The sequence below is a fragment of the Acerihabitans sp. TG2 genome, from assembly GCF_035013185.1.
GTDB lineage: Bacteria > Pseudomonadota > Gammaproteobacteria > Enterobacterales > Enterobacteriaceae > Acerihabitans.
On sequence record NZ_JAYGJO010000003.1, the window covers coordinates 1 to 115343 of the forward strand.

At 52.2% G+C, this 115343-nt stretch carries 108 protein-coding genes and 1 pseudogene (1 of these 109 running past the window's edge); 73 read left to right on the forward strand and 36 right to left on the reverse strand.

Going from position 1 to position 115343, the window contains the following annotated elements; all coding sequences use genetic code 11:
- Positions 1-548 precede the first annotated feature (548 nt).
- Together SJI19_RS03220 and SJI19_RS03225 are read left to right on the forward strand one after the other, a co-directional pair.
- Complete coding sequence (locus SJI19_RS03220; protein WP_323476832.1) at positions 549-1667, forward strand: hypothetical protein; 1119 nt, start codon at positions 549-551, stop codon at positions 1665-1667.
- On the forward strand, positions 1648-1794 hold the full coding sequence (locus SJI19_RS03225; RefSeq protein ID WP_323476833.1) for a hypothetical protein: 147 nt from the start codon (positions 1648-1650) through the stop codon (positions 1792-1794). Before SJI19_RS03220 ends, SJI19_RS03225 begins: the two co-directional genes overlap by 20 nt.
- Before the next feature lie 51 nt (positions 1795-1845).
- Here the strand turns inward: SJI19_RS03225 and SJI19_RS03230 are convergent, their stop codons facing one another.
- The 3 genes from SJI19_RS03230 to SJI19_RS03240 form a co-directional block, all read right to left on the reverse strand.
- The gene (locus SJI19_RS03230) at positions 1846-2943 is read right to left on the reverse strand and encodes a DegT/DnrJ/EryC1/StrS family aminotransferase (protein ID WP_323476834.1); all 1098 of its coding nucleotides are present in this window, start codon (positions 2941-2943) and stop codon (positions 1846-1848) included.
- Positions 2944-3475: 532 nt separating this feature from the next.
- A complete protein-coding gene (gene yicI / locus SJI19_RS03235) occupies positions 3476-5797 on the reverse strand; it encodes an alpha-xylosidase (protein ID WP_323476835.1) in 2322 nt (773 codons plus the stop codon).
- Positions 5798-5801: 4 nt separating this feature from the next.
- A complete protein-coding gene (locus tag SJI19_RS03240) occupies positions 5802-7181 on the reverse strand; it encodes a glycoside-pentoside-hexuronide family transporter (protein ID WP_323476836.1) in 1380 nt (459 codons plus the stop codon).
- Between the two features lie 398 nt (positions 7182-7579).
- Here SJI19_RS03240 and SJI19_RS03245 point away from each other — a divergent pair, with 398 nt between their 5' ends.
- Both SJI19_RS03245 and SJI19_RS03250 read left to right on the forward strand, forming a co-directional pair.
- Complete coding sequence (locus SJI19_RS03245; RefSeq protein ID WP_323476837.1) at positions 7580-7957, forward strand: DUF3817 domain-containing protein; 378 nt, start codon at positions 7580-7582, stop codon at positions 7955-7957.
- Positions 7954-8373: a CopD family protein gene (locus SJI19_RS03250; RefSeq protein ID WP_323476838.1), complete on the forward strand. Its 420-nt coding sequence runs from the start codon at positions 7954-7956 to the stop codon at positions 8371-8373. The genes SJI19_RS03245 and SJI19_RS03250 overlap by 4 nt, the downstream gene beginning before the upstream one ends.
- Positions 8374-8518: 145 nt before the next feature.
- Here the strand turns inward: SJI19_RS03250 and SJI19_RS03255 are convergent, their stop codons facing one another.
- The gene (locus tag SJI19_RS03255) at positions 8519-9376 is read right to left on the reverse strand and encodes an SDR family oxidoreductase (RefSeq protein WP_323476839.1); all 858 of its coding nucleotides are present in this window, start codon (positions 9374-9376) and stop codon (positions 8519-8521) included.
- A 99-nt stretch (positions 9377-9475) separates the two neighbouring features.
- Between SJI19_RS03255 and SJI19_RS03260 the strand changes: the two genes are divergently transcribed.
- On the forward strand, positions 9476-9898 hold the full coding sequence (locus SJI19_RS03260; protein ID WP_323476840.1) for a helix-turn-helix domain-containing protein: 423 nt from the start codon (positions 9476-9478) through the stop codon (positions 9896-9898).
- Between the two features lie 4 nt (positions 9899-9902).
- Here SJI19_RS03260 and xylR read toward each other — a convergent pair whose 3' ends face one another.
- From xylR to xylA, 3 genes are all read right to left on the reverse strand, one after another.
- Positions 9903-11081: a D-xylose utilization transcriptional activator XylR gene (xylR, locus tag SJI19_RS03265; RefSeq protein WP_323476841.1), complete on the reverse strand. Its 1179-nt coding sequence runs from the start codon at positions 11079-11081 to the stop codon at positions 9903-9905.
- 128 nt (positions 11082-11209) lie between these two features.
- Positions 11210-12664 (reverse strand): xylulokinase, encoded by a 1455-nt coding sequence (gene xylB, locus SJI19_RS03270; RefSeq protein ID WP_323476842.1) that lies wholly within the window; start codon positions 12662-12664, stop codon positions 11210-11212.
- A gap of 73 nt (positions 12665-12737) precedes the next feature.
- Positions 12738-14057: a xylose isomerase gene (gene xylA / locus SJI19_RS03275; protein ID WP_323476843.1), complete on the reverse strand. Its 1320-nt coding sequence runs from the start codon at positions 14055-14057 to the stop codon at positions 12738-12740.
- Positions 14058-14543: 486 nt separating this feature from the next.
- Between xylA and xylF the strand changes: the two genes are divergently transcribed.
- The 5 genes from xylF (at position 14544) to ada (ending at position 19707) form a co-directional block, all read left to right on the forward strand.
- Entirely contained in the window at positions 14544-15539 is a 996-nt protein-coding gene (gene xylF, locus SJI19_RS03280; protein WP_323476844.1) for a D-xylose ABC transporter substrate-binding protein, read from the forward strand.
- Positions 15540-15620: 81 nt separating this feature from the next.
- Entirely contained in the window at positions 15621-17150 is a 1530-nt protein-coding gene (locus SJI19_RS03285; protein WP_323476845.1) for a xylose ABC transporter ATP-binding protein, read from the forward strand.
- Entirely contained in the window at positions 17143-18324 is a 1182-nt protein-coding gene (xylH, locus tag SJI19_RS03290; protein WP_323476846.1) for a xylose ABC transporter permease XylH, read from the forward strand. Before SJI19_RS03285 ends, xylH begins: the two co-directional genes overlap by 8 nt.
- A gap of 113 nt (positions 18325-18437) precedes the next feature.
- On the forward strand, positions 18438-18617 hold the full coding sequence (locus tag SJI19_RS03295; protein WP_323476847.1) for a hypothetical protein: 180 nt from the start codon (positions 18438-18440) through the stop codon (positions 18615-18617).
- Between the two features lie 16 nt (positions 18618-18633).
- Positions 18634-19707, forward strand: a complete 1074-nt coding sequence (ada, locus tag SJI19_RS03300) for a bifunctional DNA-binding transcriptional regulator/O6-methylguanine-DNA methyltransferase Ada (protein WP_323476848.1) — start codon at positions 18634-18636, stop codon at positions 19705-19707.
- A gap of 181 nt (positions 19708-19888) precedes the next feature.
- Here the strand turns inward: ada and SJI19_RS03305 are convergent, their stop codons facing one another.
- The 3 genes from SJI19_RS03305 to dmsD all read right to left on the reverse strand — a co-directional run bounded on the left by SJI19_RS03305 (position 19889) and on the right by dmsD (position 23609).
- Entirely contained in the window at positions 19889-21472 is a 1584-nt protein-coding gene (locus SJI19_RS03305) for a hydantoinase/oxoprolinase family protein (RefSeq protein WP_323476849.1), read from the reverse strand.
- A gap of 17 nt (positions 21473-21489) precedes the next feature.
- Complete coding sequence (locus SJI19_RS03310; protein ID WP_323476850.1) at positions 21490-22587, reverse strand: DUF917 domain-containing protein; 1098 nt, start codon at positions 22585-22587, stop codon at positions 21490-21492.
- Between the two features lie 413 nt (positions 22588-23000).
- Positions 23001-23609, reverse strand: a complete 609-nt coding sequence (gene dmsD, locus SJI19_RS03315; RefSeq protein ID WP_323476851.1) for a Tat proofreading chaperone DmsD — start codon at positions 23607-23609, stop codon at positions 23001-23003.
- Between the two features lie 184 nt (positions 23610-23793).
- On the opposite strand from dmsD, the gene SJI19_RS03320 reads away from it, so the two are divergent.
- On the forward strand, positions 23794-24438 hold the full coding sequence (locus SJI19_RS03320) for an HAD family hydrolase (RefSeq protein ID WP_323476852.1): 645 nt from the start codon (positions 23794-23796) through the stop codon (positions 24436-24438).
- 82 nt (positions 24439-24520) lie between these two features.
- Here the strand turns inward: SJI19_RS03320 and SJI19_RS03325 are convergent, their stop codons facing one another.
- From SJI19_RS03325 to SJI19_RS03345, 5 genes are read right to left on the reverse strand one after another with little or no spacing between them, the layout of a single operon-like run.
- Entirely contained in the window at positions 24521-25099 is a 579-nt protein-coding gene (locus SJI19_RS03325; RefSeq protein ID WP_323476853.1) for a TerD family protein, read from the reverse strand.
- A gap of 52 nt (positions 25100-25151) precedes the next feature.
- Positions 25152-26195 carry a TerC/Alx family metal homeostasis membrane protein gene (locus SJI19_RS03330; protein ID WP_323476854.1) on the reverse strand — a complete coding sequence of 348 codons (1044 nt, stop codon included), beginning with the start codon at positions 26193-26195 and terminating at the stop codon, positions 25152-25154.
- Positions 26196-26223: 28 nt separating this feature from the next.
- Positions 26224-26679 (reverse strand): tellurite resistance TerB family protein, encoded by a 456-nt coding sequence (locus SJI19_RS03335; RefSeq protein WP_323476855.1) that lies wholly within the window; start codon positions 26677-26679, stop codon positions 26224-26226.
- A 25-nt stretch (positions 26680-26704) separates the two neighbouring features.
- Positions 26705-27859 (reverse strand): TerD family protein, encoded by a 1155-nt coding sequence (locus tag SJI19_RS03340; RefSeq protein ID WP_323476856.1) that lies wholly within the window; start codon positions 27857-27859, stop codon positions 26705-26707.
- The gene (locus SJI19_RS03345) at positions 27859-28446 is read right to left on the reverse strand and encodes a TerD family protein (protein ID WP_323476857.1); all 588 of its coding nucleotides are present in this window, start codon (positions 28444-28446) and stop codon (positions 27859-27861) included. The genes SJI19_RS03340 and SJI19_RS03345 overlap by 1 nt, the downstream gene beginning before the upstream one ends.
- Before the next feature lie 321 nt (positions 28447-28767).
- On the opposite strand from SJI19_RS03345, the gene SJI19_RS03350 reads away from it, so the two are divergent.
- From SJI19_RS03350 to SJI19_RS03380, 7 genes are all read left to right on the forward strand, one after another.
- Positions 28768-29850, forward strand: coding sequence for an ATP-grasp domain-containing protein (locus SJI19_RS03350; RefSeq protein WP_323476858.1), 1083 nt, complete (start codon positions 28768-28770; stop codon positions 29848-29850).
- Complete coding sequence (locus tag SJI19_RS03355) at positions 29847-30989, forward strand: phosphoribosyltransferase domain-containing protein (RefSeq protein WP_323476859.1); 1143 nt, start codon at positions 29847-29849, stop codon at positions 30987-30989. Before SJI19_RS03350 ends, SJI19_RS03355 begins: the two co-directional genes overlap by 4 nt.
- A complete protein-coding gene (locus tag SJI19_RS03360; RefSeq protein WP_323476860.1) occupies positions 30982-31755 on the forward strand; it encodes a hypothetical protein in 774 nt (257 codons plus the stop codon). Before SJI19_RS03355 ends, SJI19_RS03360 begins: the two co-directional genes overlap by 8 nt.
- A 1-nt stretch (position 31756) precedes the next feature.
- Positions 31757-32836 (forward strand): cysteine protease StiP family protein, encoded by a 1080-nt coding sequence (locus SJI19_RS03365; RefSeq protein WP_323476861.1) that lies wholly within the window; start codon positions 31757-31759, stop codon positions 32834-32836.
- Positions 32836-33792, forward strand: coding sequence for an HpcH/HpaI aldolase/citrate lyase family protein (locus SJI19_RS03370; RefSeq protein ID WP_323476862.1), 957 nt, complete (start codon positions 32836-32838; stop codon positions 33790-33792). Before SJI19_RS03365 ends, SJI19_RS03370 begins: the two co-directional genes overlap by 1 nt.
- A 96-nt stretch (positions 33793-33888) precedes the next feature.
- Complete coding sequence (locus SJI19_RS03375) at positions 33889-34353, forward strand: tellurium resistance protein TerW (protein WP_323476863.1); 465 nt, start codon at positions 33889-33891, stop codon at positions 34351-34353.
- A gap of 99 nt (positions 34354-34452) precedes the next feature.
- Positions 34453-34938, forward strand: coding sequence for a GNAT family N-acetyltransferase (locus SJI19_RS03380; protein WP_323476864.1), 486 nt, complete (start codon positions 34453-34455; stop codon positions 34936-34938).
- Here SJI19_RS03380 and SJI19_RS03385 read toward each other — a convergent pair.
- Both SJI19_RS03385 and phoA read right to left on the reverse strand, forming a co-directional pair.
- Positions 34935-36029: a DNA alkylation repair protein gene (locus tag SJI19_RS03385; protein WP_323476865.1), complete on the reverse strand. Its 1095-nt coding sequence runs from the start codon at positions 36027-36029 to the stop codon at positions 34935-34937. The two genes, SJI19_RS03380 and SJI19_RS03385, sit on opposite strands and share 4 nt — an antisense overlap.
- A gap of 97 nt (positions 36030-36126) precedes the next feature.
- Entirely contained in the window at positions 36127-37557 is a 1431-nt protein-coding gene (gene phoA / locus SJI19_RS03390; protein ID WP_323476866.1) for an alkaline phosphatase, read from the reverse strand.
- A gap of 392 nt (positions 37558-37949) precedes the next feature.
- Here phoA and SJI19_RS03395 point away from each other — a divergent pair, with 392 nt between their 5' ends.
- The 3 genes from SJI19_RS03395 to SJI19_RS03405 are packed head-to-tail and all read left to right on the forward strand — an operon-like array spanning position 37950 to position 40995.
- Positions 37950-38711: an endonuclease/exonuclease/phosphatase family protein gene (locus tag SJI19_RS03395; protein ID WP_416347497.1), complete on the forward strand. Its 762-nt coding sequence runs from the start codon at positions 37950-37952 to the stop codon at positions 38709-38711.
- Entirely contained in the window at positions 38708-39952 is a 1245-nt protein-coding gene (clsB, locus tag SJI19_RS03400; protein WP_323476868.1) for a cardiolipin synthase ClsB, read from the forward strand. The genes SJI19_RS03395 and clsB overlap by 4 nt, the downstream gene beginning before the upstream one ends.
- On the forward strand, positions 39949-40995 hold the full coding sequence (locus SJI19_RS03405) for a lysylphosphatidylglycerol synthase domain-containing protein (RefSeq protein ID WP_323476869.1): 1047 nt from the start codon (positions 39949-39951) through the stop codon (positions 40993-40995). The genes clsB and SJI19_RS03405 overlap by 4 nt, the downstream gene beginning before the upstream one ends.
- 79 nt (positions 40996-41074) lie before the next feature.
- On the opposite strand, the gene SJI19_RS03410 is transcribed toward SJI19_RS03405, so the two are convergent.
- From SJI19_RS03410 to SJI19_RS03420, 3 genes are all read right to left on the reverse strand, one after another.
- The gene (locus SJI19_RS03410; RefSeq protein ID WP_323476870.1) at positions 41075-41215 is read right to left on the reverse strand and encodes a hypothetical protein; all 141 of its coding nucleotides are present in this window, start codon (positions 41213-41215) and stop codon (positions 41075-41077) included.
- Between the two features lie 325 nt (positions 41216-41540).
- On the reverse strand, positions 41541-41786 hold the full coding sequence (locus tag SJI19_RS03415; protein WP_323476871.1) for a hypothetical protein: 246 nt from the start codon (positions 41784-41786) through the stop codon (positions 41541-41543).
- A gap of 119 nt (positions 41787-41905) precedes the next feature.
- A complete protein-coding gene (locus SJI19_RS03420; protein ID WP_323476872.1) occupies positions 41906-42034 on the reverse strand; it encodes a hypothetical protein in 129 nt (42 codons plus the stop codon).
- A gap of 249 nt (positions 42035-42283) precedes the next feature.
- Here SJI19_RS03420 and SJI19_RS03425 point away from each other — a divergent pair, with 249 nt between their 5' ends.
- Entirely contained in the window at positions 42284-42955 is a 672-nt protein-coding gene (locus SJI19_RS03425) for a TetR/AcrR family transcriptional regulator (RefSeq protein WP_323476873.1), read from the forward strand.
- Positions 42956-42989: 34 nt separating this feature from the next.
- On the opposite strand, the gene SJI19_RS03430 is transcribed toward SJI19_RS03425, so the two are convergent.
- The 4 genes from SJI19_RS03430 to SJI19_RS03445 form a co-directional block, all read right to left on the reverse strand.
- Positions 42990-44390 carry an efflux transporter outer membrane subunit gene (locus tag SJI19_RS03430; RefSeq protein ID WP_323476874.1) on the reverse strand — a complete coding sequence of 467 codons (1401 nt, stop codon included), beginning with the start codon at positions 44388-44390 and terminating at the stop codon, positions 42990-42992.
- A gap of 95 nt (positions 44391-44485) precedes the next feature.
- On the reverse strand, positions 44486-47587 hold the full coding sequence (locus SJI19_RS03435; RefSeq protein ID WP_323476875.1) for an efflux RND transporter permease subunit: 3102 nt from the start codon (positions 47585-47587) through the stop codon (positions 44486-44488).
- A complete protein-coding gene (locus SJI19_RS03440) occupies positions 47584-50787 on the reverse strand; it encodes an efflux RND transporter permease subunit (RefSeq protein ID WP_323476876.1) in 3204 nt (1067 codons plus the stop codon). Before SJI19_RS03440 ends, SJI19_RS03435 begins: the two co-directional genes overlap by 4 nt.
- Complete coding sequence (locus tag SJI19_RS03445) at positions 50784-52193, reverse strand: MdtA/MuxA family multidrug efflux RND transporter periplasmic adaptor subunit (RefSeq protein ID WP_323476877.1); 1410 nt, start codon at positions 52191-52193, stop codon at positions 50784-50786. The genes SJI19_RS03440 and SJI19_RS03445 overlap by 4 nt, the downstream gene beginning before the upstream one ends.
- Positions 52194-53230: 1037 nt before the next feature.
- On the opposite strand from SJI19_RS03445, the gene SJI19_RS03450 reads away from it, so the two are divergent.
- The 32 genes and pseudogenes from SJI19_RS03450 (at position 53231) to SJI19_RS03605 (ending at position 84974) form a co-directional block, all read left to right on the forward strand.
- On the forward strand, positions 53231-54997 hold the full coding sequence (locus SJI19_RS03450) for a winged helix-turn-helix domain-containing protein (RefSeq protein WP_323476878.1): 1767 nt from the start codon (positions 53231-53233) through the stop codon (positions 54995-54997).
- Positions 54994-55536 carry a type III secretion system invasion protein IagB gene (iagB, locus tag SJI19_RS03455; RefSeq protein WP_323476879.1) on the forward strand — a complete coding sequence of 181 codons (543 nt, stop codon included), beginning with the start codon at positions 54994-54996 and terminating at the stop codon, positions 55534-55536. The genes SJI19_RS03450 and iagB overlap by 4 nt, the downstream gene beginning before the upstream one ends.
- 296 nt (positions 55537-55832) lie before the next feature.
- Entirely contained in the window at positions 55833-56603 is a 771-nt protein-coding gene (locus tag SJI19_RS03460) for a helix-turn-helix domain-containing protein (protein WP_323476880.1), read from the forward strand.
- Positions 56600-58300 carry a type III secretion system outer membrane ring subunit SctC gene (gene sctC, locus SJI19_RS03465; protein ID WP_323476881.1) on the forward strand — a complete coding sequence of 567 codons (1701 nt, stop codon included), beginning with the start codon at positions 56600-56602 and terminating at the stop codon, positions 58298-58300. The genes SJI19_RS03460 and sctC overlap by 4 nt, the downstream gene beginning before the upstream one ends.
- Positions 58291-59391: a type III secretion system gatekeeper subunit SctW gene (gene sctW, locus SJI19_RS03470; protein ID WP_323476882.1), complete on the forward strand. Its 1101-nt coding sequence runs from the start codon at positions 58291-58293 to the stop codon at positions 59389-59391. Before sctC ends, sctW begins: the two co-directional genes overlap by 10 nt.
- Positions 59392-59430: 39 nt before the next feature.
- Positions 59431-61494, forward strand: a complete 2064-nt coding sequence (locus SJI19_RS03475; RefSeq protein ID WP_323476883.1) for an EscV/YscV/HrcV family type III secretion system export apparatus protein — start codon at positions 59431-59433, stop codon at positions 61492-61494.
- A 19-nt stretch (positions 61495-61513) separates the two neighbouring features.
- Positions 61514-61915: an SPI-1 type III secretion system chaperone SpaK gene (spaK, locus tag SJI19_RS03480; RefSeq protein WP_323476884.1), complete on the forward strand. Its 402-nt coding sequence runs from the start codon at positions 61514-61516 to the stop codon at positions 61913-61915.
- The gene (gene sctN, locus SJI19_RS03485) at positions 61916-63211 is read left to right on the forward strand and encodes a type III secretion system ATPase SctN (RefSeq protein ID WP_323476885.1); all 1296 of its coding nucleotides are present in this window, start codon (positions 61916-61918) and stop codon (positions 63209-63211) included. It begins immediately after the preceding gene.
- Positions 63195-63647 carry a hypothetical protein gene (locus SJI19_RS03490; protein ID WP_323476886.1) on the forward strand — a complete coding sequence of 151 codons (453 nt, stop codon included), beginning with the start codon at positions 63195-63197 and terminating at the stop codon, positions 63645-63647. Before sctN ends, SJI19_RS03490 begins: the two co-directional genes overlap by 17 nt.
- Positions 63635-64690: a hypothetical protein gene (locus SJI19_RS03495; RefSeq protein ID WP_323476887.1), complete on the forward strand. Its 1056-nt coding sequence runs from the start codon at positions 63635-63637 to the stop codon at positions 64688-64690. Before SJI19_RS03490 ends, SJI19_RS03495 begins: the two co-directional genes overlap by 13 nt.
- Complete coding sequence (locus SJI19_RS03500; RefSeq protein ID WP_323476888.1) at positions 64683-65615, forward strand: FliM/FliN family flagellar motor switch protein; 933 nt, start codon at positions 64683-64685, stop codon at positions 65613-65615. Before SJI19_RS03495 ends, SJI19_RS03500 begins: the two co-directional genes overlap by 8 nt.
- A complete protein-coding gene (locus tag SJI19_RS03505; RefSeq protein ID WP_323476889.1) occupies positions 65608-66264 on the forward strand; it encodes an EscR/YscR/HrcR family type III secretion system export apparatus protein in 657 nt (218 codons plus the stop codon). Before SJI19_RS03500 ends, SJI19_RS03505 begins: the two co-directional genes overlap by 8 nt.
- Positions 66265-66284: 20 nt before the next feature.
- Entirely contained in the window at positions 66285-66545 is a 261-nt protein-coding gene (locus SJI19_RS03510; RefSeq protein ID WP_323476890.1) for an EscS/YscS/HrcS family type III secretion system export apparatus protein, read from the forward strand.
- 8 nt (positions 66546-66553) lie between these two features.
- Positions 66554-67318 (forward strand): type III secretion system export apparatus subunit SctT, encoded by a 765-nt coding sequence (gene sctT, locus SJI19_RS03515; RefSeq protein WP_323477068.1) that lies wholly within the window; start codon positions 66554-66556, stop codon positions 67316-67318.
- Entirely contained in the window at positions 67308-68462 is a 1155-nt protein-coding gene (locus tag SJI19_RS03520) for an EscU/YscU/HrcU family type III secretion system export apparatus switch protein (protein WP_323476891.1), read from the forward strand. The genes sctT and SJI19_RS03520 overlap by 11 nt, the downstream gene beginning before the upstream one ends.
- 103 nt (positions 68463-68565) lie before the next feature.
- Entirely contained in the window at positions 68566-69093 is a 528-nt protein-coding gene (sicA, locus tag SJI19_RS03525; RefSeq protein ID WP_323476892.1) for a type III secretion system translocator chaperone SicA, read from the forward strand.
- Positions 69094-69139: 46 nt separating this feature from the next.
- Entirely contained in the window at positions 69140-70927 is a 1788-nt protein-coding gene (sctE, locus tag SJI19_RS03530; protein ID WP_323476893.1) for a type III secretion system translocon subunit SctE, read from the forward strand.
- A 21-nt stretch (positions 70928-70948) separates the two neighbouring features.
- Complete coding sequence (locus SJI19_RS03535) at positions 70949-72097, forward strand: IpaC/SipC family type III secretion system effector (protein ID WP_323476894.1); 1149 nt, start codon at positions 70949-70951, stop codon at positions 72095-72097.
- 235 nt (positions 72098-72332) lie between these two features.
- Positions 72333-73457: an IpaD/SipD/SspD family type III secretion system needle tip protein gene (locus tag SJI19_RS03540; protein WP_323476895.1), complete on the forward strand. Its 1125-nt coding sequence runs from the start codon at positions 72333-72335 to the stop codon at positions 73455-73457.
- Between the two features lie 20 nt (positions 73458-73477).
- Complete coding sequence (locus SJI19_RS03545; RefSeq protein WP_323476896.1) at positions 73478-76900, forward strand: hypothetical protein; 3423 nt, start codon at positions 73478-73480, stop codon at positions 76898-76900.
- A 74-nt stretch (positions 76901-76974) separates the two neighbouring features.
- A complete protein-coding gene (locus SJI19_RS03550) occupies positions 76975-77259 on the forward strand; it encodes a phosphopantetheine-binding protein (RefSeq protein WP_323476897.1) in 285 nt (94 codons plus the stop codon).
- A 418-nt stretch (positions 77260-77677) separates the two neighbouring features.
- A complete protein-coding gene (locus SJI19_RS03555) occupies positions 77678-78874 on the forward strand; it encodes a PrgH/EprH family type III secretion apparatus protein (protein ID WP_323476898.1) in 1197 nt (398 codons plus the stop codon).
- Between the two features lie 25 nt (positions 78875-78899).
- On the forward strand, positions 78900-79139 hold the full coding sequence (locus SJI19_RS03560) for a hypothetical protein (protein ID WP_323476899.1): 240 nt from the start codon (positions 78900-78902) through the stop codon (positions 79137-79139).
- Positions 79140-79167: 28 nt separating this feature from the next.
- Positions 79168-79452 (forward strand): hypothetical protein, encoded by a 285-nt coding sequence (locus tag SJI19_RS03565; protein WP_323476900.1) that lies wholly within the window; start codon positions 79168-79170, stop codon positions 79450-79452.
- Entirely contained in the window at positions 79449-80210 is a 762-nt protein-coding gene (locus SJI19_RS03570; protein ID WP_323476901.1) for an EscJ/YscJ/HrcJ family type III secretion inner membrane ring protein, read from the forward strand. Before SJI19_RS03565 ends, SJI19_RS03570 begins: the two co-directional genes overlap by 4 nt.
- On the forward strand, positions 80188-80781 hold the full coding sequence (locus SJI19_RS03575) for a type III secretion apparatus protein OrgA/MxiK (protein ID WP_323476902.1): 594 nt from the start codon (positions 80188-80190) through the stop codon (positions 80779-80781). Before SJI19_RS03570 ends, SJI19_RS03575 begins: the two co-directional genes overlap by 23 nt.
- Positions 80723-81424: a hypothetical protein gene (locus tag SJI19_RS03580; RefSeq protein WP_323476903.1), complete on the forward strand. Its 702-nt coding sequence runs from the start codon at positions 80723-80725 to the stop codon at positions 81422-81424. The genes SJI19_RS03575 and SJI19_RS03580 overlap by 59 nt, the downstream gene beginning before the upstream one ends.
- Entirely contained in the window at positions 81421-81753 is a 333-nt protein-coding gene (locus SJI19_RS03585; RefSeq protein WP_323476904.1) for a hypothetical protein, read from the forward strand. The genes SJI19_RS03580 and SJI19_RS03585 overlap by 4 nt, the downstream gene beginning before the upstream one ends.
- Before the next feature lie 23 nt (positions 81754-81776).
- Complete coding sequence (locus tag SJI19_RS03590; RefSeq protein ID WP_323476905.1) at positions 81777-82349, forward strand: hypothetical protein; 573 nt, start codon at positions 81777-81779, stop codon at positions 82347-82349.
- Between the two features lie 228 nt (positions 82350-82577).
- Positions 82578-82652, forward strand: a pseudogene (locus SJI19_RS03595) (hypothetical protein); the annotation flags it as partial.
- Between the two features lie 24 nt (positions 82653-82676).
- Entirely contained in the window at positions 82677-84161 is a 1485-nt protein-coding gene (locus SJI19_RS03600; protein WP_416347493.1) for a mannitol dehydrogenase family protein, read from the forward strand.
- A gap of 126 nt (positions 84162-84287) precedes the next feature.
- The gene (locus tag SJI19_RS03605; protein ID WP_323476906.1) at positions 84288-84974 is read left to right on the forward strand and encodes a GntR family transcriptional regulator; all 687 of its coding nucleotides are present in this window, start codon (positions 84288-84290) and stop codon (positions 84972-84974) included.
- Between the two features lie 169 nt (positions 84975-85143).
- Here SJI19_RS03605 and yajD read toward each other — a convergent pair whose 3' ends face one another.
- Positions 85144-85485, reverse strand: a complete 342-nt coding sequence (yajD, locus tag SJI19_RS03610; RefSeq protein WP_323476907.1) for an HNH nuclease YajD — start codon at positions 85483-85485, stop codon at positions 85144-85146.
- A gap of 450 nt (positions 85486-85935) precedes the next feature.
- Between yajD and SJI19_RS03615 the strand changes: the two genes are divergently transcribed.
- From SJI19_RS03615 to SJI19_RS03625, 3 genes are all read left to right on the forward strand, one after another.
- Positions 85936-86505 carry a DedA family protein gene (locus SJI19_RS03615; RefSeq protein WP_323476908.1) on the forward strand — a complete coding sequence of 190 codons (570 nt, stop codon included), beginning with the start codon at positions 85936-85938 and terminating at the stop codon, positions 86503-86505.
- 201 nt (positions 86506-86706) lie between these two features.
- Complete coding sequence (locus tag SJI19_RS03620) at positions 86707-87789, forward strand: lactonase family protein (protein ID WP_323476909.1); 1083 nt, start codon at positions 86707-86709, stop codon at positions 87787-87789.
- Positions 87790-87922: 133 nt separating this feature from the next.
- Positions 87923-89863: a methyl-accepting chemotaxis protein gene (locus tag SJI19_RS03625; RefSeq protein WP_323476910.1), complete on the forward strand. Its 1941-nt coding sequence runs from the start codon at positions 87923-87925 to the stop codon at positions 89861-89863.
- 67 nt (positions 89864-89930) lie between these two features.
- Here SJI19_RS03625 and phnE (SJI19_RS03630) read toward each other — a convergent pair whose 3' ends face one another.
- From phnE (SJI19_RS03630) to phnC, 4 genes are all read right to left on the reverse strand, one after another.
- On the reverse strand, positions 89931-90812 hold the full coding sequence (phnE, locus tag SJI19_RS03630; protein WP_323476911.1) for a phosphonate ABC transporter, permease protein PhnE: 882 nt from the start codon (positions 90810-90812) through the stop codon (positions 89931-89933).
- Positions 90812-91675: a phosphonate ABC transporter, permease protein PhnE gene (gene phnE, locus SJI19_RS03635; RefSeq protein ID WP_323476912.1), complete on the reverse strand. Its 864-nt coding sequence runs from the start codon at positions 91673-91675 to the stop codon at positions 90812-90814. Before phnE (SJI19_RS03635) ends, phnE (SJI19_RS03630) begins: the two co-directional genes overlap by 1 nt.
- Positions 91676-91742: 67 nt before the next feature.
- Positions 91743-92675, reverse strand: a complete 933-nt coding sequence (gene phnD / locus SJI19_RS03640; protein ID WP_323476913.1) for a phosphonate ABC transporter substrate-binding protein — start codon at positions 92673-92675, stop codon at positions 91743-91745.
- 56 nt (positions 92676-92731) lie between these two features.
- Entirely contained in the window at positions 92732-93565 is an 834-nt protein-coding gene (gene phnC, locus SJI19_RS03645) for a phosphonate ABC transporter ATP-binding protein (protein WP_323476914.1), read from the reverse strand.
- A gap of 429 nt (positions 93566-93994) precedes the next feature.
- Between phnC and phnF the strand changes: the two genes are divergently transcribed.
- From phnF to SJI19_RS03695, 10 genes are read left to right on the forward strand one after another with little or no spacing between them, the layout of a single operon-like run.
- The gene (phnF, locus tag SJI19_RS03650) at positions 93995-94720 is read left to right on the forward strand and encodes a phosphonate metabolism transcriptional regulator PhnF (RefSeq protein WP_323477070.1); all 726 of its coding nucleotides are present in this window, start codon (positions 93995-93997) and stop codon (positions 94718-94720) included.
- A complete protein-coding gene (gene phnG, locus SJI19_RS03655) occupies positions 94721-95170 on the forward strand; it encodes a phosphonate C-P lyase system protein PhnG (protein ID WP_323476915.1) in 450 nt (149 codons plus the stop codon).
- Positions 95167-95748 (forward strand): phosphonate C-P lyase system protein PhnH, encoded by a 582-nt coding sequence (gene phnH / locus SJI19_RS03660; protein ID WP_323476916.1) that lies wholly within the window; start codon positions 95167-95169, stop codon positions 95746-95748. The genes phnG and phnH overlap by 4 nt, the downstream gene beginning before the upstream one ends.
- Positions 95748-96845 carry a carbon-phosphorus lyase complex subunit PhnI gene (locus tag SJI19_RS03665; protein WP_323476917.1) on the forward strand — a complete coding sequence of 366 codons (1098 nt, stop codon included), beginning with the start codon at positions 95748-95750 and terminating at the stop codon, positions 96843-96845. Before phnH ends, SJI19_RS03665 begins: the two co-directional genes overlap by 1 nt.
- A complete protein-coding gene (locus SJI19_RS03670) occupies positions 96842-97711 on the forward strand; it encodes an alpha-D-ribose 1-methylphosphonate 5-phosphate C-P-lyase PhnJ (RefSeq protein WP_323476918.1) in 870 nt (289 codons plus the stop codon). Before SJI19_RS03665 ends, SJI19_RS03670 begins: the two co-directional genes overlap by 4 nt.
- On the forward strand, positions 97708-98496 hold the full coding sequence (gene phnK / locus SJI19_RS03675; protein WP_323476919.1) for a phosphonate C-P lyase system protein PhnK: 789 nt from the start codon (positions 97708-97710) through the stop codon (positions 98494-98496). Before SJI19_RS03670 ends, phnK begins: the two co-directional genes overlap by 4 nt.
- A gap of 14 nt (positions 98497-98510) precedes the next feature.
- Positions 98511-99230, forward strand: coding sequence for a phosphonate C-P lyase system protein PhnL (gene phnL, locus SJI19_RS03680; protein ID WP_323476920.1), 720 nt, complete (start codon positions 98511-98513; stop codon positions 99228-99230).
- Entirely contained in the window at positions 99230-100366 is a 1137-nt protein-coding gene (gene phnM, locus SJI19_RS03685; RefSeq protein WP_323476921.1) for an alpha-D-ribose 1-methylphosphonate 5-triphosphate diphosphatase, read from the forward strand. The genes phnL and phnM overlap by 1 nt, the downstream gene beginning before the upstream one ends.
- Positions 100366-100941 carry a ribose 1,5-bisphosphokinase gene (gene phnN / locus SJI19_RS03690; RefSeq protein WP_323476922.1) on the forward strand — a complete coding sequence of 192 codons (576 nt, stop codon included), beginning with the start codon at positions 100366-100368 and terminating at the stop codon, positions 100939-100941. The genes phnM and phnN overlap by 1 nt, the downstream gene beginning before the upstream one ends.
- Positions 100938-101543 (forward strand): DapH/DapD/GlmU-related protein, encoded by a 606-nt coding sequence (locus tag SJI19_RS03695; protein WP_323476923.1) that lies wholly within the window; start codon positions 100938-100940, stop codon positions 101541-101543. The genes phnN and SJI19_RS03695 overlap by 4 nt, the downstream gene beginning before the upstream one ends.
- 12 nt (positions 101544-101555) lie before the next feature.
- On the opposite strand, the gene SJI19_RS03700 is transcribed toward SJI19_RS03695, so the two are convergent.
- Positions 101556-102434, reverse strand: coding sequence for a cation diffusion facilitator family transporter (locus SJI19_RS03700; RefSeq protein WP_323476924.1), 879 nt, complete (start codon positions 102432-102434; stop codon positions 101556-101558).
- 287 nt (positions 102435-102721) lie between these two features.
- Between SJI19_RS03700 and SJI19_RS03705 the strand changes: the two genes are divergently transcribed.
- The 6 genes from SJI19_RS03705 to SJI19_RS03730 all read left to right on the forward strand — a co-directional run bounded on the left by SJI19_RS03705 (position 102722) and on the right by SJI19_RS03730 (position 107356).
- Complete coding sequence (locus tag SJI19_RS03705; protein WP_323476925.1) at positions 102722-103462, forward strand: MipA/OmpV family protein; 741 nt, start codon at positions 102722-102724, stop codon at positions 103460-103462.
- Between the two features lie 243 nt (positions 103463-103705).
- A complete protein-coding gene (locus SJI19_RS03710) occupies positions 103706-104452 on the forward strand; it encodes an MtnX-like HAD-IB family phosphatase (RefSeq protein WP_323476926.1) in 747 nt (248 codons plus the stop codon).
- Entirely contained in the window at positions 104436-105383 is a 948-nt protein-coding gene (locus SJI19_RS03715; RefSeq protein ID WP_323476927.1) for an alpha/beta hydrolase, read from the forward strand. The genes SJI19_RS03710 and SJI19_RS03715 overlap by 17 nt, the downstream gene beginning before the upstream one ends.
- Before the next feature lie 22 nt (positions 105384-105405).
- The gene (locus SJI19_RS03720) at positions 105406-105762 is read left to right on the forward strand and encodes an EamA family transporter (protein ID WP_323476928.1); all 357 of its coding nucleotides are present in this window, start codon (positions 105406-105408) and stop codon (positions 105760-105762) included.
- On the forward strand, positions 105762-106136 hold the full coding sequence (locus SJI19_RS03725) for a DMT family transporter (protein WP_323476929.1): 375 nt from the start codon (positions 105762-105764) through the stop codon (positions 106134-106136). Before SJI19_RS03720 ends, SJI19_RS03725 begins: the two co-directional genes overlap by 1 nt.
- Complete coding sequence (locus SJI19_RS03730) at positions 106133-107356, forward strand: DegT/DnrJ/EryC1/StrS family aminotransferase (RefSeq protein WP_323476930.1); 1224 nt, start codon at positions 106133-106135, stop codon at positions 107354-107356. The genes SJI19_RS03725 and SJI19_RS03730 overlap by 4 nt, the downstream gene beginning before the upstream one ends.
- 28 nt (positions 107357-107384) lie before the next feature.
- Here SJI19_RS03730 and SJI19_RS03735 read toward each other — a convergent pair whose 3' ends face one another.
- From SJI19_RS03735 to SJI19_RS03760, 6 genes are all read right to left on the reverse strand, one after another.
- A complete protein-coding gene (locus SJI19_RS03735) occupies positions 107385-108269 on the reverse strand; it encodes a hypothetical protein (RefSeq protein WP_323476931.1) in 885 nt (294 codons plus the stop codon).
- The gene (locus SJI19_RS03740) at positions 108266-109489 is read right to left on the reverse strand and encodes a GNAT family N-acetyltransferase (protein ID WP_323476932.1); all 1224 of its coding nucleotides are present in this window, start codon (positions 109487-109489) and stop codon (positions 108266-108268) included. The genes SJI19_RS03735 and SJI19_RS03740 overlap by 4 nt, the downstream gene beginning before the upstream one ends.
- Before the next feature lie 113 nt (positions 109490-109602).
- Positions 109603-110982, reverse strand: coding sequence for an aspartate aminotransferase family protein (locus SJI19_RS03745; RefSeq protein WP_323476933.1), 1380 nt, complete (start codon positions 110980-110982; stop codon positions 109603-109605).
- A gap of 891 nt (positions 110983-111873) precedes the next feature.
- Entirely contained in the window at positions 111874-112335 is a 462-nt protein-coding gene (locus SJI19_RS03750; RefSeq protein ID WP_323476934.1) for a DUF5680 domain-containing protein, read from the reverse strand.
- 175 nt (positions 112336-112510) lie between these two features.
- Entirely contained in the window at positions 112511-113548 is a 1038-nt protein-coding gene (locus SJI19_RS03755) for a fimbrial protein (protein WP_323476935.1), read from the reverse strand.
- An 11-nt stretch (positions 113549-113559) separates the two neighbouring features.
- On the reverse strand, positions 113560-115343 hold the 3' portion of the coding sequence (locus SJI19_RS03760) for a fimbria/pilus outer membrane usher protein (RefSeq protein WP_323476936.1). It continues 769 nt past the right edge of the window; the window shows 1784 of its 2553 coding nt (coding positions 770-2553); the start codon falls outside the window, past its right edge; its stop codon occupies positions 113560-113562.

Sequence of the window (115343 nt, forward strand, 5' to 3'; positions counted from 1 at the left end):
CGCACCAATGGGGTCGAAGCGGCCGTTTCCCGGCCGCCAGAGTGCCCCATGGTACGCTAGGCCCGCGATCGCCGATCACATCGCAAACCGTGTTAAAGGGAAAGCGCACCAATGGGGTCGAAGCGGCCGTTTCCCGGCCGCCAGAGTGCCCCATGGTACGCTAGGCCCGCGATCACTGATCGCATCGCAAACCGTGTGCAAGGGAAAGCGCACCAATGGGGTCGAAGCGGCCGTTTCCCGGCCGCCAGAGCGCCCCATGGTGCGCTAGGCCCGCGATCACCGATCGCACCGCAAACCGTGTGCAAGGGAAAGCGCACCAATGGGGTCGACGCGGCCGTTTCCCGGCCGCCAGAGTGCCCCATGGTACGCTAGGCCCGCGATCACCGATCACACCGCAAACCCGATATTTACGAAAATCAACCAATGGTTTCCCTCTGATTTAACCCATGAAGCGTGAAATATTACTTTCATTTTTAACCATAGGGGTTAAAACCGGTATTTGCTAACCTGAAATTAACTCACATCACTCACTCACTAAAGGAATGAATATGCTAAATAGTATTTCAATAAATAAATCAAATATTAATACATGTAAAATTAACAATAAATCCCTCACTATCCCTTGGCCTGAACCGTTAACCTTGCGTGAAGTGGTTAAAAAAACCCATATGGCTGGAACCAAGACCTGCCATTGCAGAATGTGGAAGAGTCTATTCTGGATGGAAAGCTTATCAAGTGCATCTATGAACGCCAGAATTGATTTTATTAATAATCTCTTAGTAAAAATCAAACAAATGAACCTCCCAAAAACACAACCAGTGACCTTTATTTCTCTCGGTTCTGCTGGGTTATTGATGGAATTTTTTATTCATCAACGGATGGCTGCCGCCGGTTACGAAAAACTACATTGGCGGTTTATTGACCTTGATTATAAAAATGACCCCATAGACGATCTTATGGTCGATTTTCCCGGAACCATGCCGGCAGATAAATGCTATTTTCCGTCTGACCGAGATTATTTTACACGGGTAATAACAACCGATAACCTGCCCATTGATGACCGAAGCTGTGGTGCCAGTATCATCCTGGCTATCTGCCCGCCGACGCGGCTGTCTGAGCCGTCGCCATCCGCAGCTGAAAACATTGACCCCACGGGATGTTTAAGAATGCGAGGGAAAACCGTCGGCAATAGTGCCGAAGCCAATAGTGTGTATGCCATGATCGCTCACCCCGATGATCTTAAATCTATTTTAGCAGGATTAACGCAGGGCTTAGACGATGTTAATTTCATTACTTGGCTCAGCCATGTGGCAAAAATTTATATCGACAGACATGATGAAATCAACATCGTTTATAGTGACTATTTCCTTGGTGAACGATTGAAAAATGACATTTCATCCTGTTTGCAACAGGCCAAAAATATCGCCGGACAGGTCAATAAATTGACAGGAAAAAATAATGACGTTTTTAACATTGCCCATATTGATAAAGCTATGCGGAAATTTACAGAAAACCTTGAAAAAAGAACAGGCAACCAGCTTTCCTGCGCCACGTTCATAGCATCAGATTACGATGTTGGTCTACAGCAGCTGTGCGATTTTTTTAAGGACGGCCAACATCCCTCGTTATGCGCCATCCTGGAGAACAATGAAACACGTTTTGAATAATGGTTGGCACAGTGCTATCACCAAAATTGTTGTTTCCCCCCATGCATTGCGTGCCATGGGCGATATTGATGCTGTGTTTTTTGAAAAAAATTGGCCTGATTATCTGACGAAGGCAATTTATCAGTAGGAATAATACTATTACGGCCAGCCTCATTGCCGTGATAAACGGTACGACTGGTTATTTAAAAAAGTCATAGAGTGTTGCAATGACTTTGTCCTGTTCTTCAATTGACATGTGGTTATGCAACGGAATATGCAGTACGGAGGCATGAATGTTGCTGGTAGTGGCATAACACACTTTATCCTGATCGGTTAATGGATGATTATTTATTCCGTCAAAACCTAATGTTGGGTAATAAATATCAAATTCTATATTCATTATTTTGGCGTAGCGTATCATTTCATCACGCCTGCCATCATTGATGCGGATGGGAAATAAATGCCAAGTGTTTTCGCGGGTTTCGATAGGCAATATAATGTTATGTGCCTCATCCAATGGCTTGAGACGATGTAAATAACGATAGGCTAAAAATGAACGTTTTAACGCGTTAATTTCAAAAAAATCAAATTTTCTGATTAATAAGGCAGCCTGTAGATTATCCATCCGGCTGTTTAATCCGCAGTGTTGGGCTTGCACGTTTTTCTTACTCTCGGCAAAACCATGAGAAGAAAACTGCCGCGCTTTTTTGGCGAATTCAGAGGACGAGGTTAATAAGGCGCCGGCCTTGCCAAAACCGCCAATATTTTTGCAAGGATTAAAACTCAGGGCAATCACATCGCAAAACTGTAGCAGCTCCGGCATGCCAAAGCACTGCGCCGCATCGACGATCACCCTGAGTTCGTGCTGCGCCGCCTGATGTGCTATCTCTCTGATATTACGCATGGAACCGTATAGACATACCGCCAAAATGGCCTTGGTCCTGTCCGTCACCAGCCTGGCGATTTCCCCGGGATTAAGATTAAAACTGTCGTCAATATTGGCGTAAACCGGTTTGGCGCCGATGGATAAAATGGCGTTTTCCGTTGCGGAAAATGCATTGGGGGGCACGATGATTTCATCCCCGGCGTCAACGCCGATGGACTTGAGCGCGATCTTCAGTGCATCCGTACCGCTGCTGGTGGCAATGCAGGTGGTCGCCTGGTAAAAAGCTTCCAGCAACTTCTCCAACTGGATAATAAAATCACCGTCAGTGAACTGGCCCGTCGCAGTAATCTGCTCCATTGCGCCTCGGCATGCCGCCAGCTCTTCGGCAGAATTGAGCCGGGACAGCGGCATAAAAGGAACTTGAGGGCGATTATTATAACATGCGTCGTTATTAATTATTTCCAATAATGGTTTAATTTTGCCGGGTAAGTTATTTTTATCACATTGAGTTTTCCCAGATTGTAATAGGTCAGTGGCAAGATGATTTATATCAGTAATATTAAGCATAAGGCTGATTTTTCCTTGTCTATAGGCGGGTGAAACCCCCTTGGCTTCTGAAGGTACAACTTATGATAAAAATGTGAAAAAAGCATCATTAAGTTAAAATTTTAACGTGATTTCCCTCACAATAATGCCAGCTGTTTTGTTCTTATTATTAAATAATTAATAATTAATAATTAATAATTATTTAATAATTATATTCTTCTATTTTCTTCAGGTTAATATGTAATTTTTAATTAATAATGTGTATTTGCTATATTATTTTTATTAAAAATAATATGGTGCCCTAGATGTATATTTCCCCATCCCTGACCTCTTCCCCGCCCTGGCGGACGGGGTTTCACGGGGCATTGGCTAAACCGTAACGCGATAGCGTATTAGCCTATAGCCGGAGGGTCAGTGTATGGCTACTGGCGTCGGGGGTAATCAGCGTTCCCAATGGATGGGCGGCTGACGTTCCGCCGTCAACGGCTGGCGTGCTGAATATATTGCGCAGGCACAGTGTCCAGTTCGTGGCTTCACCTTGGGCGGTGACCTGCAACGTGTCGCCAAGGCGCCCAACCGTTAGGGTAATCAGCGTCGCGCCCGCGAGCGAGGGAACCCGGCATATCGCCTCGGCACCTTCTTCCAGTGCAAATAAATGGAAAACCGGTGACACATGGTAATCATAATCCGGGTTTTGGTCGTTGGCACCGAGGGCGAGCAGGGTGTTGGGACGGACATACAGCGGCAGGCTGTTGAAATCATGCTGTTCCTTGCGCCAACCGCCTTGTACCTCTTGATTACTGAACAGGTGGGTCCAGCGGCCATGCGGCAGATAAACGCTGACATCGCCACGTTCACTGAATACCGGTGCCACCAGCAGGCTGTCTCCCAGCATATACTGGCGATCCAGATAGTCACAACCGGGGTCGTCGGGGAACTCAAGCATCATGGCGCGCATCACCGGTGTGCCGGTTTTCGCTGCCTGGATTGCCATATCAAACAAATAAGGCATCAAACGACATTTCCACTGGGTAAAATGGCGCAACACATCGCAGGCTTCGTCGTCATAAACCCAGGGTACCCGATAGGATTTACTGCCATGCAGGCGGCTATGGCTGGAGAGCAGCCCAAACGCGCACCAGCGCTTATAGACATGGGCCGGCGCGGTGTTTTCAAAACCACCGATATCGTGACTCCAAAACCCAAAACCGGACATGCCAAGGGACAGGCCGCCGCGCAGGCTTTCTGCCATGGATTCGTACGTGGCATAACAGTCGCCGCCCCAGTGAACCGGAAATTGCTGTGCACCAACGGACGCGGAACGGGCAAACAGTACGGCTTCACCCTTGCCGAGCTGAGTTTGCAGCATCTCGTACACCACCTGATTGTAGAGGTAGGCATAGTGATTGTGCATTTTATCTGGACAGCTACCGTCAAACCAGACGACATCGGTAGGAATACGCTCACCAAAATCGGTTTTGAAACAGTCCACCCCCATCGCCACGAGTCGTTCCAGATGACCGGTGTACCAGGCGCATGCTGCGGGGTTGGTAAAATCAACAATGGCCTGGCCCGGCTGCCAGCGGTCCCATTGCCAGACATCACCGTTGGGACGTTTTAACAAAAACCCCTGCTCCATACCTTCGCGAAAGAGTGGCGATTTCTGGCCGATATAGGGATTAATCCACAGACAAATTTTGAGTCCCCGCGCCTTGAGGCGCTGCAACATCCCTTGTGGATCGGGGAAGGTATTGGCATCCCAGGTAAAATCACACCATTGAAACGCCTTCATCCAGAAACAGTCAAAATGAAACACATGCAACGGCAGGTGGCGTTCGGCCATGCCGTCGATAAAACGATTCACTGTCTGCTCGTCGTAATCGGTGGTAAACGACGTCGTGAGCCACAGCCCGAACGACCAGGCTGGCGGCAGGGCTGGCCGACCGGTAAGTTGGGTATAACGATCCAGTACCTGTTTGGGCCCGGGACCGTCGATGACAAAATACTCCAGGTACTCCCCTTCAACGCTAAACTGGACTTTGGAGACCTTCTCCGAGCCCACTTCGAACGACACACACTCTGGATGGTTAACCAGTACACCATAACCTCGGTTGGTGAGGTAAAACGGAATGTTTTTATAAGCCTGCTCGGTGCTGGTGCCGCCATCCCGATTCCAGGTTTCAATGGATTGGCCATTTTTTACCAGCGCGGCGAAGCGTTCACCCAGCCCATAGACGGTTTCGCCCACGCCGAGATCCAAACGCTCGTAGACATAATGTCTTCCTGCGTGCTCATGTTGCACATAACCGTTGGATTTGGCCACACTGCCGGTAATGCGCTCGCCATTGTGCAGAAAATCTATTGCCCACGTTTTACCTTTGGCAATCCGTACCGACAGCTCGCCGCTGTGCAAAACGACAACGTCCTGATGATCCTCGATATGAGGGGACACGTCCGGGTCATAACACAGGGGATAATGCGGACCCGTTGGGCATTGGCCCTGAAAATGTTCAATTCGTACGCCGATTATGCCTTCCCGTGGTGAAAAAAAACGCAGGGTGAACAACGGCGTATCCAACTGATCCCCACGTGCAGTCACATCGTGCGGTGCAGCATAAATGACCAGATCTTTTCCTTCAGTCTGGACATCGAACACCTGTAGCGGATGGAGTAGTTGCAAACCCGGTTGGATAAGCCAGTTACCGTCACTGATTTTCATTCAATCATTCTCCTGTAATAGGTTGTGAAGGGGCGGCATGTCTTTTTCCGTTGGCCAGTTCGCTGAGAATATGATTCATCAACGGGGTACGCAGGGTGTAAAAGCGTTGTGCCACGATAGCGCTAAGTAAATAACATATCCCCGGAGCCAGCGTGAACAGGGCGATGACACTTGCCAACGTGGTGGGATTTTGCGTGGCGGCGCCAGCCTGGTAACCCGCATAGGCCAACGTCCAGCCGATGGCGGCACCGCCTAAGGCCAGGCCCAGCTTGAGTACAAACAGCGTGCCGGCAAAACTTATTCCGGTCAGGCGTTTGCCGCTATTCCATTCGCCATAGTCGACGGTATCAGACATCATGACCCATTGGATCGGTGTCACCAGTTGGTGCAACACACCAATAACAAAGATAAAGGCAAACATGCCTATGTCGGCCCGCATCGGTACGAAAAACATCGCAAAGCTTAACAGCGCCAGCGCGGCGTTGGTCCACCAAAAAATTTGCACCTTGCAGCGGCGATCCGTCAGCGGTTTCGCCAAGGCGCTGCCAATCAGATTGCCCACCGAGTAGGTGCCGAGAAAAAACGCAAACACCAGCGGATTACCCAGAATATAGGTGACGTAATACATCATTGCGCCGCCCCGTACGGATACCGCCAGAATGTTGAGGATGGTTAGAATACCGACGATGCGCCATTGGTCATTATGCCAAATATCACGCAGGTCCTCGCGCATGGTGCCTTGGGGCGCGCCCTCGCCGGTGATACGTTCCTTTGTGGTGGCAAAACAGGTGGCCAGCATCACGATGGCAACCACCGAGAGAATGGCGATGCCGCCTTGAAATCCATTGGCCTGGTTGGTGCCGCCGACCAGTTTAACCAACGGCATCATTAGCACCGTGCTCAGCATGCCGCCGGCGGTGGCCAGCACAAAACGATAGGATTGCAGTGAGATCCGTTGCGTAGGGTCGCTGGTGATCACGCCGCCCAGGGCGCAATAAGGGATATTGACCACCGTGTACATTAACGTCAGTAGGGTATACGTCACCGAGGCGTAAATCATTTTGCCGGTTAATCCAAGATCGGGTGTGCTGTAGGTGACAACACAAATAATACCAAAGGGGATCGCGCCGAACAGCACGTACGGACGAAATTTACCCCAGCGGGTGCGGGTGCGGTCGGCCACCAACCCCATTAACGGATCCGAAATGGCGTCCAGCGCGCGGGCAACTAAAAACATGGTGCCGGCGAAGCCAGCCGGGATACCGAATATATCGGTATAAAAGAACATTAGGTAGAGCATGACATTATCGAACACGATATGACTGGCGGCATCGCCCAACCCATATCCGATCTTTTCTTTGGCGGAAAGAATGTGACTAGCCATACATTTATCCTCAGTGCGCGCTGACATTAGATAATTAGATAGCTAATAAACTAGGCCCCGTAGGCCAACCCGGCTATTACGATATTTGCTTTTGAAATTACGTTTGCTGTTTTCTGTGATCGCTATCGGCTATATTCCTATCACCGAACGGTAGTTGTTTGGTGCCTGGTGTTAAACCACAGGGAAAGGGTACGCCATTTGCCGCGTCTGCCACTCCTCGGTAGAATAACCTTATCGGTAGTCTCAGTGGCTCTCGTCGGCCTATGGGGTTGGGTCGACGCAAACCCTATTGATGTCCACCGTTTGAGGCCCCGCTGTGCATACGCCATTTGCACGGCGATGCGGGTCAATACATACACGCAATATAAAGTGCGCCGCCACGGCGCTAAAGGGTTTACGTGCTCACATCAAACCACACTCCGCCCGGGCTGGATCGCCAGGATATTTCGCAGTTGAAACGCCTGCACCTCGTGTCGCTGCTGGAAGGGTGCACGTTGGTGATATTGGTTTGTATTGCCGTACCGTTAAAACATCTTGCCGGCTATCCGCAACTGACCTCGGCGATGGGGCCAATCCATGGGCTGGCGTTCCTATTGTATGCCTGGATGGTTATCAATACCGCATCAGCGGGTTTATGGCGCAAGGGACAAGTTGCCCGGCTGTTGCTATTGGCGTTTATTCCTTTTGGCACTTTTTTTAATATTGGCATGATCACCGGGCGTGAAGCTGGACCCGCAGTGGCTAATGCCCCGGCGAATAAGGAGCGGGTAGAATGACCTATATGTTAATCAAGTCGTTACATATAGTGGCGATGGCCATTTGGGTGGGCGGCATGTTAATGCTGGCGGTGACCATGACCGCCTGGAAACAGATGGCTCAGGCCGATGTCCCGGTGGGACTGCGGATATTTTCCGCTGTGCAACGCTGGAATCAAACCGTCACCCTGCCGGCCATGATACTGACCTGGATCACCGGCTTGACGTTGACCATGATGGGCAATTGGCCACCGTCTACGGCACTGATTATCAAGTTCCTCTTTGTCCTGGCGCTGTCGGCGTTGCACGGTATCCAATCGGGATCGTTTCGGCGTAGCCTGGGACAATCGCAACTGGCGGCCCCGGCCATACTGCGTTATGCCGCAGCGTTTACCCTGCTGGCGCTGGTAGCCTGCGTGTGGCTTATCGAGCTGTAACACGCTAACCGGCGACCCGCGCCGGTTTTTATTCTGCAGGCGCTGATAACGTGCATTGGGCGCAGCGATCTATCACCGGCGACCCGCGCCGCTTTTATCCTGCAGGCATGAGTCGCCAGGGGCAGTTTATCGTGCTGTCACGGGTTTATCCGGCGTTGAGCGCATTGGCCACCGCGTGGGACAGCGGCTGTGTCGGGCGACCGATCAGCTTACTCAACTGCCTGCTGTCATCAAATAGCCCGCCTTTGGCGGCACCGCTATCAGAGTCGGCCAGCAACGCCGCAACGGGTTCTGGCAGCCCGGCTTGCAATAATAACGCCTGATAGTCCGCCTGCGGCAGGTTAAGGTATTTCACCGTGGTGCCAGATTGTTGGCTAATTTCCGCCGCCATGTCAGTTAGGGTATAGGCTTCGTCGCCCGCCAGTTCATACACCTTGCCCGCCTGCGTGTCCGTTGACAGGACAACGGCCGCGGCCGCGGCATAATCAGCGCGCGACGCAGAGGCAATTCGCCCATCACCGGCGCAGCCGGCCAGCGTTTGGTGGGCCAGGGCGGTTGGAATACTGACGGTATAATTTTCGCTATACCAACCGTTGCGTAATATCACTACCGGCAGGCCGGATTCCTGCAGCAGGGCTTCGGTTGCGCGGTGGTCTACCCCTAAACCCAGTGGACTGGTATCGGCATGCAGCAAGCTGGTGTAGGCCAGCAACTTGACGTTGGCCCGTTTCGCCGCCGCGATGACCGCGCGATGCTGCTCTATCCGCTGCCCTAGCTCGCTTGATGAAATCAACAGTACTTTTTCTGCACCCTGAAAAGCCGTATCAAGCGTAGCGGGGAGGTTATAGTCAGCCTGGCGCAGGGTCACGCCAAGGGCTGCCAAGTCCTGCGCCTTCTCCAGGCTGCGCACAGCGGCGATCAGCTCTGAGGCGGGATGGGTTTTTAATAGCTCGGTAATGACTAAACGGCCCAGTTGGCCGGTGGCTCCCGTGATAACGATCATATTGCGTCTCCTAATGGCTTTAGAATAGTCATCATATCGTTTATACTTACTTTAAGTAAGTACTAACAAATAGGTAAGTATCTGAAACACCAAACCGCAATGGGCCCCACGTTGGCCCAACAGATGCAGCGTGGCGAACTGCTCAACGTGAAGTGCCCGTCACGAGAGGTGCTTAAGCACATGACCAGCCGTTGGGGGGTCTTGGTGCTGATTGCGCTCTCCCAAGGCACGTTACGCTTTAGTGAGCTGCGGCGCAAAGTGGGTGGTGTGAGCGAAAAAATGCTGGCCCAAACCCTAATAGGGTTGGAGGATGATGGTCTGGTGATCAGACGCGCTTTCCCGGTAAAACCCCCCCATGTGGAGTATAGCCTAAGCGAACTGGGTCAGCAGGTGGGTCCGATAGTGGAATGTTTGGCCGACTGGATTGAAAGTAATTTGCCGCAGATTATGCTCCAGCGCCAGTTAAAGCAACATGGGGTGGGCGAGGTGGTATCCAAGGCTGACCATGAACGTCACCGTTAAGCTTTTAAAAAGGGATCTCGGCGTATTTTTCCCGATAGTCTTTAGGGGTAAGATCAAAGCCCTTTTTAAACACTGAATAAAAATACTGCAACGACGGGTAGCCGCACATCTGCGAGACTTCATTGATGGTTAATGAAGTGGAGATCAACAGATTGCGTGCGCTCTCCAATTTCTCTTCGTGAATGACATTGTGGATCGTCTTGCTGGTTTCATCCTTGAAGCGTTTTTCCAGGTTTGAGCGGGACATGCCAACCACATCCAGCACCTGCTCCACCTTGATGCCTTTGCAGGCATGATAGCGAATATAATGCATCGCCTGAATCACTGCCGGATCGCGCAGCGAACGAAAATCCGTTGAACGTCGCTCCATAACTTTTAACGGGGGTACCAATATCCTCTGCAGTGGCATTGGTACTTTGTTGAGCAACTGATGCAGCAGTTTGGCGGCCTGATAGCCCATTTGCCGGGTACCCTGGGCCACTGATGACAGTGCAACCCGTGACAGGCAGCGGGCCAATTGTTCATTATCAATACCGATAACGCACAGTTTTTCCGGCACGGCGATATTGAGATGTTCGCAGACCTGAAGCAAATGGCGGGCGCGGGCGTCGGTGACCGCAATAATGCCGGTATGGGGCGGCAGGGATTGCAGCCAATCGGCCAGGCGGTTCTGGGCATGTTGCCAATTATCCAGCGCGGTCTCCACACCTTGGTAGACAATAGGTTGGTAATATTCGTCCGCCGTCAGCTTGCGAAATGCCTGTTCCCGTTCCTGGGACCACCGTTTACCGCTGCTGGCCGGCAAACCGTAAAATGCAAAGCGGTTCAGCCCTTTCTCTTTTAGGTGTAAAAAAGCGCTGGTCACCAGCGCATGATTATCCGTGGCGATATAATGCACCGGGGGGTAGTCCGCACTGTGTTGGTATGAGCCGCCGACGCCGACAATCGGCCCTGGGAAGTCGCGCAATAATTGCTCCAGTTGCTTATCATCGAAATCGGCAATGACGCCATCCCCAAGCCATTCCTCGATTTGATTAATCCGACAGCGAAAATCGTCTTCGATAAAAATATCCCAGTCGCATTGAGAGGCCTGCAAGTACTCGCCTACGCCCTCGATAACCTGGCGGTCGTACACTTTATTGGCGTTAAATAACAGTGTGATACGATAACGTTTTTCAAACATAAAGAGGGATCTCGCCCAATGTTGTCGAAGGCCAGCTTATACCTTTGCATAATAAGAATGTATTAGCGGCATGTGCGCCAGCTAACACATTCATCATAAAGTCCGTCAAACAATGCCCCCCTTATGGCTTAGTCTCCCAAATCCGCCACCCCACGATAGAATTGCCGGAAAATCTGCCGTTGCTCGCTGTAGGCCTGATGGCGCGTGTGATCCGGGGTATAACGCCTTTCCAGCGGCAGGAGTGGCAGCATTTCCGCCAGGGGAACGCCGGGATGACAACTGAGCTGTGCCAGCCGCGCCGCGCCCAATGCCGGACCCACGTCCCCGCCGGTGCGATAATCCAGCGCCTGACCGCTGACGTCGGCCAGCAGTTGACGCCAATATTCGCTGCGTGCACCGCCGCCGATAAGGGTGATGCTGTCAGGACGCAGACCGGTGCTGTGCAGGGCGTCCATGCCGTCCGCCAAGCCGAAACTGACGCCTTCCACCACCGCTCTGGCCAACTCCGCCGGGCCGTGTTCATGCGTCAGGCCCCAGAATGCCCCAGTGGCATTGGGATTATTATGTGGCGTACGTTCGCCGGACAAGTAGGGTAAAAAATAGGCCGGAGGGGTAGTGGAACGACACTGTGCGGCGGCGTCCAATAACGCCGGTACGCTGCCCAGCCCGGTAAGTCTGGCGGCCCAGTCAAGGCAGGAAGCGGCGCTCAACATCACCGACATCAGATGCCAGGTATCGGGCAGCGCATGGCAAAAACTGTGTACCGCCTGTTCAGGATTACTGAGAAAACCGTCGCTGACCGCAAAATAAACCCCTGAGGTGCCCAGTGACAGCATCGCCTGACCCTGGCGGTAAATGCCTACACCTATCGCGCCTGCTGCGTTGTCGCCGCCGCCGGCCACCACCGGCACTGCCGGCATGCTCCAGCGCGCGGCCATCTTCGGGAGTAGCGTGCCGGTGACCTGATTGCCTTCAAACAGCATGGGCATATGCGCGCGCGATAAACCGCAGGCGCCCAGTAACTCATCGTTCCAATCACGGCGGCCCACATCCAGCCACAGGGTGCCGGCGGCGTCGGACATATCGGTGGCAAAATCACCGGTCATACGCCAGCGCAGATAATCTTTTGGCAACAGAACCTTATCCACCTGGGCAAACACCTGTGGTTCATGTTCGGCAACCCAGAGCAGTTTAGGTGCGGTAAAACCGGGCATCATCAGGTTACCGGTAATCTCCCGTGATCGGGGTACCGCGGCTTCCAGCGCCAGGCATTGGGCGAAACTGCGGCCATCATTCCATAAAATCGCCGGTCGTAATACCTGCTGGCGCTTGTCCAACAGGGTCGCGCCATGCATCTGCCCGGTTAACCCCAATGCACGGACTGCCGACAAATCGTGCTCGGTGGCCAAGGCCGTCATGGCCCGATCGGTGGCTTGCCACCACTGCTCCGGATCTTGCTCCGACCATAACGGCTGTGGTCGGGAAACCGTGAGTTTCTCGGTATGGCTCGCGAGAATATGCTGCTGCTCATCGAGCAGGATCGCTTTGACCCCCGAGGTGCCCAAATCTATGCCGATATACATACACTATCCTTTATCAAATCAAGCCGACACGGAGCCTAACGGCGGGCGGCGGTTCGCCACCCGCTGTCGTTGATTAGCGAAACAGGATCTGGTTGACAATATTTTCCAGCAATTCTTGTTGTCCGCTGTGGTGTTCGGGCGCCAGATCGTGCTTTTGCGCAAACTGTGCCAGTTCGGACAGCGACAGATTTCCCTGCAGAATTCGTTGCCCCAGATCGCCATTCCACCCTGCGTAGCGTGCCTTAATCATCTGGTCTAGCCGGCCGTCCTCAAGCAACCGAGCGGCCACTTTCAGCGCCAGGGCCATAACATCCATACCGCCGATATGGCCGTGAAACAGGTCGTATTTATCGGTACTTTGCCGCCGGACTTTGGCATCGAAGTTCAGCCCGCCAGTGGTAAATCCGCCGGCCTTGAGAATTTCATACATGATGAGCGCGTTTTCTTCCACACTGTTGGGGAACTGGTCAGTATCCCAGCCGGATTGCGGATCGCCGCGGTTGGCATCTACCGAGCCGAAGATACCCAGGGCGATGGCGCTGGCGATCTCATGTTGGAAGGTATGCCCCGCCAGGGTGGCGTGATTGGCTTCCAGATTGACCCGAATCTCTTTTTCCAGACCAAATTGTTTTAAGAAGCCATAGACGGTGGCAACATCATAGTCATACTGATGCTTGGTCGGCTCCTGTGGTTTAGGTTCGATCAGCAGCGCGCCCTGGAAGCCAATTTTATGCTTGTGTTCCACCACCATATGCATAAAGCGGCCCATTTGTTCCCGCTCTTGACGCAGGTCGGTGTTCAGTAAGGTTTCGTAGCCTTCACGGCCACCCCACATGACATAGTTTTCACCGCCGAGTTTCAAGGTGGTTTCCATGGCGGTTTTCACCTGGGTGGCGGCCCAGGCAAACACTTCCGGGTCTGGATTGGTCGCCGCGCCGGCGCCATAACGCGGGTGGCTAAAGCAATTTGCCGTGCCCCACAGTAGCTTCATCCCGGATTGTTGCTGTTTTTGCCCCAGAATATCGGTAAGGGCGGACATATTGCTCAAATAGTCTTTGAGCGTATCACTTTGCGGGATCACGTCGGTATCGTGGAAGCAATAGTAGGGCGCACCCAGTTTAGCGAAAAATTCAAACGCAACGTCGGCCTTTAAACGGGCCTGGCCCAAGGCGTCTCCCGGTTGTTGCCAAGGGCGATCAAACGCGCTGGTGCCGAACATATCGGTCCCGCCCCAGCAAAACGTATGCCAGTAGCAAACCGCCAGGCGCAGATGGTCTTCCATGCGTTTACCCATAACAACTTCATCAGGGTTGTAATGGTGAAAAGCCAGAGGATTGGTGCTTTGCGGACCTTCAAAACGGATCTTCTCGACGAGATCAAAAAATTGAGACATGGGCGACTCCTTGAAAATGCAGGGTCCGTTCTGAAGCGGACGGGAATTTGTGCGCCGCACAGTTATCGCGGCTGACAGCTGACAATTAACTCTGGTTGATTCTGGTAATAAAGGTCGGCACAATCAATTACGTTATTTCACAACGTCATTCATGAAATTATTTATTGTGCGCGTGATCACAAGGAATCCGCATAAAAACCGTCTGAGGTCATTAATTCCATTAACATTTGGCAGAAAGCCTGTACAGTTAATGTGGATAAAATAAGCGACAGGTCACAGAACGCACATTTGAGTAAAATATCGTAATGCGGTTGTGAAAATTTGCAATTGCCGCTAAAAACTTTCGCAACTAATACTATTAGCGTTATCTCAGCCCCTATTGGGCATCCCCTGCACCCACTATTTGTAACGGTTTGATTCTTATCCCGTTGACGGCAAATTATATTGCTGGATATGTTCTTATAAAAGTAACATAAGGAATTCAAGATGAAACTGAAACCCCTTCTACTCTCTGTTTGTACGCTGTTGTTGCTGGCAAGCCAACCCGGTATGGCCAAACAAATTAAAATCGGCATGGCGGTTGACGACCTGCGCCTGGAACGCTGGCAGAAAGATCGTGACATCTTCGTAGATAAAGCGAAGTCATTAGGCGCCGATGTGTTTGTACAGTCATCTAACGGTAATGAAGAAACCCAGATGTCGCAAATCGAAAATATGATCAATCGCGGCGTCGATGTGTTGGTGATCATTCCCTACAATGGCAAGGTATTAAGCAATGTTATTGCCGAAGCCAAGCGTGCAGGGATCAAAGTGCTGGCCTATGACCGTTTGATTAATAATGCGGATATCGATTTTTATATTTCATTTGATAATGAGAAAGTTGGCCAACTGCAGGCGCAAAGTCTGGTGGATAGAGTCCCAGAAGGAAATTATTTTTTGATGGGTGGTTCACCGGTGGATAATAATGCCAAAATGTTCCGCGCCGGACAAATGACTGTACTTCAGCCGCTGATTGACAGTGGAAAAATTAAAGTGGTCGGTGACCAATGGGCCAACGGATGGTTACCGGAAAATGCGCTTAAAATAATGGAAAACGCGCTGACCGCCAATAATAACAAAATCGACGCGGTAGTGGCGTCCAACGACGCCACCGCCGGGGGTGCCATTCAGGCACTTGCCGCGCAAGGATTGGCTGGCAAGGTGGCGATTTCCGGCCAAGACGCCGATCTGGCGGCGATAAAACGCATTATGAAAGGTACGCAGACCATGACGGTGTATAAACCCATTAAAAAATTGGCTACCGATGCTGCCGAAATTGCAGTGGAGTTGGCCAAGGGTGAAAAACCCAAATCCAACGCCATGCTCAATAACGGGCTTAAGGATGTTCCCTCGTATTTACTGACGCCTATCTCGGTCGATAAAAGCAATATAGATAGCACGGTGATCGCCGACGGTTTCCATAAAAAATCCGATTTGCAATAATCCACCTCAACGCCGGCGGTTATTCACCAGTACTGGATCGGGCCGCTGAACTGCGCGGCCCGATTGCGGAGATTGATTATCATGGCGTCACATTTATTGGAAATGAAAAATATCACCAAACGCTTCGGCCAGGTAAAAGCGGTGGATAATGTGTCCTTATCTATTGATGCTGGCCAGGTCTTATCGTTATGTGGTGAAAATGGATCGGGTAAATCCACCTTGATGAAAGTGCTGTCAGCGGTATATCCGCACGGCACCTTCGAGGGGGAAATTTTTTTTGGTGGTGAACGCCTGGTGGCACATGGCGTACGTGATACCGAGCAAAAGGGTATTGCGATTATTCATCAGGAGCTGGCACTGGTAAAACACATGACGGTGCTGGAAAATATTTTCCTGGGGGTCGAATGGACCACCTACGGTGTGTTGGACTACGACAAGATGTACCTGCGCTGCCAACGTATGCTCGAACAGGTCAAACTTAACATCGATCCCGATACCCGGGTGGGCGAACTCGGTCTGGGGCAACAGCAATTGGTGGAAATCGCCAAGGCGCTCAATAAACAGGTTCGCTTGTTGATCCTCGATGAACCCACGGCCTCGTTGACCGAAAGCGAGACCGCCATCTTATTAGATATCGTCGACGATCTGCGTAACCACGATATCGCCTGTATTTACATTTCGCATAAGCTCAATGAGGTCAAAGCCATTTCCGACGTCATTTGCGTTATCCGCGACGGCAAGCATATTGCCACCACTGCGGCTGCCGGCCTGTCCGAAGATGAGCTGATTGCCATGATGGTGGGTCGCGAGCTGACCGAACTCTATCCCCACGAGCCCCATGAGATTGGCGAGGAGATTTTGCGCCTTGAGGGCGTGACGGCCTGGCATCCGATTAATCAACATATCCGTCGGGTCAATAATGCCGGTTTTGTGCTGCATAAAGGTGAGATTCTTGGCATCGCCGGGTTGGTAGGGTCGGGACGGACCGAACTGGTGCAATGTTTGTTTGGCAGTTATCCGGGGCGCTGGGAAGGCAATATCAGTCTGTATGGCAAATCGGTACACTTTGCCAACTGCCGCCAGGCAATGCATCACGGCATCGCCATGGTGTCCGAGGACCGGAAAAAAGACGGCATTGTACCGGTAATGAGCGTTGGCTCGAATATCACCCTGGCGGCACTGGGCGGATTTTGTCCCCGGTTCGGTATTGTGGACGAAGCCAGCGAGCAGGCCGCTATTCGTGATTCCATCGAGCGGCTTAAAGTTAAGACCTCTTCTTCAGAGCAAGCCATCGGACGCCTTAGCGGCGGTAATCAGCAAAAGGCGATTTTAGCCAAATGTCTGCTGCTCAAGCCCGCCATTCTGATCCTCGATGAACCAACCCGCGGGATTGATATCGGTGCCAAGCAGGAAATTTATCGTCTGATTAACCAACTGGTGCGCGACGGAATTTCGGTGATTGTGGTGTCGTCAGAACTGCCGGAGGTGCTCGGTATCAGTGATCGGGTGCTGGTCATGCACCAAGGTGCCGTCAAAGCCGATTTGATCAACCGCGACCTCACGCAGGAGCAGGTGATGGAAGCGGCGCTAAGGAGTGAATCTCATGCTTAACAACACTACACAGCCCGAGGGGGCAACGACCCATGCTCCATCCTTCAAGGATAAATTTAAAGCAATAAATTTTCAGGTGTTTGTGATACTGGCGGCCATTGTGGTGATTATGCTTTTTTTCACCTTCGCCACTGACGGCTCCTATATTAGTGCGCGCAATATCTCCAACCTGCTACGCCAAACCGCCATTACCGGCATTCTGGCGGTAGGCATGGTATTTGTGATTATTTCGGCGGAAATCGACCTTTCGGTCGGATCAATGATGGGCTTATTGGGTGGGGCGGCGGCAATATTTGACGTCTGGCTGGGGTGGCCGCTACCGTTGACCATTGTCGTGACGCTGCTGCTGGGGCTGGTATGTGGGGCCTGGAATGGCTGGTGGGTGGCCTACCGCAAAGTCCCGTCTTTTATCGTTACTCTCGCCGGTATGCTGGCGTTTCGCGGTATTTTAATCGGGGCGACCAACGGCACCACCGTAGCACCCACGTCTGCAGCAATGTCGCAAATCGGCCAAAGTTATCTGCCGGGCAGCGCGGGTTTTGGCGTCGGTCTGGTGACCCTGTTATTGTTTACCGCCTGGCAGTGGCGCCAACGTGGTCATCGCCAGCGTCTGGGATTAGCCGTGCCTTCCCGCTCCGGCGATATCACTCGCCAGGCATTTATCGCCATCGTGGTATTGGGTGCCATCTACCTGCTTAATGACTATCGAGGTGTGCCTACCCCGGTGCTGGTATTGGTGGCCTTGATGCTGGGCGGCTTATTTGTGGCGTCACGTACCGCCTTTGGCCGGCGGGTTTATGCCATCGGCGGTAATATTGACGCGGCCAGGCTTTCCGGGGTTAACGTTGAACGTACCAAGATGGCGGTATTTGCCCTCAATGGCCTGATGGTGGCGGTGGCCGGGCTGATTCTGAGTTCCCGTTTGGGCGCCGGGTCGCCATCCGCAGGTAATATGGCTGAACTTGATGCCATAGCGGCCTGTGTGATTGGCGGCACCAGTTTGGCCGGCGGGGTCGGCAGCGTGGTTGGGGCGGTGATGGGGGCGTTTATCATGGCGTCGCTGGATAACGGCATGAGTATGCTGGATGTGCCGACATTCTGGCAGTACATCGTGAAAGGCGCAATTCTGCTGCTGGCGGTGTGGATGGATGTGGCAACCAAAAAACGGTTGTAACGCTGCTATCAACGTGTCTCTATGGGCCGGCAATTGTCGGCCCGTTTTTTTTCTTGTAACCTAACATAACCCGCAGCGAATGATAGAATAAATGCCACTATTCAGGGTGTGTAATGACCCTCGATGACGCGACGGCAGCCACATTTGCCAACGCTACCGGCCGGCGATTGAATGTAAAAGCAAGCATTGGCGTGTCGATTAAGCGGCAGTGTGCCATTGTGTCTCTTCGACGCTTGCCGCATCCAGGTAGCACGATAATTGACGGCGACATTACCGGCAGTGCAATGAGATGAAATAGAGGCCATCATCATGAAAACAGACCACGCCTGCGATGATAAGGCGACCCGGCAAGATCCCCGTTGGCAGTCGGTGTTAACGCGCAATAAGGCGGCTGACGGCAGTTTTATCTATGGGGTGAAAACCACCGGTATCTATTGTTCCCCTTCCTGCCCCTCGCGCCAGCCACGCCCAGAGAATATTCTGTTTTTCAGCGATGCTGCGGCCGCTGAGTTAGCCGGTTTTCGCCCCTGCAAACGTTGTCGGCAAGGGCTTCCTTCGCTGGCAGCGGTGCAGTCGGCCAAAATCGCCTTGGCCTGCCGGTATATCGAGCAGGCTGAACAGGCACCGACACTGCACCGGTTGGCGCAGGAGGCCGGCATCAGCCCCTACCATTTTCATCGGTTGTTTACGTCGGTAACCGGCTTGACGCCGAAAGGCTACGCCGCCGCCTGGCGCGGCCGACGGGTACGCCAGGAATTGCAACAGCCAGGGTCAGTGACCGAGGCGATTATGGCGGCGGGGTATTCGTCAACCGGCCGGTTTTACGCCGAGGCCGATGCGGTGCTGGGTATGGCACCCACCCACTACCGAGCAGGAGGACAGGGCATGGATATTGTGTTTGCGGTTGGACGTTGTGGGTTGGGCGAGATCCTGGTAGCACAAAGTCAACGAGGCATTTGTGCGATTCTGCTGGGGGATGATGCGCAGCAGTTGGTGGAGCAATTGCAGGATAGTTTTCCCCATGCCCGATTAGCGGGGGATGATGCCCAATTCGCCCAGCGGATGGCGTTGGTGGTGGGGTTTGTTGAGCACCCCGGACGGGGACTGGATCTGCCGCTGGATATTCGCGGCACCGCCTTTCAGCAGCGGGTGTGGTTGGCGTTGCGTGATATTCCGCCCGGCCAGGCGCTCAGTTACACCGAGGTTGCACAGCGTATCGGTTCTCCGGCGGCGGTGCGCGCCGTGGCCGGTGCCTGCGCCGCCAATATTTTGGCCGTGGCCATTCCTTGCCACCGGGTGATCCGCCGCGATGGTGGCCTGTCGGGCTATCGCTGGGGGATTGAACGCAAGCGGCGGTTGTTGGACATTGAGGCCAAGAACTGACGTCCCTTATCCCTTGATGACACCCGCACCCTGTACACCCAAACGCATGCTCGTGCGGGCATGCGTCCGTCAGAGCATTAGCCCGACAACGCATCAAAGACAACCTCATGCTCAGGCAGGAATGCGTTGCCCCGAAAATCAACCCGACGCATTGCGCCGGGTTGATTCTGAAACGATTTTTTTAGCCGTGGCGTCGGTCTTTTCGTCTGCCAACTGCCTTGGCTTTAATCCTCACAACGTCGCCGGTGGCGTAAGCCAGGGGCAACTCTTCAAGCTCAACGAGTTCGACAGATTCCGGCTCCGCGCCTGAGGCAATCGCTTGGTATTTGGCTTGTTCCCCTGCCTGCGCTAACACCTCTTCTCGCGCCCGCCCGGCCATCGAAAAAAGTCTGTCCACGCCGCCGCTGATGTCAGCCATCGCCGCACCCACCGCATTAGCACATCCCGAGTGCTTGGGCCGAATAACCTCGGATGCGCCTTGAATATCACCAGGAATCAGAATGATGCCTCCGCCGACCAGCACAACAGGAATGTCTTTGGGGCTGGTTTTTATCTGATCGATGGCGTCAGTCACCTGGTTGGTGATGTTCTCAATGGCCGATTGCCACACTTTTTTTGCTACCTTACGTAGCCTGCGGGCATCACAATCAGGATGGTCAATGTGGGCAAGTCCGGACGCGAGCAGACAATCCGTTGCCGTGAGCACATTCCCACCAAAAGCATAACTGCGTGAGGTGATTTCATAGCCGACGCTATCCGGACCTACGGTTACGCCATGGTCGGTTTCGCGCACAATGCTGCCCCCGCCAATACCAATGGAAATAATATCCGGCATCCTGAAATTGGTCTTCACACCACCAATGGTCACCGCCACGCTCGATTCTCGTGGGAAACCCTGCACCAGAATGCCAATATCCGTGGTGGTACCGCCAATATCACAGATAATGCACTCTTGCAGCCCACTCAATTGAGCCGCACCGCGAATACTATTGGTCGGTCCGGAGCCGATGGTAAGAATGGGGTAACGTTGGGCGCAGTTAATGTCCATCAGCGTACCGTCATTTTGCGCAAAATAAATATCCGCATCAATGTCGTGATGTGCCAACGCCAATGCCAGACCGTTAACAATGGTTCTGGCGACACCAATCAATGCGGCATTTAATGCAGTCGAGTTCTCGCGTGCCAAGATGCCCAGGCTGCCTATCTGATATGACATCGTCACCGGAAAAGCGCGACCCAAAACGTCGGCGGCAAGCTCGGCAAATTCATTTTCATAGCTGTTTTGCACCGAAGAAAAAATAGCAGTCACCGCAATGGATTCAGCACCGCTGAGTTTAATGGCATCCAAAACCGCCATGCATTCAGCACGATCGAGGGTTTCACCTGCCAGGGGTTTACCATTTGACTCACAGCCACCGTGCACGTAGTAATAGTCCTGCCCCGTCGCCGCCTTCAGATCGTCCGGCCAGGTGAATAGCGGTTCTATGGCCGTTCCTGCCGGTAAACAGATCCTGACACAGGCAATCTTACTCAGGTGGCGACGTTCAATAATGGCGTTGGTCGCGTGGGTGGTCCCGAGCATGATGGCGCCAATTTTTTCGGCGCTGGCCGCACCGCTTTTCATCATCTGATCCAGCGCAGTGAGTATCCCGCTTTCGACATCGGCCGTGGTCGGCGTCTTTAACGCAAAAACCACCTGGTTTTTGTCATCCAGTAATACGGCGTCAGTGTTGGTGCCGCCCACATCGATACCCATTTTGAACATAGTGTCGCTCCTGGCGTTTAAGGATTGATTGACTCAATCGGCTGATAATCGACGTCATAACCGAAATAACGCGGTCCCCACATGTCAATTGCCGCGGGGGAACGCATGATCTGCGGGGTTGGAATGCCGAGGCAGACAACACGAAAACCGTATTTTAAGCTTTCCGTTGTTATCGGCGTGCCGGTAGTGCGATCAATAAATGTGATTAGATCGGGTACCATCGCCACCGGTGTGCCATCAACCGAGGCAAAAAGGTTTTCATTTTGAAAATCAACGCGTAATTGCTGTCCTGCATATGCATTCATCCCGCTCAACATGGCTTTACCCCGCACAAAACCGTCGGTGGAGCGGCGTTCAACGTCAATAATCTTGCCTTCGAATAACACGATGGCTTCGCCGAAGATGGAGTGACGGGTCACGGTTTTAATGGCCTCAATCGGGTCTGACTTGTTGATTTTAGTCGCAAGAATCGCAGCGCCCAGCGCCATACACAGCGTCATGGTGCCGGGAATCGAGGTGTCTTTAACGTGTCGACCCGTCATGCCATACATCGCGCAATGTGCTATGCCCCCCATTCTTACCGTGATGCCGCGCGCGATATATTCGAGCATCGGGTTATCCAGCGTTTTGAGCACTACCCGATCGCCGCGTTCATTGTGCAATACCGCAGGGCTGGCGCTGATGCCCAGCATAGTAAAGGTCGTCATCTGTAACTCGGGGAAAGCGCGGCCCATGCCATCGGCATCAATCAGGGCAATGCCGGCCTGAGAGGCCACGATAAACGGGATGGTGGAATTCATCCCGCCGCACTCCACGGGCATAGTGGCAAAGGCTTTTTTACCGCAGTCATGCTCGAGTTCACGCAGCGATTTCAATGCTTCATCCCCGTTGGGAATCTTTTCCATCAGCATGATCGGTGCCCCCATCGTGCCGGTGGGAATAATATACGCATCGTCGGCAATCTCATCCGGTCTAAGCAGGGTGATCGGCCCCTTTTCCCTGATGCATTTTTGCGCCATCAATTTTCCCAGGTAGGCATCGCCCCCCCCGCCTGCGCCTAGCAGTGCGGCACCTATAGCAAGATGTTCTATGTCTGCTTCATAAATCAAACGCATGATAAAAATCCCTAATGTATGTAGACCAGGCTGTCTCGCCACCGGTTTTTATGCTCAGGATAATCATCAACCGACATCACGCCGGCGACCGAGAAAATCTCGATGCCAGGCACGATGAGGACGGGGACAACCCCACTGAGGATGCCGAGAGTGGATAAGTCCGGTGTTAACGATGACCTGTAAGCTAGTTAACCTAGTGCAGCTTAAACAAACGCTCAACACCGGGTGGCAAGGGGGGATTTGACCGTGGGTGGGGGAATATTGATGTGGTGGAGTACCGGCGGTTCATCGGCGACAGTCGGTGTTCTGCCGCCGATGAACCGCCGGGTTAGTGCGATATCACCCGTGAGCGGGCCGCACCTGATTCATTATCCGCTGCGGCCGGTTGCAAGAACCGGCCCAGGGCAGAGGGTTCAGCGGTAAAGTTCCCTGACCGACGGCGTTACGCGGCGTTCGCGCTGCCAGTAGGCTAAGGTGGCTTGGGTCAACTGGGCGACACCTTGATAAAACGGGTGATCGGTACCCTGGGCCAGTAGATCCAGATAACGTCCGGACCAGGGCAGCAGATGCTGTTCCAACAGGGTGTTCAACGGACGATCGTTATTTTCCGCCAACCAGGCGGCCAGCATCAGCAGCAGGCCGATATGATCTTCCGGGTCGTTGCCCTGCTGGCCGGCGGTGATCCCCTCCTGCCGCAGCCAGTGGCGCAGTGCCAACGTGGATTCCCCGAAAACCACACTTTCGCGATCCAGGTATACCGATCCCCACGGCGGGGCAGGAAGAGCGTAGGGCCCGATAAACAACGCTTGCCAGGTGGCTTCCAGCGTGTCATGCCAGGGGGCGGTTAGCCCCGAACGGATCAGCGCTGCCGCCACGTCAAGCTCAGGCACCGCCGGCCATTCGCGTTCCCAATCAGTATGTGTCAGCGCGCTGAGCAGGCCGGTGTTGTTTGGCGATAAGGGCGGGTAATATAATAAGGCCCCCAAGGTACGTCCGCTAAGGGCAATCGCTGCATCGGTCATACTCTGTTCCTTTTTTGTTGGCTGGATCGATGGGGATCATCCTCTTCCCCGGGTGTTTTGTCAGCATTTTGTGGTGAATGATTAATACCATCCACCCAAAAATCGTTACAATGTGGTGTAGACCGAATAATTGATGGCCCAGTCTCTCACGGGGTCTCGGCACGCCGAAAGGAGCCCATACCCAATGGATAATGATGTGGTAAACGCTGGCAACGCCCTGTCAGTCTTTGATTTCGATGGGACACTGACTAAACGAGACAGCTTCGTTCCTTTCCTGCTTTTTGCCTTCGGTCATCGTGTGTTTGCCCGGCGGCTGGTGCGACTGGTAATCCCTGCGCTCAAATACATTGGTCGCCGAGCGACACGCGATGAGTTAAAAGACATTCTGATCCGCACGTTCCTGGCCGGTGTTGAGGCAACATGGGTGGAGCAGAAGGCGGCTGATTTTTGCGAACGCTATTGGACACGCTTAATGCGTCCATCGGGTCTTATCGCCGTCGCCACCCAGGTGAACTCTGGTGCGATAGTGACCATTTGCTCAGCATCGCCGGCAATGGTGCTTAAGCCGTTCGCGGATAGGTTGGGTATCCGGTTGATAGGGACGGACCTGGAAGTGAAGGATGGTGTGCTGACCGGGCGCATTAGCGGCCAGAACTGCCGCTGTGCCCAGAAGGTCGAAAGGCTGCAGGCAGTCTACGGCCCGTTGTCTTCATACCATCTGCGGGCGTGGGGTGACACGCGCGGCGACTATGAAATGCTGGCTGCTGCTCAGGAACCTTACTGGCGGCCTTTCCATAGGGTGAAAAGCAAGAAAATGCCCCCCATTTAAAACGCTTTGTTATTCGTCACATTAATAAAAGCAGGCAGCGAAATGCTGCCTGCTGGATGACGGAAACGTCTTTTTACTGCGATTAAGACGCGTTGATGCCGTACTGTGCGCACACCGAGTTCAATCCACCGGCATAACCCTGACCGACTGCACGGAATTTCCATTCGGTGTTATGGCGATACAATTCACCAAACGCCATCGCGGTTTCCGTTGAGGCGTCTTCCGACAGGTCGTAGCGAGCCACTTCCTGGTGGCTATCATCATTTGCTAAGCGAATGAAGGCGCCGGATACCTGACCGAAGCTCTGGTGACGGGCTACCGCGTCATGGATGGTGACCACGAAGACGATTTTATCCACGTCAGACGGGATTTGATCGAGTTTGATTTTCAACGCTTCATCATCGCCTTCGCCTTCGCCGGTGCGGTTGTCACCGGTATGCAGGACGGAACCGTCCGCTGATTTCAGGTTGTTGTAGAAAATGAAGTCGGCATCACTGCGAACTTTACCGTTGCTGTTGAGCAGGAATGCTGACGCATCAAGGTCAAAATCCTGACCGTCGGTTGAGCGAGCATCCCAACCCAGACCGACCAGCATATTTTTCATGTTTGGAGCTTCTTTGCTTAAAGAAACATTGCCGCCTTTAGAAAGAGAAACACCCATAGTTCTATCCTCAATGGTTAATGTTAATAGTCAACGTGAAGGTAACGGAAACTTAGCTTTCCTTACCCTCCTCAGCATCAGGTTTTCCAGGGAACAGTATGCTGACAATGACACCCACCGCCAACACACCGAGAACAACGAAGAGACTCGCCATGGCCGAAATCTCGTAACCGTGATGCCACAGGTGATCGGTCGCATTCAGGCCGAGTTTCACTGCGATGAAGAACAGCAGCACGATAACTGCCTTCTCAAGGTGAGCAAGATATTGCTTCAGCGCTTCGAGAACAAAGTACATGGTACGCAGGCCAAGGATGGCGAACATCATGGCGCTGTATACGATCAGCGGTTCACGGCTCACGGCGATAACCGCTGGAACAGAGTCAAAGGCAAACATCACGTCGGACAGTTCAATGACCGCCAAACACAGCAGGAGAGGGGTCGCATACATCGCGACTTTACCCTTACGTCCCACATGGATGTCTTTGTTTTCAGGTTTCGCCAACTCGGTATTCACTTCCTTCTGGCTTAACATAAACGAGTGACCCCGTAATTTCGGCCAGATGGGGAAGAAACGCTTTACCAGACGATACGCAATATGCTGGGAGTAATCTTCGATCGCGTCATCATCGCCGCCGCTTTTAAGCATCATCACCGCCGTCCATCCCACCACCAGGGCAAAGACGATATCGACCCATGGCCCTAATGTCAGCAGGCTGGCACCGATAGCAACGAAGATGCCACGGAATATGACGGCACCAATCACTCCCCAGTACAGCACCCGGTGACGGTAGTTATCCGGTACCGCAAACCACGAGAAAATAGCCATCATGACAAAAAGATTATCAATCGACAGGACTTTCTCCAGCGCATAACCGGTAATAAACAGGCTGGCAACTTCTGCACCGTGATGAATGTAGAGGAAACCGGCAAACACCATCGATATGGCGATCCAGAACACCGTCCACAGGGCGGCATTTTTTAATGAAATCGGCTGGTCACTACGGTGCATGAACAGGTCGAGACAAATGGCCCCGACAGCCAGAATAATAAAAACTGTGACGGTTTCAGCCGGGAAACCAATATGCGTGGACACCATAAATAGCCCTTAAGTCAAGCTGTTGAAATTAAAGACCGAATTCCGCCGGGGTAAAGCCCAGCGCTAAAGCAATTTCGCGTACCGCAGCCTGCTCATCCTGATCAAAGTCACCATCACTTTTCGCCACAGCGATCCCGACACGTACCGCCAGTTGTGCCGCACCCGGCTGATCTTTCAACGCCAGGATATATTTCATGGTTTCGCCTTTACCGATTTCATAGTCGAAGCTGAAGCTGGTCACCAACTGGTTAAAGAACTCGATGACTTCTTTGGTCTCGAAGACTTTTAACTCAGGAGATGCCTGAAGAAAGCCAATCATCTTCTGCTTTTCTTCACTGCTTACCCCATTGCTGGCGATGGCGATACGGGCACACACGGCCACGGTTCCTTGCATGAACTTTTTGTTTTTGAAGCGGCTAACCTGATTAGTCAGCTCATCACGACCGGCATTAAACGCGCCTTTCACTTTGTCGAAGAAACTCATTTTTTTAACCCTCAGAGTATTGAAATTATTTGGAGCCAGCTGACCAACGAAAACCCCAACCTAGCGATTTATCCATCTCCTTGTGACCATTGAAGAACTGGTTGATTCGTTCAACTTTGATGGTTCCGTTTTCGTTCACCAGGCGGGCGATTGCACACATATTGTGGCGGTTAGACCCTTCAGTTAAGCGCGTTTCTATGGGGGCTTGATCAGGGATATGCAGGGTGACCACGCCATCCGTTTTATCCCAGCTTGCCACACCCTCGTAGATGAAGGCGTAGATCAACACCTGACGTATTTTTTTCCATTCACGGCCGTTGATATGCAGCCATTCACCGTCGCTGACCTGGCCGGTACGGTCATCGCCCTGTAACTGGATAAACGGCGCGGCGTCGAGTCGGCCAAAGGTCTTTCCCAATGCTTGAATAACGCCTTTGCTGCCGTCCTGAAGTTCAACAAACGCGCCTAAGTCGAGGTCGATACCCTTTGACTTGTTGAACATGCCACCGAACATACCCCCTGAAGAACCGGTGCCCTGGTTCCAATTGAGGTTGATTTTGATTTCCCCAAAACTGTCCCGTTTAGCGAGGCTAATAGAGGGTTTTTCTTTGGTCAGGGACACTTTGCTCAAACTGACCTTTGCTGGCTCAGGGGTCGGTGTTGCTGCAGGTGCCGACGCGGGGGAATCTGAAATATCCACACCAAAATGCTCGGCGAGCGGTTTCAACCCGCCGTTGAAGCCTTGCGCGATAAAACGAAACTTCCACTCAGCATTGCGTCGGTAAATCTCACCGAGAATCAGCGCTGCCTCCTGACGGCCGGCGACATCAACCTCTCCGGTCAGTAGTACCGCGCCCTTATGTTCAACCTGAATAGCAAGACGTTTCAGACCCGACAAGGTGGTGTTGCCATCGCAGGTTGCCGTAAAAGCCAGCTTCTGAACGTCGGGATGCAGACGGTTGATATCGACGGTAAAAGCAGTATCGGTACCCGCCCCGGCCAGTTTTACCGAGGCATCGTCATTGACGGGCTGTCCGTAAAACACCATATCAGGGTCGCTTTGCACTTTACCTGAGGCATAAAGACGAAACGACGCGGCGTCGACCGAGACGCCAGAAAGAACACGCACCATCAGCACGTCTGAAGGAATCGGGGCATTGCCCCCCGGCGTCATCGTCATTATCGCACCACCGTGGCAACAATGTCGGAATGCATATCATCAATGGTTCGGCCGGTTGACGCCTTACCGTGTGCAGTGAAATCCCAGTTACCGTTACTGCGGGATAAAGACGCAATGATGATACCCGTATGCGAACCCTGTTCAGTGAGCTGAAAACGGGCCAGTTCCTTACCCGACTGGTCGACAACGCGGCAGAACGCATTATCCACTTCATTAAAGGTCTGGCCACGGAAGCTGTTCACGGTAAACGCGAGGTATTCAACCGGCAAGGGAAGACGCGTCAGGTCGACGGTGATCACTTCATCATCACCATCACCTTCGCCAGTCAGATTATCGCCTTGATGCACGACCGAGCCACAGCTTGATTTCAGCTTACGAAACCAAATAGTATCGATGGTGTTACCTGATTGGTCTAATAAAACGCATCCTGCATCTAAATCTATAGAATCACTGCCACCACCTAAAAGACTGCTCAAAAAGCCTTTTTTCTTTTTTAGCGGATCCCAACCCAGCCCGAATTGAAGTTGATTTAATGAAGATGTTTCTTTATTGAGTGAAACAGTTTGGTTTTTATTTAATGAAACCATTATTTATTCCTTCAGAGATAGGTTAGAGCATTATTTTTTTAATCAAAAATAAATGTGCTTGAAAATCATATCATGACGAAGTAGTTGTACAACCTAAAATTTAGTACCGATCACAAGATGTACGCATAACTATATGATTTTTTTATAAATGCTATATTAATCTTTACGTATTTTGACGATACTTTTTCATAATATTTAAGAATGGAACTGAAATTATTCAAATACACATATTAATCATATTATGATTGACATGTGCATAATGCCTACTTAGACTCTGAACCTGAGCGCGCTCCTCCTCTATTTCTGGGAAAACGAAAGCCGATGAGTCATATAATTTGGTTGATGGAAGGTTTATCGTCACAGCGCGATATTATCTTGGGCATTAAAGATTTTTTAAAAAACACCAATAAAGCCGTCACCGTTATTGCCTCTCATCGTCATAATAGAAATGAAATACTTTCTCTGGCTGATATTGCCCTGATTGAGCCGCCGGACGATGAACAGCGTCTGCCCTTTATTGCCGCCACAGTGGCACAGTATGGCGTGAAGGCCATTCATACCGGTCGTAACGGCAAGTGGTTCGAATTACACCGTCAGGAAATCGAATCCTTCGGGGTATCACTGACTACAGGTGCCACCAGTAGCGCCATATTTGAGCTGGCTGACGATAAAGTCGAGTTTGCCAATAAGATGCGAGAGCATGGCCAGCCGGCCGTACCGTCTATGCGCATCGAGAGCGCGGATGAATTACGCGCCCAGATCGTCCATAACGCACAATCGACAGCAGAAAAAAAATTACTTTGCGTGAAACCGGTCACGGGTATTTATGGCATAGGATTTTGGCGCTTTGATGACAGCGTCAGTCGCATGGCCGCGTTTACGCACCCAGAAAACCGCAAAGTGCATCCTGAGATGTACCTGCATGCGCTCGAACAGCAGGAAACCATTGAACCGTTGGTGCTCATGCCCTACCTACCCGGTCCAGAATACTCAGTCGATATGCTGGTCGAACAAGGCAAGGTCATTGCTGCGGTTGCCCGTCGTAAAGAGGGTGTCTTGCAGTATCTCGAACAGTCAGGCCCCGCCTATGAACTGGCCAAGGTGTGCGCTGAAATCATGCAGGCCGACGGTCTGGTGAATGTTCAGACCCGTAATAACCATGATGCCGTGCCGGTGCTGCTTGAAATCAACCTGCGCCCCTCTGGCGGCATCGGTTATACCCGCCACAGCGGCGTCAACTTGCCCGGTCTGTTTGCCATGCGTAAGCTTGGTTTGATGAGCGAAACTGATGCCATCAGCTACGCAACGGAGAACTTCTCTCCCGCTGCGGTCCGCACCATGACCGATGTCATCCTCTACAACACGACACTCGACAACTTATCGTTAAGTAAAGGGAGCGCATGAGCATGCTTAATCAACACCCTGTCTATCGCAAAGAATTGTCAGGCGGCACGCTGACCGTGACCCCGACCGGCGGTAGCTCTTCTCTGGATGCTTTGTTTGATATTGCTGAACGCCGCAACCCTAAGCGAGCATTTTTGTTCGTCAGCAAAGTGCTGGGCCGGCATATCCCGATTGCCCCTTCCGTTATGCGTTCCGCCTACCGGCAACTGGCGCTGCAAATCCCCGCCGATTTACCGCAACCCGTGTTGTTTATCGGCATGGCTGAAACTGCCGTGGGGCTTGGTGCCGGTGTCTTTGACGAAGCATTACGTTTTTTTACCGACTCGGTTTATCTGACCTCAACGCGTCACCCTATTGACGGCGATCTGCTGTGCGAGTTTAAAGAAAACCACAGCCACGCAACGGATCACCTGCTTTACCAGCCCGCCGATCCCATCCTGCGGGCGCGTGTGCTTAATGCCCGCAGCCTGGTGTTGATTGATGATGAGGCCACTACCGGCAATACCTTCATCAACCTACTGGCAGCACTGCATGCTGACGCGGGTCTGTCACAGGTTGAACAAGTGGTCACCGTGACGCTCACCGACTGGAGCGGCAACGCCATTAACGACCAGTGCCCGCTACCGGTGACGCCGGTGTCACTGGTTCAGGGTGATTGGCATTGGGAAAAGAAACCCGACGCGTTGGTTCCCATCATGCCGAACGTCAACGTGACGACCCACGGCAGTGTCGCGATCACCGGCAAGCAAAGTTGGGGACGCCTTGGTATGTCCATTTCGGCACGCGATCTGGGGACAAAAATTACGGTATCCGCCGGAGAAAAAGTGTTGGTGCTGGGTTCCGGAGAATTTGTCTGGGAACCGTTATTACTGGCAGAACGTCTCGAACAGCGGGGGGCAGTGGTTAAATTCAGCAGCACCACCCGCTCACCGATCTCTATCGGTTATGCCATTGAATCGGCGATTGTGTTCACCGACAACTACGGATTGGGTATCCCTAACTTTGTCTACAATGTGGCACATCAACAATTTGACCGTATTTTGCTGTGCGTCGAAACGCCTGCCGCCAGTGTTGATCCATTACTGCTTGATGCCCTCAAACGCGTTGCACCTCGCGTAGATGTCGTGGTTTATGAATAAACCCGTCGTTTTTTCTGACCTCGACGATACCCTGTTTCAGACGCGCCGAAAAATGACCGATGAGTTGGCACTTGCACCATTTCGGCCGGGTGCTCTAGACCGCGCCATGACCGCGCGCAGCTTTATGACCGAAGAGCAGTCCATGCTGGTGGACTGGCTGCTTGAGCACACGGACTTTATCCCGGTGACAGCTCGGGGCACGGAAGAAATCAGCCGCGTCACCATTGCGTTTCACTCATGGATGATTGCCACCCACGGCGCGGTGATCTTGACGCCGAAAGGGCAACCAGATCAAGAATGGCAGGCTCATATGCTCGACAGCCTGGCGGCATATCGCGAGCGGCTTCTCACGATGCAGCGGGAGATTACCGCGCTCATGGCACGACGTGGTATCAACGCTTGGGCACGTATCAATTATGAGTATGGCGATACGCCGGTGTATCTGGTGATGAAGCACACCGACAGCACCCGGCTGGCTGAACTGTATGCGATCGGTGATGAAATCGAAACCACGTTCTCAACGCAAGGTTTTTACCTTCACCGTAACGGCAACAACATCGCATGGCTACCCAAACCGGTTGAAAAGGGCCTCGCCACGCAGTACCTGCTGCAAAAGCTGCGGACGCAACGTGGCGTGTTCCCGGTGATTGGGCTGGGAGACAGCCTGAGCGACCACAGTTTTATGAAGCTATGCCACTGGTTTGGCATGCCGCAACACAGCCAGTTTGCTGAGCAGATCAGCCACCGTATTTTCGGAGAGCACTAATATGCAGGCATTTCCCCCTTTTTCCGGTTCATATCTCCCTGATGACATTCAGTTCCTGCTCAAACCGATAAAAATGGAAATGACGCCGGTCGACAAAAAAGAGCAGTTGATCCAGTCCGGCGCGAAACATTATTCCGAGATGCTGAGTCAGGAGCCGGAGCCAACAGACTGGCATCTGGATCTCTATGCCCGGGCGCTGGATCAAGGGGCCGCCCGTCTGGCCAAAGACGTCTTGATGCTGGCGAAAGCGCTGGCCGATCGCTTTGGCAGCGCCCCGATTGTATTGGTCAGCCTGGTCCGTGCAGGCGTTCCGCTGGGCGTTATGTTGCATCAAACCCTGCGGGCGATGGGAAAGTCGTCATATCACTACGGCGTGAGTATCATCCGCGATCGCGGCATTGACGCCACGGCAATGGACTGGATTGAAGCGCAGCATGGGGTCGATGGTGTGGTGTTTGTGGATGGCTGGACCGGCAAAGGGGCCATCACCAATGAACTTCGACGTTCTCTGGCCTGCCGTCCGGGCTATCCCAAAGACCCGCGTCTGGTGGTACTGGCCGACCCCTGTGGTGTTTCCTGGTTAGCCGCCAGTGACGACGACTGGCTTATCCCTTTTGGCATCATGGGTGCCCCGGTTTCCGGGCTTATTTCGCGTTCAATCTGGTCTTCAGTGGGGCTGCACGGTTGTGTGATATGCGATCATCTCACCCGGTTTGAATGCAGCCGCCAGTTGGTCGATGCCGTCGCTGATTGCCGCAATGCGCTTGATGTCGATGCCATACCGGCCAGCCAGTGGATCCCTGAGGATGTTGTGCACCTGAAAACCCAAAGTGAACGGGTCATTTCGTCATTGGCCGCACAGTATGATATTGCCAGTATTAACCGGATTAAACCCGGCATTGCCGAGGCTACCCGCGCGGTATTACGCCGGGTCCCGGAACACGTCCTGGTCCGTTGCGTGAACGATCCGGACGTGGCCTTGCTGGTGTATCTGGCCGGCGAAAAAAACATCCCCATCACTGAGGTCGGTGAGCGTATCGGGCAGTATCGTGCCGTCACCATTATTAAAAAGGTTCACTGATGACAAAAAGACTATCGCCATACCGACTGGGTGCCACGCTCTACATGCCGGCAACCCGTACCGATATTGCCAACAGCGTGCTGAACAACCGCATTGAGGGGCTACGTTCTATTGTCATCTGTCTTGAGGATGCGGTGAGCGAGGCAGATGTTCCTGTGGCGCGACAAAATCTCAAGCAGGTGCTGACGGTGCTGGGGACGGCCAAAACCGCTGGGCATGGCGCCGAGTGGCCACTGGTATTTATCCGCCCACGCCATGCAGCCATGGGGAAATGTCTAACTGAGACAGAAGATCTGACGCCAATCGACGGACTGGTATTGCCAAAATTTACACTGGCCGCGCTGCCGGTATGGTGGGATATCGTCAAGCACACCCACCTGTGCATGATGCCTACACTGGAAACCGAAGATGTCTTTGATGTGATGAAAATGCGGGAACTGGCAATGGCATTGGTCGATCATGCCTGTCATGACCGCATTATAGCCCTGCGCATAGGCGGCAATGATCTGATGAATGTCATCTCGCTGCGTCGCCCGCGTAATCTCACGCTGTATGACAGCCCGATGGGATACGTGATTAAGATGCTGGTCGCCGTTTTTGGTTCCCGTGACTTCGCTTTGACCTCGCCGGTGTGCGAGCACATTGACGATCATAACGTGATGGAACGTGAGTTGGCGCTTGATATGGCCCACGGACTGGTGGGAAAAACCGCCATCCATCCTAACCAGATTGCTAAAATTGAACGGGCACTGATGGTGACGTCTAGCGATCATGCTGATGCATTACGGATCCTGAACTCCAGTCAGGCGGTATTTAAATCTCAAGGGGCCATGTGCGAACCGGCGACTCATCGACGTTGGGCAGCAAGAGTGCTGGAACAGGCTCAGGTTTACGGCATCGCCCAAGATGCCGTTCAGGATGGCGTTCGGCTGGTGACAGTAACCCACCAACGCTGAAGGTATACCCGCGGGATCTGGCGTTCAACCCTCTGCCGGGATGGGCATTTTCCCGACTATAGCGCCCATTTATACGACATTAGGCACTCACTCATCATGCGACTCAGCACACGGCAAGCACGTATTTTCCGACTGGCGCTCCTATTAGGGCCAGGGCTCCCGGTGCCGGCAAAAAAAATCATCACACTGCTTGCCTGTTCCGAGCCCACATTGACCCGTGCTTTAAAAGAGCTGCGGAGCACCTACACTGCCGAGATTAAATACCGTAAAGCGACACATACGTATCAGCTGGTCGACCCCGGTTTACTGGATAAAAAATCCTTACGCCGCATGCATGAAACGATGAGTTCCTACGTTGATCTCAAAGCCGGTGGTGCCGTGAGTCGGGTTTCATTGGATAAGGAAAAGAAGAAGGCCGTGTCACTCTCTTTGCGGATGTCGGTGTTGCGAAAAATTGATCAGCTCGCCATTTTTGCCAATACGACGCGTAGCGATGCCGTAGAACTGTTAGTCGATAATTATATTGCTGATTTGGCGGGTGATTACCAGGTGAAAGAATGAAGCTCCCATGAGAAAATAAAACATCATGCTGCATTTTTCTTAATCATTGACTACCGGCCTCCTGGCTGGTTTTTCTACCCAGACAGTAAAGGCAAAACAATGAGCAACATGCCGATGGTTAGACTGAGTAACATGACCCAAGCGCAATACCCTGGCTATCGTGACTGGTTTATCGAGGAGTACGCGCGAGATTTAAGCACCAACCACGGTTACGCTATGGCGCAGGGGAGAATCAATGCTGCCGCCAGCATCGAAGGTTATCTGCCACAAGGGGTGGCCAGCGCCGGCCATTCTTTGTATTGCATCGACACCGACCATGATCAGCAAACCCAGCAGGTGGTGGGGTATCTGTGGATCGGATATAAAGCGGATTCAGCCTTTATCTACGATTTTTGCATCCTGCCGCCCTGGCAACGCCGGGGATACGGTAGCGCTGCTCTGTTTTTGCTGGATAAGGTTATGCGCGACCGGGGGGTGAGTGAACTGGGATTACGCGTGGCGGCCGATAACCCCCAGGCCAAGGCGTTATATGATAAATGCGGTTTTTTGGTCACCGGCGTGAATATGGCGAAAAGCCTGCTTTAGCGCAGGGTAAATGCCCCACGCGCCAGGCATTCGCCATTGATCAGAATGTCCACAGCATGCTGGCCGGGGTAGTGAATGCGGGTGGTGAAATTACGGATAATTTGCGTCCGGGTGATCTCCATGACTCCCTGGGCCGGCAGCGTCAAGGTTTTCAGTTTAAACACCTTGGCCGAGGTGTCGCCGGACTTTTTGACATAATGCACCCGGTAGTCAATCACCAGCCGTTGCGGCACTGCGACGGTGGAGCTCAATCGGAACGCCAGCCGGATGCTATCACCGAGCTGAATGTCCGTTGGGGTGATGCTCAGTTCGCCGACGCTGACCTGGGCGACGTGCCCGGCGCCGATCAGCCCCAACGCGCGGCGATCCCCCTGTTTGATCAGGGTGCGCAGAGCGTGGCGGGCGATCCAGGCGCAAAAAGGGCGATCCAGCGGCCAGCTTGCCAGCAGATCCATCACCCAGTCTGGATGATCTTTGGTAATATCATTGAGATGGTTGGCTACCGATTTGCGGACGTACAGACTGGGATCCTCACGCAGTTGCGTGAGGATCGGCGCCATCGGTGACGGATCGGCACACAGGGCCTCCAGGCGAAACGACCACGGCAATCGCGGTCGGCTGCCTTCGCTGGCCAGCCGTCTGACGTGCTCATTGTCATCACCGGCCCATGCCGACATCAGTGCAATTGCGCGCGTCTGGTCCTGGCGTAAAAAGGGCCGTACCGCAAACTCTGATGAACCGAATGGGGTAAAAAACCGCAGGGTGTCCATCGATAAATCGAAATCATCCAGCCCATACATCGCGACATATTCCGGTAATATCAACGTGACGAACCGATTATCGAGCCGAGGCGCCAGTCGTCGCAAAATGGCCAACGCCTGCGGGTAGTCCGCCGGCAGACCCTGATGCAGACAGGCAGTGACCCGCCGCAGCCTCGCCATCAGCGATAACCCCTCCAACCCATCGCCGCAGGCGGCCAGAAAACGTTGACGATCAAAGTCTGCATGGACGGCGGTGATTTGCGTCGCAATATGCTGTAAACGGGCGTGATTAAAAATCTCTTTCAATGCGGGAAAGCTGGGTTCGGACATGCGTGAGATCTCGGATCGTAGGGTATCGCGTAGGCTAAAGAAAAAGACCGTTCAATGCAAGGTATGGCCGGGTTAAACCCCGGCCGGTGAAACGCGGCTATTGGATTCCCATGGCGTTGCGCATGGTATAAAACAGGTCGGTTTGATCGGTCAGTCCAACCACATTGCCCGCATGGGGACCATAAGCGGCAATACGCAGTTGGGTGCCGGTATGGCCTTGGGATTCATCTTCGGAGTTTCCATAGCTGATAGCCATTACCGCGCCGTCCTTGGTGGTCAGCGCCTGGGTTAAACCAGGGGCCTTGGTATCGGTTGCAATAATCTGACTTGAATGGGCGTGGTCGGCGGTCACTATCACCAACGTGTTGCCATCGGCACGGGCAAACTCTAGCGCTTTTTGCACCGCTTCATCCAGGTCCACCGTTTCACCGAACTGTCCGCACGGGTTGGCGGCGTGATCTTGTTTATCAATCGATGCGCCTTCCACCTGCAAGAAAAATCCCTGTGGATGGGTTTTCAGCAGATCGATGGCTTTTTGCGTCATGACGGCCAGGGTGGGCATGCTGGTGGTGTGTTTGGGATTTTCGGTACAGGTCACCGCCGGCTGGTCGATATTGCCATGGTAAGTCGCTTTGGGACCTAACCAACGAACCGGCATATTACCTTCAGCGAACAGGCCCAGCACCGGATGCTCCTGGGTGGCCTGCGTCAAGCCGTTGAGCCCATCCCTATCGCTGACCCATTGATAGCCGCGCGCCAGAGCTTGTTCATGCAGGGTCTGCCCTTGCCACTTACCGGCTTTGGCGGTTTCGGCAAAGGTTTTACTGCCGCCGCCGAACGTCACATCGGCACGGGCATCAAGCAACTGTTCGGCGATAGAACCGCGCCCCTGGTTTTCCAGTGCCTGGGTGCTACAATTTTTGCTGGTGACGTCCGGGCCATAGCATTTGCGGGAGGACACGTGGGCCACTAACGCCGCCGGAGTGGCATCTTCAATTTCGGCGGTTGAGACATTGCCGGTAGCCTTGCCTGCCGCTTTGGCTAACTCCAGGATGGTTTTATGATCTTGGCCGAAGACATCCACTCCCAGTGCGCCATTGTAGGTCTTGACCCCGGTAGCCCAGGCGGTGGCTGACGCGGCCGAGTCGGTGACATAGTCGGGTTTATGGCTGGTTTTATCCAGCGAGTAGTGGGTGTACTGGCCAGTGAGAGGGAGCGCATCAATCCCTGGGAAAAACGAGCCGGCGCCCAAGGCATAGTTACGTGCAGCGGTAATTTCCGAATCACCCATACCATCGCCAATCAGTAATATCACGTTTTTCGCTGTCTGGTGAGTCAGCGCGGCTTTGAGCATCTCGGTCTGATCGGTCTGTAGGCGCCGGGCTCCGCCGGGCTGGGTGATATCCCCTTGCGCGGCGCGCACCAGATCTGCAGCGGATACGCTGGGCATTAACAGTAGATTGGTTAACAACAGTGCGGCAGTTATGGCGTTGACGCGTAAGTATAAGTAAAAATCCCCATGAGACATAAATGATAACTCCTGTGCCAGATGAATGTAATTGTATGTCTAAAATTGTCATCCTGTAATTATAGGTAACAATAATGACTGTTTTATGACATCTGTGGATGTGGCATTTCATTACCCGGACGCGGACCAGCAGAAGGTTCTCATGGCCATAAGCTTGTTTTTCCAGACCAATGATTCGATAAATTGTGTCGCGCAGTGGAACCTATAACCCACGGAATAAGCCACCACAATTGGCGCCCCGGACTGTCAGCAACTAATATACTAACCATACTTATTATTATCGAAGTCTTACTTGCCCTCCTTGAGATTGTACTGGGATCGGGGCTGGGCTTTTTTTCCAGGGGTTTATTATCATGCTTCGGTCTGATGTCGTCGCTACGGATGTTTCATGCATAACACCGGCAGAACAGGAATTTTCTTTTAAGGTGCTGACCATCAACACCCACAAGGGTTTTGCCGCCTTTAATCGGCGTTTTATCCTGCCGGAGTTGCGTCAGGCGGTGCGCACCGCTTCACCGGATATCGTGTTTTTGCAGGAAGTGTTGGGCATGCATGAAAAACACTCGCAGCACGTTGAAAACTGGCCGGTGGTGCCACAATACGAATACCTCGCCGATACCATTTGGACCGACTTCGCCTACGGGCGCAACGCGGTCTATCCCGAGGGTGATCATGGCAATGCGTTATTGTCCAAGTTTCCCATTGTTTGCCATGACAATCTGGATGTCTCTATCGATGGCACCGAGAAGCGCGGCATACTGCACTGCGTGTTGCAGGTGCCAGGGCGTAATGTGCAACTGCATATGATTTGCGTGCACCTCGGACTTAAGGAAAAACATCGCCGGGAGCAGTTATTGCGCATCAGTCAGTTTGTCGCCACGCTGCCCGCGGATGCACCGCTGGTGGTGGCCGGGGATTTTAACGACTGGCACCAACGTGCCAACCAAATACTCAGCCGTGAAGCCGGCCTGGTGGAAGTGTTTACCCAGGCTCATGGCCGGCCGGCCCGCAGTTTCCCCGCGTGTTTTCCTGTGCTGTGTCTCGATCGAATTTATGTCAAAAATGCCCGCATCAGTCAGCCGACCTTACTGGATCATCAGTCCTGGGCCCATTTGTCCGATCATTCGCCACTGGCCGTGGAGATCCACTTATGAGTATGGAATGGCGGGACGGGAATCGCATCACGTTGCTGGAAAATGGCGAAAATTTTTTCCCCGCACTGTTTAAACGCATTACCCAGGCGACCACGGAGGTGCTGCTGGAAACCTTTATCCTGTTCGAGGACAAAGTGGGTATCGCGTTGCAGCAGCATCTGATCGCGGCGGCGCGGCGCGGGGTGCGCGTAGAGATGCTGGTGGATGGTTACGGCTCGGCAGAACTGTCCACGGATTTTATCCGTGCCCTGGCCAATGCCGGGGTACGTTTTCGCTATTATGATCCTCGCCCGGCGTTTATGGGCATGCGGACCAATTTATTTCGCCGGCTGCATCGCAAAATCGTGGTGGTAGACGGGCGTATCGCGTTCATCGGCGGCATTAATTTTTCCGCTGAACAACTAAGCGATTATGGGCCAGAGGCCAAACAGGACTATGCGGTTGAGTTAGAAGGGCCGGTAGTGGCGGATATCCATCGTTTCACCTTGCAGGCACTTAATCAGCAAGACCTGCATCGTAGCTGGTGGCGAAAGCGCTACCGATTGCTGGCGCAGAATAAGCAGTCCGGTGATGCGCAGGCGCTGTTTGTTTTTCGTGATAACAATGAGCACCGTACGGATATCGAACAACTTTATATTGATATGCTGCGTAGCGCCAAACGCGAGGTGATCATCGCCAACGCCTACTTTTTCCCAGGTTATCGGCTGCTCAAGGAAATGCGCCGCGCCGCCCGGCGGGGTGTGCGCGTCGTCTTGGTGGTGCAAGGCGAACCGGATATGGCCATCGTCAAGGTGGGCGTGCGCATGCTTTATAATTATCTGGTACCGGCCGGCGTGCAGATTTATGAGTATCTGCGCCGCCCGCTGCATGGCAAGGTGGCGGTCAAGGATGAATACTGGGCCACCATTGGTTCAAGCAACCTTGACCCGCTGAGCCTGGCATTGAACCTCGAAGCCAATGTGGTGATCCACGATCGAACCTTTACCGGCCAGTTACGGGACAATCTTTTAGGTCTGATCGCCAATGATTCCCAGTTGATTGACCAAAGCCGGGTACCTAAACGCACCTACTGGCATTTAGCCAAAAGCGTGGTGGTATTCCATTTTTTGCGCCATTTTCCGGCCTGGATCGGCTGGTTACCTGCCCACACGCCCAGGTTATCCTTAGTGATGTCGCCGTCCCAGCCAGAATTGGAAACTCAGGACCGGGTGAAAACTGAAAAGCGGGAAGCCAAACCATGATCCCGCGTCACCACAGTCCGGCTAACCCGGCTACAAGCAACGTCGCGCGGTTTTGGCCGAGGGTTAAACCGGCACTGACCGTGCTGTTTTTTCTCGGGGTGGTGATCTTGCTGGTGGTTTATGCCAGCAAGGTCGATTGGGGTGATGTGGCACAGGCCGTTAAACACTATCAACGCAATACCATCCTGCTGGTGGTGGCATTGGCGGTATTGAGCTATTTGCTGTATGGCATCTACGATCTGATCGGTCGAGCCTATTGCCGTCATCAATTGGCAAAAAAGCAGGTGCTATTGGTCTCTTTTATCTGTTATGCCTTCACCCTCACGTTGAGTGCGTGGGTCGGTGGTATCGGCATGCGCTATCGGCTTTACTCACGCCTGGGCCTGTCCAATGGCGCCATCACTCGCATATTCAGCCTTAGTCTTGCCACCAACTGGCTGGGCTATATTTTGCTCGCCGGCGTGGTGTGTGCGTTTGGCGTGCTCAGGCTGCCGGTAGCCTGGGGCATCGGGCAACTGGTGCTACGGGTCATCGGCGTCGGCCTGCTGCTGTGTATTGCCGCCTACCTGTGGTTATGCGCGTTTGCCAAACGCCGGCATGTTGTTGTCAAACGGCAAAGGCTAGTATTACCTTCCTTACCCATGGCCGTCGCGCAGCTGATTGCCTCTTGCACGAACTGGCTGGCGATGGCCGCCATCATCTTTATCCTACTGAACTACCGCGTGGATTTCCTCTTGGTGCTTGGCGTGTTGCTGGTGAGCAGTATCGCCGGGGTGATTGTCCATATTCCAGCGGGGCTCGGGGTATTGGAAGGGGTATTTGTCGCCATGCTGGGCAACGAGCAGATATCCCATGGGACGATTCTCGCCGCGCTATTGGCCTACCGCGCAATTTACTTTATTGCGCCGTTGCTGCTGGCGATCGTGCTTTATCTTTGGCTGGAAAGTCGGAGCAAGACCTCGAGTGAAAAAAAACAGCATAGTGACAAACAACGGTCGGCCGGTAATTCTACTTGCCAGGCCAGCGGCAATGACAGGCAATAAAAAAAGCGGCACAATCAAATGTCAGAACCTACCTGGCAGTTAATGTGCAGCTCTCCAATCGATTCGTTATGGATTATTATTACCAGCCGTGGCTTTGATGATGACCACCACCGCCGGGCCCACCGCCGCCGCCGCCGCCACCCCGAGGCGGTGGAAACAGACAACCGCTCAACGCGGCGCTAAGAACAATAATTCCAATAAATGCCATAAAACGACGCATTGTCGTACTCCATATATTAAGAAATGCTTCACCACTAAATCATTTGCTTATTTAGACGCGAGGTCAATCAGTTTAACCGTAAGGATATTCGGTATAGATGTTTCTATTTGAAACGTTGAAAGGTAAATGGCGGATGTGGAGAAAAAGAAGAGCATGCCTGGATAAATAAAATAAGAATTAGCTTAATATATCATTATTTTATTTTTTAATAATACAATAATTAAGATTATTCTTCGATGTGTTCATTGTACGCAGACAAGAGTATTTGTCATGGTTTTTTTGAATAAGGTGGGGAATAACTCAACCTGATAACACGCGATCAGCCTTACTCATAAACTGCGGACGTACTGCGTATATCCGTTTGGCCGGAGACCGAGGTCATTGGGTAGCGGTGGCTATGGTCGATAGACAGCTTTTCCCAATGGCTATTTACCCACACCAGTGATGGGTTCCCGACCGCTGCAGCGCCGATGACCATCGCTTGATCGTCAACAGGGTGAGTGGCGGCCATGCTATTGGCACACAACAGTGCCAGTGCCATGCCAGCAACAACAATATTCAATTTTTTCATGCTGTTTCTCCAGCTTTTGTCGTTGTGATGTCGTTAACGACATAAATTTATTAACATTCGATAACTTAATGTTAGTTCAGTCGGTGTGCCGGGTCAAGGTTATTATTAACGATCATTAATTATTTAATGATCCGGCCACCCATCTGAAGATGGATTCCCGGTACCCGCACCAGACTGGCGCACACCCGTTTAGCGGCAAAACCGCCAGTGAAAACACACTCAGGGCAGCAGCGGTTAATGGCGAGCATCAGGTTCTCATTGGCCTCACCGAGATTCGTCGTGCTACACCGCAGTGAAATGCATCGGTTTTTATTCTTTTGAAAATGTGACGGAATACGCTTGTAATTTTTATAATGATCGTTAATTATATACGAAGAACGTAGCGTATAAAAATTGCTTTTTTTATACCCATTGGTTTTTAAGAGGCTGGTGTACTCGCAACACACCTGCGGCCTGATGGATAACAGGCATGACATTAATGCGATAAGAGAGGTTATATGAATACCGATCACGTTGCGTCAACCAGGAAGGGACGCGGACGTCCGAAACAATTTGACCGTGAAGATGCGCTGGATAAGGCATTGGATGTGTTCTGGCGTCATGGTTATGATGCGACATCCCTCACCGATCTGGTTGAGGCTACTGGCGCAAAAGCGCCAACATTGTATGCCGAATTCGGCAATAAAGAAGGATTGTTCCGAGCGGTGGCCGAGCGTTACATGGCCAAGTTCGCCGATCGTGGCCGGGCGTTGTTGGCCAATCCCCACCGTAGCACGGCCCAGGCCACCGAAGATTTCATGCGTGACACGGCGGCGATGTATACCGATAAAAACCTGCCGTCGGGCTGCTTTATCATTTGCACGTCCGCCGCACTGTCGTCATCGTCCGACGACGTGGCCAAATGCTTGCGTGCCCGTCACCATTTCCAAGAGAATATGCTGACCGACTTTTTACGCGCTCGTCAGCAATCCGGGGAGTTACCGGCGCAAATCGATATTGTCGCCTTGGCGAAATACCTGACCTGTATCCAACAGGGTATGTCGGTTCAGGCGCACGATGGCGCGACCCATGAAGAGCTTGATGGCATCGTCACCACGCTGATGGCCCTGTGGCCGGCGTTGGTGCGTATGGGCGTAACCAAGAGGGTCACGGCGCCGGCTGATATTTGACGTCATGGGCGTCAGGTCCCATGGCGCGGTGGGGTTAGCGGCTCTCATCATGCCAACCACCGCCCAGCGCGGCAATCAGCTGAACGCTGGTGGTCCATTGGGTACTGCGTAGCGACAACAGGTTTTGTTGCTGCGTTAGGCTGGTATTTTCGGTCGTGGCCACGTCCAGGTAGTCGATCATGCCGGCCTGATACTGATTATAGGTGACCCGGGCCGACTCTTGTGCGGACTGTGCGGCGCGCTGCCGAGCAGCAATCTCCGTCTCCAGGGTTGTTAGCTCCACCAAATAGTTTTCCACCTCCTGAAACGCCGACAGCACACTCTGACGATAACTGGCCACGCTGGCGTCATAACTGGCGCGCGCCTGTTCAACGCTGGCCTTGGTGGCGCCAAAGTCCAATAATGTACCGCTCAGTTCTGGCCCGAGTGACCATACCCGGTTAGGCAGTGAGATCAGGTTATGCAGCACCGAACTCTCGAATCCACCGCTGGCGCTTAACGTCAGATCGGGATAATACGCCGCCTCGGCCACGCCAATGGCGGCATTCGCGGACGCCACGTTGCGTTCGGCATAGGCAATATCGGGGCGACGTTGTAATAATTGCGCGGGCAGTGTTGTGGGAATCATCGGTAAGGTGGCGACCAGCGGGGTGGCGGGAAGGCTGAATTGTGCCGGCGACTTACCCATCAGCACCGCGATGGCATGTTCCAACTGAGCTCGCTGCCATTGTAAATCAAGCGCGGAGGCCCGAGCGCTTTCCAGCTGGGTTTGCGCCTGGGCCAGTGTCGCGCGCGATTCACTGCCGGCCCGATATTTATTGTCGATGACCTTCAGATAACGTTGATAAGCCTCAACGCTTTGCTGATACAAGTCAATTTGCTGATCCATGATCCGTAACTGAAAATAATCCTGCGCCAGATCCGACTGGGCGCTCAGGGTTATATTTGCCAATTCAGCTGCGCTGGCCTGGGCGCTGGCTTGGTTCTCCTCGACGGTGCGCCGCAGTTTTCCCCACACATCCAATTCCCAACTGGCGCTGACTTCGGCCTTGTGGGTATTATCCACACTACCGGCCGAGCCGTTGCGGGTGGTGTCCGCGCTCCCGGTGACGCTTGGATAAAGTTTGGCACGTGAGCCTGAGGTCAGCGCCCGCGCCTGTCGGTAAAGCGCATCATATTGGGCGACATTCTGGTTGGATATTTTCACCTGGCTGAGTAGGGATGAGAGGGTGGGATCGTTATATACCCGCCACCATTCGCCCTTACTGAGCTGATCTTGTGGTGTGGCTCGCGTCCAACCTTTTGCCTGCTTGAACTGGGCCGGTACCGTCATTGATGGTCGCCGGTAATCCGGACCCACCATGCAGCCGGCAACCAGCAAGGCCAATAGCAATGGGAGCGGTTTAAGGGCGCCATATCTGCATCGTGTTGTCATGTGGTGAGTGCCGTTATCAAGGTTAAAAAGTTAAAGTAGGCATAATAATGATCAGCGGTTTTAAACGTTATCAGGCATCCTCACCTATCAACGCCTTAGGTGACGGATTTGGCGTAATGTCGCCAAACGCGCCGGCCAGAACGGCTTAGGCGATCAAGATAGAGATACACCACCGGGGTGGTAAACAGCGTCAGCAACTGACTCAACGCCAGGCCACCGGCAATAGACATCCCCAGTGGGCTGCGCAAATCCGCGTCGCCACCGCTGCCGAGCGCCAGCGGCAGGGCGCCAAAAAACGCCGCCAGGGTGGTCATCATAATCGGCCGAAAACGCATCAAGCAGGCTTGGGTAATGGCCTGCTCCGGGCTAAGCCCCTGTTTGCGCTCTGCCGCCAGAGCGAAATCAATCATCATGATGGCGTTTTTCTTGACGATGCCGATCAGCAGCAAGATGCCGATCAGGGCGATAACCGTTAACTGGGTATGGGTCATAATCAACAGCAGCAATGCACCCAACCCAGCGGAGGGCAAGGTGGACAGTATGGTCAAGGGATGGATATAACTTTCATACAGCATCCCCAATACAATATAGACCGCCGCCAGCGCCGCGAGTATCAACCACGGCATGCTGGCGGTCAGCGAGGTGAACGCCTTGGCGGTGCCCTGGAAACCGGCCTGGATGGTGCTCGGTAGGCCGATGCGCGCCATCGCGGTTTTGATCAACCGCTGTGCCTGTTCAAGGGACACCCCATCCGCCAGGTTAAACGCCACGGTGCTGGTGGCGGATTGGCCCTGATGCGCCACCGAAAGGGCGGCGTTGGCGCCGCTAAAACGGGCGAAGGCGGCAATGGGGATTTGTTTACCTTCATCGTTAACCACCCGCAAGTCATTAAGAATGGCCGGATCGCGGGTAAAATCACCCGTTAAGGTCATCACCACATGGTATTGATTAAGGGTTTTATAGCGCGTGGCGATCTGCCGCTGGCTAAAGGCGTTGTTTAGCAGCGTGTCGAGCATTTTGACATCGACGCCCAGTCGGGTCGCTTTATCGCGGTCGATCGTGAGCATGATTTCCTGACCGCCGGTCTGGGCATCGGAATCCACGCCGGTTAATTCGGGGATGTTTTCCAGCGCCGCTTTGACCTTCGGCGTCCACACCCGCAGGGTGTTTAAATCATCGGCCTGCAGGCTATATTGATACAGGGCGTTGGCGCTGCGTCCACCAATGTGCAGATCTTGCGCCGGCATCAAAAACAGCTGTACGCCGGGTTGATTAAACCCCTTGACGGTCAGCCGGTTGGCGACCTGCGCGGCGTTGGCGTCACGTTGAGAAAAATCCTTCAGATGGACAAAAAAGTTAGCGGTATTGCGTGAACCAAACCCGCCGCTGCCCATGGAAGACAGTACGCCGTCTACCGCTGGATCTTGTTGTATCAGTTTTGAAAAGGCCTCTACTTTAGGTTTCATCGCCTGGAAGGAGACATTTTGATCGGCGCGCAGCATCCCCATTAACAGTCCGGTATCCTGATTGGGAAAAAAGCCTTTTTCCACCACCGTATAGAGAAAAATATTCAGCGCCACGGTTAACAACAGACTGAACAGCGTAAGCCGCTGGTGGCGCAGTACCCAGGCCAGAGCAACCGCATAACCCGCCAACAGACCGGCCAGCCCGCGCTCAATCAGCGCGTTGATCCGGGACGGTTTTCGGGTAACCGGCGGTTTGCGTTTCAACAACCGTGAACATAGCATCGGCGTCAGGCTTAGCGACACCAGCATGGAAATCAACAACGAGACCGTCAGCGTGACGGCGAACTCGCGAAACAGCCGGCCGACAATGCTGCCCATCAGCAGAATGGGAATAAACACCGCCACCAGCGACAACGTCATCGCCAATACGGTGAAACTCACCTCCTGTGCGCCTTTGATTGCCGCCCGTAGCGGTCCCATACCCTGTTCGATATAACGGGTAATATTCTCCAGCACCACAATGGCGTCATCCACCACAAAACCGGTACAGATAATCAACGCCATCAACGACAGATTATCCAGGCTGTAACCTAACAGGTACATCACCGCGCAGGTGCCGATAATCGAAACCGGCAAGGCCAGGGCCGGAATAATGACCGCCTGCAGGTTGCGCAGGAAAATAAACACCACCCCGATCACCAGGGCGACGGCGATTAACAGCGTCTCCTCGGTATCGCGCAGCGACGCGCGGATCGTGGGCGATCGATCGATCACCATATGCAAACTCACATCACCGGGCAGCAAGGCGGCCAGCGCTGGTAATCGTGCTTTGATGGCGTCAATGGTCTCGAGCATATTGGCGCCGGCCTGGCGGGTAACGCCAATCATCACGGCGGGAGTATTATTGTAATACCCGACGTTATACTTATCCTCCACCGAGTCGTAAACATGGGCCACATCGCCTAGTCGAACTTCGGTGCCGTTTTGATAGCTGATGATGAGCTGACGATAATCCTTGGCCAGATCCACTTGGCCGTTACCTTCCACCACCCATGATTGCCGGTCGCCCTGAAGTACGCCTTTGGGTAAATTGCTGGTGCTATTGGCGATGGCGGCACGCACGGTATCAAGAGACAAACCAAAATGGGTGATCATCTGTGGGCGCAAATCAATACGTACTGCTGGTAGCGAACTGCCTACCAGCGACACCTGTCCTACGCCGCTGACCTGGGCGATTTTTTGCTGTATTTCACTGGAAGCCAGATCATAGAGTTCACCACTGCTGCGGGTGGCTGAGGTTAACGCCAGCATGACAATCGGCGCATCGGACGGATTGGCTTTACGATAGGTTGGCAGTGAAGGCATGCTGGAGGGCAGTAGACTGCGCGCCGCGTTGATCGCTGCCTGTACATCGCGCGCCGCGCCGTTGATATCCCGATCAAGGTCAAACTGTAAAATCACGTTGGTGGAGCCTTGCGAACTGCTGGACGTCATTTCGGTGATGCCGGCGATCTGCCCCAAGGCCCGCTCCAACGGTGTCGCCACCGTGGCGGCCATGGTCTCCGGGCTGGCGCCAGGCAGGCTGGCGGTGACCATCACCGTGGGGAAGTCCACCTGCGGCAGCGGCGCTACCGGCAACAGCCGATAACCCAGAATACCGAGCAGTAAGATGGCCAAGGTGAGTAACAACGTGGCCACCGGGCGAAAGATAAACAGCCGGGAAATATTCATGGTTGCTGCTTGCCGAGACGGTGCCATAGCCGCTGACTGCGCCGCGACAGACCGTCAAACCACAGGTAAATCACTGGGGTTGAGAACAGGGTCAGCAATTGACTGAACACCAATCCGCCGACAATCACCAATCCCAGGGGGCGGCGCAGTTCCGCGCCAGAACCGTGCGCCAGCATCAGCGGCAGCGCTCCGAGCAGTGCCGCCATGGTGGTCATTAAAATCGGCCGGAAACGCAGCAAACAGGCTTGATGGATCGCGTCGCGAGGCGTGAGATGCTGCTGATGTTCCGCTTCCAGCGCGAAGTCGATCATCATAATGGCATTTTTCTTGACGATCCCGATCAGCAAGATCACCCCGATCAGCGCGATCAGGCTAAATTCAGTATTGGCGAACAGCAGCGTCAGCAGGGCGCCCACCGCCGCCGACGGCAGGGTCGATAAAATCGTCACCGGGTGGATAAAACTTTCATACAAAATACCCAACACCACATACATGGTCAGTAGCGCCGCCAGTATCAACCACAAGGTATTATCCGTGGATTTTTGGAAAGCAGATGCCTCACCCTGGTAACGTAGGGTAATGCTGGCGGGTAAGTTTAACTGTCCGGTGACCTGCGCGATGGCCTGTTGCGCGTCCTCCAGCGAATAACCGTTGCGCAGATTAAACGACACTGTGACCGCCGGAAACTGATTGAGTCGGGCGTATAGCAATGACCCGGTGCGCAAATGAATCTTGGCAATGGAGGTCAGCTTGACCATCCCGTTGCTGGTGGTCGCGGTGCTGGTGTCGGATGACGTCGTGGAAGAACTGGACGAACGGGTGGATGCACTGCTGCTGGTCGTGCTGCTGGAACTGGAACTGGAACTGGTGAGGTTGGTCGCCAGATATATATCGTTAAACGACGCCGGCGACTGCTGATATTTCGGTTCGACTTCAAGTACCACACGATACTGATTGGATTGGGTAAAGATGGTGGACACCAGACGTTGTCCAAAAGCATCATACAACGCGTTATCCACGTCAGCGGCGGTGATGCCATAACGGGCCGCGGCGTCGCGGTTAAGTTCCACATACGCCACTTGTCCCTGGTCCTGCAGGTTGCTCACCACATCGCTGAACGCTGGCTGTTGCTTGAGTTGTGCCACCAGCTTGGGGGTCCAGGTCACCAGATTTTCACTATCGGCATCATCGAGGGTGAATTGGTACTGGTTGGGGGTCACCTGATCGTTGACCGTCAAATCTTGAGCGGACTGCATAAACAGCGTGATCCCGGCCACGTTTTGCGTGGCCTGTTTCAACTGGCTGATGATAGCGTCGGAGCGCAGGTCGCGCGCCGAGAACGGTTTCAGGTTAATTTGCAGGCGCCCGCTATTGAGGCTGGTATTATTGCCATCAACGCCGATAGTGGATGAGAGGCTCGCCACCGCCGGATTTTGCAGGATAATATCTGCCAGCTGCTGCTGGCGCCTGGCCATTTCACCAAATGACACATCTTGCGATGCCACGGTGACACCCTGAATCAAACCGGTATCCTGTGGTGGGAAAAAGCCCTTAGGTACCACCATATAAAGCAAGGCGGTGATCACCAGGGTTGACAGGGCGACCAGCAGCATCAGGCGTTGATGGTCAAGCACCACCGTCAGCCAACGGTCATAACCGGCCACCAGACGATCAAATAACTGCCCGCCCTTGCGATTAAACCGGCTTTGTTTTTCCTCAGGGATATGGCGCAGCAAATAGGCGCACAGCATCGGCGTCAGTGTTAATGACACCACCATGGAAACCAGTATCGACACCGCCAGGGTAATGGCGAACTCCCTGAACAGCCTGCCGACCACATCGCCCATAAACAACAAGGGGATCAGTACCGCAATCAACGAGAAGGTTAAGGAAATAATGGTAAAACCAATTTGCGCAGACCCCTTCAGCGCCGCCTGCATCGGTGTTTCGCCATTTTCCAGACGGCGGGAAATGTTCTCTACCACCACAATGGCATCATCGATGACAAAACCGGTGGCCACCGTCAAGGCCATTAACGACAGGTTGTTCAGGCTGAACCCGGCCAGATACATCACGCCAAATGTGCCAACCAACGACAGCGGTACGGCGATACTGGGGATCAGCGTGGCCGCCAGGTTGCGTAAAAACAGGAATGTGACCATCACCACCAGGGCAATGGATAACAACAGTTCAAACTGCACGTCGCTAATGGATGAACGAATGGTCTGGGTGCGGTCGGATAAAATACTCACCTTCACCCCCTCGGGCAAGGCGGCCTGCAACGTGGGCAACTGGGCTTTGATATTATCCACCACCGAGATGACGTTCGCGCCGGGCTGGCGTTGTACGTTTATCACGATCGCCGGCTGACGGTTGGCCCAGGCGGATTGATACCTGTTTTCCTCCGCCTCGTCAATTTGCGCAATGTCACGCAGGCGCAGCGCGGCGCCGTCCTGATAGGTCAGTATCAGGTTGCCATACTCTGCCGCCGTGCGCAGCTGATCGTTGGCGTCAATGGTAATAGAGTGGTGTGTGCCATCAAACCCGCCTTTAGAGCCGTTAACATTGCTCTTGCCTATCAGGGTATTCACATCTTCCAGGGTCAGGTGGTGTGCTGCCAGGGCGCGGGGATTCATACGTACCCGAATGGCCGGCTGGTGGCCGCCGGCAAGCGTCACCATGCCCACCCCGGAAATTTGCGACAGTTTAAGGGCGATACGGGTATTGACCAAATCCTGTACTTTAATCAGCGACAGGGTATCGGAGGTGGCCGCCAGGGTGATCACCGCCGTATCCGCCGGATTGACCTTCTTGTAGGTGGGCGGGTTGGGCAAATCGGTGGGCAGCAGGCTATTAGCGGCGTTAATCGCTGCCTGGACCTCCTGCTCAGCCACATCCAGGGAGAGTTCGAGAGAAAATTTCAGGGTAATAATAGATGCACCACCGGAACTGGTGGAATACATCTGACTCAAGCTGGCCATTTGGCCAAGCTGACGCTCCAACGGGGCGGTGACCGCCGAGGCCATGATACTGGGGCTGGCGCCCGGGTAGAGTGTGGTGACCTGAATGGTAGGGTAATCTACCTGCGGCAGGGCGGATGTGGGCAGCATACGGTAAGCAAAAACACCGGAAATAAACACGCCAATCATCAGTAGAATGGTGGCGACCGGTCGCTGGATAAACAGGCGAGATGGATTCATTGGGCCGCAGCACCTTTGGTCGCTGCCTTGCCGTCGATCGCTGCCGCATCCTTGGTTGCGGCTTTGCTGTCGGTTGATACCGTTGATGCCTTGCTGCCGTCGTTTGCCAACCTATCCTTGAGCGATACTTTGCTGCCGCCGTTTGCCAATCTATCCTTGGTCGGTTGCGTGACGCCGGGGGTAGTCGGTGTCTCAACCACCGTCACTTTGCTGCCGGTGTTGAGCCGATCAATGCCTTCGGTCACTACGCGTTCACCCGGCGCGACGCCGCTTAGCACCACCTGCAGGTCTGCGCCAAACGCGGGTCCGCTTTTTACCGCTCGCCGTTCAACGGTATTATCCGCTGTTATCACGTAAACAAAATCACCCTCACTACTGAGCTGGATCGCCTGGGCTGGAATGACGGTGGCGCCTTTGAGCAGGTCAGTTTGTAGCTTGACGTTCACAAACTGATTGGGGTAGAGGCGCTCATCGTTATTAGCAAAAATCGCTTTTAGTTTGATACTGCCGGTATCGCTGTCTATTTCATTACTGATAAAACTGAGTTTGCCCTGGTCTAGCACTGTGGTGCCGTCCTGATCAAGGGCCGTTGCCGGCAGTGATTGACCATGGTGCAGCGTTTTGAGCAGCACGGGAATATGCGCTTGCGGCAGGCTGAAAGTCACCGCGATCGGCTGGGTTTGGGTGATGGTCACGATGCCGGTCGTGTCGCTGCTATGTACCATATTGCCAGCATCTACCAACCTTAAGCCCACACGACCAGAGACCGGGGCGGTAATGCGTGCATATTCCAGGTTAAGCTTGGCTGAATCAATCTGTGCCTGATCGCTTTTAACCGTGCCGAGGTATTGCCCGACCGTGGCAGTCTGGGTATCCAAATCCTGGCGGGCTAATGAATCCTGAGCATAAAGCGTCTTATAGCGGGCCAACGTCAACTGGGCACTTTTTAACAGTGCCTGGTTTTGCGCCAGTTCCCCTTGGTATTGCTCAAGTGTGGCTTGATAACTCCGGGGATCAATTTGGGCTAAAAGCTGCCCTTTGGCCACTTTTTGTCCCTCGGTAAAAAATACCGTCACTAACTGACCGTCCACCCGGCTGGTCACCGTGACGCTGGCGTTCGCCACCACCGTACCCAGCGCGGAAAGATAAACCGGCACATCGGCCTGTGTAGCCGTTCCGCTATGTACCGGAGTCGAACCGCCCATGCCGGGACCGCTCATACCGGGAGGGCCCATACCGGGGCCGCCCTTACCGGGGCCCTTCATGCCGGGGCCTCCCATACTGATACCGGTGCTGGGGGAAGATCGAAAGTGGACATAAAATAAAGCTGAGATTATCAGCAATAGCACTACAACGGCTGAGAAGACATTACGCCATTTGATTTTTCGTTGGGAATGATTTTTCATGCGATACGAGTGCTACGAGTGGCTTAGAGTGATCATGTCACTAGGATAGAGTAGTTCGCCGACGGTTATTGTAAAATTTTCGACAAAAATAGTGTCTTTTCCCGTAAAAATAGGGGCATGGCAGCAAGGCAATCGTTACTGGTTTTATCGGGCGTGATAACCCCTGATTATAATCAGGACAATAAAATAACGAGTGAGTTGTTTAACAGGTTAACGCGGTTTAGTGCAATCAAATTTTGACATTTTTAGTCGATGTTTTGTAAATATATTCAACATAATGTCATTTATTTATAGAGTAATCTCTTTTTTTTTATAACTAACGGATTATCAGCATAATTTTATCCCAATTTACCTCCCGTCTTTTTTCATATAGAAAATTAAGGCCATCATAAATATAGGTTAAATGTTAATTTTGTTAAATTACATGTTAAATTATTAACATTTATGGCGAATATTTCAGTGATTTTACGCTAATGTGCTATCATTATTCGCTCCGTAAAATAAAACTAGGAATAACTTTACCTTTCGAATTTCCGGGTGGTTTGACACTAAGGCGGCTAACTATATAATCACAACGACTTCCTATTTTATCGCTCTATTTATGATGGTATTACACTTGATGTTTTACGTGCATAAGTAGCCTAATCTAGGTGTGAATACATCAATATCCATTAATTATCCGATTAACAATAATTGTTAATTATTACTTAAGTAATTTTGTGCGGTGTACTGAAAAAATAAAAATGGCGTTAGATGCGCCATCCAGCACCATGCCGGATAGCCATAATCGAACGAAGGTAATGGATCGAGTGGAAGGACACTTTGTCGTTTTAAAGCAATGAATTAAAAAATAATAAGTATAAATAATATTATTTACCTAACAATTTAACTCAGTATGCCATGTGATTTTTGCTATTGAAATGCATGTTTCCATAAAAGAGCGGTATATTGATGAAACAGACAGTGAACATGTCATAGGCTTAATTTGTTGAAGTTATTCATTCAAAATTTATTAATTTAACGGTAGGGTTATTCACATGACAACACCATCAAATGAACCACGTGCAATAAAACCTTTTTTGACACCACTTCCTATTAAAGGTGTTCGAAAAGAGGTGGTTAGCCATTTTAAAGTTCAATACACCTTTGGCGACTTCATCCTGAACTCCACTCGCGTTCTGTTCCATAAAGAAAAGCAGATCAGCGTGTCACCGAAAGAGCTTGGGGTGCTGATTCTGTTATTAGAATCGGCTGGTGAACTGGTCACTAAAGATCGGATCATTGACGAGGTCTGGTCCGGGGCAAATGTGGCGGAAGAGTCGCTCACTCGTTGTATCTATGTATTACGCCGCATTCTGCAGGAGGGTAAACATAATCGTTATATCGATACCGTCTATGGTAAAGGGTACCGTTTTTCCTTACCCGTTACCCGGATAACGCCAGCTGAACGCCTGGTCACGGCTGCAGTTAATCGCACCGTCGCGATCTTCCCTTTTACGATGGGCAATGGGTATTTAGACGCGTTGAGCTTGCATGATGCTTTGGTTGATGACATGAGCGACTATGCATCGTGCGGATTGCATATTTTACCTTCATCGCTAACCATGAATTGCCGGACGGTGGAGTCGATGCTGGCGCTGATTGAAAAAATTCGACCGGACTATTATTTAGCCGGACATGAATTAATCTTGGCCAACCAGCCGTCACTGCGTATTGAGTTTATCCGTGCACACGATCATTATGTGCTACACCGTGAGGGAATCACGCTTACGACGGCGCTGACCCATGGTTGCATCAAAAACCAGCTTAATCCGCTGATCTTGAAGTATATACCTGGATTGAAGGCTGAACGTAGCCAAACCGCAACGCCTGAGTGCAAACCTAACGCTGCCGCCTGCCTGCAAGAGGGACGTAACGCATTCCTGGAATACACCCCAGAAAGCCTTACCAAGGCGCTGGGTTTGTTTCAAGGCTGTCTTCAACAGATGCCCGACGATGCGGACCTGTATTGCCACCTGGCCGAATGTTATTTTGCCTTAGGCAAAATGGGCATGATGGGGCTTGAACCGGCAATGAAGGCGTGTGGCAACATGGTGGATCAGGTCCTGGCCCGCCAACCGGAACATCCGTTGGCACTGGCAATGGGCGGGGTATTGCACGGTTTGAACGCCGAATTCAGTCAGGCGGCAGAACTGTTTCGCCAGGCCCTGACGACAGCCAAGGAAAATCCGTTGGTAAATTATTATTACGCGGTACACCTGTTTATCGTTGGCGAGGTTGCCCGGGCGCTGCATTTTGCCCGGTTGGCGGATCAATTGCAGCCAGGAATGATCGCTTCTTTAGCGCTCATCTTGTGGCTGGAGTATTGCCAAGGCAATGCTAGCGCAGCGCTTAAGGTTACCGATCGACAATCCGGCGCCGCCGTTGAACATCCGGTACTGATGAGCATGAACGCCGTCATTCTGTGTGGTGAGGGGCGGCCAAGCTGTGCGTTAAAGCTGGTTGATCGCCTGCAACCTGGTGATAAACCGGAGGGCATCATTTATCTCAACACCCTATATACCCGTTTATTTGCCCAATCCACAGTGGTGGATGCCGACCGGGTAGCGCAAATTATCGAGCAGTCTGCACATAAGATGCATTCGGCGTTGTTGCCGGTCATTTTACAATGTCATGGGTTGAATGAGGCCAAAAAATGGTATGACCACCTGGCAAACTCATCTTCACCTTGCTTACGTTTTTGGCGCCATGATCCCAGGGTCAAATCCCTGAATACTGCTACAGGAGCCGTCGCTACGTCATGAAAAAGCCGTTATTGCCCCTGATAATAGTCGTGTTATTAACCAGTACGCCCGCCATGGCAAGTTGCTGGTCGCAAGCCGAACATCATTTTGGCATAGAAGCCCGATTATTACAGGCCATTGCTATTACCGAGTCGAATATGAACCCGGCCGCCACCGGGAAAAATACCAATGGCAGCCGGGATATCGGCCTGATGCAAATTAACAGTGTGCATTTGCCGCAGTTGAAGAAGCTGGGTATCGATGAAAAACGTTTGTACGAGGACACCTGTGTTTCCGTGATGGTCGGCGCGTCGGTATTGGCGGATATGATGAAAAAGTTTGGCTATTCATGGGAGGCGGTGGGCGCGTATAACGCCGGCCCGGCAAAAGGACGGCAGCAGTTGCGCATGCGTTATGCGCGCAAGGTTTGGGATCATTACCAGACCATCGGGTCGCAAGGCGCACCGGAGATTATGCCAAAGTCAAAACCTACAACAGCCGCCAAACCAATGACAGCACCAACGGAAACGGCGGCCGCCAAACCAACGCTACCTGGATAAATAGGAGTGTTGTTAATTATTGAATAAGTTATTGCACTTTTTAATTAAAATGTCGGCACAAATTAAATATTGATTAGTTTCTATCATCAATTGTAGGTGAGAAAAAATGACATAAATAAGTGAATGAAGTTAATTATGCACGTGTTAATTCAATCTTTGCTCTGTTGTTTTTTGCCAGAAAATGCTCAAACGGATTGAAAAATTAAGTCTTGAATCAGATTCTCATCATGATTTATCAAAAATAAATAGGCATTATTATGAATATAAAATTAAATCAAAAACGAGCAGGGTTAACGATGAAAAAAGATAATAGTATATTGCCCAGTGCTCTGCTTGTAGAAAAAGAGACCCGAACGATCAGTGAACCAAAATGCGGGTTGCTGAATACGGTGAAAAGCGCATGTCAGATTCGGTTTCACACCATGGAAAACTCAGCGGTATTGGATATTCCTCAGGACTGGCGTGGCATTATCATGATGAACCGTGTCAGTATGGCTATCGTCGCCGGCGAGGCTGTTTACCAGGAATTACCATTATTCGCGTTAGTAAAGCTCCAGGTATTTATTGATGAATCACGGGGCCTTGCGTTGAAGTATGAACAGCAACAGCCTTGGAAAACGGTTCAGTTGAGTGCGGATCCTCAGGTTGAACGCAATGCTGATGTGGAACGCTGGCTGCTGTCTTTGCACCATTCGCAGCCTGATGAAATGTCCGCCCTGGCCGATTTTTTACGGCGTACTGAATATTATTGGTTAATTAGCTTTCTACTAAATGAGTCAACAAACAGTGAAAAGCTACAGGATCTCGGTATGCGTTATGGGTTGTCCTACTCCCATTTTCGCCGGTTATGCCGCAATGCCTTAGGAAACTCCGCCAAGAACGAAATGCGGGGCTGGCGCATCGCCAGGGCTTTGCTGGATGCGGTTGAAGAACGGCAGAGCCTGACCGAGGTTGCCATGCGCCATGGTTATGCCTCTTCCTCGCATCTTTCTAATGATATTAGAGATGTTTTTGGTGTTTCCCCTCGTGGGATATGGAACATAATTGAAAAGAAATCGCAAATATGAAATATATTAATTTAGTAAAAGTCAGTTTATTCTGCGGTTGTCTGCTGGGCGGCTCGCTGCCGGGCCTGGTGGTGGCCAACCCGCTTACCGCTGACGGTGGTGCTAATTCCGCAGGATATGTTGCCAATAAAGACGGGCTGAAAATATTTTTTGACGCCGTATCATCGCGTTTAGGTAAACCGGTGATCGTCAGTAAATTAGCGGCACGTAAAAACATCAGCGGGGAATTCGACTTCAACGATCCGCAGGCACTGCTGGAAAAAATATCCCAGCAACTGGGTTTAATTTGGTATTTCGACGGCCAGGCTATTTATGTTTACGAAGCCAGCGAAATACGTAATTCGGTCATTTCGCTTAATAATATCACACTTAATACCCTTGATAATTTTTTACGCAAGTCAGGATTATATGACAAGCGTTTCCCATTAAAAGGCGACAATAGCAGTGGGACTTTCTATATTTCAGGCCCACCGGTATATGTGGATTTGGTGATCAATACCGCCAAATTTATGGATGAACAGCCCACAGCAATCAACAGCGGCGAAACGGCGGCGGTGATCCAGCTGAGTAATACCTTTGTCGGCGATCGCAGTTTTGATCTGCGCGGGGAAAAAGTCACTATACCAGGCATTGCCACCGTGATTGAACAGTTGCTGCGTGGTGGGGATAAAGCGGGCCCCGGTACCACCTCAGTGCAACGGTTAACCTCTGATAGCATGCCGGCACCACAGATGCCCGAGTTTACGATTGAGAATATATCAGCCGCCGGACAGTCTTTCCAGCCTAGGTCAAGCCTGGCGGAGGCGCTGCGTGCCGAAGCAGTGGCCGGGCCTATCAGCGTGATCGCCAACCCCGACACCAACAGTTTGCTGGTGAAAGGGACACCGAAGCAAGTCCAACTGGTTACCAATCTGGTGTCCGCACTGGATATGGCCAAACGGCACGTGGAACTGTCGTTATGGATCGTGGATATTCAGAAAGAAGAATTGGATAGCCTCGGGGTGAGTTGGCAAGGCGGGGTAAATATTGGCAGCCAACTGGGGGTGAACTTTAATGGTGGATCTTACTCCACTCTGGACGGTACGCGGTTTGTGGCTTCCATCAATGCGTTGGCGCAGAAAAACCGGGCCAATATTGTTTCCCGCCCGGTGGTCTTGACGCAGGAAAACGTTCCGGCAATTTTTGACAACAACCGGACTTTTTATACCCAGCTGATTGGCGAACGTACCGTTGACCTGCAGCATGTCACCTATGGCACCATGGTCAGCGTCCTGCCGCGTTTTGCCGCCGGGGATCAGATTGAAATGGTGCTCAATATTGAAGATGGTAACGAAGTGCCCAACGATCAGTCGAGTGCCACCATTCTGCCGAAGGTTGGCCGCACCAAAATCAGCACCGTGGCGCGTGTGCCTAAAGGCAAAAGCCTGTTGGTCGGTGGGTACACCCGTGATGAGACTTCCGGCAAAACGGCCAAGATCCCGGTGTTGGGCAACCTGCCGCTGGTGGGTGGACTCTTTAGCTATAAGCAGGAAAGCCAGTCCAATACGGTACGTATTTTCCTGATTCAGCCACGGGAAATCAACGAGCCGATCAATACCGATACGGGTGAGTTTGTGCAGCAATTTATCAATAACCGCCAACCCAGCCTGTTAGCCGATTGGTCACGCAATTTTCTTGAGGGGCAAAAATGGCAATAGCCCCAATAAGCTCGGCCCCCAGTTTTCCGGTGGCGAGCGATAGCGAACGTAGCAGTAACCAGAAAACCAAAGCGGCGTTCAAGCAAAAGCTGACCGCCAGCAAGTCGGTCAACGCCAAGGTGGCCAAACAGGCGCAAAGCAGCGCTAAAGCTTCGGCCGGGGCGTCGCAGTTTATCGGCCGGCGTCAATCGGATAAAAATGCCAGCGAGGAGTGGTCCTCCGAGTTCCAGCGGGTACTTGAGGACGATGGGTCGGCCAAAGCCAAAGCTCTGCTAAAGGTTAGCGCCAACGACAATATGTCCCTTGCGTTGCTGTTAAACCAGGCCCGCTCGCTATTTCCCGACGATAGCGACCTGGTGATGGTGTTGCGTGAACTATTGCGTCAGCGGAACTTAAACGAAAAGCTGAAAACCCTGCTCAAGGCAGTGTTGAAAGACGTTGAGGATAATAGCAACCCACGGGATGTCAAAGCCGGCATTAACTGTGGGATCAAGGCCCGGCTGTTTGGTCAAAAACATCTGGATCTTAAACCTATCTTGCTACGGGCCAGTTACCGGCGCTTTTTGGAAAACGAACAGGATGGCATGGAAGAGTATCAAGACTGGATCGCCTGTTATGGTTATCTGTTAAGAAGCGTGGTGCTGGATTTTATCGAAGCCGCACTGTTAGCGGATATTGATAGCCAGGATCCCAGTTGTTCGTGCATTGAATTCGGTGGATTAATCGGTAAACTTGGGCAACTTAAGTTATTGCGTTCCGGAGATAGTCTTTTTACTAAAAAATTAGTATCACTTGACGTCATTGACCACATAGGCATTGCCGAACCGGACTGGCTGATAATGTATTTTTCGTTATTAGCACAACCGCAAGCGATTGGCGAACATCTTAATGTGTTACTGGGTGAAACCTTTTTACTGTTCAGTCATCATGAACGCGCCAAGATCATCCAGGTGATTTACCGATCCTGTAAATTATTGCCGCACGAGCTTTTTGACAACGTTGAATCAGTGCATGAACTACTTTATGAATTGGAAAGATTGTTGGCGATCACTTATCAGCAAGAACTCATTGAAAAAAGACGTGCACAATAAAACTGTACAACCATATTGATAATGTAATGGAATAATTACGTGTTTAATAAATTTTTAAGAAATATTCATTCGCGTCCAGAACTGCTAATCTTGTCATTGGTCATTATGATCATTGCAATGCTGATTATTCCATTGCCAACGTATTTAGTGGATTTTTTAATTGGCCTGAATATTGTTATTGCCATTCTGGTGTTTATGGGTGCCTTTTATATCGACCGGATCTTGAGTTTCTCAACGTTTCCGGGGGTATTGCTGATCACCACGCTATTTAGGCTAGCGCTAACCATCAGTACCAGTCGGCTGATCCTCTCGGAAGCTGACGCGGGTGAAATCATCGCCAGCTTCGGTCAGTTTATTATCGGCGACAACCTGGTGGTGGGTTTTGTGATCTTCGCCATCGTGACCGTGGTACAGTTTATCGTGATCACCAAAGGGTCGGAGCGGGTGGCGGAAGTGGCCGCGCGTTTCTCCCTCGACGGCATGCCCGGTAAACAGATGAGCATCGACGCCGATTTAAAAGGCGGTGTGATTGACGCTGACGAGGCGCGTGAGCGCCGCAGCGTACTGGAACGTGAAAGCCAGCTGTACGGATCGTTTGACGGCGCAATGAAGTTTATCAAGGGTGACGCCATTGCCAGTATCCTGGTGATTTTTGTCAACCTTATCGGCGGGATTGCGGTCGGCATGAGCCAGCTTAATATGGACATGTCCAGCGCACTGAGCACCTACACCATGCTGACCATCGGCGATGGGTTGGTCGGTCAGATACCTGCCCTGCTAATTTCCATCAGTGCCGGCCTTATCGTCACGCGGGTGAATGGCGATGGCGACAATATGGGCCGCACCATTATGCAGCAGCTACTGGGCAACCCGTTTGTGCTGCTGATTACCGCCTCTCTGGCCTTGTTGATCGGCATGCTACCAGGGTTTCCGCTGCCGGTATTTATTCTGTTGGCGCTGGCGCTTAGTGGGCTCTTTTACTTCCGCTGGCGTAAAACAAGAAAAACGGCCAAAGGCCAGGCTGGCAACGCAACCAACACCGCCGACTACAGCGAAGGCGCCGTCGGCCAGGGCATGGACGCAGAGAGCCAGTTAGGTATTATCAGCGACCTCGACAGCACGCCTGCGGAAACCGTCGCACTGATTCTCTTGCTGTCGCGCGCCAATTTTCAGCGCGTGGAACATCAACAGCTTAACGAGCGGCTGCGCAGCCAGTTTTTTATGGATTACGGCGTGAAGCTGCCTGAATTGATGATCAGGCCATCGGAAAATGTTGACGAAAAAACCGTCATGGTCTTGATAAACGAAATTCGGGCCGATAGTTTCACTATTCATTTTGATTTAATGCGAGTGGTAAACGCGTCCGATGAAGTGGAGCAATTAGGTATTGAAACTCTGGTGGAAAAAGACGCCATGTGGGTTAAGCCCCAGGCAAAAGAGAGCTTATTACAGCTAGGTTACCAGTTGCGCCCGGCTCTGGATGAACTGTATCAATGCTTTGCCGTCTTACTGTCCCATCATGTTAATGAGTTCTTCGGCGTACAGGAAACCAAGCATATGCTTGACATGATGGAAAACAAATATCCGGATTTATTGAAGGAGGTTTTGCGTCATGCCACGGTGCAGCGGATAGCAGAAGTGATGCAGCGGTTATTAACCGAACGCATTTCAACGCGCAATCTCAAGCTGATTATGGAATCCTTGGCACTTTGGGCACCACGGGAAAAAGATGTTATTACCTTGGTTGAACATGTTCGGGGGGCCATGGCGCGTTATATTTGTCATAAATTCGCTGTTAATAATGAGCTAAGAGTAGTTGTTATCTCAGCAGAAGTGGAAGAGACGCTCAGGGGTGGCATTAGAAACACCTCATCAGGAGCTTTTCTTAATCTGGAACCTGCGGTTTCAGAACAATTGATGGATTTATTTACCGTTGGTTTAGAGAATATATTAATATCCCAGAAAGATATGGTGTTATTAACCTCGGTGGATGTCCGTCGATTTGTGAAAAAATTGATTGAAACGCGTTTTCGCGATCTTGAAGTGATGTCATTTGGTGAATTGACCGAAGCTATAAATGTTAATGTTATCAAAACAATTTAATTAACCTGGAGTAAACTACATGCATGTCGATATTGCCACCCTGGTTCGTGAAGCTCTGCTAGACAGTGGCTGTGATCCAAATTTGCTGTCTAACTTTGATAGCCATTCAACTATTGCGCTTGATTTTAATGATCTGCCTAGTATTTATATCAGCAGCCAGGATGACGACATCTGGTTATGGGCGCGTATTGCGGAATTTAATGAAAATATTCTGGCGCAACGCGCTCCGGTATTGCTCAATGAGCTGATGCAGGGGGTGGAATTTATTCGCGGTGAACAGTTCCAGTTATCAAAAAATGACGGTTATTTGGAACTTAAGGCACTGCTCAATTCACAATGCCTGAACAGTGGGCAAAATTTCTCGGTAGCGCTGAGTGGCTTCTTTGAGCGTCTGGAGCGCTTTGTCGAGGTTATGCAATAAATGAGCGATCACTTGCGGTTGCTAAGGCATCAGGCTTCGCCCATGCGATTATCCGGACCGATAATTGAGGCGGTATTGCCCGGCGTCAAGATCGGTGAAGTCTGTGATATTCGCCGCGATTGGACCTCCCGCGAGGTTATCGCCCGCGCTCAGGTGCTCGGGTTTAACCAGGAGCGTACCTTGCTCAGTTTGATCGGCCCTAACCAGGGATTATCCAGGGATGTGGTCTTGCACCCTACCGGCGGGTCGTTAACCATCAAGGTCAGTGAGGATTTGCTGGGCACGGTGATCGATCCCGCCGGGCAGATAACCGAGCGGCTGGTGGAGCCAAAGCTGAGCATGCAACCGCAAGTACGTCCCATCGATTCCGACGCGCCGGAATATTCCCAGCGCAGCGGGATTGATCAACCCCTGGTCACGGGTATCCGGACTGTTGATAGCGTTTTAACCTGCGGCACCGGCCAACGGGTAGGGATTTTTGCTTCCGCTGGCTGTGGCAAAACCGTGCTGATGCATATGCTGATTGACCGAGCGGACGCCGATGTGTTTGTCATCGGTCTGATCGGTGAGCGTGGGCGTGAAGTGACGGAGTTTGCTGAACAGCTGCGTCGTTCCGATCGTCGGGGCCAATGCATTCTGGTGTACGCCACGTCGGATTATTCATCGCTGGACCGGTGTAATGCCGCCATGGTGGCCACCACCATCGCCGAATATTTTCGCGATCAGGGTAAACGCGTGGTGCTGTTTGTCGACTCACTGACCCGCTATGCCCGAGCGTTGCGTGATGTGGCCTTGGCCCAAGGACAGGTGCCGGCGCGGCGCGGTTATCCGGCCTCGGTATTTGATGCGATGCCACGCCTGCTGGAGCGACCGGGTAATACCCGCCTGGGCAGCATTACCGCCTTTTATACCGTGTTATTGGAAAGTGATGATGAGGCGGACCCGATTGCCGACGAGATCCGCTCAATTCTTGATGGACATATTTATCTGAGTCGCAAACTGGCGGCACAAAATCACTATCCGGCCATTGACGTGCTACGCAGTATCAGCCGGGTAGCCGGGCAAATCACTGATGAACAGCATCAGTCAATGGCCGGTGAAATCCGCCGTTTGTTGGCCAAACTGGAGGAACTGCAGATTTTCCTCGATCTCGGCGAATACAAATCCGGGGAAAATGCAGAAAACGATCGGGCCATCAATAAACGCCAGGCGTTGGAGAACTTCCTGCGCCAAGGGGTACATGAACCGACGGATATCCAAAGTACACTGCAGGCAATGTATGACATTGCTCATTAAGATCAACCAATTAATTGGCCGCGCGCAAACATATCGTCAAATTTGTGAGGTGCGGTTAGTTCAGGTTGAGCGGCAGCGCCAGGAGATTTCCGCTGAGATTAGCGCATTGCAGGTCCAGCAAAACACGCTGCGGCAGCTGCTTGCACTCGAGCGCCCGTTAGGTCAACTCGATCGCGCCGGGTTGTTTGTGCGCCAGCGCCGTCAGGCGGTGCTGCGGCGCCAGTATAATGAACTAGAGTTACAAAGCAAAAAACTCAATCAGCAATACCTTGAGCTGGGTGAACGATTAGCGACGATACGTGCCGAGCAGCGGCAGTGGCGGCGAAAACAAGATAAATATCAGATAGTGGTTAAACGGGAAAAACGGCAGTTAATGTTGACCCGATTGCGCCAGGAAGAGACTGAAATGCAGGAGATAATTACGTGTCGACAATAAATACTACATTGCCAATAAAAGGTAATGCGCTCGCTAGCAATGAATCCATTGTGGAACTCGCGCAGCGGGGTCGGTGTGCAGAGTTGAATCATTTAAACGGGTCGGCTGAGGAACAGCGTGCTATTGCTCGCAAAAGGAACGGGAAAAAGCAGACTGTAATGGCCCCGGAACAGGGACTGGTGGTACCGATGGTTAAACACGAAGGGATAGAATCTTTCGCGATTCAACGGACAAAACTGAGCGACCAGCCGGTGAATGCATTCTTTAGCGGTAGCAAGACAGATCGATCAAACGACGTATTTTTCACGGCCGCACGATCCGGGTCGACGTTTTTATCGCCTCATTTTGCCGGGCATGGCAACGTGACGTTAATGCCACCGGTAAACAACGAACACTCCCCGTCAGCGCAGGTCGCTACGGCTACGTCTATGGCGCAGACACCAATACAGGCAAACGCCGACGCCGCCAAAAACAGCGTTGGGACCCAGCCCGATAATAAACCGCTTTTGGCGCCGGCGATAAGCGACGGAGTCAACAATGATCATGATGGGCAGGGCAAAAAAGAGGATTCAGCTCGGCCTGCCGCCATAGCGTGGTTGGCTCGAGACGCTAAAGATCAGGCGGCGGGTCTATCCGGACAGCCCTTGGCCGGCGCGCAAATGCGCGCGGGCGAGCCGATGAACGATAAGCCGGTGGACGTTCGGCCACAGACTAAAGTGATTAATGTCGACACGGCAAAAACGGCTCCGGTCAATAGCAACACGTTTACCTATACCTTTAAAACCTCAGCCCAGGGGCAGGCTCTTGTTGACAGTGTCCAGGTTTCCCTCGGTGAGGGAAAAACGGTCTTAGCGCCTAATAACCGGCAAACCAACGACCGTTTGATGAACTTTGCGCCAGCGGAGCAGGGATTTGAGGTGGTGGTTGATAACGAGGGGCAACGCCAGCAGCATAACGGCGATCAGCAGGAAGCGGCCACTGACGATACGCAGGACGGCCTGCTCGCCACCGCTAGCCGGAATAGGAGATCAATCGGTGCGTAACCTGCAGCTACGCCCGCTGTCGCGCGCGGATATGATGTGGCGCCAGGTGTTGGCCGATTGGCAGGCGCGGCAAATACCCGCCGGGCTGGCAACGCCGCCTATCGGACAACCCCTTTTCAGCATTACTGCGGACAACGGCATATGGCGCGGCATGATCGATGCGCGGGATTGGCTGGCGCATCAGTTGCCTGAATTGGGTGCGCTGGCTAGCACGGGCAGGGATTTAGCCCACATAGCCGCGTTGTTTAACGCGATGGACAACCCGCTGACGTTTGAGCATGACGCACTCGCTTATCAACGGTTACAGGCACAGGTCATGCCCGAGCAGGTTAACCCCTCCGTGACGTCGTTGCCCTGCCTGGCAGCGAGCGAATGTGTGGTATGGCTCACCGAGATCACGAATACAGGCCGACAGGCGCCTTTGCCGCCGGTACCGGTTTTAGGTCGCGCGCCGGTATTGCTGGAGCTGATTATCGGCGTAAGTCATGCGTCGGACTCGGTGATCGCAAAGCTGGCCGTCGGCGACATTATGTTGATTAACCAGGTAACCCGGCAGACAACATGTCAAGGGCGGGTAATCGGCCATTATTGGCAACAAGAAGAGATGATTATGATGGAAGAACATTACGAAGAATGTGATATGTCGGAAGAGTATGACCTGGAGGACACGCCGTGCGAGAAAATTACCGGTTCGCTGTCCGCCGTACCGATGAAATTGGAGTTTATATTGCAACGTCGCTATCTCTCTATTCATGAGGTGCAGGAAATATTTACCGGTAAAGTCTTTGAAATGGATCCGGCAAGCGAAAAACAGATCGAAATCAGGGCCAATGGCACTCTTATTGCGCGGGGGGAACTGGTGCAATTGGACGATCGGCTGGGTGTCGAGGTGATGGATATTATTCAGGAACATAGCGATGCCTAACGATTTTGGGATCATTGGCGTACTGGGCTTTTTATCCTTATTGCCCTTTTTGATTGCCTCCGGAACCTGTTATATAAAGTTTTCTATTGTATTTGTCATGGTGCGTAATGCCTTGGGGTTGCAACAGGTGCCGTCGAATATGACGCTTAATGGGATTGCGCTGATCCTGGCCTTGTTTGTCATGGCCCCGGTTGCACGCGATGCGCATACCGCTTTTCAGGAGCGGCAGGTGGATATGGCCAGCGTGGATTCGGTGACTGACTTTATCGAAAATGGCATGGACGGTTATAAAAGTTATTTGCAAAAATACACTGACCCAGACTTGGCGCGTTTTTTTGAACGGGTGCAAAATCAACAGGATATTGATAATCATATTGAGGATGATGCCACGTCGCCATCCATGCTGTCTTTATTACCAGCCTATGCATTAAGCGAAATAAAAAACGCCTTCAAAATAGGGTTTTACCTTTATTTGCCCTTTGTGGTGGTTGATCTCCTGATCTCAAGCATATTACTGGCGCTTGGCATGATGATGATGAGCCCTGTCACCATTTCAGTACCGATTAAATTGATTTTATTTGTGGTGCTGGATGGCTGGACATTATTATCCAAGGGTCTTATTTTGCAATATATTGATTTGGTGACTTAGCTCGCTATTAGGATAAATAAATGAACGATGTCGTATTCGCAGGCAATAAAGCGTTATACCTTATATTGTTATTATCTGCCGGTCCCATCATGGTGGCGACCGTGGTGGGTTTACTGGTGGGGTTATTCCAGACTGTCATGCAGCTACAGGAACAAACCTTGCCCTTTGGCATAAAATTATTATGCGTCACGCTGTGCCTTTTTGTCCTGTCTGGCTGGTACGGGGAAACCCTGCTCGGCTTTGGCCGTGAGGTTATCAGCCTGGCGTTAAGTCGACAATAACGAAAATGATGGCTATTTTTGATTCATACCAATGGTTCGGCGCCATGTTATTAGGTTCGGCGCGTATAACGCCAATCTTTTTTTTGCTGCCATTTCTCAAGAGTAGCATTATCAGTATGACTATTCGTACCCCGGTTATCATGATGGTGGGGTTATCGCTATGGCCCTATCCGGCGGGCGAGGTGTTATTTGAAGAAATAGATGGACTCTTGCTGGTTATCGCACGTGAAGTGTTTGTCGGTTTAATTTTGGCTGTTTTGTTCGCTTTGCCTTTTTGGATCATGCACGGTATCGGCAGCCTGATAGACAACCAGCGGGGTGCGACCATCAGCAGCACGCTGGATCCCATGACCGGTGTGGATACCTCGGAGCTCGCCAATCTGTTTAATCTGTTCGCCGGCGCGCTTTTTTTGGCCGGCGGCGGCTTAATCGTTTTACTTGAGGCCTTGGAAAAAAGTTATCAGTTATGCGAGCCGTTGGGAACCTGTACACCGGAGATCATGCCGACGCTTGGGATCTTAACCCAGCTGATGGGCAAGATTTTAGTGCTTGCCAGCCCGGTGGTGGCGGCGTTGCTGTTAACCGAGATGCTCCTCGGACTATTATCGCGGTTTGCACCGCAGTTGAACGCTTTTTCCATCTCGCTGACCGTTAAAAGCGGAGTGGCCTTTTTTATTTTGATTCTTTACTTCACGCCGGTGATACCGGACGCGTTCAAAAATGTGTGGTTATATAAGGATCAGCTTGATATGTGGTTTTTAAATGACCAATAAAACAGAAAAACCAACACCTAAAAAAATTCGTGACGCCAAAGAAAAAGGACAAACGTTTAAAGCTAAAGATTTGATTATTTCATGCTTGTTAGTCTGTGGAATAGTGTGGATTATCTCAATGAGTTCATTGAGTGAATTCATGACTAATTATAGAAATCTTATCGCAGGAAACTTCGAGCAGGATATCCAGGCCTACAGTGTGGCAATTATGATTGTCGCAATGAAATTTATCATTCCAATATTGATTGTATGCATACTTGTCTCTGCGTTGCCTACCTTATTGCAAACTGGATTTGTGGTGGCCACTAAGGCATTAAAAATTAACTTAAATGCGCTGAATCCCACTAAGGGCATTAAAAAAATATTCAGTATGCGCACCATTAAGGATTTCATTAAAACACTTCTTTACCTTGCTTGTTTTATAATAGGCGGGGTGATTTTCTGGCACAGCAAAAAAGGACTGTTGTTTGCACAACTGTACGGTGATCCCGCCGGGCTAGCTATCATTTGGGGAAAACTGTTGCTTGCCCTGTTGCTGACCTGTCTGGCATGCATATTATTGATTTTGATATTGGACGCGCTGGCGGATTATTTCTTGCATCTGAAAGAGCTAAAGATGGATAAACAGGAGGTAAAACGTGAATATAAAGAACAGGATGGTAATCCTGAAATCAAATCAAAACGCCGACAGTTGCATATGGAAATCTTGTCTGAGCAGACAAAGTCGGATATTAAAAATTCCCAATTCATTATTGCCAACCCGACGCATATTGCCATCGGTATTTATTATAAACCAGAGGTGATATTGGCACCCTTGGTATCGGTTAGGGAAACCAACCAGCGGGCACTGGCGGTGAGAGCCTATGCCAAAAAAGTCGGCGTTCCGGTGATAACCAACATACCGCTTGCCAGGAAGATTTACAAAACTAACCGGCTATATTCATTTGTAAAAATGGATGATATAGAAACCATTATTGACATTATGACGTGGTTGCATCAGGTCGATAACGCATGGCGGCCAGCAGAGGCTGAAGAACAAGCGCAACCGACGGCGGCTGAATCTCAATATGCCGCGCAGGATGACCCTACGCCGGATAATGAGCCGACGGCGACGGATGTTGCTAGAGATAAGCCGGTTAACTAGATAGCTCGCCCGTGAGGTGAGCGTTACTTGAAAGTTTATCGACACCCTTAATGTTTTAATACCGTCACATCCTGATGGATGGTGACATTTCCAGGAGAATAAAATGACTGTAAATGTAAGTGTTAATTTAGATGAAAGTTTACTTGAAAACGTAAATGGCATTATTACTGGGCATGCAATTGATGATGCCGACGATGGGCAGCTCGCGGATATGCTATGGGCGGCGGTGAATAGCGGTAATACGCTAAAAGATGTACATGATCTCCCAGATGAAATGATGGAAGGATTGTATGCCTATGCGTATGACTTCTACAACAAAGGTCAATTAGACGATGCGGCAACTTTTTTTAAGTTTCTGTGTATTTATGACTTTTACAACCCTGACTATTACATGGGGCTAGCTGCGGTTTATCAGTTACAAAAGCAGTACCAAAAAGCAGCGGATATTTACGCCGTGGCGTTTTCACTAGCACAGAATGACTACCGACCGGTTTTTTTTAGTGGTCAATGTCAGTTGCTGATGCAAAAGGCGAATAAGGCTAAACAGTGCTTTGAATTGGTACTTGAACATGGTCAAGACGACGCATTGCGTATCCGTGCTAAAGCTTATTTGGATACGCTCAAGCTTTAGGATCATGTAATGAAACATTCAATATATATTACGGGAGGCAAATACCATGAATGAAGTAGGAACCATTGGCACCGCCATCCCTCGTGCGATTAGCCATATTGGAGAAGAACAAGCCGGTACCGGGAAACAACCCGTTGTTAATAAAACGGCCACCCTGCCGAAGGAAGCTAAGACATTATTTTCGGTCGCCCAGGATGCGTCGAAAAAAATGCTGGAAACCTTAAGTAAACAAGCCGATATGACGGTGTTTTCTGAACCCGCTAATCTTAGCATGCCAGTTTTAACGGAACCTAAACCGTCAGTGCGAGAGGATATACAATTCGACAGTAAATCGAAGTTTACTCTGTTGCTGGGCCAAGCCATGACGCTGCTGAGCGACTCTTCCGTGAAGGATTTGTCGAATCGCCTGCAGGTTGCATTGGCGAAAAGCGCCAGTGTGATCCAGTCAAATGAAGCACGCTCATCCGAGTTTCAGCAAGCACTCGTAGCGAGCCAAGCGGCGCTCGATATTGCGCAAGCGGACGTGACGGCCTTGGAATTGGCTACCGCTTATGCCGACGAGATGCAGGCGGCTTTTAACCAGGCTGATGAGGCTCTTTCGCTGCTGACGCCAGAGGATGAGGGCTTCGAACAGGCCAAAACCCAGTTGGCAAAAGCGGAACGGGAGCTCACCGGGGCCAAGACCCAGGTGGCAAAGGCTGAGGTAAAGGCCAATCAATCCTATGAGATCGCTAAGGATAAAGTGTTGGCGGTTGACCGGCTGTTGGACAGCATTAAAGCGGACGCCAATCAACTAACACCACAAAATAATCTACAGTCTGAACAAGCACTTGGCGCCATGTCGCGCATGATGCTGTTGATCAGCATGTTTATCCAGCTGGTGGATAAAAATAGTCAGCAGTCCCTGGAAAGCGACAGCGAATTATTCCAGAAGATCCAGGATACGGTCCAACTGGATATGAAACAGCAGGCCGAGAAAGCCACGCAAGAGATGCGTAAAGCTGAAACATTGAATAAAGCCATGGGATGCGCCGGAAAAATCCTGGGCGGCCTGATTACCGCCATCAGCGTAGTCGGCGCGGTATTTACCGGCGGAGCCAGCCTGGCCTTTGCCGCCGTTGGGGTGGCCCTGATGGTCGGCGACCAGATCGGTAAAGCCATTACCGGCACCTCCTTTATGGAGAAAATGTTGAACCCGATGATGGAGAAAGTTATCCAGCCGCTCATCTCCGTCTTAGGTAAAGCTATTACCCAGATGCTTGAGAAAATGGGGGTGGATAGCTCAGTGGCCAACATGATTGGCAATGTGGTTGGCGCGGTGATCGCGGTGGCGCTTATTATTGCGGTGGTGCTGGTCGGTAAAGCGGCTGCCGGCAAAGTGGCGGCATCGGCTTTAGGTAAAATGGTTGCCGAAGCAGTTAAAAAACTGGTACCCGATGTGCTTAAAAATATCACCACCAAGTCTGGGGCTATGGTTTCCAATAGTCTTAAACGGCTAATGGATAAGATGTCGGTTAAATCTGATGCGGCGGCATTACAAAAAATCGGCAATACGGTTAATCAAGCCAATAATGTTGCGGTAGGCGTTAATGTGGGCACCCAAGGCGGACTTGGCATTGCCAAGGGTATTGCGGAAAATAATGTCCATAAAAGCTTATCGCGCATGGCAATAGCGGATTCGGTTCTTGAGCAAATAAAAAAGCTGTTAAGCGATTTGGTTGAGATGTTTACCGCAAGTCAAGCCACCGTAACCCAATTATGGTCAAATCTTTATAACCAGCAGCAAAAAAATGCTGCAACGACTAATTTCTTAGCAAGCAACTTAACAGCTTAACATCTTAACAGGATATATATTATGTCAGATATGATGAACATCAATACCGCGTCAAACGCGTTGTCTTATTCGCATGCTATTCAAGACGATAAAGATATAACAGATAACAATACCGGCCTGAGCATTCAGGACAAACAGAAAATAATTGAGGCCGCCGTGGTGTCCACTGCGGCGGTAATCGGTTCCCTCACCGCCGCTAACGTAGCCGCAGCGGCGAGCGTGGCATTGCGCACGCCAGATCCAATCAATGTAGCGGACGGCGCAACGATTAAAACTGCGCTGCAGGCGTTATCATCGCAGGATTTTAACCAGGCGCTTGATAAGGCCGCCGCACAGGAAAAACCCCGGTTTGATGTGAGTAATATCTCCATGAGCGACCGGGTAAATTTGCTGGTAAATCTGATTGCGTTGGTCATGGATTTCAAAACAGCGGAGCGCAGCAATCAGTCGGATATGGCCATATTAAAAGGCCAGGCCGCAGAGATGACCTCCGATGCCATCAAGGCCTCAGGCCAAACTGCGCTTAACGGCGCGGTGGGCCAGGCTTCCCTTGGTTTTGCCATGGGGGGCGCAGGCTTTGGCATGAACCAGAAAGCCTTAACCAGAGAGCGGACCAAACTGCAGACGACCGCAGTAGATATCAGTCAAACCAAAGCCGCGATCAACACCGATAAGCTGAATCTGGCGAAAAGCAACGACACCTCGCTTGGGGCCAACGCCGCCGCCGGCCCGTCCAAACTGAAGTTTACCGACGGCAGCGTTAAGGATACTAAAGCCAATAGCGTAGATGTGACGCCTCGACAAAAAGCGATTATCGAGGAGGCTGCTCTGCCGGCTAAGGACGCGAAGCTTGCTAAGCAGCAAAACAATTATCAAGAAGAAATGAATAAAATTGAGCAAACCAAAACCAAGGCTATGTTTATTAATCAAATGAACAACCCGGTTACCGGCGTGGTCGCGGGCCATACCCAATTTGCGCAAGCCAACGAACAGGCGTTGCAGAATATGTCCCAGCAGGTCACGCAGGCGGCTGGCAGCATGGAAGACTCAGACAAATCCAGCGCCAACGATAGTGGTAATTTAATCGAATCACTGCTGCAAAAACTCGATCAGCTGATTAGAAATGGCCATGATCTTAACGGCATGATTGCCAGCAGCCGCACTTCTTAATTAACCTCGAGCGCCGTTGTCATCAGCGTGGCGGCGCGACAATAAAGAGACCATCATGACGGATATTCAATCTAGCGCATCTTTTTCCAGGGGTTATTATCATGCAAATATAATCCTAGATTCACAACGCACGACGCATAAATCCGCGACGTCTGACACAGGGGAAACCCAGGGTCTGGTGTTGTTAACCAACACGGATAATATTAAAAAAACGCCGGGAGAGGGCCACGGGAAATTGAATTATTCTCCAGTCGGCAATGATAATACTTCCAACCTGCTGACTAAAACCGCTGAGGCATTTGATCAGCTTAGTGTCGTATTAAAAGAAAATAAAAATAGCCTACTTGCTTATAGCAATAAGGTAAACGACGTTGCAGAAAAGAATAAACAGCTTTTTGATGTGACCGACCGCACGGCGGAGGGTGACCAGGCAACACTGCCACTGCCCGTTCTGAAACCCTTTAGCTTTAACGGCGACCGGCTTATTGCCTCCTACAGCGCCATGGGGCAGTTGAACAGTGCGCTTGCGCAAGGTTGTTTTGATCGGGAACCGGCGGCGACCTCGCCGGATGGGCGACCACACCCCGCTTGGAAAAACGGCTTAAATGCCGCCCTAACAGCTTTTAGCCCGCAGGTTCTCCAACTGGCTGGCCTGCTTGACGATCCCGCGGTGGTGGCCAGCACCGCCGCTGATTCTGAAGACGTGTCATCAGCGGACGCCTTAGCGAAAACCTATAGCAGTCTGAGCTATCAGGAGGCCTGGGAGCTCCTGGCGCAACGCACTGAGGGAGTGAAGACCGGTTACCTTGAAGTCTATGAAACGTTGGTAGAAAGGTATACCGGGCTATTCAGCGATTTCAGCGATTTTATGGGGAAATTAACCACTTATCTCGAGGTTACTCCGGATAAAAATGGCAATCAGGTGATGTCCTTTAAAGCGGGCGCCTTAGATGAAGTCAACGCTCTTATTAAAAAATATTCAGGCGATCAAGGCAATCTGTATCCGGAGTCCGGCACCACATCGCAGGCAGATGCGCTGGCTTGGGCCAAGGAACTGGGTATCGATACCAAATTTGTCGTGAAGAGCGGCAGTGGATATGTGATCAAAATGGATCTGGGGCCGCTGGAAAATATTCGCGACAGTTTAGCGCCAGATCTCGTCAAAAGCATGAGCACCTTTGAATATCAATCCTGGCGCAGCGGCTTCGACGCTCAGTCCGATCGGATGAAAACCACGCTGCAGACCCTGACCTCTAAATACGGTAGCGCCAATAGCACCTATGAAACGGTCATTAAATTATTAAGCACCATGATTTCATCCATGTCGGATGTTTTAAAGCAAATAATGGCAAACTTTTAACGGCTGAGCCGGAGGATACTATGGATAATAATATAAACTCTGCGCGACCGGTTGATTTTAGCGCTTATAACAATACGGGCAGTGCCGCCAAAGGGCCAATAGCGGGCAAGCTTCAGCGCGCCCACAGCGTGCCGCATGTTTCCAGAGTGTCTTCCCATGGCACCGGAACGAAAAACACGCGTTCTGTTGGCAGCTCCGCGAGGCCTCAATCCTTGAGTAAAGGACGCCCGGGCCGTTCAGCTTCTCTTTCTCACCAGGGGGAGCTGGCCGATCGCCATGAAAGCGAAACCTCCGGCAACGACAGTACCGGTACCACCGCGCGCGCTCAGTCCGAGCGCGCGATGGGCCTGGATGATGTCAAGCATGACTTTAACCGCGAGAGTATGAACGCGCTGCTGCGCTTTGCGAAGGATAACGGCGTTGATCTCAGTAGCATGTTGAATCAACCAGCATGTAATTCCTATGCCAAAGAACACCGGTTACCGGAGATCGCGGCGGCCTATTATATGGCATTGGAAAAAAATCCTAGCGGCAAGGCACTTGACGATCTGAACGCCACCATGACCAAACTAGTCAAAATGATGGCTTCCGACGGGCTTGGCCGCAAGTCCATTTTTGGTGTGGGTCAAGCCGGCGCCGCCAAGAAATGTCAACAAGTGCGTGAGCTGGAGAACCAACTGGTTAGTACGCTACTGTCCCTGCATGGGAACGATAAGCTCATCGTTAGCGAAATGCTTTATCATGAGCAGGTCAAACCGTTTATGGCCACGTTTATTGAAAATATGTATGGCCAAAGCCTGACGCCGGAGACCAAGCTACAAATTGAAAACCTGCTGGATCAAAAAGGGTTCGCCCTGTATCAGCAGGTGCTGGCCGGTACGCTTGACTATAAAATAACCGATATAGAGAGCATCAAAAGCTCGATTGATTTATGTCTTATTGTGCCCAAACTGTTACGCGATGATATCAGCCAGTTGGTCAATGCGCCGCCTGAAGCACCCGCGCAGGCTGCGCCGCACGATAATGCCACGCGTAATTCCGTAGGACCGAATCCAGACGACGGGTATTTTACCGATGATGTGCCCAGCGCGCCTAAAGCGGATGCCGAGAAGGGCGCGGGTAATACCTATATTACTAATAATACATATAATATTGATAATTCTAATCGCAATACTCAGTTTGCGCCGCACTCGTCGACGCACTATGCGCCGCATATGCCCTCAGCCAGCGGTACCGCGCCAAATGCCAATGCTACGGCTTATGCTGCCACCCACGCTGCGGCAGCCGACACCCCGTCCACGATGCCGCCCGCAGCCCCGGCGGCCGATCATGTGGACACTGTGGATTATACCGGCGGCGATCGCCAGGGATTCATCCCGGCGGCGCCGTCAGAACGCCAGCCGGCAGACACGGTCACCGGTCAACCGGCCAGCACTGACGTAAGAACTAAGCATCCCGAGGTTAAGATCGCGCAACCGGTGATATTAACCGAACGTGCTATCGGCATTTCGTCATTGCCACGCCAATTGCCGAAGGTGGATCATAAGGTGCCGTTAAATCAACCGGCTGAAGATTTGTCTGCGGCGCGTAGCAAACTCAGACCGGTGAGGGATCCTGTATTCAGCCGTCAGGTCGGGCAGGCCAATTCTGAGGCAATCTCCGATGAAATTGCGCCGCAGCGACAGCCAGCTGTATGGGCAAAAAGCCGGTCGGGCGACGTGGCGCGTATCAGTGCCGATCGGGTGATGCGTAGTGCTAATCCGTTAAGCCGGGTCGTCAAGGTCTCTTCACTGGCCGCTACGCCACCTGGCGGGACGTCGGTGATTTTAACCGAACGTGGTTTAGGCATTTCATCCTTGCCACGCCAATTGCCGAAAGTGGATCATAAGGTCACACTAAATCAAGATGCTAATCAATCACTTGCGGCGCGCATGACCGAACGTCGCGAGCGGATTGATGGCGTTACGGCACCGACCAATAATCAAACCAACGGCGCTCACGTTAACTCGGGTGGGCTTGCCCGGGCGGTTAACCCACATGTGCGGGATCAGGGCTCACAGACGCCAGTCCCGCAGGGCGAGGTGTTGACTGAAATGGCGCAAACAGCACAGACTACACAGACTACACAGACTACACAGACTACACAGACTACACAGACTACACAGACTACACAGACTGCACAGACTGCACAGACTGCACAGACTGCACAGACTGCACAGACTGCACAGACTGCACAGACTGCACAGACTACACAGACTGCACAAACGACGCCGCCGTGGTCCGCCGCGAATCCAGCGGATCAAGGGGGGGAGCGCGACGTGTTGGCCAGCGAACCGATGTCCGCGCTTACGGCAAGAAGCGTTGGCCGCGCCGCTCTGCTCCAGCGCGCCACGCGGGTAGCGAGTCCCTTGAACCACAAGGCGGTAATAGTTACCCGTGAGTTGCCCCCGGCTGGCGAGAGCCAGGAAACTCAGGGGCAGAACGCGACGCAGGCACCTCGCACAACGCCTTATGATCCGGCCATCACGCTGAGCAATCAAGGGCTTCGGCGCGCCAATGCACCGCACAGCCCGAGCACCGCCGCGCGTTTTGTCCCTGGGCAAGGTCAAGACACGCCACTGGATTTTGCCTCTTTGCGTAATGGGTTAACACCGTCCGCAACGGTTCGCCCAATGACAATATCGCCGCAGGTCGAGGCGGTTACCGATAGCCATGCAGGTTCAGTCGGTGTGCCAAACGGGATGTCTACGACCAATAACACTGGCAGCAAGGATGGCGTTGCCGGTTCGCGCGACGGGTGGCCTACCGTGTTAACGCCCTATGATAAATTCACGTCATCCGTTCAGGGTTTACGCCGCGATGGGCGGGTTACCGGCAACCCGCGTAACGCGGTTGCGGCGCAACCAAACGCCAGCGCAGCGGCGCAACCGAGCGCCAGCGTAGTGACACAACCGAGTGCGCGCGTAGTGGCTCAGCAGAACGCCAGCACAGCGGCGCAACCGAGCGCCAGCGTAGTGGCTCAGCAGAACGCCAGCGCAGCGGCGCAACCGAGCACCAGCGCAACGGCTCAGCAGAACGCCAGCGCAGCGGCGCAACCGAGCGCCAGCGTAGTGACACAACCGAGTGCGCGCGTAGTGAATCAACCGAACGTGGGAGCAGGCAACCCCACATTGACGCCATCTCGCGGCGCTAAGCCAGGCGGCAAGACCGCCAATACGCCGTATGATGCGCAGGTGGTGTTGACCGGCAAGGGCTTGGGCCTCGATCATTTAACACCACGCAAACCTACCCGGTTGCCCCAGTTTAACCGGCCCATAACGACGGATAACACTGCAGTCGACCTTAATGTCAACGTGACGCCGGCGCGGGGCGCCACCGCTGCCAACCTGGCGAGTACTATCGTGCGCCAAGCGCGTATGCCAGCAGGCGGCAAACAGGGCTAATGGCCATAACCAACCGATAACGGCGTGGGTCGACCACGCCTGTTACCTAGACAATATATATATGAGGACATGCTATGAATAACCTAACATCACCAAGCACCGCACCGGATATTCTCTCACGCCTGCGGCCCATGCTGGCATGCAGACTGGGGCGTTATGATCACGAAATAGAGGACCATCTGGATCTGGTTAATGAGTTATATGTCGACTCGCTGGATCTGGTGGAAATTGAAATCGGCGTGGCGGAAACGTTCGGTATCTCGTTGAGCGAGCAGGATATGCTGTCGATGGGCACCGTCGGGGATTTGGGTCGGATCATCAGTGATAAATTAACCCAATTCGCAGGGCACGCCGGTTAAGATCGGCCGCCTTATCCTAATGCACGTTCATGTCAAGTTGTCGTGCGTTTACCTATCCTAATGCACGTTCATGTCAAATTATCGTGTGTTTGCCTATCATTGGCACTAACGCCCCGCATCAAAGATGCTGTTGCAAATAATGCAAAATATGGTAAAAAGGGCGGTCGCCAGAATAACGCTGGCTTGCGGTTATTAATAGACCAGCCTAGACCGACTTAACCCTATTCAGATATGCTGTGCCGTGGATGATGCCGTCGCTAATTAAAATAAGCCTTCATTATTTGTTTTCTAGCATATAATTATTTTTTTATTTATTTTATTTGGATGGATAATTTATCAGATTTCCGTCATGAAGTGTTGAGTCGGTTGATTTATGCTGTATCCATATTGATTACGTTGAGTGTTATTGAAATTCATTATGCAAACTGTACAAGAGCAGCTCCTCGATTCCAGTACTGTCAATCACGATAAATTTATCGTTCGTTTATTGAATGGGAAATTAAAGGGGTGTGAATACCATATTGGCCTGGGTAAAACGCTATTTGTCGCAGCATGTGATGATGGTGCGGATGCGGGCAATGACCTGCTGTCGTTTCCGGATAATTCAATTTTTATTCCGGTACAAGGTGCGGGCGTCAATTTTGAAATGATTCATCAGCCCACTGAACACTGCGGCGTTTTATTACGTGAACTGGGCGAAGCGTCGGTTCACGAGCAAATACTGACCAGCAATCTGGCCGTGTCCATAGGGCCGGTCGCCCTGGCGGTCAAACGAGCCGATGAAGCGTGGTCCGATGACATCCTCGCTTATCAACCTGGACTAGCCACTGCCCCGGTCATCCGTCATGGGATAAATTGGCGGCGCTGGTCATTAACCACGCTGATCGGGGTGGGGATCATCGCCCTGGCGGCAGTGGTTTACCTTGGTCAACGGGATACCCAGCAGCGCGAAGTGGTGTCGTTGTCCAGCCATTTGGGCAGCGATCCAGGTAAATACCGGATTTTGCATGGCCGTGACGGCATCATGTACGTATTGTCGGCCAATGAGCGGGATGTGACCTGGGCGCGCCAGTCGCTGGTGCGGGCCAATTTGCCGCAACCGGCCAGGGTTTTGAGTCTGCATGAGGAATCAGAGCGTATTCGCCGGTGGTTGGCGAGTCGGTACCCCGCGTTATTGCTGCATCAGCTTAACTTTGACCCGTCGTCCAGCCCCACGCTGCGATTAAGCCAGCAACGCGCGGCATTAAACGAAACGGAACGCGCGACGCTGCAAACCCAGTTAATGGAGCTCATTCCCTACGCCCCGACTATTCATATAGCGGAAATTGACGATGAGTTGGTCGCCGGCGAGGCCGAAGCGGGTATGAAAAAGCTCGCCTTGACCTACACCCGCGTGGATAACCCCGGCAACGTGACTTTTGTGATTTCCGGCGCCTTGAATGACGGCGAACTGCAGCGTATCCGCCTGTTTATCCAAGAGTATCAGCAGCGATGGAATGGGCAATATGTGCAGTTCGCGGTAGAAATGATGGATGATTTTTTGAAAGGGAAATCGTATATGTTTGGCCCACAGGGTTACGTTAAAATGACTACGGGCCACTGGTACTTCCCATAACGGTAATTAATCAACTTAGGAAAATATGATGAAACTAGAAGAGATGAATTTGATGAAAATTTTCTCACATTTTGAAACACCCATGACCGATGCGCATAACACATTCATGACCACGTTAATGGATGAAAAGACGGATCTGACCGACCCGACCACTCTGGCGCGTTTTCAGTCGCTACAGTCTACCGCTGCCTCGATAGTGAATTCGGTTACCGGGATGACCAAAAAAGAATCCGATACGACGGCATCAGTGAGCAATAAATTCTAATAATAAAACAACCTAAATTGAGTTGAAAATGAATATTCAAGAGGTGACTAACGGCCCAAGGACGGCATCAATGCAGGAGGTTTCGGTGCGGCCAATAGAAGATATTGCCTACCAACAATTGATGAAACCCGTCGCGATGACCGGACAAGCGCGCAATGAATTTATGCAGGCGGTGGCGCAAGGGGATTTTTCACCGCCCGGGTTGGCAAAACTACAGGCCTTGCAGGCAAAGCTGAGCAACTATTTAACTTTTTACAGCACGGCGGTACGCAAGGTTATCGGTACGGTTGAAAAATTATTAGGCTCAGGATGAAAATTAAATCATTATTAATTTCATCATTATTAATTCTTGGATTAACTGCCTGTAAAGAGGAGTCGTTATTAAAAGGCTTGGATCAGCAGCAGGCTAATGAGGTTATTGCGACTCTTCAACGCAATAATATCCAGGCTAATAAAGTTGATAAAGGCAAGACCGGCTATAGCATTAACGTGCGGCCGGTGGATATTCCCGCAGCGGTGGATCTGATGAAGATCCATGCGCTGCCTTCGCAACCTCGAATGGAGATCTCGCAACTCTTTCCCAGTGATTCATTGGTCTCTTCGCCGCGCGCGGAAAAAGCCCGGCTGTATTCCGCCATTGAACAGCGCTTGGAACAATCGCTGCAAACCCTGGAAGGCGTGTTATCCGCACGGGTACATGTCAGCTATGATATTGATGGTGTCGAAGGGGGACGATCGGCAAAACCGGTGCATCTCTCGACATTGGTCAATTATCAAAGCGATGCCGATCCGACCCTGATGATCAGCGATATCAAGCGCTTTTTAAAGAACAGTTTTACCCAGGTGGAATACGAAAATATTTCTGTGGTGTTGTCCAAACAGTCGCCGTTGCAGCAGCGTGGCCCGGTGGATAACCAGCAGCGTGCCGCAGGGCAACACAATGGCATGATATCGCTGGGCGGTGGCCTGGTAGTGCTGTTCGCGCTAGCGGGCGGCGTGTGGTACTGGCGCAAGACCAAGATCACCCCTACTGGACGGGCGGATGCCGATGCAGACAATCCAGCCGCTTGAGGCCATTTTATTCGATCCGCTGTCCTGGATGCATCCGCAACGCCTGACGTTGACACCAGGACTGAGCGGCGCCAGGCAGCGATCGATTATCAACGATATGATCATTGCGTCACAAGGATGGTCGGTGGCAACGCCGTTGTTGACACCAGGCTGGCTGGCCCGGCAGTGTGTGGATCAATGGCATCGTCTACCCCAGGTTGCGCTATTGATTGCCTGCCAGCGGCATCGGGCCTTATTGGCCCGGCAGGGCCGGATACGGCTGTTGCCTGCGTGGGTCAGGGCCTTTGCCGAGCTGGCGATTGTTGAATCGGTGGCTAGCGCCTGCGTGGCGCAGCCGACGCTGGGCACCTTATTATTCTGGGGCAAAAACGAACTGCTATCCGGGGGCGAGCTGTTACCCACCGTACTGTCGCAGCGTATTGCCCTACTGTTTTCACCCGCTTTGGACCGGGAGAACGAGGCTCGCGCCGCGTCGCCTGACAGCCCATTGCTTATCAAGCTGGCCTTTCAATATGCCAAGAGAAATCCCGCTATACCAGATGCCGCCGACTTTTGGCGGAGTATTAATTAAACGCCAACAGCTGATGCGTCAACGCCAGTCAATCGACCTGGTGAATGATGCGCAGCGACAGGCAACTCGACTGGTTAAGGATGCGCAGGCGCAGACGGAGGATATCCGCAGACAAGCCTACCATGAAGGCTATCAGGAGGGGTTGGTGGCCGCCGCCGCCGCCGTGGCGGACTATTTGACGCAGGCGCAGCGTCTGGGCGCCGAGTTACAGCAGCAGATTAACCAACATGCCCGTCGATTATTATCCAACGCCATGGCCCATCCGGACATATTGCTTGAGTTACTGGACGAATGGCTAAGTAGCTTGCCGGAACAAGATATCCAGCAGACGTTAATTTTATTATTGCCCGCCAGCGCCCGCAGGTCACATGCACAACTGAAACAGAAATTGCAGGCGGCCTGGCTGGGCAAAAGCCGTATCGAATATCATGCCGAAAATCGGTTAGTTATGAAATATGGCGATCGTTTGGCTGAATTCGATGCCGAAACGTTCGTGGATAACGCCACGTTGCGCCTGACGGCTATTGAATCAATACCCGACAGTTGCCGGCAATTGACCGATGACGCCAAGAAACGGTTATATGATATTTTTTCATATTATTTTAATGATTTAAATCAATTAGATAGAGAGGAGCAACCATGACCGCGCCAATTTCTTCCCTTAGCGCCATTGAAGGTGCGAGCTCCGGGCAGGATTCACCGCCAATCTCATTGGGGCAGCGCATAAAAGATCTGCCAAGGGCCGGCGAAGACGCAGTATTATCGACCGCAACAGCGAATGCTAAAAATAACAACACCCACGCAGGGGATTCATCGTCGATAGTTAAAGATAATGATGAAAAGGCAGTCGCAGACTCAGTTGACAATAATGCAAACATTATCAGGGATATGATGAGCAAACAAACCATAAAGGACATGTTTCGTCTGGCAGACCAAAGACGAGAAGCCGCTGAAGAAGCGCAGGAAGATTAACTAATTGATTAACAGGGGATATTATGAAAACAGCACCGCTGATGATGCTCGTCTTGACCCTCATCCTTACCGGCTGCGCGCAATCGCCGGGCTCGAGCAAAAAGGGCGCAGGCACCACGTTCCTGACGCAGGTGGCCAGCCCCGGCTGCCTGGGCGCGTCTTCCATTAATAATACGCTGACGCCGCCGGTGTTGTATCAAGGCATGGTCAGCTGTATTAAGGCCAATAATGTTAACGACGGTATATTGCTGTACGCGGTGGCGGGCAGCTATTCCTATTTTGACACGCTGCGTTTGAATACCGATCAGGCCAGGGAAGCGCACTCCAGCATGCTGGGCGAGGCACTCGGCATGCTCTCGCCGCCGCAGCGGCAGACGTTTTGGCAAGCCTTGAACAGCAAGCTGAGTAACAAACAGCAGTTGGCCGGCGTTTGCCGCCAGGTGCAGTCGATTGGCAAGCCGGTCTACGCACCGGTCTATCTTATGTCCGCCGATGGCGGTAGGGGTGAAACCGGGGCGGCGGAACAGCCAAAACTGTGGAACCAGGCGCTCAGCGGCTATTTACACTGCGCGACTGATATCGTCAGCATCCGCTAAGGGCGCTTCCCCCTCAGGCTGGGAGCCGCACCTATTGAGGCGCGGCTCTCGATTTTTTAGCCCGACACGATCCTGTAGTTTCACCCCGATCCTGTTTTTCCCGCCGTTCAAATGAAATGTGATATCGCGCAAGAAATCAAACTAATATTACTTGTATGGTAGTCTTTGTCATATTAGGTGAGTTTGTATGCGCGCCCCGCAACGTTAAACGGACGCGAGCTGCCGGTAGCCTCTTATCTATATGAACCCGCTTATCTTCCGGTCGCCCGTCTCGAAGACGGCACGATGTGGAATTGGTCATAACTTTACGCAGTCAGGACGTTTAACGTGCAACTATCAACGCAAACCTTATCTGAATTATCCGGCCGAGTGTCTACGCCGACCTATCCACGCGATCAACTCAAGATCCGTATTGTTCACCTTGGTTTTGGTGCCTTTCATCGTGCGCATCAAGCGGTTTTCGCCGACGAACTGGCCAGCGCGCACGGTAGCGATTGGGGTTATTGTGAGGTGAATCTGATCGGCGGCGAGCAGCAAATAGCCGACTTAAAACAGCAGGATTTACTCTACTCCGTGTGCGAAATGAATGCGGATAACTGGAGTGGGCGGGTGGTGGGTGTGGTGCGCCAGGCGCTGCATGGGGTGACCGATGGCATCGATCGGGTGCTCGAGGCCATGACCCAGCCAGATGTCGCCATTGTTTCCCTCACCGTCACCGAAAAGGGCTACTGTTATGTGCCGTCCACCGCCTCCATCGATACCCATAACCCGCTGATTGAACACGACCTGGCCCATCCACACCAGCCACAGTCTGCACCCGGCGTGATTATTGAAGCCTTGCGCATTCGTCGTGAAAAAGGCTTGCCGGCGTTTTCGGTCATGTCGTGTGATAATATTCCGGAAAATGGTCATGTCGCCCATAATGTGGTCATCGCCCTGGCAAAAAACCGCGATCCTGCTTTGGCGGATTGGATAGAACAGCACGTCAGCTTCCCTTCCACCATGGTTGATCGGATTGTGCCGGCAATGACCCCGGCCAGCCTGGAAAAGATCTCCGGCGTGTTGGGCGGTATGGCCGATCCGGTGGGTATTGCCTGTGAACCGTTCCGGCAATGGGTGATTGAGGATAATTTTGTTGCCGGCCGTCCCGAGTGGGAAAAAGTCGGTGCCGAATTGGTGGCGAATGTCTTGCCGTATGAGGAAATGAAGCTGCGTATGTTAAATGGCAGCCACTCTTTCCTGGCCTATCTGGGGTATCTGGCCGGATATCAGCATATCGATCAATGCATGCTGGACGACAATTACGCCCAGGCCGCTCGCCAATTGATGCTCAGTGAGCAAGCGCCGACCTTACATACCTCAGGGGTCGATCTCACCGCGTATGCCGAGTCCCTGCTGGCACGCTATCGCAATACGGGTCTGAAACACCGCACCTGGCAAATTGCGATGGATGGGACCTTGAAACTACCGCAGCGTATGCTGGATTCTATCCGGGTGCATCTGGCGCGCGGCACGGCGTTCCCTCTGTTGGCGTTAGGTGTTGCCGGCTGGATGCGTTATGTCGGTGGCGTGGACGATAGCGGTGAAAAGATTGATATCAGCGATCCATTAGCCGTGCAACTGGCGCAATTGGTGCACAACTCCGCTGATGGTCGGCCCCGCGTCGAGGCATTGTTAACCTTACACCAGGTGTTTGGTACCGATCTGCCGGCTAACGCGCTGTTTGTCAATCAGGTGGCTGACGCCTATACCTTGTTGCAAAACCAGGGTGCCAAAGAGACGGTGAAACGGGTATTAAAGCATCTCGCCTAAACGGTCAGGTCATGACCACCGAAGGATGGCGCACTGCGCCATCCTTGACTAACCCGACGGGTTGCAGGGGATTTAACCGGTTATCGTTATGAACGGGTTTGGATTGATTAACCGGGAAATATCATCATGGAAGCATTATTTAATTTCAATAATACAGAGCCCATCAACCAACAGATATACTGGCAACTGCGCAAAGATATTGTCGAATGCTGCATTCCGCCAGGCACATTGTTATCTGAAAAGGAAATTGCCGGGCGTTTTGCGGTATCTCGCCAACCGGTGCGCGAGGCGTTCATCAAATTAGCCGAAGTGGGTTTGGTGCAGGTATTGCCACAGCGCGGCACTCTGGTACTGAGAATTTCGGCACAACGTGTAGCGCAAGCACGGTTTATTCGCCAAGCCATAGAGTGCGCCGTCGCTCGTCGCGTGGCTCAAATCATCACGCCACAGCAGATTCTGCTGCTAGAGCATAATTTACAGCGTCAAGAATGGGCGTCACAGAATCGGCAAATGCGCGATTTTTTTTGCCTGGATGACGATTTTCATCGTTTGCTGAGCGATATCGCCGAGTGTCCCTTATCCTGGAGTGTTATCGAATCCATCAAAGCCACCATGGATCGGGTACGTTTTCTCAGCCTGGAACAGGTTTCTCCGCCACAGGCGTTACTGACCCAGCACTTCGCGATATTCAACCGCATTAAAGCCCGCGACCCCGATGCCGCCGAACGGGCGATGCGCGAACATCTCCAGGTCATTATTGATACCATCACACCGATCGCCGAACGCAACAGCGATTGGTTCGCCGACGATTAAGCGACACGACGCGTCCGCTAGCCAATCAATCACCCAATATAGACCTTAAATAATTCGAATGGCAGTAAGGCGGCAAACGAAAGAACCCCGATGAACGTGCCCAAGTCAGTGATTCGGGAAAACGAGCGCAGGCAACGCACCAGCAGCTCGGAGCCTGACGGCGATAACGCTATTTTTTCATCAACGATTTCAGATTGGCAAAAGGATTATGGGTTGCCACGCCCATGTCCTTTTGTGCATCCTCGCCAGCCACCACCGTCGAACCATACAGATCCGCATCAGTATATTTGGAATGCTCATTGTCGTGGCAATACAGACAAAGCATTTCCCAATTACTGCCGTCTTCCGGATTATTGCTATGATCATGATCGATGTGATGCACCGTGAGCTCACGCAAATTAGAATAAACAAATTCGCGCGAGCAGCGCCCACATACCCAAGGGAACAGTTTAAGCGCTTTTTCACGATAGCCGGTTTCAAGCCGGGCGTAGTTTTTAGGAATAAATGCCATACAAAGCCTACAGTGTAAGGGGTTAAGGTGATCACCCCAATAGATTGGGGTGTAGTTGGCGATATAAGCGATATAGTAGCGCTAATCAGTGGCACCCGTCATCTTTCGCACAGCAGGTGCGTTGGCCGCGTGCGCTCACCCGAATCACTTACGTGAGTAAGCTCATCGGGTTCTCTTGCTTGCCGCCTGCCTGCAGCACGAAAGCTATAGGGGTTACCCGTCATCTTTCGCACAGCAGGTGCGTTGGCCGCGTGCGCTCACCCGAATCACTTACGTGAGTAAGCTCATCGGGTTCTCTTGCTTGCCGCCTGCCTGCAGCACGAAAGCTATAGGGGTTACCCGTCATCTTTCGCACGGCAGGTGCGTTGGCCGCGGGTCCCTGGCGACAGGGTCTATGCTTAAATGACACAATGTGTTCCTATTTTATCAAGCAACAGGACGTTCTGGCTCTTGGATATTAATCATTTAATTGAGCAATATGGGTATTGGGCGCTGTTTATCGGCTGCCTGGCGGAAGGTGAAACGGTGACGTTGCTTGCTGGCCTGGCGGCACATGATGGTTTATTGCGTTATGGTCTGGTGGTGTTGATCGCGGCGCTGGGCGGTGCCGTCGGCGATATGACACTCTATTTTATCGGCCGCCGTTATGGCACCGGCATATTGCGCCGTGTTAAACCAGCTCAGGCCAATATTGAACGGGCTAATCGGCTCATTCTCCGCTATCCGCTGTGGTTTGTGGTGGGTGTGCGATTTATGTATGGATTTCGCCTGATAGGTCCGTTGCTCATTGGCGCCAGTCGGCTGGCGCCCGCCCGTTTTGTGCCGCTCAATCTTCTTGGTGCGGTGTTGTGGGCATTTATCTTCGCTACACTGGGTTATTGGGGCGGGCAGATTATTGCACCATGGCTGCGCCATCTTGACCACCAACTTAAATATGGCCTGCTCTTGGTGGGATTATTGTTGTTGCTCTGTCTTGTACCGCGCGCAATACGCTATTTATTACGTCGTAGACGACGCTAGACCCTGTTCTGGGTGCTGAACGCCGCTGCTGATCGACAAAATACCACGCTGGTTCTGTGAGGAACATCGCATCGCTTTATTCAGATGCCAGAAAATATTTTTCCCATACCCGATCTTATTGGGCATTTGACTGCTGTGGAAGCCAATTTGGTTATCTATACTTTGAAATCAGTTCAATAATTCAATGTCTTATTTATAATAATGAAAAAAAAATCTCTGTATGCTGCCCGCATTAGCCTGTTTATTCTATCGTCCTTCGCCTGTGCCACTCAGGCGGCCACTTATGCTTATGTGGCGAATGCCGACAGTGCCGATATCTCGGTATTCCGACTCGACGAAGCCAGCGGCGCATTAGCGTCGGTACAAACCTTGGCGGTAGGTGGAACCGTAATGCCGATGGCGCTGTCTCCCGACCACCACTCCTTGTATGCCGCGTTGCGCTCGAAACCCTATCGGGTGCTGACGCTGGCCATTAATCCCACTGATGGCCGTCTGACGTTACGCAAATCCTCACCATTAGCGGAAAGCATGGCGTATATTTCCACCGACAACACCGGCCGTTATTTATTCTCGGCGTCCTATGGTGGCAATATGCTGGCGGTGAATAACATCGATACCAGTGGGGTGGTCGGTGAGGTGCGGCAAACCATCAAAACCGGACCTATGGCGCACGCCATAAGGAGTGCGCCGGATAATCGTTATGTGTTTGCCTCTGTTTTGGGCGCGGATGCCTGGCTGCGCCTTAAACTGGACGCGAAAAGTGGACAGTTGCAGCAGGATCTCGCACCGGCCTATGCTCTGCCGGCAAAATCCGGCCCACGGCATTTTATTTTTTCCCCCGACCGCCGGTTTACTTATCTCATTGATGAACTGGATGGCAAGTTACATGTATTGGCCTTTAACCCGGTCACCGATACGGCCAAACCACGCCAAACGGTATCGATCTTGCCGCCCGACTTTAGCGGAGATAAACCCTGGGGTGCGGATCTGCATCTCACGCCGGATGGGCGCTTTCTCTTTGCCTCTGAGCGTACGTCAAGTACCTTGGCGGCTTTTCGGGTGAATAAAAAATCCGGCCAATTGACCCGTATTGGTACCTGGCCCACCGAAAAGCAACCGCGCGGATTTAATATTGATCCCTCGGGTCATTATTTATTGGCTGTAGGTCAATTGTCGACGCAAATGCGCGTTTATCGCATCGATGGGCATTCTGGGGCACTTAACGCGATCGGGCAATATCCAGTGGGGCACAATCCTAACTGGATAGAAATAGTGAAATATTAAATATTTAATATTTTTCACCTTGGTATCTAAAGAATCGACAAGCTTTGCCGATAACGCTTACGTAAGGTCAGGTTTTGTTGTTCACGGCATGCTATGACGTGATTTCTTGAAAAAAGCCAAGGTGAAAGTATTCATGAATAAAATAAAGAGTTTGAAGGTATCCCATAAGCTTTATTTTGGCTTTGGTATCGTTTTGCTACTGGTGCTGGTCGCCACGGCACTGAGCGTACAGCGGTTTAAGCAAATTCGAGATATTTATCAAAAAACCAATTTAATCTATGATATCAATATTGATGTATTCCAGGTTAAGGTCAATCGGGTTAAATATCTTTACAGTTTGGATGACAAAGTCAAGAACGTCATGGCCGGTTATATTGAGCAGGCCACGACTCTTACCGAACAAGCTAAACAATTAAGTTGGGGAAGTGATGCTCGGGAAAGTGTGAATAATATTGCACATTATCTGGTCGATTTTCATAATTCCCTGGAGCAAATGGGCGTTTATGCCCAAAAGGGCCTGGCGCTCAAGACGCAATTGGATAGCCTCTACCGCCAGAATACGCTTGATGATTTCAAGAACCAACTGCGTAATCTGCCATTCGATTACGATTTTCAGCGTAAATCCAATGAGTTGATGTCATTATTTCCGGAGCTGAAGATCCAGGCATATAACCTACGGCTGCAAAATGACGATGCTGCGCTGAAACAGTTACACACCAGCTTTTCCCAGGCCCAAACCAGTTATCATGATCTATTGCCGGGGCTAACCCCGGAACAAACCAGCGCGGTGGAGACGTTATGGGGCAGTTTTGTCCAGTATAAAGACCTCAGTGAGGCCTATTATGCCAATGCCAACCAACTGGCCAATGCGGAATCAGCAGTTAAAGTCGCCGGTGATAAGAGTAGCGCTGCGGTTAAAGTGATTATCAAGATCGTAAAAGAAAAAAATGACGCTCTGGCGCTCGGCTCGGCGAGTATTACCATTATTATCGGTCTGATTGCGATCATGCTGGGCATTATAGTGGCATGGTATATCACCCGGCTTATCACGGTGCCGGTCATGCAAAATTTATCATTGGCCGAACGTATCGCCAGCGGCGATCTTAGCGCAACTATTATTGCCGATCGCCATGATGAACTGGGGCAATTAACCTCCGCCATGGGACGAATGAATGAAAAACTGCGTCGTATGATTTCCGATGTGCGCGATTGCGTCGCTACCGTCGCGTCGTCGGCAGCTAAAATCGCCAATGGTAATAACGATCTCTCTTCGCGAACCGAGCAGCAGTCCGCCGCAGTAGTGGAGACCGCCGCCAGCATGGAAGAGCTGACGGCTACGGTGAAAAACAATGCCGGTAATGCCCGCCATGCCAGCCAAATTGCCCAGGAAGCGTCCCTGAATGCTCATAAGGGCGGTGAAGTGGTGAAAAATGTGGTCAAGACCATGGATGAAATTTCGTTAAGCTCGCGGAAAATTTCCGATATTACTTCGGTTATCAACGGCATTGCTTTCCAAACTAATATATTAGCGTTGAATGCCGCGGTGGAAGCGGCCAGAGCCGGGGAGCAGGGACGTGGTTTTGCGGTGGTGGCGGGGGAAGTGCGTAGTTTATCCCAGCGCAGTTCGCAGGCGGCCAAGGAGATTGAAACCCTGATTGCCGATACGGTTTCACGGATCAAGGTGGGAACCGAACTGGTTGCGCAAGCGGGTGGCTCCATGGAACAGATCGTGACCTCGGTAGCGCGGGTAAACGATATTATGGGCGAGATTTCATCAGCGTCGGAAGAACAGAGCCGGGGCATCGAACAGATCGCCCGCGCGGTAAGCGAACTGGATATTACCACGCAGCAAAATGCCGTACTGGTCACCGAGTCGTCAGTTGCGGCCAATACGCTGGAAGGTCAATCAGCATTGCTGGAAACGATGATCGCCAACTTCCGCCTCACTGCCGAGGAAAATGCCCGTTTGTCACCATCGGCCAACAAACCGGGTTCAGTGGATAGGTCCTCCACCCCAGCTGCTAAGCCGGTTAAAGCGACCGCCACGTCAGATGAAAGTTGGACCACCTTCTAGGCGCCATCGACCATCTTGCCCACCATGCTCGCAGGTCCGATGTTGTCATCAAGTCGATATCGGCCCATCAGGGCCGATATAATGGAATCTCTTCACCAATACTGTATTTATTGCGCAGTATGGCCGACATTTTGTCCATGAGCATCACGATGCCCACCATGATAATGGTGATAAACATCACCACATCCCAGTTCCATAAGCGCATATTTTCGGCATAAACCAGTCCTACCCCACCCGCGCCGACAAAACCCAGGACTGCAGCGGAGCGAGTATTGGACTCAATCTGATACAGGCTGAGCGCCAGAAAGGTCGGAAAAGATTGAGTGAAAATACCGAAACGGTATTTTTGGATATTATTGGCTCCGAGAGCAGTTAACCCACGGCCAGGGGACCTCTCTACCGCTTCGTGCCCTTCGGCATACAGTTTGCCCAGCAGCCCCACGTCCTGAAAAATAATCGCCATTACGCCAGCCAGCGGGCCCATTCCCAGCGCCCGGACAAACACCATGCCCCAAATCGCCATGTCAATCCCGCGTAACACATCGAAAAAATGGCGAAACAGCGACGCTATCGGACGCAACAGCGGTGCCGACATGACGTTGCGCGCCGCCAGAAAAGACAATGGCAGCGCGATCAGTGTCGCGGTAACGGAGCCTATCAGCACAATGGCGATGGTAATAAAGATTTGCCACAGATAATAACCGAAGGGCCAAGAAGCCACGTCATGCCAGATCAGCATGCGCAGGAAGTAATGGCCGATTTGCTGACTACCGTTAACCAACCGGGGCCAGGGCAGGCCGTATTGCAAAAAGAAGTAGACGTAGTACAACACCATAATAGAGGCAATCAAGCCAATACGCCTAAGATAACGGTTTTGACCGGCAAAGATGTCGCGGTGCTGCTGCCTGATTTCTGCTACCGCTTGCGGCGATAATGAGTGAGTTAACATTATTTTTTCCCCTCGACGACCCACTTACGTAAGGTGCCTGATAGCGCGTCCAACGCTGCCACTACCAGAATAATCAGCAATAACGTCATGCTGATCTGATCGTATTGATCGAGCTTGATATTGGTCATCAGCTCCTGGCCGATGCCGCCGGCGCCCACCAGGCCAAGAATGGTCGACAGCCGGAAATTGATCTCCAGGCGCATAAAACTATAGGAGAGAAAAATGGGTTTTACCTGGGGCCACAGACCAAAACGCATGCATTGTAGCGTCCCGGCACCGCAGGCGCGTAGGCCGCGTACCGGCTGATTAGAGGCACTTTCCAACGCTTCATAAAACATTTTGGTCAGACTGCCGACTGTGTGTAACGCCAGCGTCAGAAACCCGGGAAACATACCGATGCCAAACGCCATCACAAACATCACCGCCCATGCCAGCTCGGGCATGGTGCGTAAAAAGGCCACCGACGTGCGGATAATCAAGCGCAGGGCCGCGGGGGTGTTGGTATTGGCCGCCGCCAGAAAGGCCAGCACGCTGGCCGCCAGCACCGAAATCATCGTCGCGGCCAGCGCCATCTGCACGGTATCCCAAATCAGCGGTAGCTGGATAGGCAGGCGATAACCCCAATAATGCAAAGAACCTTTGGTATGCACGTCAGCAAACAAGACCTGCCAGTGCAGAACCGGAATAATTTGCGCCAGGTAGTCAAAAAAATGCGGAAGAGAGATCCATACGGTATAAAGATTAAATTCGGCCAGGGTACCGGCGCCAAGGTAAAGCACCACCAGCCCCAGCGACCAGAGAAGTGTTTCGCGTTTTTGCTTGCGGCGAATATCAAGGTAATAGCGGGTAAAGTCGTTATTCACAATAAGTCACCGAAGGGACGCCGAACGCGAATCGCGCTCGGCGTGGGTGAATAGCCGTTGCGGGTGATTAACGTTTGACCTGGGTCAGCTCACGTTTTAAGTCAATGATGTCCTGGAACTCGGCCAAAGACGTCGGCTCAACATGTTGCTTGCCGCCTACCGCTTTGATAAAGCATTGATGATCGTCTTTATCCAATTGTTTTATCGCCGCCACCAGCTTGGCTTTAAATGCTGCCGGTAACGAATGGCGGACTAAAATCGGGCCATTCGGGATGGTCGGCGATTGCCAGATAATCCGGATCTGTTTCATTAAATCAGGATGACCGGCGCGGATCAGTCGGCCAAAGGCGCCGGTATTGTAACCACTGTTATAATCGCCGGTTAATGACGTCCAGGTTACCGCGCCAGCAAACTGACCGTTCAGTACCCCGAGAATATCCTGTTCATGGCCGCCTGAGAAGGTGACGCTTGAGAAGAAATTATTATATTTGTTATCAATATTGCCACCAAACTGCTTTTTAAACACATGGTCGGGTATCAGATAACCGGAGGTCGAGTCGGGATCGGCAAACGCAAATGATTTACCCTTTAAATCTTCCAATTTTTTGTACGGGCTGTCGGCTTTTACCACTACCACCGAATGATAACCGCGCGACTGGTCGTTATCGTCAACCACAATACCGGCTAAATCTACCGAGTTCGGATTATTCAGATAGACCGAGGCGAAAGACGAAGGCGACATACTCAGCACCATATCCACTTTTTCTCCGAGGATCCCTTGAATAACACCGGAGTAATCCGAGGAGTTACGCAATTGGGTATCAACATTCAGTTTTTTATCCATAAACTGTTTTACACACTGGTTGTCGCCAATTTGCTGGGTCGCATTTTGCCCGCCGAGAATACCCAAATTCAATACTTTTGGTGCGTCGGCTGCATGACTGGCAAAACTGATTATCGTGCTGGCCAGCAAGGTAAGGATGGAAAAAGTGGGTTTCATATAGTTATATCGCCTTGGTTTAAAGATGATTAATTCAATAAATTCATTACCCAGCCTCAATGTACCTGGGCTGCTTCTTCACCGTATAAGGCCTGCAGCACCTGATCATCAAGTCGCCCGGGGGCACCGTCATAAATAATCTGTCCCTGAGAAATACCAATCACTCGCGTACAGTATTCTTTTACCAATTCCACCGAGTGCAGATTGACCACCACGGCAATATTGTTTTGCGCCACCTTTTGCAACGCATCCATAATCCGCCGGGTATTTTTCGGATCAAGGGACGCTACCGGCTCATCGGCCAGCATAATGGTTGGGTTTTGCATCATGGCGCGGCAAATCGCCACCCGCTGCATCTGGCCACCGGAGAGATGTTCTGCGCGTTGTAAAGCGTGGGGCAGCATATTCAGCCACTGCAATAGCTCAATGGCTTTAGCGCGATCCCCGTCATCGAAGATCTTGAATAATGACTTCCAAGTGGAGGTGTGGCTTAGACGGCCCAATAACACATTGGTAATAACATCCAGGCGCGGCACCAGGCAAAAATCTTGGAATATCATGCCGCACTGTGCTCGCCAGCGCCGCATTTGCCGCGCGGTTAGCCGGGCGATATCAAGCGTAGATCCATCCGTCTGGAAATGCAGCATCTCACCGCAGGTGGCCGGAATGGTGCCGTTGAGCATATGTAATAAGGTGGATTTTCCGGCGCCGGAGCGGCCGATCACCGCGACCATCTCACCGGCGTAAAGATCAAAATTAATATTTTTCAGAACACGCTGCTGTGCGGTAAATTGCTTATTTAACCCTTTTACCGCCAACACCTGTTTTTTAAGTTCAGGTTGCGGTGGGTAATAAGGGGGTTGCGCCAGTTTTAATATTGCCTGTGCCATGTGAATGCCCCTGGTTCAAACCATCAGCTCATTATGGAATCTATACCCTAAATAGTTCGAGTAGCAGGATAAGCAAGGCACCTGCAACCTGAATCCTGAATCCTGAATCCTGAATCCTGACGGGTACATTAAGGGATTTATTTATGACAGTGGAATGATCTTTATATGATGCTCCGGTGACGCCATTCGCTTCTTGGCGTCAGTGTGCGGCATAACATATTCTTTTGAATATTGTTCATCGTTACGTCATCCCGCGTTAACTGAATTGTCATGTCGCCAACCCATCATAAAAGCCAATTTCATAACGGGCATATCACCATTATTTTTCGAGCTGCAACCGAGTCGCTAATAAAATGATGTTTATGACCCGCCGATGTATCACGCTATGCCTTAGTGGCATATACCGGTTTGCGGAGTATCTGGCTTATGATTAACTTATCTAGACATCCGACCACTTATCCCACCCGTTATCAGGAAATCGCCGCCCTACTCGAAGGGGAACTGCGGACACAGTATCGCAGCGGAGATTACCTGCCATCCGAACAGCAACTGGCGCAGCGCTACCAGGTGAATCGCCATACCTTGCGTCGTGCAGTGGATCAGTTAGTCGATCGCGGCTGGCTTCAGCGCCGCCAGGGTATTGGCATCCTGGTACTGATGCGGCCCTATGACTACCCGCTGCATGCCCGAACGCATTTTAGCCAGAATTTGCTCGATCAGGGCAGCCATCCCACCAGCGAACTGCTGCTGGCGGTACTGCGTCCGTGCAGCGAGCCGGTGGCCATTGCACTGAACTGCGCCTCGGGTGACGGTGTTATTCATTTGCGCACCTTACGTCGTGTGAACGGTGTGCCGCTAAGCGTGATCGACCATTATCTGCCGGACCTGAGCTGGTGGCCTGAGCTACAGCAGTTTGAACAGGGATCGCTGCATGAGTTTATCAAGCAGCGGCTTGGCCAAGGGCTGGTGCGCAGGCAAACGCGGATCAGCGCCCGGCGATCGCAAATCAAAGAGAGCCAATTGCTGGAGGTGGCCAATCAAATCCCCTTGCTCTGTGTGCGCACCCTTAACGCCTGTGTCGACAGTGACCGGGTGGCGGAATACTCCTTTACCCTGGCTCGCGCCGATATGATCGAACTGACGATGGAGCACTGAATGTTTACCCAAGAGCAAAGGCAACGGTGGATGGCCGAATTGGCCGCCAGCCCTCCGGCACGTTTAGCCGCCCTGTGGCAAGCGCTGGCGCTGCGGGTGGAATATCAGCGGGTGCGGGCACCGGAAATTGGCCTGACCCAGTTGCAGGCCCGTATGGGGGCTACCGGTCGTCGATTTGTCATGGGTGATATGACGGTCACGCGGGCGGTGATTCGCCTAGAGAATGGCACCTATGGTTACAGCTATATCGCCGGCCGCGATAAGGCGCACGCCGAGCTTTGCGCCCTGGCTGATGCACTGCTGCAGCAAGACGCGCACCATGAACGTTTGCAACGCAACCTTATCGAACCCCTGGCCGCGTTGCGCGCGGAGCAACAGCAATTGCGCGCTCGGAAAATCGCCGCCAGCCGGGTGGATTTCTTCACTTTGGTCCGGGGAGATAATCAATGAATTTACTCCCAGGATTTACCCAGCCAATCGAACTGTGCCAACAGAATTTTCGCCTTATTCTCAAAGCGTTGAGCGAACCGGGTGTGCCGGTGGGCTTAAACGGAACGGCGGGATGGGGCCGGCTTGGTGCGACGGCGACCGCGGTGCTGCTGACGCTGGCCGACGGCGAAACGCCGGTCTGGTTAAGCCCTGAGCTGATAGAGAGCACGGCGGTTGATAATCTGCGGTTTCACACCGGCGCCCCCCTGGCCGGGTCATTGAATAGCGCCGTATTTGCGGTGTTTGGCCAAGAGATAAGCGACGCACAGCTGCGGGAATTGCCCTGTGGCAGTGAGGTTTCCCCTGAACACAGCGCCACCGTGCTAGTGCAACTGGAGCATCTGGATCAGGGCGCGCCGTTGCGTCTGCGCGGGCCGGGCATTAAAACCCAGCGGGTTATTGCGCCAAGCCTGCCTGCGGCAGTACGGGACTATTTGCTGGAGGGTGCCCGGCGCTTCCCGCTGGGTATCGATTTCCTGCTGGTGAACGCCGATGGCCTGTTGGCCTTGCCGCGCACCACCTTTGTGGAGGAGAGCTAATGTACGTTGCGGTTAAAGGCGGGGAAAAGGCTATCGATGCCGCTCATCAATTGCAAGAGCAATTGCGTCGGGGCGAGAGTGATCACGCGGCCATTGCCTGTGACCAAATAGACCAGCAACTCGGCCTGGCGGTCGATCGCGTCATGACCGAAGGGGGCGTTTACGACCGGCAATTGGCGTCGTTGGCGATCAAGCAGGCCAGCGGTGATCTGGTGGAGGCGATATTTTTGCTGCGCGCCTATCGTACCACCTTGCCCAGACTGGCGGTGAGCCAGCCGCTGGTCACGCAAGCGATGCGCCTGGAGCGCCGTATTTCGGCGGTCTATAAAGATCTGCCCGGTGGACAGGTATTGGGACCCACCTATGACTATACCCACCGCTTGCTGGATTTTTCCCTATTGGCGCAGGGGCTTGAGGTGCCGCCGATCACCACCGAGGCCGAGCCGTTGCCGGCCTCCTGTAGCCATGTATTTGATCTGCTAAGCGCACAGCAATTCGTGTCACCAGAGCACGACGATGGTACCCCGCCCGATGATATTACCCGTCATCCGCCGGCCTACCCCTGCTCACGTTCCGCCCGCCTGCAACAATTGGTGCGCGGGGATGAGGGATTCCTGCTGGCGCTGAGTTATTCCGGCCAGCGTGGTTATGGCCGCACTCATCCTTTTGCCGGCGAGATCCGCAGCGGTTACGTCACGGTGAGCATCATGCCCGAAGAACTGGGGTTTGTTATTGATATCGGTGAGATCTTGCTGACCGAGTGTGAAATGGTTAACGGGTTTGTCGATCCCGAAGGGGAGCCGCCGCATTTTACCCGAGGTTATGGACTGGTGTTTGGCCGCGCCGAGCGTAAGGCGATGGCCATGTCGTTGCTCGACCGCGCCTTGCAGGTGCGCGAACACGGCGAGCCGGTGGACAGTCCGTCCCAGGACGAGGAGTTTGTGCTGGCCCATGCGGACAATGTGGAAGCCGCCGGTTTTGTTTCCCACCTTAAGCTGCCGCATTATGTGGATTTTCAGGCCGAATTGGAACTGCTTAGTCGCCTGCGTCGTGAATATGGGCTACGTCATGATGCATCGGCGGGAGAAGGCGAATGAGTGAAATACTGACCGGTTATAATCCAGGCTATCTGGATGAACAAACCAAACGCATGATCCGCCGTGCGATATTAAAAGCGGTGGCCATTCCCGGTTATCAGGTGCCGTTCGGCGGCCGTGAAATGCCGATGCCCTATGGCTGGGGTACCGGCGGTGTGCAACTGACCGCCAGCGTCATCGGCGCTGATGATGTGTTAAAAGTCATCGATCAGGGAGCGGACGATACCACCAATGCCGTCTCGATTCGGCGCTTTTTCCAGCGGGTATCCGGTGTGGCCACCACGGAAAAAACCACTCAGGCCACACTGATCCAGACCCGCCACCGCATACCGGAAACCCCGCTGGTCGAAGATCAGATCCTGATTTACCAAGTGCCCATTCCTGAACCGCTGCGCTTTATTGAACCTCGGGAAACGGAAACCCGCACCATGCACGCACTAGAGGAATATGGCGTGATGCAGGTAAAACTCTACGAAGATATTGCCCGTTATGGCCATATTGCCACCGCCTATGCTTACCCGGTCAAGGTCAATGATCGTTATGTGATGGACCCGTCACCGATACCTAAATTTGATAATCCAAAGATGCATATGATGCCGGCGCTGCAACTGTTTGGTGCCGGGCGTGAAAAGCGCATCTACGCCGTGCCGCCTTACACCAAGGTGGTCAGCCTGGATTTCGACGACCACCCTTTCAGCGTTCAGCGCTGGGAAAAACCCTGCGCCCTGTGCGGTTCCCGCCAGAGTTATCTCGATGAAGTGGTACTCGATGATGTAGGTAACCGAATGTTTATTTGCTCCGATACGGACTATTGCCAAGGCCAGTTGGCGCAGCAAGGTCATCAGCCAGAGGGTTTGTCATCATGAGCTCGATCCTGCCGTCTCCCTCGCCGCTGTTGTCGGTAGAGCACCTCACGCATCTTTACGCCCCAGGTAAAGGATTCAGCGATGTTTCATTTCAGATCTACCCCGGTGAGGTCCTGGGTATCGTGGGCGAATCCGGGTCAGGAAAAACCACACTGCTAAAATCGGTGTCGGCCCGTTTATTGCCTCAATCGGGACGGATTATCTATCGCCCTGGTGCGGCGGAACCCCAAGATCTTTACGCCTTGGCGGAAAGTGACCGGCGCCGGTTATTGCGTACCGAATGGGGTGTGGTGCATCAATATCCTCTTGACGGGCTGCGCCCACGCGTCTCTGCCGGCGGCAATATTGGCGAACGCCTGATGGCCATGGGCCAACGCCATTATGGCGACATTCGGCGGGAGGCCGGGCGCTGGCTCGAGGATGTCGAAATCCCACTGTCCCGCATTGATGATTTCCCCACTACCTTTTCCGGCGGTATGCAGCAACGGCTGCAAATTGCCCGCAATCTGGTGACCCATCCAAGGATCGTGTTTATGGATGAACCCACCGGCGGACTAGATGTGTCGGTACAGGCGCGGTTGCTCGATCTGCTGCGCAATCTGGTGGTTGAGATGGCGTTGGCGGCGGTGATTGTGACGCACGATCTGGGCGTGGCGCGGCTATTGGCCCATCGCCTGTTGGTGATGAAGCAAGGGGTGGTTGTGGAAAGTGGCCTGACCGATCGGGTGCTTGACGATCCCCATCATCCTTACACCCAACTGCTGGTGTCGTCGATCCTGTCCTGAGAGAGGAATAAGCAATGCAAAACCAACCGGGCAACACGCAATTACGGGTTGAGCATCTGAGTAAAACCTTTGTATTACATAACCAAAACGGCACCCGACTGCCGGTATTGCATGACGCCAACCTAACGGTCGACGGTGGTGAATGTGTGGTGCTGCATGGCCACTCGGGCAGCGGTAAATCGACGTTGTTACGCTCGCTTTACGCCAATTACCTGCCTGACGAGGGACACATTTGGGTCAGGCACCACGCGCGCTGGCTGGATATGGTCCAGGCACCGGCCCGTGAGATCCTGGCGGTGCGGTGTCATACCGTCGGCTGGGTCAGCCAGTTTTTACGGGTTATTCCGCGCATCGGCGCGCTGGATTTGGTGATGCAACCGCTACTGGAACTGGGTATCGACCGTAAACAATGCCAGGCGCGCGCCGAGGCGCTGCTGGTCCGACTGAACGTGCCGGCACGTTTATGGCCACTGGCCCCTTCCACCTTTTCCGGCGGCGAGCAGCAACGGGTCAATATTGCGCGCGGATTTATCGTTGATTATCCGGTGTTGCTACTCGACGAACCCACCGCATCCTTGGACGATCAAAACAGCCAGGCGGTGGTGGCGCTGATTGAACAGGCCAAGCAGCGCGGTGCGGCTATCGTTGGCATCTTTCACGATGAAGGTGTGCGCCAACGGGTAGCCGACCGGTTATATGAAATGCAGCCGCCGCAGGCGGTGGAGATCGACTGATGATTATCAAGAATGTTCAACTGATACTCGAGCATGAGGTGGTGAAGGGGGCGCTGGATGTCCGCGAGGGCGTTATCCACCACATGGCCGAGGGCACCAGCCAACTGCCGCAGGCGCTGGATGGCGAGGGCGGCTGGTTGTTACCCGGCTTGATCGAACTGCATACGGATAATCTGGATAAATTTTTTATGCCCCGGCCGAATGTGGACTGGCCTGCGCATTCGGCCATGAGTAGCCATGATGCCCTGATGGTCGCCAATGGCATCACCACGGTGCTCGACTCGGTAGCCATCGGTGATGTGCGCGACGGTGGCCATCGTTCCGGTACCTTGCAAAAAATGATCGATGCGATCATCAGTAGCCAACATTTAGGTCTGACTCGTGCCGAGCATCGGTTGCATCTGCGCTGCGAACTGCCCCACAGCAGTACACTAGGGCTGTTCGAGCAGCTTATGACGCTGCCAGGGGTATCTTTGGTATCGCTTATGGACCATTCACCTGGCCAGCGGCAATTCGTCTCGCCGCAGAAGTATCGTGAGTACACCCAAGGCAAATATCATCTCAGCGACCGGCAGATGGATGAATATGAAACGCAGCAAATCGCTCTGTCTGCGCGCTGGGCTGCGCCAAACCGTCAGGCGATTGCCGCCCATTGCCGCGCGCGCAACATCACCCTGGCCAGCCATGATGACGCCACGGCGGACCACGTTAAGGAATCCCACGATCTGGGCAGCGCCATTGCCGAATTTCCCACCACCGAGGCGGCAGCGCTGGCGTCACATAGCCTGGGATTACAGGTTTTGATGGGGGCGCCCAATATCATTCGTGGCGCATCGCATTCCGGTAACGTGGCGGCCCATCAACTGGCGGCGTTGGGGGTATTGGATATCCTCTCGTCGGACTATTATCCGGCCAGTCTGCTGGACGCTGCGTTTCGTATTGCGGCCGACCCGTCAAACCCACTTTCCCTGCCGCAGGCGGTGATGTTGATGACCGGCAATCCGGCACGGGCGCTGGGACTTCTGGATCGCGGGCAGCTCACCGAAGGTCGGCGCGCCGATTTGGTGCTGGCGCACCAACATCAAGATCATGTTTATGTGAAAAATGTCTGGCGCCAGGGGCTACAGGTCTATTAATGGCTGACTTATTTTATCTGATGGGTCCTTCCGGTTCGGGCAAGGACAGCCTGCTGAACGCGCTGGCATACCAACCGCAACCCACGCTGATTGTTGGACATCGTTATATTACCCGGCCGGCATCGGCCGGTGGGGAAAATCATATTGAGCTTAGCGAGGCCGCCTTTGCCCAGCGGCGCGATCGGGGACTGTTTGCCCTTCATTGGCAGGCCCACCAATTACGTTATGCGCTGGGTATCGAAATCGATCTCTGGCTACAGCTCGGTCTGAATGTGATGGTTAACGGTTCGCGCGGCCATTTGGCCACCGCACGTCTCAGGTATGGTTCCCATCTGATCCCGCTGTGCCTGCAGGTTGCGCCCGAGGTGCTTTTCCAACGGTTACATCAGCGCGCCAGGGAGACGCCGGAGCACATTAACCAGCGTCTGGCGCGTGCGAGTGCTTACCAGCATACCTTACCGGCAGATTGTCTGCTGCTGGATAACAACGGCTCCTTGGCTGATACGCTTGCGGCGTTGCGGGCGCTATTGCCGGCGCCCCATAACACCCCTTACCCCCAGGAGAACCCATCATGACCTGCGCAGCGCAACCGAAGATCGGCCAAAACGTGATACTCAACAGCACGCAGCTTGGCGCGTATGTCCACCTGGCGGACGACACTATTTTGCAAGAAGTGGATATGGGTGACTATTCCTACACTGCTGGTCATAACCAAATCTTCTATGCCACTATCGGTAAATTCGTTTCCATAGCATCCTATGCCCGCATCAATCCGGGTAACCATCCCACCTATCAACGCATTGCCCAGCACCATTTTACCTACCGCGCTTCAGAGTATGGCTTGGGCGAGGATGATGAGGCTTTTTTCGATTGGCGGCGCGAGCAGCACGTGACTATCGGCCATGATGTCTGGATCGGCCATAACGCGGTGATCATGCCTGGTGTTACCCTTGGCAATGGCGCGGCCATCGGCAGCGCGGCGGTGGTCACCAAAGATGTAGCGCCCTATACCATAGTGGCGGGCGTGGCGGCTAAACCCATTGGTCAGCGATTTTCCGATGCGATGATCGAACGTATTGAGCGCAGCCAATGGTGGCATTGGGATCATGATACGTTGCAACAACGCATGGCGGATTTTCGTGATATGCCGACCTTTGCTGCGCGCTATTTGTCCTGAATCCAACCCTACTTAATGGTGCCCTAAGGGTTCAACATGGATCAGCACCGCAGAATAAGGTAAGCGTTGTTCAATATCACGCTCTATCAGGTCGCAGATACCATGAGATCGCGCTACCGTCATCTCGCTGGGCAAGGTAAGGTGAAAATCAATATGGCGACGGCGGCCGGCGCGACGGGTGCGCAGGTCGTGACAATCATCAATCCCGGGGCAGTGTTTCTGAACCACCTCGGTGATAATAGCCAGCTCTTCAACATCCAAACTGTGATCCACCAGGGGCTGGAATGCGTTAATCAGCATTTCTATCGCTTCTTTGATAATAAACAGCGCCACGCCGATGGCGACGACCGGGTCTAAAAAGTAAAGGTTATAACCCAAACGGCTGGCGACCCAAATGCCAAACAGACCGATCGCCACGCCCAGTGAGGTGAGCACATCGGCTTTTAAGTGCAACGCATCGGCGGCTAAGGCAATGGAGTGCTCCTCTTTGGCCACCTTATAAAGGTAGCGGGAGACAAACCAATTCACCGATGCTGAGGCCAGCATCACTAAAAAGCCCAACCCCAGACTTTCAATCTCAGCCGGTTCAATGAGATGCTTGACGGCGGAAAACATAATCCAGCCCGAGGCGATAAGAATCAGTACCGCTTCAATGACCCCAGAAATGTTTTCTATTTTATCATGGCCATAAGGATGGGAACTGTCAGGGGGAATGTCTGACTTACGGACAGAAAATAACGCAATACACGAAGCAATCAAGTCCATGCCGGAATGGATGGCCTCCGAGATAATACTCACTGAACCGCTAAGGAACCCCACCACCAATTTCATGGCTAACAAACACAGGTTCGAGCTCACTGAAACCAGAGCTGCAAAAGATTTTTTAGTCACTTGATAACGCCTTGGGTTAGAACCACCGTGTTCATTATCGCGAACAGATAATAACAACATGGCAATGCCATTGATGGCATATCATAGACGATCATTATAGCACTGATAACATTATTTGGTATTAAATCATTAAGTTAGAACTGATTATCATTTAATTCACGGTATGAGTTTTATTTAGTCAGTATGGCGGTTTTCGCACTAACCGGGTGTTTTTGTCGGCACTGATGGCTGAACGCTTCGTGCGATCCACTGAAGACAATAACGGGCGCATGGGGCATAATTCTAGGATGAAACGACCTGCCTATTCTGTGCTCATCCTCCTGCTTTGCGTGCCTTTTTACGGCGCGGCGGCAGATATTTCCTTAGGGCTTGGCGGATTTTTAACCCGCTCACCCTATGATGCTAAACGTAATGACTACTCGGTATGGCCGGTATTCAATTACGATAATGATAGCTGGTATATCCAAGGTGACGAGGTCGGTGGGTATGTGCTGAACGACGATACCCATGAGTTAAAGGTAAAAGCCTACTATTTTGACCAAGAGTACCAGCCCAAGGAGGGACACGGTCGAGCGATGCGCCATTTGGATAAACGGCACACCACCGTGATGTCGGGGATGAGTTATCAGTACACTACCGCTTTTGGGGCCATTCACACTCAGCTGGCGACAGATATTCGCAACCGCAGCCAGGGCGTGGTGGCTAACCTTGCGTACCTTAATATGGTGCAGTGGGCTAAGCTGAGCCTGATTCCGGAAGTGGGTCTTGATTGGGCCAATGGCCAGCAGACTCGCTATTATTATGGCATTTCGTCCGCCGAGTCGGCGCGCAGTGGATTAGCGCGCTATCGGCCCTCGGCCAATGTGACGCCTTACCTCTCGCTAATGACGGTATATAACGTCACTGCGCATTGGAACACTTATGCCAGCGCACGGGTTAATTTTCTGGCCGCCACGGTGCGCAACAGTCCCATAGTCAATCAAGACCGAACTGAAGCATTTTCAGTTGGAGTTAATTACAATTTTTAATAATTTAACATGCATTAAATGCAATAATCAGGAGTAGGATGTTGTTAAATAAAGGGATTATTTTATTTCTGGTTATTATTAAGGTGCTTAATTAATTGTTGTTTAATTAATTCGTTTATAAATTATTTATAGTGTCTCTGATATAATTCACGAAATATTCTGAAAATGTTTTTCAGTCTCTCCATCACGGGGCGAAGTCGTGTTTATTATCTCGTCTCCCCGTCAGAGCTTATCGCAACGTATATGACAATAAATGCCATTCATTCAACCGCTGCATTGCCGTCATGGACTATTTTGTGTGATTTTGACGGTACCATCAGCTTTAAGGATGTCACAGACACGTTGCTGGATGCCTTTGGTATGTCGGGTTGGCAACACCTGGAACAGCAATGGGAAGCGGGTGACATCGGTTCGCGGGAGTGCATGGCCGGGCAAATTGCGCTGCTGGACGCATCACGCCGGGAACTCAACGAGTGCCTTTCTTCGCTTACCATCGATCCGGGGTTTGCGGAATTCGCGGCTTATGCCCATAAACGTAAGGTGCCATTGCATATCGTCAGTGACGGACTGGATTACGCCATTAATTTTATCCTGCAAGCCAACGGCCTCAGCGGTATTCCGGTCATTGCCAATAGTTTACGCCAGGTGAGTGAGCGGCGCTGGGCACTGGATTTTCCTTATCATAATCCCCAGTGTCTCAAAGGCAGCGGCGTATGTAAGTGCGGGGTGGCCAAAGCGGTGGCGGTCAATAAAATTTTGATGATTGGCGACGGGCGTTCTGACTTTTGCGTGTCACAAGTGGCGGATCATGTTTTTGCTAAAAAGAGTCTGGTAGACGAGTGCCGGCGGATGGGCGTTCCTTTCTCCGCCTTCAGGGATTTTTCAACGTTACCCGCGTTATTGGATGGTTTATTAGAACAGCGGGAAAGGGTGTATTTGGCACCGGTGGAACAGTTAATCATCCGGGGGATGTGTGATCAACCATCATGATTTTATGCTGGAAGGTGGGCGAGTCGGTATTCTGCTGATCCATGGATTAACCGGTACGCCCACCGAGATGCGTGGTGTCGGTCGTGAATTTAACCGAGCCGGTTATACCGTCTATGGCATGCAGTTGGCCGGCCACTGTGGTGATGATGACGATTTGATCGCCACGACCTGGAAAGACTGGTATCAAAGCGTCATTGATGCGGCGGAAAAATTACGTCGGCAGGTGGATTATCTGTTTGTCGGCGGTCTGTCGATGGGGGCGGTGCTGGCGTTGAAATACGCCAGCGATCACCCGAACCAGGTGCAAGGCGTGTTGGTTTATGGTGCCACCTTTCGTATGGACGGCTGGACCGTGCCAACGCTGTCACGGTTGATCGCGCCCTGGTTTTTGACGCTGGTGGATATTTTACATATTGGTCGCCACCGGGTATTTAATGAAGCGCCGCCGTACGGTATTCGCAACGAACAGCTGCGTCGTAAGATTGCGCAAAGCATGCTGGGCGGCGATAGCGGGGCGGCGGGTCTGCCGGGCAACCCATGGCCTTCCCTGAGTCAGTTGGTCTATCTGACGCGTAATGTGCGTCATGCGTTGCCTAAGGTGGTGGCGCCTTGCCTGATTTTGCACGCGGAAAATGATGATATCGCCCATCATCGCAACGGCGAACTGGTGCGCGATAATGTCAGCGGTCCGGTTGAGATGGTGTTGTTGAAAAACAGTTATCATATGATTACGATTGATAATGACCGACGTGAGTTGGTTTCCCGCTCGATTCATTTTATCCGCCAGCATGTTCCACCGGCCCAGCCCTTCGCTCAGGCGGTTGTTGAACAAACGACGCCGGCCCAGCCCTTCGCTCAGGCGGTTGTTGAGCCAACGACGCCGGTTGCCGCGATGTTAACCGAGCTCAATACACCGATCCACCACGCGTGATTATTGGAAATCTGTTACCAGCATGAGTCAACTCACGGTTATCTTGTGGATACTGAACGTGGTCGTGGACACGCTGGGACAACTGGCGTTTAAAGCGGCGGCGTTATCCGGCACGCCCTATTCAGGCCTGGCCCATTGGCGCCATATGCTGACCCATAAATGGCTTTGGGTCGGTATCTTTAGTTATGTCTTCGAGTTTGTCCTCTGGTTGGCGTTTTTATCGCTGGTGCCGCTGTCGGTTGGGGTAATGCTCGGCTCAATCAACATTGTGGCGATTATGATTGTCGGTCGATTGTGGTTTAACGAAAAACTGACCAAATGGCGCCTGATCGGCATTTTGCTCATTGCCTGTGGCGTGCTCGTGGTGGGTATCGAATAATGAAACGCTTCTACTTCGTGGGTTTTCTGATATTAATGATGTTTGATACCCTGGCGCAGGTCAGCTTCAAATATGCCTCCCTGCATGCCGAACCGTTAATGCTGAATGTTGACTGGTTGCTGCGCGTTTTTGGCCATCCGTGGATTTATGGCGCATTTATCGGTTATATCGGCGCGTTTTTTACCTGGATGACGTTATTGAAATATGCCCCGGTGGGGCCGGCGTTTGCCGCCTCGCATCTGGAGATTATCAGCGTCACCATGGTGTCGGTCTGGTTGTTCAATGACCAGCTTAACCTGGCCAAGATTGTGGGGGGATTGTTGATATTATCCGGCATATTGTTCTTGGCTAAAGCCGAGACTCCCGACGCATGATGAGGTTGACACCGCCGGTGGAGATTCCGCCAACCGCCGGGTTGCCGATCGAATGGCGCGACCTTATGGCGTTCTCCGGCGACCTGGCGCAACAGCTGTCGGATTGGCTGTTGATACCGCGTCCGCTGTTGACCTGCTCCGGTACGGCGGCGTTGGTTATCGCACTGCGGGTATTGCAACGACGATATCCCGACCGTACCACGTTGATTGTTCCCGCCTATACCTGTCCACTGGTGGCGCTAGCCGCGTTTTATTGTCCACCGCTGACCGTCGTCCCCTGTGATTTGGCTGCCGGCGGCATCAATATGGATAACCGCCAGTTGGCTTTATTATGCGACCAGCACACCTTGGCCGTCGTGGTAACTCATCTGGCGGGGCGGGTGGCTGACGTGGATAGCGCGTTGCACATCGCCGGCGCAGTCGGCGCTGCGGTTATCGAGGATGCGGCCCAGGGCATGGGGGCGCAGGATGGTGGCAATAGCGTAGGGTTAAAAGGTGATGTCGGTTTTTTCAGTATGGCGATGGGTAAAGGACTGACCTGTGCCGAAGGAGGGGTGCTGTTTAGCCGGGATCCGGCGCTGCAACAGGCCTTGACACAAACCTGCCAGCAGACGTTGCCCTTTAGTCTCGGCTGGGAGCTGCGGCGTATCGCCGAGTTATGGGGATACTGGGCATTTTACCGGCCCGGCGGTCTGTATTGGGTGTATGGCCGGCCACTGCGTGCGGCGCTGGCCAAAGGGGACCCGGTGGCGGCGGTGGGTGATGATTTTACCGTGCGCAGTATCCCGCTGCATCGGCTGGGACACTATCGCCGGCGGGTAGCGGCCAGTGCACTGCGGCGTTTGCCGGGGTTTTTGCTGCGGGGCAAACAGCGCGCGCTAGACCGGGTGGCGTTGTTAAGCCAATTACCGGGTGTGAGTGTCATAAACGATAATCCCGGTGGTCAGGGAATATGGCCGTTTATCCTGGTGCTAATGCCTGACGCGGCGGCGCGCGATGCGGTGATGGCGAGTCTATGGACCGCCGGATTGGGCGTAACCAGACTGTTTATCCATGCCCTGGGCGATTATCCGGCCGTGTTGCCGCTGCTGGCGCCGTTATCCCCCACGCCGTGCGCTGATGATTTCGCGGCGCGTAGCTTATCCATCACCAACAGCCCTTGGTTAACCGACCGGTTATTCTCTGAGGTTATGCTGCGCCTGCGTGCCGCACTGACTTAACTCTCTGGTGCGGGAAACCGTTGACCTATTACCAGCAGGCATTGATGCGTGCCGCCAGTCGCTGGTTCAACTCATTTTGCCGCGCTTGCCAGCACGCCGCCTGCGCCGGTGACGGGACTTGCTGACCGTCCGCCGCACTGAGCCAGCGCTTAAATCGGCTCTGGTAGCGGTAGGCTGAGACATCGCCGGTGATGTCAGCACCCATCAATCGGCCTTGGCAGGCATCGATTAACGCGTGTAGATGATGTTCCTGCAATTGTCCTTGATCCCAGTTGGTGTTGATGACCGATGGGCTCAATACATCTTTATCCAGCGACAGATAAACTGCGCGTGAACGTGTCTGATCCAAATGCGCTAAAAACCGCGTTGTTAATGCATCCGCACTGCTAAAGGTGTAACTGCGGTCGCCGGCCCCGATCCATTTCAACCAGTGGGTATCGACGTTGATATTCCAATACGTCAGCTTATTGCGTAGCAGCGGTGCCCAATGATTTTCCCACGCGTGTCCCAAGGCAATATCCGGCGAGCAAATGCCTAACACATGAATATGTTGCACTTGCGGTAACCGGCTGGCCCAGTAAATCCATGAACCGCAGTGGATGCCGAAAGGATAACGCATATTATCGGGATGGTTATCGCACACCACCAGATCAAACGCCGGCAGGTACGCCAACCGTTGTAACAGTAGCTGGGTAACGTGATGATAATCGCCGCTGCCGGTAAAAACGCAGCCATAATCCACCGGAAGCTGTGCGGCCAGCGTCTGCCCCAGCAGTTTGAATGGGGTCCAGCGGCAGCCAAACCGGATACTTTCCTGCCAGGTTTGCAGTGGTATCACCCGCACCCCATCATGAGGTTCGAGCTTCACGGAGCCATCAAAATCCAAAATCACCGGTGGGCGAGGGCAGGTCATGGTAAACGATCCTGATGCCACTGGGCATCGCTTTCAAAATGGTGACGAAAGTGCATTAAGCAACGGCGTAATAGCGGATTACGCACCCAGACTAAATGGGTGGTCAACGTGAACTGGGCACCGAGATCGGCTTTGACTTGCGGATCGGTCCAGCCCGCCACATAAAAACGCAGTCCATTTTCCAATGCGTACTCAAGATTAACGAACCAGCTCACCGTATACAGGTTAAAGTGCAACGCCTGTGGATAATCTAACCCAATATATTTATCAATCAGTTTATCATCGTGTTGGTAGCAAATGTTATAACCGATCAATTCGTTGTCATGCCAGTAACAGAATACCCGGCCGCCGCTGTCGGCATCTAACAGTAATTCTGCAAAAAATGCCTCGCTAAGCAGATCAAAATGAATCTCGCTTTGGTCATACACGTGCTTATAAAGCAGATACAGGTGTAACCGCCAGTCTTTATCATGGAAACGGGCATCGCCGGTTTTTAGCACCTCTAATCGCAGTTGTTGCCGGCTGCGCAGTTTTCGGCGAATATTGCGTCTGCGGCTATGAGATAATCGGGCTAAATATTCATCTATATGGTTAAAATTAATGGGCACATAAGCTAATGCTTGCCCTGCAACACGAATAAATCCGCGTTTCAACCCGGCTTCCGTCAGTGCCTGGGAGTAGTGGTTATCCTTGGCCGTCAGCAACGGGGAGTGGTGCGGCAAATCTTTTATGATGGTGAGCTTTTTGGCGCCGGCACAGTTTTTTTGAATCCATTCTACCGTATCTGCAGGTGTAATTCCGACGGGAAAAGGAGAGTACTCATTGACGGTGGTACCAATAAAATAGGTATCGATCTTTAACCATTGACGCCATAAACCATAGCCGGGCCAGCGAAGCAGCTTGTTACGCAGTTCGTCATCTGCTGTGGTTAATAAATCAAATTGCGTGGAAAAATAGGGTAATCCTTGAGCGGATAGGTGCACGCTAAAACCGGTTGGTGGCTGGCGGTAAAAGGTGTTGATCAGTGCCAGTGGTTCCAATGCATTAGCATAACAAAGCTCGGTACGGCGGTGGTCGGTCATGGGTCGCGTTCCGAAATCGGCGCAGGAGAAAAAGCGCACCTGAGGTGCGCTCAGAATGCTGACAAACTTGCTCATGAGTTGGCAGCGGGTGTGATGGGTAAGGAGAGTAAAGCGTAGCGCGCCAGGGATGGCGCGCACGAGCCTACATGGATGTATTCACGGCGTCTTTACGATCTTACCCATCATGCCTGCTAGCACGTTTTTATCATCAAACTCAGCGCACCTGAGGTGCGCTTTGAATGAAGGTAAAATTACATCTCGCGTTTGGCGCGATACAGTAATTGGTCGAGCAATTCCATCGCTTGATCAATTTCGCTGCGGCTGATTTCCAGCGAAGGCGCAAAGGTGATGACGTTTTTATAATAACCGCCTACATCCAGCACCAGGCCGGTTTTCTGGCCTTTATATTCCAGTGTGCCGGACAGGCCGATGTCGACCATTTTATCCAATAGTTCTTTATTGGGGGTAAAACCGTCGGCTTGGCACAGTTCAGCGTGCAGCGCCAGACCCAGGCCATCAACATCACCAATTTCCGGATGGTTAAGCTGCAAAGCCTTAAGCCCTTCAAGGAAATACGCGCCGCTGTTCATGACCTGCGTTTCGTAGTCTTTTTCGGCCAGCATATGCATCACTTCCAGCCCAACAGCCGTGCCCAATGGATTAGAAGCGAAAGTGGAATGGGTTGAACCTACCGGGAAGGTGACCGGATTGATCATCTCTTCACGTGCCCAAATCCCCGCCAGTGGGTTAAGTCCATTGGTCAGTGCTTTACCGAAGACCAATACGTCCGGGGTAATGCCGAAATGTTCAATTGACCACAGTTTACCGGTGCGATAAAAGCCCATTTGGATTTCATCGACGACCAACAGAATGCCGTGGTCGTCGAGCACTTTTTTGAGGCCTTTATAAAAATTACGCGGTGGGATGATATACCCGCCGGTCCCCTGAATCGGCTCGATATAAAACGCAGCAAATTCGGCCTGTTGGACTTTAGGGTCCCAAACACCGTGATATTCGTTTTCGAACAGACGGGCAAACTCGGCAACCAGTTTTTCAGCGTATTCTTCCGGTGACAAACCCTTAGGACGACGGAAAGGGTAAGGGAAAGGAATGAACTGAGCCCGTTCGCCGAAGTGACCAAAACGGCGACGATAGCGATAGCTGGAGGTAATGGCTGACGCCCCAATGGTACGTCCGTGGTAGCCGCCTTCAAAGGCGAACATCCGGCTTTTGCCATTGCAGAAGTTGCGCACCAGCTTGAGGGAATCATCAATCGACTGTGAACCGCCGACGTTATAATGCACACGACCCGGCAAGCCGAATTTCTTTTCCATATCCTGAGCGATCACTTTGCTCAGTTCGATTTTGGTTGGGTGCAGATATTGACTGGCGATTTGCGGCAGTACGTCAATTTGTCTTTTTAATGCATTGTCCAAACGGGGATTGGCGTAGCCAAAATTGACCGCTGAATACCACATTTGTAGATCCAGATAAGGAATGCCTTCACCATCAAAAACATAGCTTCCTTTGCACCGCTCAAAAATTTTAGGCGGATTAACGTAATGCACGGTATCGCCGAATGAGCAGTACTTGGCCTCATCCGCTAACATCTGTTCTTCAGAAGGCGTCATAAAGTTACATCTCCAACCAAACGTAATGAAATCATATTGATGACAGTGCTAATTATGTGCTAGGTGCATCATTATAGAGCGCAAAATGAAGAGTTTTCGTTATTCTCTCGTTGCGTTGCATGTCCGTTTATGTTGGTTGACTTTATCGCGCCAACTAATACGCAGAGGAAAAGAAATAATAAATAAAAAACATTATATAACAATAAGATACAATGATAAGAGTGTGTTATTTTTTGTAAAAATAGCGCTGCGTAGAATTGTGAAAATATATTTCAACCCCATGCATGATGGCGTCGCCAGCATCGAATAATAAAACCTTGTTCCCGACGCTTCGAGACCCGATGATGGCGTAATGTTAGGCTGTGCCTTTACGCTGCGGTTATGCGGTTATGCGGTTATGCGGTTATGCGGTTATGCGGTTATACGGTTATACGGTTATACGGTTATGTCGTTTTATCGATAAGCTCGCACTTGGGGATTGATGAACCTCATTCCTGAGCTTCACCGTCGGGTCAGCGCAAGCACGGTTAAACTCGGTCTGGAACCCGATGTGTCGTTACGTCACCGTTTTGTTGCCACATGAATTATTTAGGGTATATATTTTTTGTTGTTTTTAGGCTTATAAAGAATAACAATATTATTGTTGATAACGGGAAAATAATAAGGATTTATAGCAATTAATGCCTTTTTTTATTATTTTTTCTAACCGACGCGTGAAACTTTTGTAAATAATTCGGCAATACATAAATAATCATTTTATGAAGACGAACTCTGCTGGATATTTTTGTGTTATGCCTCTACACCGTTATTGATAATTCCGCGTCACCGGTCATAACGCGAAAAATAGAGTTATTGTTTGGCCATTTTTTTCGTTGTCACTCAACATCATCGTTAGAATATGACATCGTTGCCTGTATAATTCAAACTATAGACCAATTGCTGATTTTTCAGCATAACAGTTTCAGTGCCGTTAAATTTATGGATGGTGCCAAAAAATCTGTTTTGGTAGTCCAGCCTATCATTATGAAATTCACTTGGCCCCCTGATGGCCTCTACCACAGTGGCGCGCGCCAGGTTCTGCCTGACAAACGAAAAAATTTTTCTTATGTCGTCGGCCGGCAAGTCGAGGTCGGTCATCCCCCCTTCATAGGCCATGATCCATACCGGCTCATTATTTATCAGTACAACAATGGTTCCATTGACTTGACGATATCCGACGAAATAATTGCGATAAATGTAATCATCTCTACTGTATTCAATGAGTTTCATATCACCATTGGCGGTGTCTCTGATAATAAGGTTATCAGGAAAACGGTAGAGGAATTGATTTGCTTCCACTAAAAATGGGATCATTATAATCTACCTACGTCCTTGGAATAAGATATGTCATAGACTAGCAATGAGGAATATGCAATTTTTTAATATAGAATATTCCTAAATTTATAAAACCGACCAGGCCAATATTTGGTTATATTAACACTGTGTGTATTATTTAATCAAGCCTTGCCGTCAACCGAATCGCAGTGGTTTAGTCGTAGGTAATGGTGAATGTGGCGGTACTGTCAGCCTGTCCGGCGGTGACGACACTGTTGATTTGATAATAACGCGCCTGTAGCGCCAGGTTATAAGGTCCGTCCGTTGGTGTGGTCCCAATGGTTATTGGCGTGCCGATCGTGACCGGGTTGCCAGCATAAAGCACCTGCACCCCCACGCCGGTGGCGGCAGGTGGCGAAGCAGAGGCCGTGAGCGCTAACACAGTGGGCAAACCTCCCGCCGTTGTCCCAGCCAGTTGCAGCTTGATATTGGTACTGGCATCACAATCGAGTGCAATAGCAAAGTCGTGGGTCCCCGCGGTGCTGCCGATACCGGTGAACGCGCTGCGCGCAACCTCTCCCATGGGCACGGTAATGGCGGGGGTGGTGACCGAGCAGGCTTTTTCAATCACGGTTATGGAACCGCTATAAATATTAACCCCGGGGGACGACCATGATTCGCTATTGATTTGACTGACAAAAGAGCCAATCAGCGTTGACGAGATTGTTCCCGGCGTAACCGGGCCGATTTTAAAAAAGTCTACTTGTATACCCCCTTGTAGGGGCTGCGGCGTAATGAGCCCACTCGTTGAGTTGCAAAGGCGAACGCTATTTGTCACCCCCCCGACCACTGGGCCAGGACCTATATAAGCAGATGCCAAGCAATCTGCGGAGGCATTGCTTAAGCCTAATAGGGTGTAGCCAATACCGGAAGTGCCGAGTTTATATAGCGTTCTGCCAGAGTAACTCGTCTCGTTTAAATTGGATATATTCCCATTTATGCCAAATTGATGCTGAGAAACCGAGGTGCCATCCGCTGAACACGTATATCTGCCCCCCACCGAAATGCTTAATGCATCGCCGGTGGGGCCATTTGGCCTATCTCGCTGCAGCGTCAGGGTAATGGCGGGGAGCGTCAGTGTTGAACCGGTAGCGGAACAGGTCGCCGCCATGGCCGATATGTTATAGAAAAGCACCAGGCAGGCAATCGTTCGCATGGCGAGAACTCTTATGGTGAGGCGTGGTGGTCTCATCGGTGCGCTCCTTAGCGACATAACGCATTGGCCATGCGAATGGATGTGGTTGAGGATGACTCGGTAGGCAGGGTATAGGTGGCTTCACACCGCTGGTCGGTGCCCGGCCCCCAGACTACCTTTACTCGGCCTTGTTCCGGCATGCCGCTCAGGTAGACCTGGCCTTCAGCATCAGCAATGCCGCTGTTGACACTTTCTCCGGCGGGCTGTATTTGGGTCACTTGAGCGCCAAACGGCACCGGCTGACCTTGGTGCGTTATCGTCAGTAGCACCCGGCTGCCGACGCGGGTTTTGAACTCAGCCAGCGCCAGCGCCCCTTGGGTGGGGATCACGGTTTGCGTATTAATGTCAATGTCCACATCATCGCCCAAGGTCGAGGTATCCAGCGCGATGCGGTTGCTGCGATAGGTCGAGGCATAAGGCACCACCGCATAACCCCGCCAATCGGTGTGCACCCCGGTAGTATTTTGTACCCGCACGCCGGTGGCTCCCGGGGCGCGCACCAGTGCCAGGGTATCCCCCAGCGATTGTGCTAGCGTGACCCCATAAGGGTGCGCCACCACGCCGCCCTGCACGCCATAGTTTACCTGCTGGTTATGTTGGCTGTAGTTATACCCTGCGTTGAGCCTGCCGCTGCTCCCCTGGTAAGACGCCGAGGCATTACCGCTGGCGCCGGTACCTTGGTTGCCGTAGCTCTGCTGCACATTGTAGTTAAGGTTATTGTCCGCCAGCGCGGTGCCATTGATGCCCGCTTGCTGATTCATCGCCCCGTGGTTATCACTGGTGACGCTGTAGGTTGCCCAGCTGTTAGGTAGCCATTTACTGAGCGGGATCTGTACGCTGAACGCAAACTGCTGATCAGTAGCATCCGGCCCCGGACTTTGGTTATAGGTGTAGTTCAGGTTATAGTTGATGCCGGCATAACTCAGACTGTAACCGGTGCTGAGGCTGCGTTCATAACCGCTTTTCTGCCAATAGTCCTGTTGATAACCCGCCACATACAGGCTGCCCGCGTTGCCCATTGACTGGCTGATATTCACCTGGAATTTGCTGCGTTTGTTGTAGCGCCGCCGCCAGGAATCGGACGCCTGAATGTCCATGTTGTTGGCATCGCTGAAATCATAAAATCCGCTCGTGGAATAACGATAGCCGGCCAGGGTAAACGAGGTGCCGGAGTCAGTGATCACTTTGGCGTATTGGAAACGATACGATTGGCCATTATGGCGCTCATCGCTGCCGTACAACGTGGTGCTGGCCTGGGTTACATCAAACGAGGCGGAGCCCAGTTCGCCAAATCCGTGGCCCACCCCCAGTAACAAGGACTGATAATTTCCAGCGCCTATCGAACCGCCATAGAGCGAGGTATCTCTGGGTAAACCATAAATCAGACTGCCTTGGAAAAAATTCGGGTGGTGCCCGTCGCGATAAGTTGATCGGTATTGTCCGGCGCTGGCGGCGTATTTCAACTGGCCCTCGCGCTGCATGATGGGCACCGCTGAGAACGGCTGGGTAAAGCTGCGCTCAGTACCGTTAGCTTCCCTTATTGTCACGGTCAGGTTGCCGCTGGCGGCGGTGGGAAACAGATCGGTTATCGCAAAGGGGCCGGGCGCTACATAGGTTTGATAAATAATGGAACCATTCTGACGTACGGTCACCTGGGCATTACTTTGTGCAATGCCGCGCACTACCGGGGCAAAACCGCGCAGGCTATCGGGCAGCATATTGTCATCGGAGGCCAACTGCGCGCCGCGAAACGAGATGCTGTCGAATATCGTCCCCGGCGTATAGGCGTCCC

What these genes read in the sequence shown, in the direction of transcription:
- SJI19_RS03220 (WP_323476832.1), top strand. Translation starts at nt 549, where the DNA reads ATGCTAAATAGTATTTCAATAAATAAATCAAATATTAATACATGTAAA.
- sctW (WP_323476882.1), top strand. Translation starts at nt 58,291, where the DNA reads ATGGCAATAGCCCCAATAAGCTCGGCCCCCAGTTTTCCGGTGGCGAGC.
- SJI19_RS03725 (WP_323476929.1), top strand. Translation starts at nt 105,762, where the DNA reads ATGAAACGCTTCTACTTCGTGGGTTTTCTGATATTAATGATGTTTGAT.
- SJI19_RS03435 (WP_323476875.1), bottom strand. Translation starts at nt 47,587, where the DNA reads ATGAATATTTCCCGGCTGTTTATCTTTCGCCCGGTGGCCACGTTGTTA.
- SJI19_RS03360 (WP_323476860.1), top strand. Translation starts at nt 30,982, where the DNA reads ATGAATAAACCCGTCGTTTTTTCTGACCTCGACGATACCCTGTTTCAG.
- SJI19_RS03605 (WP_323476906.1), top strand. Translation starts at nt 84,288, where the DNA reads ATGGAAGCATTATTTAATTTCAATAATACAGAGCCCATCAACCAACAG.
- SJI19_RS03365 (WP_323476861.1), top strand. Translation starts at nt 31,757, where the DNA reads ATGCAGGCATTTCCCCCTTTTTCCGGTTCATATCTCCCTGATGACATT.
- SJI19_RS03440 (WP_323476876.1), bottom strand. Translation starts at nt 50,787, where the DNA reads ATGAATCCATCTCGCCTGTTTATCCAGCGACCGGTCGCCACCATTCTA.
- SJI19_RS03335 (WP_323476855.1), bottom strand. Translation starts at nt 26,679, where the DNA reads ATGAGTTTCTTCGACAAAGTGAAAGGCGCGTTTAATGCCGGTCGTGAT.
- SJI19_RS03350 (WP_323476858.1), top strand. Translation starts at nt 28,768, where the DNA reads ATGAGTCATATAATTTGGTTGATGGAAGGTTTATCGTCACAGCGCGAT.
- SJI19_RS03460 (WP_323476880.1), top strand. Translation starts at nt 55,833, where the DNA reads ATGAAAAAAGATAATAGTATATTGCCCAGTGCTCTGCTTGTAGAAAAA.
- SJI19_RS03560 (WP_323476899.1), top strand. Translation starts at nt 78,900, where the DNA reads ATGATGAAACTAGAAGAGATGAATTTGATGAAAATTTTCTCACATTTT.
- sctT (WP_323477068.1), top strand. Translation starts at nt 66,554, where the DNA reads ATGGCTATTTTTGATTCATACCAATGGTTCGGCGCCATGTTATTAGGT.
- SJI19_RS03295 (WP_323476847.1), top strand. Translation starts at nt 18,438, where the DNA reads ATGACCCTCGATGACGCGACGGCAGCCACATTTGCCAACGCTACCGGC.
- xylR (WP_323476841.1), bottom strand. Translation starts at nt 11,081, where the DNA reads ATGTTTGAAAAACGTTATCGTATCACACTGTTATTTAACGCCAATAAA.
- SJI19_RS03670 (WP_323476918.1), top strand. Translation starts at nt 96,842, where the DNA reads ATGAGTGAAATACTGACCGGTTATAATCCAGGCTATCTGGATGAACAA.
- SJI19_RS03225 (WP_323476833.1), top strand. Translation starts at nt 1,648, where the DNA reads ATGAAACACGTTTTGAATAATGGTTGGCACAGTGCTATCACCAAAATT.
- xylF (WP_323476844.1), top strand. Translation starts at nt 14,544, where the DNA reads ATGAAACTGAAACCCCTTCTACTCTCTGTTTGTACGCTGTTGTTGCTG.
- SJI19_RS03450 (WP_323476878.1), top strand. Translation starts at nt 53,231, where the DNA reads ATGACAACACCATCAAATGAACCACGTGCAATAAAACCTTTTTTGACA.
- SJI19_RS03285 (WP_323476845.1), top strand. Translation starts at nt 15,621, where the DNA reads ATGGCGTCACATTTATTGGAAATGAAAAATATCACCAAACGCTTCGGC.
- sctC (WP_323476881.1), top strand. Translation starts at nt 56,600, where the DNA reads ATGAAATATATTAATTTAGTAAAAGTCAGTTTATTCTGCGGTTGTCTG.
- SJI19_RS03505 (WP_323476889.1), top strand. Translation starts at nt 65,608, where the DNA reads ATGCCTAACGATTTTGGGATCATTGGCGTACTGGGCTTTTTATCCTTA.
- phnG (WP_323476915.1), top strand. Translation starts at nt 94,721, where the DNA reads ATGTTTACCCAAGAGCAAAGGCAACGGTGGATGGCCGAATTGGCCGCC.
- SJI19_RS03310 (WP_323476850.1), bottom strand. Translation starts at nt 22,587, where the DNA reads ATGCGTTTGATTTATGAAGCAGACATAGAACATCTTGCTATAGGTGCC.
- sctN (WP_323476885.1), top strand. Translation starts at nt 61,916, where the DNA reads ATGAGCGATCACTTGCGGTTGCTAAGGCATCAGGCTTCGCCCATGCGA.
- SJI19_RS03745 (WP_323476933.1), bottom strand. Translation starts at nt 110,982, where the DNA reads ATGACGCCTTCTGAAGAACAGATGTTAGCGGATGAGGCCAAGTACTGC.
- SJI19_RS03575 (WP_323476902.1), top strand. Translation starts at nt 80,188, where the DNA reads ATGCAGACAATCCAGCCGCTTGAGGCCATTTTATTCGATCCGCTGTCC.
- SJI19_RS03705 (WP_323476925.1), top strand. Translation starts at nt 102,722, where the DNA reads ATGAAACGACCTGCCTATTCTGTGCTCATCCTCCTGCTTTGCGTGCCT.
- SJI19_RS03620 (WP_323476909.1), top strand. Translation starts at nt 86,707, where the DNA reads ATGAAAAAAAAATCTCTGTATGCTGCCCGCATTAGCCTGTTTATTCTA.
- SJI19_RS03415 (WP_323476871.1), bottom strand. Translation starts at nt 41,786, where the DNA reads ATGAAAAAATTGAATATTGTTGTTGCTGGCATGGCACTGGCACTGTTG.
- dmsD (WP_323476851.1), bottom strand. Translation starts at nt 23,609, where the DNA reads ATGACCGATGCAGCGATTGCCCTTAGCGGACGTACCTTGGGGGCCTTA.
- ada (WP_323476848.1), top strand. Translation starts at nt 18,634, where the DNA reads ATGAAAACAGACCACGCCTGCGATGATAAGGCGACCCGGCAAGATCCC.
- yicI (WP_323476835.1), bottom strand. Translation starts at nt 5,797, where the DNA reads ATGAAAATCAGTGACGGTAACTGGCTTATCCAACCGGGTTTGCAACTA.
- clsB (WP_323476868.1), top strand. Translation starts at nt 38,708, where the DNA reads ATGAGTATGGAATGGCGGGACGGGAATCGCATCACGTTGCTGGAAAAT.
- SJI19_RS03325 (WP_323476853.1), bottom strand. Translation starts at nt 25,099, where the DNA reads ATGGGTGTTTCTCTTTCTAAAGGCGGCAATGTTTCTTTAAGCAAAGAA.
- SJI19_RS03430 (WP_323476874.1), bottom strand. Translation starts at nt 44,390, where the DNA reads ATGACAACACGATGCAGATATGGCGCCCTTAAACCGCTCCCATTGCTA.
- SJI19_RS03570 (WP_323476901.1), top strand. Translation starts at nt 79,449, where the DNA reads ATGAAAATTAAATCATTATTAATTTCATCATTATTAATTCTTGGATTA.
- phnK (WP_323476919.1), top strand. Translation starts at nt 97,708, where the DNA reads ATGAGCTCGATCCTGCCGTCTCCCTCGCCGCTGTTGTCGGTAGAGCAC.
- SJI19_RS03240 (WP_323476836.1), bottom strand. Translation starts at nt 7,181, where the DNA reads ATGGCTAGTCACATTCTTTCCGCCAAAGAAAAGATCGGATATGGGTTG.
- phnC (WP_323476914.1), bottom strand. Translation starts at nt 93,565, where the DNA reads ATGGCACAGGCAATATTAAAACTGGCGCAACCCCCTTATTACCCACCG.
- phoA (WP_323476866.1), bottom strand. Translation starts at nt 37,557, where the DNA reads ATGTCTCATGGGGATTTTTACTTATACTTACGCGTCAACGCCATAACT.
- SJI19_RS03375 (WP_323476863.1), top strand. Translation starts at nt 33,889, where the DNA reads ATGCGACTCAGCACACGGCAAGCACGTATTTTCCGACTGGCGCTCCTA.
- phnN (WP_323476922.1), top strand. Translation starts at nt 100,366, where the DNA reads ATGGCTGACTTATTTTATCTGATGGGTCCTTCCGGTTCGGGCAAGGAC.
- iagB (WP_323476879.1), top strand. Translation starts at nt 54,994, where the DNA reads ATGAAAAAGCCGTTATTGCCCCTGATAATAGTCGTGTTATTAACCAGT.
- SJI19_RS03730 (WP_323476930.1), top strand. Translation starts at nt 106,133, where the DNA reads ATGATGAGGTTGACACCGCCGGTGGAGATTCCGCCAACCGCCGGGTTG.
- phnD (WP_323476913.1), bottom strand. Translation starts at nt 92,675, where the DNA reads ATGAAACCCACTTTTTCCATCCTTACCTTGCTGGCCAGCACGATAATC.
- SJI19_RS03750 (WP_323476934.1), bottom strand. Translation starts at nt 112,335, where the DNA reads ATGATCCCATTTTTAGTGGAAGCAAATCAATTCCTCTACCGTTTTCCT.
- SJI19_RS03420 (WP_323476872.1), bottom strand. Translation starts at nt 42,034, where the DNA reads ATGCTCGCCATTAACCGCTGCTGCCCTGAGTGTGTTTTCACTGGCGGT.
- SJI19_RS03345 (WP_323476857.1), bottom strand. Translation starts at nt 28,446, where the DNA reads ATGGTTTCATTAAATAAAAACCAAACTGTTTCACTCAATAAAGAAACA.
- spaK (WP_323476884.1), top strand. Translation starts at nt 61,514, where the DNA reads ATGCATGTCGATATTGCCACCCTGGTTCGTGAAGCTCTGCTAGACAGT.
- SJI19_RS03555 (WP_323476898.1), top strand. Translation starts at nt 77,678, where the DNA reads ATGCAAACTGTACAAGAGCAGCTCCTCGATTCCAGTACTGTCAATCAC.
- SJI19_RS03355 (WP_323476859.1), top strand. Translation starts at nt 29,847, where the DNA reads ATGAGCATGCTTAATCAACACCCTGTCTATCGCAAAGAATTGTCAGGC.
- SJI19_RS03755 (WP_323476935.1), bottom strand. Translation starts at nt 113,548, where the DNA reads ATGAGACCACCACGCCTCACCATAAGAGTTCTCGCCATGCGAACGATT.
- SJI19_RS03665 (WP_323476917.1), top strand. Translation starts at nt 95,748, where the DNA reads ATGTACGTTGCGGTTAAAGGCGGGGAAAAGGCTATCGATGCCGCTCAT.
- sicA (WP_323476892.1), top strand. Translation starts at nt 68,566, where the DNA reads ATGACTGTAAATGTAAGTGTTAATTTAGATGAAAGTTTACTTGAAAAC.
- SJI19_RS03255 (WP_323476839.1), bottom strand. Translation starts at nt 9,376, where the DNA reads ATGATCGTTATCACGGGAGCCACCGGCCAACTGGGCCGTTTAGTCATT.
- yajD (WP_323476907.1), bottom strand. Translation starts at nt 85,485, where the DNA reads ATGGCATTTATTCCTAAAAACTACGCCCGGCTTGAAACCGGCTATCGT.
- SJI19_RS03330 (WP_323476854.1), bottom strand. Translation starts at nt 26,195, where the DNA reads ATGGTGTCCACGCATATTGGTTTCCCGGCTGAAACCGTCACAGTTTTT.
- SJI19_RS03550 (WP_323476897.1), top strand. Translation starts at nt 76,975, where the DNA reads ATGAATAACCTAACATCACCAAGCACCGCACCGGATATTCTCTCACGC.
- SJI19_RS03710 (WP_323476926.1), top strand. Translation starts at nt 103,706, where the DNA reads ATGACAATAAATGCCATTCATTCAACCGCTGCATTGCCGTCATGGACT.
- phnH (WP_323476916.1), top strand. Translation starts at nt 95,167, where the DNA reads ATGAATTTACTCCCAGGATTTACCCAGCCAATCGAACTGTGCCAACAG.
- SJI19_RS03445 (WP_323476877.1), bottom strand. Translation starts at nt 52,193, where the DNA reads ATGAAAAATCATTCCCAACGAAAAATCAAATGGCGTAATGTCTTCTCA.
- phnE (WP_323476911.1), bottom strand. Translation starts at nt 90,812, where the DNA reads ATGTTAACTCACTCATTATCGCCGCAAGCGGTAGCAGAAATCAGGCAG.
- SJI19_RS03490 (WP_323476886.1), top strand. Translation starts at nt 63,195, where the DNA reads ATGACATTGCTCATTAAGATCAACCAATTAATTGGCCGCGCGCAAACA.
- SJI19_RS03340 (WP_323476856.1), bottom strand. Translation starts at nt 27,859, where the DNA reads ATGACGATGACGCCGGGGGGCAATGCCCCGATTCCTTCAGACGTGCTG.
- SJI19_RS03405 (WP_323476869.1), top strand. Translation starts at nt 39,949, where the DNA reads ATGATCCCGCGTCACCACAGTCCGGCTAACCCGGCTACAAGCAACGTC.
- xylB (WP_323476842.1), bottom strand. Translation starts at nt 12,664, where the DNA reads ATGTATATCGGCATAGATTTGGGCACCTCGGGGGTCAAAGCGATCCTG.
- SJI19_RS03260 (WP_323476840.1), top strand. Translation starts at nt 9,476, where the DNA reads ATGGGCCCCACGTTGGCCCAACAGATGCAGCGTGGCGAACTGCTCAAC.
- SJI19_RS03320 (WP_323476852.1), top strand. Translation starts at nt 23,794, where the DNA reads ATGGATAATGATGTGGTAAACGCTGGCAACGCCCTGTCAGTCTTTGAT.
- SJI19_RS03735 (WP_323476931.1), bottom strand. Translation starts at nt 108,269, where the DNA reads ATGACCTGCCCTCGCCCACCGGTGATTTTGGATTTTGATGGCTCCGTG.
- SJI19_RS03305 (WP_323476849.1), bottom strand. Translation starts at nt 21,472, where the DNA reads ATGTTCAAAATGGGTATCGATGTGGGCGGCACCAACACTGACGCCGTA.
- SJI19_RS03380 (WP_323476864.1), top strand. Translation starts at nt 34,453, where the DNA reads ATGAGCAACATGCCGATGGTTAGACTGAGTAACATGACCCAAGCGCAA.
- SJI19_RS03590 (WP_323476905.1), top strand. Translation starts at nt 81,777, where the DNA reads ATGAAAACAGCACCGCTGATGATGCTCGTCTTGACCCTCATCCTTACC.
- SJI19_RS03720 (WP_323476928.1), top strand. Translation starts at nt 105,406, where the DNA reads ATGAGTCAACTCACGGTTATCTTGTGGATACTGAACGTGGTCGTGGAC.
- SJI19_RS03425 (WP_323476873.1), top strand. Translation starts at nt 42,284, where the DNA reads ATGAATACCGATCACGTTGCGTCAACCAGGAAGGGACGCGGACGTCCG.
- SJI19_RS03535 (WP_323476894.1), top strand. Translation starts at nt 70,949, where the DNA reads ATGTCAGATATGATGAACATCAATACCGCGTCAAACGCGTTGTCTTAT.
- SJI19_RS03250 (WP_323476838.1), top strand. Translation starts at nt 7,954, where the DNA reads ATGACCTATATGTTAATCAAGTCGTTACATATAGTGGCGATGGCCATT.
- SJI19_RS03385 (WP_323476865.1), bottom strand. Translation starts at nt 36,029, where the DNA reads ATGTCCGAACCCAGCTTTCCCGCATTGAAAGAGATTTTTAATCACGCC.
- SJI19_RS03565 (WP_323476900.1), top strand. Translation starts at nt 79,168, where the DNA reads ATGAATATTCAAGAGGTGACTAACGGCCCAAGGACGGCATCAATGCAG.
- xylA (WP_323476843.1), bottom strand. Translation starts at nt 14,057, where the DNA reads ATGTCTCAATTTTTTGATCTCGTCGAGAAGATCCGTTTTGAAGGTCCG.
- SJI19_RS03370 (WP_323476862.1), top strand. Translation starts at nt 32,836, where the DNA reads ATGACAAAAAGACTATCGCCATACCGACTGGGTGCCACGCTCTACATG.
- phnL (WP_323476920.1), top strand. Translation starts at nt 98,511, where the DNA reads ATGCAAAACCAACCGGGCAACACGCAATTACGGGTTGAGCATCTGAGT.
- SJI19_RS03580 (WP_323476903.1), top strand. Translation starts at nt 80,723, where the DNA reads ATGCCAAGAGAAATCCCGCTATACCAGATGCCGCCGACTTTTGGCGGA.
- xylH (WP_323476846.1), top strand. Translation starts at nt 17,143, where the DNA reads ATGCTTAACAACACTACACAGCCCGAGGGGGCAACGACCCATGCTCCA.
- SJI19_RS03230 (WP_323476834.1), bottom strand. Translation starts at nt 2,943, where the DNA reads ATGCCGCTGTCCCGGCTCAATTCTGCCGAAGAGCTGGCGGCATGCCGA.
- SJI19_RS03520 (WP_323476891.1), top strand. Translation starts at nt 67,308, where the DNA reads ATGACCAATAAAACAGAAAAACCAACACCTAAAAAAATTCGTGACGCC.
- phnM (WP_323476921.1), top strand. Translation starts at nt 99,230, where the DNA reads ATGATTATCAAGAATGTTCAACTGATACTCGAGCATGAGGTGGTGAAG.
- SJI19_RS03625 (WP_323476910.1), top strand. Translation starts at nt 87,923, where the DNA reads ATGAATAAAATAAAGAGTTTGAAGGTATCCCATAAGCTTTATTTTGGC.
- SJI19_RS03695 (WP_323476923.1), top strand. Translation starts at nt 100,938, where the DNA reads ATGACCTGCGCAGCGCAACCGAAGATCGGCCAAAACGTGATACTCAAC.
- SJI19_RS03410 (WP_323476870.1), bottom strand. Translation starts at nt 41,215, where the DNA reads ATGCGTCGTTTTATGGCATTTATTGGAATTATTGTTCTTAGCGCCGCG.
- SJI19_RS03585 (WP_323476904.1), top strand. Translation starts at nt 81,421, where the DNA reads ATGACCGCGCCAATTTCTTCCCTTAGCGCCATTGAAGGTGCGAGCTCC.
- SJI19_RS03545 (WP_323476896.1), top strand. Translation starts at nt 73,478, where the DNA reads ATGGATAATAATATAAACTCTGCGCGACCGGTTGATTTTAGCGCTTAT.
- SJI19_RS03510 (WP_323476890.1), top strand. Translation starts at nt 66,285, where the DNA reads ATGAACGATGTCGTATTCGCAGGCAATAAAGCGTTATACCTTATATTG.
- sctE (WP_323476893.1), top strand. Translation starts at nt 69,140, where the DNA reads ATGAATGAAGTAGGAACCATTGGCACCGCCATCCCTCGTGCGATTAGC.